Consider the following 112,665-nt stretch of genomic DNA (forward strand, 5'->3'; position numbering starts at 1 on the left):
AGCCCCGGCCGGCACGGACTCAGGCACCCGCGCCACCCCCGATCGCCCGGACGTCGCCCAGCGCCCGGCCGTACCGGGCGCACCAACCGGGGCAGTACCAGCGCGCCGGCTCCCGCGAGCCCCGCACCGACACCCGCACCATCCCGGCCCGACGGCTCCCCGCAGGCGCAAGATCACCGCAGTGCTCGACGGGGCACTCCCCGGGCAGGGCGGTGACCGCCGGCGGGCGGCCCATCCCCGTCTTGCCGCCGTTCCACGTCATCGCCGACCTGGATGCCATCACGACATCCCCTTCGCGTTCGTGGTGCGCTTGCGGGTGTAGAAGCGGCGGTTCGGGTCCTCGTCGTGCTCCTCCAGCAGCCCGGCCCGGGCGAGGAGGTGGAGATCACCGCGCGCCGTCGCCCGCTTCAGGGCGTCATGACCGTTCAGCCGGTGGGCCCTCAGCACGCGGTGCGTCGTCCATGCGCCGCCCTGGCGCTCGATCCGCGCCCACAGATCGGCCACGCGGGGGCGGAAAGGCGGGATGCCGGGCTTCATCTGAGCGTTCACGCGGCACTCCCCTCGGCGCGCTGCTGCGGGATCCGGACCGCCGGAGCGACGGCACGCAGCCGGTCGGCCAGCTCGGTCACCTGGACGCCGTAGAGCGGCAGTTCGTACCCGACCGCCTCCGCGAGGCGCTCGACCAGCAGCCCCTCCGGCCGGTGGCCGTCGTACTCCCGGACGTTCGCCCGGTCCTCGGCGATCTCGATCAGCTCGTCCAGGTACTCGTCGGCGAGCGTCGTGATCACGCGGTGCGCGTAGGACTCGACGTCCAGTACCGCCCCGGCGGGGGAGCGGCGGACGTAGATCGGCACCGGGCCCGTCACGGCGGGCTTGCGGCGGCCGACGATGCGGCCGATGAGGCGGCGGAGGCTCTTCACTTGGCCACCGCCTGCTGCTCGACCGGCACCGCCGGGTCCGTGACGTCGTGCCGCCGGTCGGCCAGCAGGCCGTCGAGGAGCTCCGGGTCGTGCAGGTCCGCCGGGATGCTGACGGAGACCTCCACCGGGATGTCTCCCCACGCCGTGGTGATCACGTAGGAGCGCATCCGCTCGCCGAGCGTCTCGTAGACGGAGCCGCGACGGACGGTCCCGCCGAGCTGCCGCAGACAGGCGCGGAGAGCGGTGAAGTTGTCTTCCTGGGGGCCGTAGATGTCGCCGCGCAGACGATCGTGGACGGTCCACATGGCATGCGGGAGGTCGGGGTGGGCGGTGAGCAGCTGCACCAGGCCCTTGGCCAGGTCGAGCTGCGAGGTAGCCTCTGTGCTCACGGTGGAGCCTCCTTGGATTCGTTGAGGTGAAGCCGTTCGGGGTCGCTCGGGCCGGGAAGTCGGAGCGGCCCCGCTTGCTCCGTGGTCAGGCGCTACGGAGCGCCCGGGAAGGGCGCGGCTTGAGGTGCGCCAGAGGGTGCGTGCCGGTCGCTGGCCGCAGGGAAGCGGCGAGCGGGCCGGTAGCCGGTTCGAAACGGAAGAGTTCGGCGCTGATACGGCCGAGGTCCTCGTCGGTGAACAGGACCTCCCGGCCGAGCTTGGTGTGCGGGAGGTCCTTGATGTGGCGCCGCAGCCAGGACTCCTTGATGCGCAGCGCGGCAGCGGCTTCCTCGTAGGTGTGGAGGCTGACGCTCACGCGGCCACCTGCTCCACGGATGGCGTGTTGTCGACCCTGGAAGAAGGGACAGAACGCCCGATCGGGGTGAAAAGGATCAGTAGGTCTACGCCAATCCCCTGGCAGATGGCCTGAGCCGTGGTCGCGGTGACGCTGCTGCGCGCCCCGCTGGCCAGATCTCCGACTGTCCCGACCGCTACGCCCGATCGCTCCGCGAGCTCACGGACGGTGACCTTGTGGCCGGAGCCGGTGCGCTTCATCAGTCGGAGCAGCAAGTCACGGTCCCAGAGCAGGAACAGAGGGTCACGAAATGCCATGCGTCCATCTCCCTGGATGGGATGTTTTCTTGGCTGAACGAGCATCGCACGGAATGGACGCTCTGTCCATCGAAATGGATGTCGTGAGCAAAACGCGTCAAACCCCAAGGGGAGCTAGTGCGACTCGTTGCTTTAGATGGACAATTCGTTCAGCGGTGGGGGTGGCGCCCGGCACTGATCAGCACCCGAGGCCCTGCTGTCACACAGAAACCATGAACAACAATGGCCGGAACAGCCCACAAGACGACAGGAAAGCCATGGCCGAGCAGGATGACGTGACACCTGGTGCCCCCACAGCCCTGTCCGACCTGGTCAAGAAGCGCCGGGAAGAACTCCGGCTGAGCCTCAAGGCCGTGGCGGCCCGCACCGCCGGCCCTGACGGGGAACCGCTGCTGAAGTACAGCTGGATCCACCGGCTGGAGACACGACAGAAGGTCAACGCCCCCTACCTGCCCGAGCTCGAAGCCCTCGCGCGCGCCCTCGAACTCCCCCTCTGGAAACTGCAGGACGCCGCCGGCGCCCAGTTCTTCGGCATCAACACCGTCTGGAGCACCTCGGGAGAGGCCCGCGCCCTCGTCGAGCACGCCGAGCGGCTCACCCCCGAGCAGCGCGAACAGCTCCGACGCTTCCTGGCGGCCTTCTCCGACGCCCGCTGAGGCCGAAGAAGCGGAAGGGGCCTTGCCGACAGCAAGGTTTCTGTGTGCAGGTAGTAGTTCAACTGTCCCCAACCTGGCAACATGATGTCTCCGCCTGGGGGGCGTGAAAGGTCATCAGCCTGCAAACTGGGTGAATCCGTACGGACATCCGGCGTGCACCCGTGTGCCTTTGGGGGACAGATGGAAGACGAGGGAGCGGAAACACCAGGGCCGAGCACGCCAGGCCCCACCGCTCGGTACGAAGAGAGCGACCTTGTCCCCGAGGGCGAAGTCGTCATGGGCGTCGAACGCAAAGGCCAACTCATCATGCTCGTACGCCCCGGACACATGTCGGCAGAATGCATGGCCGCCATCAACCGACAGCTCGAGTACATGATCAAGAGCGGCCTGTGGATCCAACGCTGGAGCGGCGACCTACCGCCCCACCCCGGCGACGACGACTGAACCCCCGCCGCCGACGACAGCCCCCTCCGGCCGAGCCCGAGGGGGCTTCCTGCGCCCGCCGGCTCGGGCCCCCTTCCCCCGAAACCCCGCGTTCTCCTTCATGAAGCGGCGCGGAGGAGCGCGGCCACGCCCCTGCCCGCGCCAACCCGCCTCAAGCCCCCTGAACCAGGCAGAGGCCCCGCTGCGCCGGAGGAGCCATCATGTCCTCGATCACCTCGCTGAGCTCGTCGTCCAGCACCTCCAGCAAGTGCCCGTACCGGTCCACCGTCGTCGAGATGCTCTCGTGCCCCAATCGAGCCTGGATCTTCGGCAGGGCGATGTGTCGCGCGATCAGCCAAGCCACATGCGTATGACGCAGATCATGAATCCGGGGCTTCTTCGGCAAGCCCTTCGCCATCGCCTCCCTCACCGCCGGCATCCACTTCCGGTTGTAGAAGTTCGCATGCCGCCAGTGGTTGCCCAGCGACGTCCGGAAAACGAACGCCGATTCGGGAAGCCCCGCGGTACGCCGCCGCAGCATCTCCACCTGACTACTCGACAACCGCAGAACGCGGCGAGCCTTCTTCGTCTTCGGCGGCCCGAGGTAGAAGGCGCTGTCACTCCCCTTGGGAGCCTTCTTCCAGGCCCGGACGATGCTCGCGGAGGGCTTGCTGCCCGCAAGCTGTAGGTCACAGACCTTCAGCGCCGTAGCCTCCCCCCAGCGGGTCCCCGTGCCGACGAGCCAGTCCGCCAGGTCCGCGGCATCCGGATCCGTGATCTCGGCCCTCACCCGGTCGTACTCGACCGGCTCCAGGAAGCACATCTCCTCATCGACGTGGTCGTCGACACGGGGCAGCGAGGTGCCCTTGCAGGGGTTCCTGGAGCGCAGCGGCGGTTCGGCCTCCATCGCGGCCTGGAAGACGCAGAAGGCGAGCCCGTGCCGGTTCCGGATCGACTTGGGATCCGCCTTCCGGTACACCCACTCCTCCGGCCTCTCAGGATCCCTCACCCCGTCCTGCTGCAAGGCCACCCAGTCCTGGATGTCCCCCGACACGACGTTGCCCACCGTCGCCGGCACCACGAGGCCGGAAGGCGTCGTATGGACGATGCGCGACAGGTGCAGCCGGATGTCTCGCGCGTAGTCCTCACGGGTGCGTCTGTCCGTCCCTGTGAGGCGCCTCACGTACTGGTCCGCGTAGTCCGTGAGCGGCCGGTCGCCGGGGATCGGCTTCTCCTCGACGAAGCCGACGCCGCGCACCCACCCGGGCGGCCAGTGCTGCCGGTGGGCGTTTACGAGATCTTTGAACTGCTCGGCCGCGTCCTCGCTGTCGAAGTTCTCCGTCTCGACCTTGCCGACGCGACCCCCACCGTCGCGCCAGCGAACCTGAAACGTGCTGGTCCCGTCCCTCTTGGGGCGCTCCACGATGCTCGCCATGCCGGGGACCCTAGATCGCCTGACGACTTGTCGGGTACCCGTCGGGTTCCCAAGATTCGGAAACGACAAGGCCCCTGACCTGTCTTTGCAGGTCAGGGGCCTTGTCCCTGAGGGTGAGTAACGGGACTCGAACCCGCGACATCCTGGACCACAACCAGGTGCTCTACCAGCTGAGCTATACCCACCACGTCCGGCGTTCGTTTCCGTGTTTCCCACCGGCCGAGAAAAAGTGTACAGGGTCCGGAGGGGTGCTCGCTCCCGGCTTTCGCCGAACCGGGAGCGAGCTACGTCACTACCCCTGAACAGGAAGGACGTGCTTGGCCGCGATCGCCTTCGCCGCGTCGGAGTCCGGGCCGGGCTGCGGGACGAAGATCGCCTCGCGGTAGTAGCGGAGCTCGGCGATCGACTCGCGGATGTCGGCGAGCGCCCGGTGGTTGCCGCTCTTCTTCGGGCTGGCGAAGTACGCCCTCGGGAACCAGCGGCGGGACAGTTCCTTCACCGACGAGACGTCGACGATGCGGTAGTGCAGGTGGCCCTCCAGCGCGGGCATGTCCCGCAGGAGGAAGCCGCGGTCCGTGCTGACCGAGTTTCCGCACAGCGGGGCCTTGCCCGGCTCCGGGACGTACTCGCGGATGTACGCCAGGACCTGCCGCTCCGCTTCCTCGAGCGTCGTCCCGCCGTCCAGCTCCTCGAGCAGCCCGGAGGCCGTGTGCATCTGGCGCACCACCTCGGGCATGGTGGTCAGGGCCTCGGCGGGCGGGCGGATGACGATGTCCACGCCGTCGCCGAGGATGTTCAGCTCGGAGTCGGTGACCAGGGCGGCCACCTCGATGAGAGCGTCGGACGACAGCGAGAGCCCGGTCATCTCGCAGTCGATCCACACCATGCGATCGTTCATGGAACTCACCCTACGGGGCGTTCCCGCTGGCCGGGCAGGTGAGGGCTGTAGAGATCGGATTCCGGTTTGCCCGGTTCCACGACATTCGGTCCATGGCCGATGCCGTGGCCCACCGGTACCCCGTGCCCGGTGTGCCCACCGTGCCCGAGGTGCCGGTCACCGCCGAGCGGGGCGCCGGTGACGGCGTGCGCGGCGGCCAGGGGACTCCGTCTCATGCCCACGACCGACGCCTCCCCGGACCGGGGCTCGACCGGCTCCGTCCCCGGGAAGCGCTCGCCCCGCTCCGCGCGGTCCGCCCGCTCGGCACGGTCGGGCCGGCCCTCGGGCCCGCCCTGCGGCCGCCGCGCCCGGTAGGCCGCCCGGTAGGCGGCCGGGGAGGACCCCAGCTGCCGGCGGAAGTGGCCGCGCAGGGCGACGGGTGAACGGAAGCCGCAGCGCCCCGCGACCTCGTCCACCGAGTAGTCGGAGGTCTCCAGCAGCCGCTGGGCCTGGAGCACCCGCTGGGTGATCAGCCACTGGAGCGGCGCGCTGCCGGTGAGCGAGCGGAACCTGCGGTCGAAGGTGCGGCGGCTCATATAGGCGCGGGCGGCCAGGGTCTCCACGTCGAACTGTTCGTGGAGGTGCTCCAGCGCCCAGGCGACGACCTCGGCGAGCGGGTCGGCGCCGATCTCCTCGGGTAAAGAGCGGTCGAGATAGCGCTCCTGCCCGCCGCTGCGGCGCGGCGGCACGACGAGCCGGCGGGCCAGGGCCCCCGCCGCGTCGGCGCCGTGGTCGGTGCGGACGATGTGCAGGCACAGGTCGATGCCCGCGGCGGTGCCCGCCGAGGTCAGGACGTCACCGTCGTCCACGAAGAGCTCCCGGGGGTCCACATGGACCGAGGGGTAGCGCTTGGCGAGCGTCGGCGCGTACATCCAATGGGTCGTTGCGGGTCTGCCGTCGAGCAGTCCCGCGGCTGCCAGTACGAAGGCACCGGTGCACAGCCCGACGATGCGGGCGCCCTCCTCGTGGGCCCGGCGCAGTGCGTCGAGGGCGGCCGGCGGCGGCGGCTGGGTGATGGACCGCCAGGCCGGTACGACGACGGTGCCGGCCCTGGAGAGTGCCTCCAGGCCGTACGGAGCGGTCAGTTCCAGGCCGCCGGTCGTTCGCAATGGCACATCTTCGCCCGCGCAGACCAGCAGGCGATAACGGGGAACTCCGGCGTCCTGCCGGTCGATCCCGAATACGGAGAGCGGAATGGAGCTTTCGAAGATCGGGCCGCCGCTGAACAGCAATACGGCGACGATCTCCCGGCGGCGGCGTCCGGAGAGCTTGCGCACGGTCTCCGGTACGGTCGTGGAGTCCTGGCTCATGGCGCTAAGCCCCCCTCGGCGGTCGAGTCCTCTCGGTCCTGCACGTTTCCCCTCGGTCCTGAACGGTTCCCCCGCCGGTCATGGCCAAGATCGAATCTACTGTGTCGGATGTAGTCGCGGTGACCAGTTCACCACCCGGCTCTATGTCGACATGACAACTTGGCGCGAAGCGTTCGATCACGAAGCGTTGCACTTGCAGGCCCCGGTGAAAAGTACGCCTCTCGCCACTGCCCAATCCCCGTAGGGTGCAACCGCCCTCAGCGGTCCTTTCCTTGCTGGTCGCCCGGCTGTTGGGGGCTGGTCAGGCCAAGCGAGGGCCTTCGGCCTGAAGTTGGCCGAAAACATACGGGTGTCGTCGTACAAAAAATCAGTCGAGGGGCGTACTGGTGCCCGCGTGCCGGGAGCCGCGGTGCGTACCGCCCCCCGTACGACCGTGCCGACCGCGGTGCGGTACGGCCTGTTCCACGGCCCCGCCCGCGAGCCGCCCGGCGCGGACGGCGCGCCCGGCCGCGCGCTCGGACCGGCGCAGCAGGGCCCGGCAGGCGCAGGTGACCGCCACCAGGCCGGCCGCGCTGCCGGCGGCGCCACCGAAGGACTGACCGCACATCAGGAGCACGACGGGCACCAAGGCGCAGCTGAACGCCGCCCAGCGGACCACGTCGCTCACCGGATCGGGCGATTCCCTCTCGGTGTCGTCGTCGTGGGCGTCATCACGGGTTCCGGGCACGGAGCGGCTCCCTGGCGGCGGCTGCTGGCGGTAGTACAACGCCGCCCGGGCGTGTGGGTCACTGGGGGAGTGGGCAGGGGTAGGGCCTAAGGGGGCATTGCGCTCCGGGCGGCCCTCGTGCATGCTCCGGGGAACGCTCACCCGTCAGTCGTCACGCCCGTCGAGGGGGACACCGAGTGCCGAGCACCGTCCGTCGGGGGGTCCGTCGGGTCCGGGGCCGTCCGGCGTCGGCCGGCTCCTTCCGGCCTCCCCGGAAGGCCGGACTCTGGGCACCCGGCGCACGGGGCCTTACCCTGGGGAGTAAGTCCTTGAAAAGATGAATCCCGGACGGATTTTTGTCGCCGTTCTGACGTCACCGCTCCGGTGCGGCACGCGGCGCGACCCCTGAGTCAGCCCACCGACGCCCCTCCGTACGAGGACTCCCTTCGCCGAGACACCGATGGCCGGTCACGAATTCTACGAACCCGCGGACCGCAAGCGGATCGCCGATCAGACGGCGCTCCCCGAAGCGGCGGAAGAAACACGTCATTCCTGCGATCCGGCGTTCCAGCACGGCGTCGTGGTGGGCTTCGACGGCTCGACTTCGAGCGAGCGGGCGCTTGCGTATGCAATCGGCATGGCCCGGCGTTCCGGCTCGGGCCTGATCATCGTCCATGTGGCCAACCGGCTGCCGACGACCGTCTGGGCGGGCTGTGAGCCGCCGGTCTTCGTGGACGTCCCGGATCATCGCACCGAGGTGCTGGGGCTGGAGCTGGCCTGTGCCGACCACCTCTCCGAGGTGCCCTGGATCCTCGTCGAGCGCGGCGGCGACATCTGCCACGAGCTGGAGGAGGTCGGGCGCGAGTACGCGGCCGACGCGATCGTCGTCGGGTCCACCCACGGCATCGTCGGCCGGATCTTCGGCTCGGTCGCGGGGCGGCTGGCGCGCCGGGCGCAGCGGCCCGTCGTCGTCATCCCGTAACGGGGCATTTCCGACGTATCGTCAACTCCCGCCGCCCTCAAGGGTGGTACGGCGGTTCGGGGTTCGACGCCCCGTGCAATCTACTCATGCGTAGGAGTGCATAGGGCCTCACCCGCGGGTACTACACCGGCAACAGGCCCTGCTGCCGGGCGGGAGGTGACGGTTCCCGGGACCGGCGGCATCACCGCCGGCGTGAGGGCGACGCCGGCACCGGGGAGGCGGTCTCCCCGCGCGTTCGGTGGCACGCGCGGGGAGAACCGTCCCTTCAACTCGGCCCGAGGACAGGTCGGGCCGAGGGCTCGATGCGAGGACTACTCGACCGTCACGGACTTCGCGAGATTGCGCGGCTTGTCGATGTCGCGGCCCATCGCCTTGGCCGTGTAGTAGGCGAACAGCTGGAGCGGGATGCCCATCAGGATCGGGTCCAGCTCGTCCTCGTTCTTCGGCACGACGATGGTGTGGTCGGCCTTCTCCTGCTCCTGGTGCGCGACGGCGAGGATGCGGCCGCTGCGGGCCTTGATCTCCTCCAGCGCGGCGCGGTTCTTCTCCAGCAGGTCGTCGTCCGGCACGATCGCCACGGTCGGCATCGCGGGCTCGATCAGCGCCAGCGGGCCGTGCTTGAGCTCGGAGGCCGGGTAGGCCTCGGCGTGGATGTACGAGACCTCCTTGAGCTTCAGCGAGGCCTCGCGGGCCACCGGGTAGCCCCGGACGCGGCCGATGAACATCATCGACTTGGCGTCCGCGTACTCCGCGGCCAGCTTCTCGATCTGCGCCTCGTTCGCCAGGATCTCCTCGATCTGGGCGGGCAGCTTGCGCAGGCCCTCGATGATCCGCTTGCCGTCGGCGACGGACAGGTCGCGGGTGCGGCCCAGGTGCAGGGCGAACAGGCCGAAGGCGACGACCATGTTGGTGAAGCACTTGGTGGAGACGACGCAGACCTCGGGGCCGGCGTGCACGTAGATGCCGCCGTCGGTCTCCCGGGCGATCGCGGAACCGACCACGTTCACCAGGCCCAGGACGCGGGCGCCCTTGCGCTTGAGCTCCTGGACGGCGGCGAGGACGTCGTAGGTCTCGCCGGACTGCGACACCGCGATGTAGAGGGTGTCGGGGTCCACGACCGGGTTGCGGTAGCGGAACTCGGAGGCGGGCTCGGCGTCGGCGGGGATCCGGGCCAGCTCCTCGATCATCTGGGCGCCGATCTGGCCGGCGTGGTACGAGGTGCCGCAGCCGAGGATCTTCACCCGGCGCACGGCGCGGGCGTCGCGGGCGTCGAGGTTGAGGCCGCCCAGGTGCACGGTGGAGAAGCGGTCGTCGATGCGGCCGCGCAGGGCGCGGTCCACGGCGTCGGCCTGCTCGTGGATCTCCTTGTGCATGTACGTGTCGTGGCCGCCCATGTCGTACGACTCGGCCTCCCACTCCACGGTGGTCGGCTGGGCCGAGGTGGAGGAGCCCTCGGTGGTGTACGTGCGGTAGTCGTCGGCCTTCAGGGTGGCCATCTCGCCGTCGTCCAGGGTGACGACCTGGCGGGTGTGGCTGACCAGGGCGGCGACGTCGGAGGAGACGAACATCTCCTTCTCGCCGATGCCCAGGACGACCGGGGAGCCGTTGCGGGCGACGACGATGCGGTCCGGGAAGTCGGCGTGCAGCACGGCGATGCCGTAGGTGCCCTCGATGTGCCGCAGCGCCTCGCGGACCTTCTCCTCCAGCGTGCCGGCCTCGGAGCGGGCGATGAGGTGGACGAGGACCTCGGTGTCGGTGTCGGAGACGAAGGCGATGCCCTCGGCCGTCAGCCGGGCGCGCAGCTCGGAGGCGTTGTCGATGATGCCGTTGTGCACGACGGCGACGGTCTCGGCGGCGTCCATGTGCGGGTGCGCGTTGATGTCGTTGGGGGCGCCGTGGGTGGCCCAGCGGGTGTGGGCGATGCCGGTGGTGCCGTTGAAGCGCTTGGGGAGGCGGGCCTCCAGTTCGCGGACGCGGCCCTTGGCCTTGGCGGTCTTCAGGCCGCCGGTCTTGCCGCTCGCGTGCAGGGCGATGCCGGCGGAGTCGTAGCCGCGGTACTCCAGGCGCTGGAGTCCTTCCAGCAGCAGCGGGGCGACATCGCGCTTGCCGATGTAACCGACGATTCCACACATGGTGAAGTCCCTCCCGTACAGAAGTTCATGGATGCCCGGCGGCGGCAGCAGCCGCCGGCGTGCCGTGGTCCCGGCGTGGCTGTCGACTCAGCCGTAGACGATGCGGCGCAACTGCCGCAGTGAGAGTTCGGGCGGCGCCACCGCGCGGTGCGGCAGCTCGGCCGAGATCCTGGTGAAGATCTCGGCGTTGGCCAGGCCGCCGGCCTGCAGTTCACGGTGGCGGCGGCGGACGAACTCCTCGACCGTCTCGTCGAAGTACGCCAGGACGTCCAGGACCACCCGGGCGGCCTCGCCGCGCTGGAGCGGCGTGCTGCGCACCAGGTGGTCAACCAGGTCGTCATGGGACGTACGGCGTTCGAGCACCCGTTGATACTGAGGGGTGGGAGCGCCTTTCGCAAGAATCCTGCCCGAATTCGGGCAGGAGGTGATGGAAGGGTGGGTGGTTTGGTCAGAAACGCTGGAGAATCGCCTGTTTCGCGGCGGCGAACTCCTCGTCGGTGAGGATTCCGGCGTGATGCAGCTCACCCAGCTCGCGCAGCCGGCGCAGCAGGGTGTCGTGATCGTCGGCCGGGCTTCCGGAGACGGGGAGCGCGGCGGGTGCGGACGCTTCTACGGGCTCGGGCGGCGGGGCGGCGGGATGCGGCGCGGTCCGCCGGTCGGCGGCCGGGTGCGGCAGGCGGGCCACGACGGCGGCGCCCACCAGGGCCATCAGCCCGTCCTTCTTGAAGCCGTAGAGCTCGATCGCGTTGGGGTCGTACTTGGGGCGGGCCTTGGTGGGCGAGCCCTGGACCTCGAAGCGCAGATAGCCGTTCTCCAGGCCGACGCCGGGCAGCCACTCCACGGCGCGGATGTCGGAGAGCGGGAACTCGCGCGGGCCGCCGGACGCCTTTCCGTCGTCGGTGAGCCAGTTCCACTCCAGGCGGACGCGCTCGCCGTCGAAGGAGGCGGTGCCGTCCCCGGCGCCGGCGGACACCGGGACGGCCGGGCCGGACAGCAGGTAGCGGTCCGCCGGGCCCTCGGGCACCTGCTCCAGCAGCAGGGCCGTGCGGACCTCCTGCGCGAAGTACTCGGCGACGCCGGAGCGGTCGGGCTCGGTCCGCAGCTGGTACGGGTCGGCGGCGTCGGGCAGCCGGCCGCGGGTCACCTGCGAGAGCGGGTCCGCGCCGTCGCGCAGCCGCAGTCGCAGCCGGCCCCCCTTGCGGCCCGGCTCGAAGGAGACGCCGGCGACGGCGGCCAGGGGCACGGTCAGCTCGCCCAGGGTCTGGCGGACCAGGTGCACCCCGCGCTCCCGGCCCGGGACGATCCGTATCGCACTGCCGTCGAACGTCCAGGTGCCGTCCGTCTGGAAGATCTCTGCCATGGGGGAATTCTCGCAGGGCGGCGGGTGGTGCCCGGGGCCGGACACGGGGTGCCCGGCCCCGCGTCCGCTCAGCCCGTCAGGCCCAACTCGCGGGCGATCAGCATCCGCTGGACCTCGCTGGTGCCCTCCCCGATCTCCAGGATCTTGGCGTCGCGCCACATGCGGGCCACCGGGTACTCGTTCATGAAGCCGTAGCCGCCGTGGATCTGGGTGGCCTCCCGGGCGTTGTCCACCGCGATCTCGGAGGAGTAGAGCTTGGCCAGCGCGGCCTGCATCTTGAAGGGCTCGCCGTGCACCAGCCGCGAGGCCGCGTCGCGCCAGGCGAGGCGGGCCGTGTGGGCCCGCATCTCCATGTCGGCGATCTTGAACTGGATGGCCTGGTTGGCGCCGATCGGGCGGCCGAACGCCCGCCGTGTTTTCGCGTAGGCCAGCGACTCGTCCACGCAGCCCTGGGCGAGGCCGGTGGCCAGGGCCGAGATGGCGATCCGGCCCTCGTCGAGGATGCGGAGGAACTGGGCGTAGCCGCGGCCCTGTTCGCCCAGCAGGTTGGCGGCGGGGACGCGGACGTCGGAGAAGGACAGCTCCCGGGTGTCCGAGGCGTTCCAGCCGACCTTGGAGTACGGGGGCGCGACGGTGAACCCGGGGGTGCCCGACGGCACGATGATCGAGGAGATCAGCGGCTTGCCGTCCTCGCCGCGGCCGGTGACCGCGGTGACCGTGACCAGGCCCGTGATCTCCGTGCCCGAGTTGGTGATGAAGCACTTGGTGCCGTTGATCACCCACTCGTCCGTGGCCTCGTCCAGGCGGGCGGTGGTGCGGGTGCCGCCCGCGTCCGAGCCGCACTCGGGCTCCGTCAGGCCGAACGCGCCCAGGATCTCGCCGGAGCACAGCCGCGGCAGCCAGGTCCGCTTCTGCTCCTCGGTGCCGAAGCGGAAGACCGGCATGGCGCCGAGGGAGACCCCGGCCTCCAGGGTGATCGCCACCGAGGAGTCGACGCGGGCCAGCTCCTCCAGGGCGATGCCGAGGGCCAGGTAGTCCCCGCCCATCCCGCCGTACTCCTCGGGGAACGGCAGGCCGAAGAGGCCCATGCGGCCCATCTCGCGGACGATCTCGTAGGGGAACTCATGGTGCTCGTAGTACTCCCCGATCTTCGGGGCGACCACGTCGTGGGCGAACTCCTCCACGGTGCGGCGGAGTTCCTCGTGTTCCTGGGTGAGGCGGTGGTCCAGCGGCATGGCTCATGACTCCTGGTGGGAGATGGCGCGAACGGTGCAGGACGGACTGGGCCGTCCCAGGTGGCCGGCCATCCACACGCTTGTGGCGGTGAGGCGGCCGAGGTCGATCCCGGTGGTGATGCCGAGACCGTCGAGCATCCACACGAGGTCCTCGGTGGCGAGGTTGCCGGTGGCGCTCTTGGCGTACGGGCAGCCCCCGAGGCCGCCCGCGGAGGCGTCGACGGTGGTCACGCCGTACCGCAGGGCCGCGAGGGTGTTGGACAGGGCCTGGCCGTAGGTGTCGTGGAAGTGCACGGCGAGGCGGTCGGTGGGCACGCCCGCGTCGTTGAACGCCCGCAGCAGGGCGGTGACGTGGCCCGGGGTGGCGACGCCGATGGTGTCGCCGAGACTCAGCTCGTCGCAGCCGAGGCCGAGGAGGCGGTGGCCCGTGGCGGCGACCCGGTCGATGGGCACCGCGCCTTCCCAGGGGTCGCCGAAGCACATGGAGAGGTAGCCGCGGACCCGGGCGCCCGCCGCCTTGGCCCGGGCCACCACCGGCTCGAACATCGCCAGCGACTCGTCGACCGTGCGGTTGAGGTTGGCCTTGGCGAACGACTCGGTGGCGCTGCCGAAGACGGCGATCTCCCGGGCGCCCAGGGCGAGGGCCCGGTCCAGGCCGCGTTCGTTGGGCACGAGGACGGGGAGGCGGGCGCCGACGCCCCGGACGAGCGGCAGCAGCCGCTCCGCGTCGGCGAGTTGGGGCACCCACTTCGGGTGGACGAAGCTGGTCGCCTCCACGGTGTCCAGGCCGGCGTCGGCGAGGCGGCGGATGAACTCCGCCTTGACCTCGGTGGGGACGACGGTCTTCTCGTTCTGCAGGCCGTCGCGGGGGCCGACTTCGTGGACGCGGACGCGGTGGGGGAGGGCCGGGTCGGGGACGGCCATGGGCAGGCCGGTGCCTGTGCCTGTGCCGGTGCCGGTGGTCATGACTCCACCTCCGGAGGCTCCGCCGGGGCGACCACGGCAAGCACCTGGTCCATGGCGACCGTGCTGCCCGGGGTGACGTCGAGCTCGGTCACCGTGCCGTCGTGGGGCGCGGAGATGACGTGCTCCATCTTCATGGCCTCCACGACCAGGAGGCTCTGGCCCGCGGTGACGGCGTCGCCGACGGCGGCCTTCACGACGGTGACCGTGCCGGGCATGGGCGCGGTGAGCGCCCCCGCGTGCGCGGCGGCTCCCGCGGAGCGGGCGGTGACGGGGTCGTGGTCGGTGACGTGCCAGGTGTCGCCGTCCCGTCCGAGCCAGGTCCCCGCCGTGTCGGTGGCGAAGGTGTGGGTGCGGCCGGCGACTTCGAGGGTGGGACGGGTGGGGGTGGTGGGGAGGAGGCGGGCTCTCACGGGGTGCCCGTGGGGGAGTGCCTCCTCCGCCCCGGCAGGGGCCGTGGCCGGCTCGCCCAGCAGGACCTCGGCCTCCGTCGCCAAGCCCCGTACCCGTACCGTCACCGGGTCGTGGCCCGGTACCCGCAGGTGGTGCTGCGTCCACGCCGGTTCGCCGCCCAGGCGCCAGCCGGTCGGGACCGAGAACGGGTCCGTCCAGTCGTCCGTGGCTCCGGGGGAGGGGAACAGCGCCGCGTGCCGGCACAGGGCCGCCGCCACGTACACCTCGTCCGGGACGGAGTCCGTTGCCAGCGAGGAGCCGTCCCGGTCCACCAGACCCGTGTCCAGGTCGCCGGAGACGACGGCCGGGTGGGCCAGCAGGCGGCGCAGGAAGCCCGTGTTCGTCTCCAGGCCGAGGACCGTCGTCGAGGCCAGGGCCGCCCGCAGGCGGCGCAGGGCCGTCGCGCGGTCCGGGCCGTGGGCGATGACCTTGGCGAGCATCGGGTCGTAGGACGTGCCGACCTCCGTGCCCACCGTGAGGCCCGAGTCGACCCGGACGCCGGGGCCCTCGGGCTCGTGGAGGGCCACGACCGTGCCCGCCGAGGGCAGGAAGCCCCGGGCCGGGACCTCGGCGCAGAGCCGGGCCTCGATCGCGTGGCCGGTGAGGACGACGTCCTCCTGGGCGAGGGAGAGCGGCTCGCCGGCGGCCGCCCGGAGCTGCCGCTCCACCAGGTCCAGGCCGGTGACCAGCTCGGTGACCGGGTGCTCGACCTGGAGGCGGGTGTTCATCTCCATGAAGTAGTAGGAGGACGGGTCGTTGCCGGGGACGATGAACTCGACCGTGCCCGCGCCCGTGTAGCCGCAGGAGCGGGCGGCCTGGACGGCGGCGGCGCCCATCGCGGCGCGGGTGGCCCCGTCCAGCAGGACGCTCGGCGCCTCCTCGACGATCTTCTGGTGGCGGCGCTGGAGCGAGCACTCGCGCTCGCCGAGGTGGACGACGTTGCCGTGGGCGTCGGCGAGGACCTGGATCTCGATGTGGCGCGGGCGGTCGATCCAGCGCTCCACCAGGAGGGTGTCGTCGCCGAAGGAGCCGCGCGCCTCGCGGCGGGCCGCGGCGATCTCCTCGCCGAGCAGCGCCTCGTCGCGGACGAGCCGCATGCCCTTGCCACCGCCGCCGGCGGACGGCTTCAGCAGTACCGGCATGCCGATCTCCCGTGCGGCGGCGGTCAGTTCGGCGTCGGACAGGCCGCTGCCGGAGGAGCCGGGGACGACGGGCACGCCCGCGGCCCGCACGGTCTCCTTCGCCCGGATCTTGTCGCCCATCAGCTCGATCGCGGCGGCGGGCGGGCCGATGAAGACCAGCCCGGCGGCCTCGCAGGCGCGGGCGAACGCGGCGTTCTCCGCGAGGAAGCCGTAGCCGGGGTGGACCGCCTGCGCGCCGGTGCGCGCGGCGGCGTCCAGCAGTCGCTCCACGGACAGGTAGCTCTCGGCGGCGGAGGCGGGGCCGATGCGGACGGCCGTGTCGGCCTCGCGCACGTGCCGGGCGTCGGCGTCCGCGTCGCTGAAGACGGCGACCGAGCGGACGCCGAGCTCGCGCAGGGTGCGGATGACCCGGACGGCGATCTCGCCCCGGTTGGCGACCAGGACACTCTCGAACATGGTCACGTCTCCTCTCACATCCGGAAGACGCCGTAGCCGGGCGCGGCCGGGTCACGTTCGGGCAGAGGGGCGTTGGCGCAGGCGGTCAGGGCGAGGCCGAGCACCTGGCGGGTCTCCAGCGGGTCGATGACGCCGTCGTCCCACAGCCGGGCGGTCGCGTAGTAGGCGTTGCCCTGGCGCTCGTACTGCTCGCGGACGGGGGACTTGAACGCCTCCTCCTCGTCCGTCCCCCACTGCTCGCCGCGCGCCTCCAACTGGTCGCGCTTGACGGTCGCGAGGACCGAGGCGGCCTGCTCGCCGCCCATGACGGAGATCTTGGCGTTGGGCCACATCCACAGGAAGCGGGGGGAGTAGGCCCGGCCGCACATCGAGTAGTTGCCCGCGCCGTAGGAGCCGCCTACGACGACGGTCAGCTTGGGGACGCGCGTGCAGGCCACCGCCGTCACCATCTTGGCGCCGTGCTTGGCGATGCCGCCCGCCTCGTACTGCCGGCCGACCATGAAGCCCGAGATGTTCTGCAGGAAGACCAGCGGGATGCCGCGCTGGTCGCACAGCTCGATGAAGTGGGCGCCCTTCTGGGCGGATTCGGAGAAGAGGATGCCGTTGTTGGCGACGATGCCGACGGGGTGGCCGTGGATCCGGGCGAAGCCGGTCACCAGCGTCTGCCCGAACTCGGCCTTGAACTCGGCGAACCGGGAGCCGTCCACCACGCGGGCGATGACCTCGCGGACGTCGTAGGGGGTGCGGGAGTCGACCGGGACCGCGCCGTAGAGCCCGGCCGGGTCGGCCTTGGGCTCCTCGGGCGGCTCCACCCGCCAGGGCAGCGGGCCGCGGTCGCCGAGGGTGGAGACGATGGTGCGGACGATGCGCAGGGCGTGCGCGTCGTCCTCGGCGAGGTGGTCGGTGACGCCGGAGACCTTGGAGTGGACCTCGCCGCCGCCCAGCTCCTCCGCCGTGACGACCTCGCCGGTGGCCGCCTTCACCAGCGGCGGCCCGCCCAGGAAGATCGTGCCCTGGTCGCGCACGATGACCGCCTCGTCGCTCATCGCGGGGACATAGGCGCCGCCGGCCGTGCAGGAACCGAGGACCGCGGCGATCTGCGGGATGCCGGCGCCGGACATCCGGGCCTGGTTGTAGAAGATCCGGCCGAAGTGCTCGCGGTCCGGGAAGACCTCGTCCTGCATGGGGAGGAAGGCGCCGCCGGAGTCCACCAGGTAGAGGCAGGGGAGGCGGTTCTCCAGGGCGATCTCCTGGGCGCGCAGGTGCTTCTTGACCGTCATCGGGTAGTAGGTGCCGCCCTTGACCGTGGCGTCGTTGGCGACGATCACCGCCTCGCGGCCGGAGACCCGGCCGATGCCGGCGATCACGCCGGCGGCGGGCGCCGCTCCGTCGTACATCCCGTCGGCGGCCAGCGGGGCGATCTCCAGGAACGGCGACCCCGGGTCCAGCAGGGCGTCGACCCGGTCGCGCGGCAGCAGCTTGCCGCGGGCGGTGTGCCGGGCGCGGGCGCGCTCGCCCCCGCCCAGCCTGGCTGCCGCGAGCTTCTCGCGCAGCTGTGCCGCGAGCTCGCGGTGGGCGGTCTCGTTGGCCCGCCAGGCGTCGGACGCCGGATCTGCGGTGCTGGTCAGCACCGGTGCCTGCTGCATGGACTTCGAGCTCCCTTGCCCGGTCTCACTTGCTGGATGGCGCTCGCCGGGCTCCGGCAGGTGTGTCCGTACTGCCTGACTGCCTGCCGCCCCCCGGCGCGGTTAATAAGCGTTAACAGATCCCCTTCAGGTTAACGCCCGCTAACGGCCCTGTCTACAATTTCTTCCGTGAACTCCGAGAACGACAGCGCTGCCGACGACGGCGCCGCCAACGACCAGGTGACCCGCGCCCGGGCCCTCATCGCCGCCGCCGCCCCCACCCGCCGCGAGCAGATCCTCAAGGCGGCCGCCCGGCTCTTCGCCGAGCGCGGCTTCCACGGCGTCGGGGTCGACGAGATAGGAGCCGCGGTCGGCATCAGCGGGCCGGGGCTGTACCGGCACTTCGCGGGCAAGGACGCGATGCTCGCCGAGCTGCTCGTCGGCATCAGCGGCCGGCTGCTCGCCGGCGGCCGCGAGCGGCGGGCCGCGGCCGAGGTGGCGGGCGGGGGCCCGGCCGAGGTGCTCGGCTCGCTGATCGACGGGCACATCGACTTCGCCCTGGACGACCGGGCGTTGATCATCCTCCACGACCGCGAGCTGGGGCAGCTGCGCGACAGCGACCGCAAGCTGGTGCGCTCCCTCCAGCGGCAGTACGTGGAGCTGTGGGTGGAGGTGGTGCGCAAGCTGCACCCCGGGGCGACGGAGGACACCGCGCGGGCCGCCGTCCACGCGGTCTTCGGACTGCTCAACTCCACGCCGCACCTGGGCCGGCCGGGGGCGCTGCCGGGCCGTGAGGCGACCGCGGCGCTGCTGCGGCGGCTGGCGCACGGGGCGCTCGGAGCCCTGTCGGGCTGACGGCCGCGCGGCCCGCGCAAGGGTGCCCGGGCCGGCCGCCCTTGCGCGGTGCCCGCGGGACCGGTCCGTGGCCGGCCGCTGTTCGCGCCCGGCCGGGCCGGTCCGGGTTCAGCGACCGATTCCGGGTCGGGGGCCGGGTTTCAGGGGTGACCGCTCGCCGGGTGGCGGTCAAAGCCCTTGTGGGAGGGCGACGTTCCGGCGTGGGCGGCCCTGGACAGGGTTCGAGACCGCCCGGTAGCTTTCGCTGAGCAAGCGCTTGGTCGACCAGGAGGGCTCGGTCAGGAGGGCTCGGCCGGGAGGGCGGGGAAGTACCCGGGGAAGTACCCGGGGAAGCGCCTGGGGAAGCACCCACCACGAGGGGGTAGTTGTGCGTCGCACGGTGTTCGACGAGGACCACGAGGCGTTCCGGGTCACCATCCGCGACTTCATCGCCACGGAGGTCGTGCCGCACCACGACGAGTGGCGCGAGGCCGGCCGGGTGCCGCGCGCGTTCTACAAGAAGCTGGGCGAGCTGGGCGTCTTCGGCATCGAGGTGCCCGAGGAGTACGGCGGCGCGGGCGAGCGGAGCTTCAAGTTCCAGGCCGTGATCACCGAGGAGTGCGCCCGTGCGGGCGTCAGCTTCGGGGGCGCCGGCGTGCACACCGCGCTCTGCCTGCCGTACCTCCTGGCGTACGCCACCGAGGAGCAGAAGCGGCGCTGGCTGCCGCCGTTCGTCACGGGCGACATGATGACCGCCATCGCCATGACCGAGCCCGGCACCGGCTCCGACCTGGCCGGGATGCGGACCACCGCGAAGCTCTCCGAGGACGGCACGCACTACGTCCTCAACGGCGCCAAGACCTTCATCACCGGCGGCGTCCAGGCCGACCGGGTGCTCGTCTGCGCCCGCACCGCCCCTCCCGCGCCGGAGGACCGGCGCGGCGGGATCTCGATCCTCGTCGTGGACACCTCCTCCGCGGGCTACGCGGTCGGCCGCGAGCTGGAGAAGCTCGGACTCAAGACCTCCGACACCGCCGAACTCTCCTTCGCCGACGTCGAGGTGCCCGTCGGGGACCTGCTCGGCGAGGAGGGCAGAGCCTTCTCCTACCTCACCCACAACCTGCCGCAGGAGCGGCTGGGCATCGCCGCCGGGGCGTACGCCCAGTCCGCCGCCGCGCTGGAGTTCGCCAGGGAGTACGTCCGCGGGCGCACGGTGTTCGGGCAGCCGGTGGCCTCGTTCCAGAACACCAAGTTCGTCCTCGCCGACTGCAGGGCGGACGTCGACGCCATGCAGGCAGTCGTGGACCGGGCCCTGGACGCGCACGACGCGGGCGGGCTGACCGCCGCCGACGCGGCCTCGGTGAAGCTCTTCACCACCGAGCGCGCCGCCGTCGTCGTCGACAAGTGCCTCCAGCTGCACGGCGGTTACGGCTACATGATGGAGTACCCCGTCGCGCGGCTGTACGCGGACACCCGGGTGAGCCGGATCTACGGCGGGACGAGCGAGGTCATGCGCTCGATCATCGCCAAGTCGATGGGACTGTGAGGGGCGGTACGACGCACGTGAACGAACCCATGACCCCGCTCGAGGAACTCCTCGCCCTGCTCGACCTCGAACGGATCGAGGAGGACATCTTCCGCGGCACCAGCCGGGACGCGGTGATCCCGCGCGTCTTCGGCGGCCAGGTCGCGGCGCAGGCGCTGGTCGCGGCCGGGCGCACGGTTCCGGAGGACCGTCCTCCGCACTCCCTGCACGCCTATTTCCTGCGGCCCGGTGATCCCGGCCGGCCCATCGTCTACACCGTGGACCGGATCCGCGACGGGCGTTCCTTCACCACCCGCCGGGTGGTCGCCGTCCAGCACGGCCGGCCGATCTTCCACCTCTCGGCGTCCTTCCAGGTCCACGAGGAGGGCCTTGAGCACCAGGAGCCGATGCCGTCCGCGCCGGACCCGCTCGGCCTGCCGACCGCGGCCGAGCTCCTGCCCCGGTACGCGGACCGGTTCGGCGGGCCGGACGTGCTGGCCAAGCTGCTGGAGGCGCGGGGCGCGGTCGATCTGCGGTACGCGGACGAGCCGCCGTTCGGCAGCGTCGGGGCGGCGCGGGAACCCCGCTCGCAGGTGTGGTTCCGGACGAACGGGAAGCTGGCGGACGACCCCCTGCTGCACGTCTGCCTGGCCACATACGTCTCCGACATGACGCTGCTCGACTCGGTGCTGCTGGCGCACGGGCGGGGCGGGTGGGCCGTCGGGGACGTGGTGGGCGCGAGCCTGGACCACGCGATGTGGTTCCACCGGCCGTTCCGTGCGGACGAGTGGCTGCTCTACGACCAGGAGAGCCCGACCTCGCAGGGCGGGCGGGGGCTGGCGCGGGGGCGGATCTTCACGATGGACGGGCGGTTGGTGGTGTCGGTGATCCAGGAGGGGCTGGTGCGGGTGCCGCGGGCGCGGGCCTGAGGGTGACCGGCTGTCAGTGCCGCCTTGTACGCTCCTTTCCTGTCGGAGAGTTGGAGAGTTGGAGAGTTGGAGAGTCGGGGAGATGGGGAGGGGTGCCGGGTGTCCGGGGTGTCGCGGTTGTTGATGATGGCGGGCGGGGGTCTGGTGATCGCCGCGGGCGTCGTGCTGATGTTCTTCTGGCATCAGCGGGTTGTGGAGCTGACCGGGGCGTCGCGGCTCATATCGGGGACGGGGTTGCGGGTGGCGGAGGCGGTTGTGCTGTACGGGGGGTCGTGGTTGTGCGTGCGGGGGTGGAACGGGCGGAGGGCGTAGGGGAGTTCACCCCCGGCCCTCCCCCAGAGGGGGCACCCCCATTTCACCGTTTCTTCCGGGGCTCCGCCCCTCGGCCCGGCACCGCGCTCCGCGCGGTGTGCGGCTCCGCCGCTCGTCCTCAAGCGCCGGACGGGCTGAAGTGCGCGCCCGGGCTGAGTATTCAGCGCGGGCGCGAAATCCAACCTGGACTCGAAATCCAACCCGGGCGCGAAATCCAGCCCGTCCGGCGCTTGAGGACAACCGCGCGGAGCGCGGTTTCAGGGGTCCAGGGGGCGGAGCCCCCGGTCAACGCGGCGGAGCCCCGAAAGGGGCTCGGGGGGCGGAGCCCGGTGGGGTGCAGGGGGCGGAGCCCCGCTTCCGCGCGGCGGAGCCGTGCCCGGGCCCCGGGGCGGAGCCCCGGAAGAAACGGTGAAAGGGCGGGGCGGGGAGAACTCAGCCCACCGACAACCCCGCCGCACCCAGCAGATACGCCGTCATCGGCTCGTACGACCGGGGATCGACGACATGGTCGTCGAGCGGGATGGCGACCCGCAGCAACCCCTCCGCCTCCGCCAGGAACAACGCCGGATCGTTGCAGTCCGCGTACCCGACCGTGTCGATGCCGCGCTGGGCCGCGCAGCCCGCCCAGCCGTGGTCCGCGACGACCAGGTCCGGCAGCGGGCGGCCCGCGCGGTCCAGGGCGTCGAGGACGGCGGCCATGGGGGCGGGGGAGTGGGTGTGCCACAGCGTGGCGCCGCGCTCGTACACCGCCACGTCCGCGACCTGGTGCACGGTGCCCTCCTCGGTGCGCAGCCCGCCGGGGACGGAGACGATCTCGCAGCCCGCGGCCCGCAGTGCCGAGGCCGTCATGCGGTGCACGTCCAGCAGGCCGCCGGGGTGGCCGGTGGCGAGGAGCACCCGCCGGCCGGTCTCCGCCGCCCTGCGCAGGAAGCCGGCGGCCCGCTCCAGCGCGGCCACCGTCAGCTCGGGGTCGATCGCGTCCGGTCCGGTGCGCAGCTCCGGGTCGTCGCTGACGCCGCAGCGCTCGGCCATCACGGCCAGGACGTCCTGCTCGTCCCGCCAGCGGTCGCCCAGTTCCACGCCCAGCCAGTGCGGCCGGTCGCCGTGCGCGAGCTTGCGGTAGTGGTCGAGGCTGTTGGCCCGGGGCGTCGCGACGACGCCCGCGATGCGATGCCGGACGAGGTGGTCGATCAGCTGGGCTCGGCTGGGGACGGGCACAGGCGTCGGCATGCGGTCATTGTGCCCCGGGCGCGAGCGCGATGGACGCGGTGTCCATAAGAAGAGTTCGTACTCACAGTTCCGTATATGTGGGGAGCCCGGGCCCCTGCCTACCCTCGGGTACGTCCCAGGCAGCGAACGAGAGGCCCCCTCGCATGACCACCGACGCCCCCCGTGACCCGCGCGGCCCCGTCGACTCGTCCCGCATCCCGCGTTACGCCGGTCCCGCGACCTTCGCCCGGCTGCCGCGGCTCGACGAGGTCGGCACCGCCGACGTCGCCGTCGTAGGCGTGCCGTTCGACACCGGCGTCTCCTACCGCCCCGGCGCCCGCTTCGGCGGCAACGCCATCCGCGAGGCCTCCCGCCTGCTGCGTCCGTACAACCCGGCCCAGGACGCGTCGCCGTTCGCCCTCGCCCAGGTCGCGGACGCCGGTGACATCGCCGCCAACCCGTTCAACATCGACGAGGCCGTGGAGACCATCCAGGCCGCCGCGGACGACCTGCTCGACACCGGCGCCCGCCTGATGACCCTCGGCGGCGACCACACCATCGCCCTGCCCCTGCTGCGCTCCGTCGCCCGCAAGCACGGCCCGGTCGCCCTGCTCCACTTCGACGCCCACCTGGACACCTGGGACACCTACTTCGGCGCCGAGTACACCCACGGCACCCCCTTCCGCCGGGCCGTCGAGGAGGGCATCCTCGACACCTCCGCCCTCTCCCACGTGGGCACCCGCGGCCCGCTGTACGGCAAGAAGGACCTGGACGACGACGCCAAGATGGGCTTCGGCATCGTCACCTCCGCCGACGTCATGCGCCGCGGCGTGGACGAGATCGCCGACCAGCTGCGCCAGCGCATTGGCGACCGCCCGCTGTACATCTCCATCGACATCGACGTCCTGGACCCGGCCCACGCCCCCGGCACCGGCACCCCCGAGGCCGGCGGCCTGACCTCCCGCGAGCTGCTGGAGATCATCCGCGGGCTGTCCTCCTGCAACCTCGTCTCCGCCGACCTGGTCGAGGTGGCCCCCGCCTACGACCACGCGGAGATCACCTCCGTGGCCGCCTCGCACACGGCGTACGAGCTGACGACGATCATGTCGCGCCAGATCGCCGCGTCCCGCGAGGCGTAAGGACACCCGCGGCGCGTAACAACACCCAAGGCGCGTAAGGGCCGCGTAAGTCCGGGCCCTTCGCGCGACAAGGGCGCGTCAGGAAGCCCCGGCCGGGGACGTCCGGCGGGTTGGCTGTGTGAACCGATCACCAGCCGACCCGTCGAAGGCCACCCCGCCGATGCCGCAGTACCTCGTCCCCGAGCAGGAGACCCCGCCCCAGGAGACCCCGCCGTCCCCGGCCCCCGGACCGCCGCGGGACGGACGGCGGCACCGCCGCGTGGCCGCCGGGGCCGTCGATCCCCGGCAGCTGCTCACCGCCTTCCCGGACGCCGTCCGCAAGCTGCGCCCCCGGGTGATGGTCCGCAACCCGGTGATGTTCGTCGTCGAGGTCGGAGCCGTCCTCACCACGCTCTCCGCCCTCCTCGACCCGTCCGTCTTCGCGTGGCTGATCAGCGCCTGGCTCTGGCTCACCGTCGTCTTCGCCAACCTCGCCGAGGCCGTCGCCGAGGGCCGCGGCAAGGCACAGGCGGAGACGCTGCGCCGCACCCGGAGTACGACGGTCGCCCGGCGGCTGCGCGTCTGGTGGGTCGGGTCCGGCCCGCGCGACTGGGAGGAACAGCGCGTCCCCGCCTCCGAGTTGCGGCCGCAGGACTTCGTGGTGGTCGAGGCGGGCGGGACCGTGCCCGGCGACGGCGAGGTCGTCGACGGCGTCGCCTCGGTCGACGAGTCGGCGATCACCGGCGAGTCCGCGCCGGTCATCCGCGAGGCCGGCGGCGACCGCTCCGGCGTCACCGGCGGGACGACCGTGCTCTCCGACCGGATCGTCGTGCGGATCACCTCGCGCCCCGGCCACACCTTCCTCGACCGGATGATCTCCCTCGTCGAGGGCACCACCCGCCAGAAGACCCCCAACGAGCTGGCCCTCAACATCCTGCTGGCGTGTCTGACGGTCATCTTCATCCTGGCCGTGGTCAGCCTCCAGCCGATGGCGAGCTGGGCGGGCGCCGAGCAGACCATCACCGTCCTCGTCGCCCTGCTGGTCACCCTGATCCCCACCACCATCGGCGCGCTGCTGTCCGCGATCGGCATCGCCGGCATGGACCGGCTCGTCCAGCGCAACGTCATCGCCCTCTCCGGCCGCGCCGTCGAGGCCGCCGGCGACGTCAACACCCTGCTCCTCGACAAGACCGGCACCATCACCCTGGGCAACCGGCAGGCCGCCTCCTTCGTCCCGGTCAAGGGCGTCCCGGCGGAACTGCTCGCCGACGCCGCCCAGTTGGCCTCGCTCGCCGACACGACGCCCGAGGGCCGCTCGATCGTCGCCCTGGCGCGGCGGCAGGGGATCCACCACGACGACGCCGACTTCGCGCACGGCCGGTTCGTCCCGTTCTCCGCGCAGACCCGGATGAGCGGCGCCGACTTCGCGTACGGGGACGACTTCTGCCGCATCCGCAAGGGCGCGGCGAGCGCGGTCTTCCGCTGGGTGGAACAGCGCGGCGGCGCGATCCCCGTGGACGCCCGCTGGATCGCCGACTCCGTCGCGGCCGGCGGCGGCACCCCGCTGCTCGTCGCGACCGAGGACCGCGAGGGCACCCGGGTGCTGGGCGCGGTCCACCTCAAGGACGTGGTCAAGCCGGGCATCGCCCAGCGCTTCGCCGAACTGCGCGCGATGGGCATCCGGACGGTCATGGTCACCGGCGACAACCCGCTCACCGCCAAGGCCATCGCCGCCGAGGCCGGCGTCGACGACTACCTGGCCGAGGCCACCCCCGAGCAGAAGCTCGCCCGCATCCGCGAGGAACAGGCCGGCGGCAACCTCGTCGCCATGACCGGCGACGGCACCAACGACGCCCCGGCCCTCGCCCAGGCGGACGTCGGCGTGGCCATGAACACCGGCACCTCGGCCGCCAAGGAGGCCGGGAACATGGTGGACCTCGACTCCAACCCCACCAAGCTCATCGAGATCGTCGAGGTCGGCAAGCAGCTGCTGATCACCCGTGGCGCCCTCACCACGTTCTCCATCTGCAACGACGTCGCCAAGTACTTCGCCATCGTCCCCGCCATGTTCGGCGGCGTGACCGGCTACGAGGGCCTGGAGAAGCTCAACGTCATGGGCCTGCACAGCCCGACCACCGCCATCGCCTCCGCGATCATCTTCAACGCCCTGGTCATCGTCGCGCTGATCCCCCTCGCCCTGCGCGGCGTCCGCTACGCCCCCTCGTCCGCGCACGCGCTGCTCCGCCGCAACCTCGGCGTGTACGGCCTGGGCGGGCTCGTGGCCCCGTTCGCCGGGATCAAGCTCATCGACCTGCTGATCCAGTACGTCCCCGGGATCTGAAGCCCGCGACGGCCACCGTGGCGGTCCTGTAGCGGCGGGATGAAATCCGCAGCCCGCGGCGTTCGGTCCTCTCGGTAGCACATGAACGGCGGGAGGACCGGGGTGGCGAAGGAAACGGCAGGACAGGGGTGGGCCAGGCGGCTCGCCGGATACTGTTGGCGGTACCGGGGCACCGTGCTCCTGGCACTGGGCTCCTCGCTGGCGGGCATGGCCGTCATGGCGCTCGTCCCGCTCATACCCAAGCTGATCATCGACGACGTCATCGGCTCCCACGAGCGCTCCCTCGCCCCCTGGGCCACCCTCCTGATCGTCGCCGCGGTCGTCGTCTACGGCCTCACCTACGTCCGCCGCTACTACGGCGGACGCCTCGCGCTCGACGTCCAGCACGACCTGCGGACCGAGATGTACGCGTCCATCGCCCGCCTCGACGGCAAGCGGCAGGACGAGCTCTCCACCGGCCAGGTCGTCGGCCGGGCCACCAGCGACCTCCAGCTGATCCAGGGGCTGCTGTTCATGCTGCCGATGATGATCGGCAACGTCCTGCTGTTCGTGATCTCGCTGGGCGTGATGGCGTTCCTCTCCCCGCTGCTCACCGTCGTGGCCCTCGCCGTCGCCCCCGCGATCTGGTTCCTCGCCTCCCGCAGCCGCGTCCGGCTCCACCCGGCCACCTGGTACGCCCAGGGGCAGGCCGCCGCCGTCGCGGGCGTCGTGGACGGCGCGGTCTCCGGCGTCCGCGTGGTCAAGGGCTTCGGCCAGGAGGCCCAGGAGACGGACCGGCTCCGCGAGGCCGGCCGGCGGCTGTTCGCCGGGCGGCTGCGCACGGTGCGCCTCAACGCCCGCTACACGCCCGCCCTCCAGGCCGTCCCCGCGCTCGGCCAGGTCGCGATGCTCGCCCTCGGCGGCTGGATGGCCACCCGCGGGCAGATCACCCTCGGCACGTTCGTCGCCTTCTCCACCTACCTCGCGCAGCTCGTCGGGCCCGTGCGGATGCTCACCATGGTCCTGACGGTCGGCCAGCAGGCCCGGGCCGGCGTCGAGCGCGTCTGCGAACTCATCGACACCGAGCCGGTGATCGACGAGCGCCCCGACGCGCGCGAGCTGCCCGCCGACGCGCCCGCCGTCGTCGAGTTCGACGGCGTCTCCTTCGGCTACGACCCCGAGCGGCCCGTCCTCGACGGCTTCTCGCTGCGCCTCGAGCCCGGCGAGACCGTCGCGGTCGTCGGCGCCTCCGGCAGCGGCAAGTCGACGCTGTCGCTGCTGCTGCCACGCTTCTACGACGTGACGTCCGGCGCGGTCCGCGTCGGCGGCCACGACGTGCGCGACCTCACCCACGCCTCGCTGCGGGCCGCGATCGGGCTCGTGCCCGAGGACAGCTTCCTGTTCTCCGACAGCATCCGCGGCAACATCGCCTACGGCGTCCCCGACGCGACCGACGAGCAGATCCGCGCCGCCGCCCGCGCCGCTCAGGCCGACGGCTTCATCGAGGCGCTCCCCGACGGCTACGCGACCGAGGTGGGCGAGCAGGGCCTGACCCTCTCCGGCGGACAGCGCCAGCGCGTCGCCCTCGCCCGGGCCATCCTCACCGACCCCCGCCTGCTCCTCCTCGACGACGCGACCTCGGCGGTCGACGCCCGCGTCGAGCACGAGATCCACGAGGCGCTGCGCGGCGTCATGGCCGGCCGCACCACGCTCCTGATCGCCCACCGGGCCTCGACGCTGGCGCTCGCCGACCGCATCGCGGTGCTCGACGCCGGACGCCTGGTCGACGTGGGCACGGCGGCGGAGCTCCAGGAGCGCTGCGCGGTCTACCGGCGGCTGCTGACCGACCCGGACGAGCTGGGGTCCTCGGTGTCCCCCGGCTACGTGCCGCCCGCGGCCGTCGTCCCCGCGCCCGCGACCGGCCCCGACCGGCGCGTCCGGCGCCCGCGCCCGGTGGACGGGGTCACCCCGTCCCTGTGGGTCCGCCGCGACGGCGAGGACGCGACGGAGCTGCCCGGCATGCCGGCCACCCCCGAACTCCTCGCCAAGGTCGCCGCGCTCCCGCCGGCCACCGACACCCCCGACGTGGACGAGGAGCGCGCTGTCCGGCCCGAGAAGGCGTACGGGCTGCGGCAGTTGCTGCGCGGCTTCGGGACGCCGCTGGCGCTGGCCCTGCTGCTCGTGGCCCTCGACGCGGTCGCCGGGCTGCTGCTGCCGGTGCTCATCCGGCACGGCATCGACCAGGGCGTCGAGCAGGCGGCGCTCGGCGCGGTCTGGGCCGCCTCCGGGCTCGCCCTGCTCGTCGTCCTGGGGCAGTGGGCCGCCCAGACCGGCGAGACGCGGGTGACCGGCCGGACCGGCGAACGCGTCCTCTACGCGCTGCGCGTGAAGATCTTCGCCCAGCTCCAGCGCCTCGGGCTCGACTACTACGAGCGCGAGCTGACCGGCAAGATCATGACCCGGATGACGACGGACGTGGACGCGCTGTCCTCGTTCCTCCAGACCGGACTGGTCACCGCCGTCGTCTCCGTCCTGACCTTCTTCGGCATATTCGTCGCCCTGCTGGTCATCGACGTCCAGCTGGCCCTCGTCGTCTTCGCGACGCTGCCGCTGCTGGTCGCCGGGACGTTCTTCTTCCGCCGGCAGAGCGTCAAGGCGTACGAACTCGCCCGCGAGCGCGTCGGGTTGGTCAACGCCGACCTCCAGGAGAGCGTGGCCGGACTGCGGATCGTCCAGGCGTTCCGCCGCGAGGAGGCGGGCGCGGGACGGTTCGCCGGGCGCAGCGACGACTACCGGCGGGCGCGGGTGCGCGGCCAGTGGCTGATCTCGGTCTACTTCCCGTTCGTGCAGCTGCTGTCGTCGGTCGCGGCCGCCGCGGTGCTGATCGTCGGCGCGGGGCGGGTGGACGACGGGACGCTGACCACCGGCGCGCTGGTGGCCTACCTGCTCTACATCGACCTGTTCTTCGCCCCCGTGCAGCAGCTCTCCCAGGTCTTCGACGGCTACCAGCAGGCGACGGTCTCGCTGGGGCGGATCCAGGCGCTGCTGCGCGAGCCGACGTCGACGCCGGTGGCGGCGGAGCCGCGCGAGGTGCGGGAGCTGCGGGGCGAAGTCGCCTTCGAGGACGTGCACTTCCACTACGGGGACGAGGAGAAGCCCGCCCTGGAGGGTGTCCGCCTGACCGTCCCCGCCGGTCAGACCGTCGCGTTCGTCGGCGAGACGGGCGCGGGCAAGTCCACGCTGGTGAAGATGGTCGCGCGGTTCTACGACCCGACGGCCGGGGCGGTGCGGGTGGACGGTCACGACCTGCGCGACCTGGACCCGGTCGGCTACCGGCACCGGCTGGGCGTCGTCCCGCAGGAGCCGTACCTCTTCCCCGGGACGGTGCGGGACGCCATCGCCTACGGGCGGCCGGACGCGACCGACGCGGAGGTCGAGGCGGCGGCGCGGGCGGTCGGCGCGCACGAGATGGTCGCGACGCTCGACGGGGGCTATCTGCACCCGGTCGCGGAGCGGGGCCGCAACCTGTCCGCCGGACAGCGGCAGCTGATCGCGCTGGCGCGGGCGGAACTGGTCGATCCGGACGTGCTGCTGCTGGACGAGGCGACGGCGTCCCTCGACCTCGCGACGGAGGCGCTGGTCAACGAGGCGACGGAGCGCTTGGCCGGGCGCCGTACGACGCTGGTCGTCGCGCACCGCCTGACGACGGCGGCGCGGGCGGACCGGGTGGTTGTGCTGGATGGGGGGCGGGTGGTCGAGGACGGTACGCATGGGGAGTTGCTGGCGCTGGGCGGCCGGTACGCGGACCTGTGGCGGACGTTCGCGGGGGAGGGGACGGTACCGGTGTCCCCGGCCCGCGGCTGATTCTCTCCCCGCCCCGCCCTTTCTCCCCCAGCTACCGCTGGGGGTACCCCCAGTTTCCCCGGGGCGGGGCCCCGGGCCAGGGAGTAATTGTCGAATCCTCCGTTCGTGGTGGTGCCGTCGGCGTTGACTACGCTGAGCACAGGCGTGCCTTCCCGCTCGACGCGCCAAGGTCGGCCCACTCGGTGATCTACCGGTCAATCACCCGGGAAGGTACGCCCGTTGCTCGCCCCCCGGGCCGGATCCACAGGTACTGAGCATTGCTCGCGGGAAACTTACGAAGTTACTGAACTGACCTCAGCTCATCGGGCAGGGCAGCTCCGGATCGGCCCGGTTCGGCGAGCACGCCACCAACGCCACCGACAGGAACAAGGTCCCTCGGAGGTAGAACCCAAGCGAGGCATCCTCACCGAGCGCCAGACGATCAGCAGCGGAGGCGGTGAGAACGGCGAGCCGGGTCGTGTCCTGGTCGTGCTCCGATGCGAACCGGGGCGCGTGCTCGGTCAGTTGCTGCCCCAGCCACTCCGCAGCCTCCTTCGGTTCGTCCCAGGTGTCCCGGATCAGCCGGGGCGGCTTCAGCAGCCACAAGGCCGTTTCGATCGGCGGGACATCGGTGGTCTTCCATTCCGCGACGGCTTCCCGGTACCGCTGCTGCACCTCGTCGGGGCTGGTGGCCGTCGGTGCCAACGACGGTGGTGGGCGGCGGATGCTCTCCTTGTCGAAGGTGGTCTTCTCGCCGGTCCAGAGATACCCGTGAACGTGCAACCGGTCGTCCTGTCCAGAGCAGATGAAGGCGGCCCCACCCCCGGAGAGTGAAGGCCGCCGGTCAACGAGTGGCCGTGAAGGCCGTGGGTCAGGCCGTGAGGCCGAAGCGGGCCGGGTCGATACCGGCCGCGTCCAGCTCCGCCGTGGTGAACCTCAGCGGCTCCACACCGGGCCGCTTGCTGTCGCCCATGGCCCAGGCGTCGTCACAATGCGGGCGAGCGTCACGCACGCTTCGCCGTCGGGGTGGGTGTTGCCACCGCACGCCTTCGAAAACTCGGCGCCGTCGAGGGTCAGGCTGTACACGTCGCTCATGATGAGCCTTCCTGATCGATGGGTACGGACACCTCGCTAGGCGTCGTGGTCGCGGCCAGCGTCAAGGTCTCGCTGGCTCCGCTTCGCCGACTCCGCGTAGATCAGGGCGTTGATCAGCTTCTTGGCCGTGGCCAGCGGAACCGTCCCGAGGAAGAGGGACGGCTCACCACTGAGGGACGCGCGGCCCTTCAACAGCGGCCACGAGTCCGTGTCCCCGACCCTGATGCCCATCTCCGCCAGCGCACGACCCAGCATGAAGGCCGTGTCATCGGCTTTCTTCTTGCCTGCCAGGAAGGCGTCGGCTTGCTGTGCGGCTACGTCGATGTCCGTGGTCATGAGGAGACGCTAGAGAGCAACGGGCCCTGGCTGCCGAGATGTTGCACGATGTTGTACGTTTTCATGCCTCGCAGGCGTCGAGAGCCGTCCTGATCAGAGCTTTGGCCTTCGAGCCGTACACGGCTGCGCGTGCCATCTGAGCGAAGGCACTGAGATATACGTTGATCTCGGATGGGTTCGTCACGCGGACCATGGCTGTCAGGGTCTCGACTTGAACTTCGCGATCATCGAACGCATAGAAGGTTTCGATGGGCCATACCGAGCGGCGCGACATTTTGGGGATGATCCCGAAGGCAAGGTTGGGGCGCCCGATGACTGACAGGAAGTGCTCCAGCTGCCCCGCGTGCTGCGGAAGTTCAGTCATCGGCATATACAGGGCCGACTCTTCCATGAGGATCGAGACCTGACGACTGCCCTGGATAACGTCCTCTGAGCGCTCCAGGCGGGCCTGTACGGCGTCTTCGACGTCGTCCGGCAGGTTCCTGAAATGGCGGATCGTGCGGAGGATGCCACGGGCGTACGGCTCCGTCTGAAGCATCCCGGGAAGCACACCGCAGCTGTAGACCCGGAAGGAGCGTGTCTCTTGGTAGATGCTGTTGCGCTGTGCCTTACTGAGCCCGCCCTTCAGGTACTGCGTCCACTGGACGTACAGGGTCTTGGCTGTGCGAGTGGTCTCTATCAGCGCTTCGGCTTCTTCGGGTTTGCCGCACGCAGCGCACCAAGCGCGGATGTCAGCGGGCTTCGGGATCGTCTTCCGAGTGATGATCCGGTGCGTCTTGGAACGGTCCCAGCCGCACAGAGCGGCCAGCCGGGCCCCCGAAAGATCGGCGTCTTCCATCATGCGCATGAGCCGGTCGGCAACTGCCTTATGGGCCTCTTCAGCCGTAGACAGAGGTGAGGTCATGGACTGGCCGCTGTTCTGTCAGACGCTGTACTTGTCGTGCGGGATGGCTCGCTCCCAGACCGCCTCGAACATATCGGCACACCGCGCCGCCACGCCCGCATCTTCCGTGAAGTCCGTGTGCACCCAACGGCCGTCACCGTCAAAGATGTTGAACTGGACCAGCTTGTCGTCGAAGAGCCAGATGTCGTTGCCGGGCAACGACAAGTCGGATGCCTGGCGGCGCGGGAGCCACCGGACTTGTTCCCCGCAGGCGACGTTGCCGTACGTGACGTAGTGCTCCCACCTGATGTAGTCCGAGACCGGCTCGCTGACCACCCGCGCACGGCGTACCGAAATACCCTGCACCGTCATGTCCTGAATGAGGCCGTGCCAGTCGTCGCGCCACCACGACGAACGGTCCTCCCAGTTCTTCCGCTCTCCGGCCAGCCAGGCATCGAAGCCGGGATGTTCGCCGGGGACGGCGTACGCATCGCGGGTCTCAAGGTGCACTGCCGAGCGCTCGCACTGCCGGAGCAGAGCGGCGAACTCAGCCAGACTCTGCGACACGAATAGCCTCCTTCAGAAGCGGGATCATCCTCGGTTCCAGAACGATCAGCGTCTCATCCTCGGATCGCGGTGAGTCCGTCAGCGTACGAGCTTGAGCGTCGCCCCCGGCCTGCCGCCCCTGAATGAGTAGCCGCCGGTCGTCGTCCACCCAGACTGCCGGGCACCCGTTCACATCGGACTCGGGGTCCTTGCCGATGAAGGTGTAACCCATGGTGCGCCCTCCTACTGTGAGTGTTGCGCTGCGTTGCAGAGCGTCACACTGCCGGTAACGCACGGTCAAGGGAGCGTGCAGGGTCCGCAAGGGGCGCTCGGATCCGCCCGGAGCTTCAACTCCGGCTCTGCCACGGGGCCGAGGTGCCGGCGAGGACGGACCCCTGCCGCGAGCCGATCGCCGAACTGGAGGCACTGAACAGGCCTTTGCTCCCATAGGCCTGGAGGAGGGCCAGGGCGATGCCGAGGACGACGAACGGGGCTCTGCGGCGCCGCTGCTGAGGCGGAAAGGGCGGCGGGGGAGGGAGAGGCTGGAGCGTCGTCATGGCTCCAGCGTTACGGACGCTTCACTTCCGGACCTGAGCGCACGTACTCAGATCCGCTACTCAGGCTGCGTACCGGCCGCCGCCGAGCGGAGAAAATGGGTCTAGCGCACCCCGCGCAACCCCCGGTAGGTTCGCCGCGACCTTAGCGAACCCAGGGGAGGGCGTATGCGCAAGGCTCTCAGATGGCTGCTGGCGCTGGTGGTGCTCATAGGAGCGATCGGCGCCGGCGGCACGACGGCCGGGGCGGCGTACGCCTCCGGCCGGGACACAACCGACACCAACACCGACACCGACATCAAGAACCGCATCCTGGAGATACCCGGCATGCGGCTCGTCGAGGAGAAGCCCTACGCGGGCTACCGCTACCTCGTCATGACGTACCGGCAGCCGATCGACCACCGGCAGCCCAAGAAGGGCACCTTCGAGCAGCGGTTCACCCTGCTCCACAAGGACACCAACCGCCCCACCGTTTTCTTCACTTCCGGTTACCACGTTTCCACCAACCCCAGCCGCAGCGAGCCCACGCGCATCATCGACGGCAACCAGGTGTCGATGGAGTACCGCTTCTTCACCCCCTCGCGCCCCCAGCCCGCCGACTGGTCGAAGCTGGACATCTGGCAGGCGGCCAGTGACCAGCACCGCCTCTACCAGGCGCTCAAGCCCGTCTACGGCAAGAACTGGCTGGCCACGGGCGGCAGCAAGGGCGGCATGACGGCCACCTACTTCCGCCGCTTCTACCCGGACGACATGAACGGCACCGTCGCCTACGTCGCGCCGAACGACATCGACAACGACGAGGACTCGGCGTACGACCGCTTCTTCGCCACCGTCGGCGACAAGGCCTGCCGCACGCAGCTCGACTCCGTGCAGCGCGAGGCGCTCGTCCGCCGCGGCGAGATCGTCGCCCGCTACGAGAAGTGGGCCAAGGAGAACGGCAAGACGTTCAAGGTCGTCGGCAGTGCCGACAAGGCGTACGAGAACGTCGTCCTCGACCTGGTCTGGTCCTTCTGGCAGTACCACCTGCAGAGCGACTGCGCCTCCGTGCCCGCCACCAAGGCGTCCACGGACGAGCTCTACAAGTTCGTCGACGACATCTCCGGCTTCGACGCCTACACCGACCAGGGTCTGGAGCGCTTCACCCCGTACTACTACCAGGCGGGCACCGAGCTGGGCGCGCCCACGGTCAAGTACCCGCACCTGAAGGGCCTGCTGAAGTACCCCGGCATCAACCAGCCGCGCTCGTACGTGCCCCGGGACATCACGATGAAGTGGCACAAGGGCTCGATGGCGGACGTGGACCGCTGGGTGCGCAACGACAGCACGCGGATGCTCTTCGTCTACGGGCAGAACGACCCGTGGAGCGGCGAGCCGTTCCGCCTGGGCCGCAACGCCGAGAAGCGGCACGACTTCCGCTTCTACGCGCCGGGCGGCAACCACGGCTCCAACATCGCGCAGCTCGTCGCCGACGAGCGGACCAAGGCCACGGCCGAGGTCCTGAAGTGGGCGGGCGTGGCGCCGAAGGCCGTGGAGAAGGACGAGAAGGCGGCCAGGCCGCTCGCGCCCTTCGACGCGAAGCTCGACCACGTCAAGACGGAGCGGCAGTTCCTGCGCCCGTAACTCCGGGCTCCGGCATATCACTCCAGGCGGCGGGCGCATCCCACGGGTGTCCCGCCGCCGACGTGTACGTACAGGTCGGTGCCGTCCGGGCAGTCGGCGCGCGCGACCACCTCGTCCGTCACCTCGTACTCCGGCGCGTGCGGCTGCGAGCCGTCGCACGCGGTCTCCTTCACCACCCCCGGTGCCTCGGTGTGGACGCAGTCGCCGGTGAGCGTCAGCGGGCCGCCGCCGCTGCCCGGGTCGCCCGGGTGCGGAGGCCGCAGGTTCCGCATGCAGGCGTAGCCCTCCGGGGAGCTGTCCTCCTCCGAGGTACCGGCGTCGACCGCGGACAGGTGCAGGACGTAGTCCGTGCGGTCCGGGCAGCGGGGGCCCGTCGCCCGCGGCCCGTTCCAGCGGGCCAGGACCCGGGCGACGGCCCCGTCGCCGCCGCACGGCGTCTCCTCGAAGGACGGGCCGGGGCCGGCGCAGGCGCCCGGGGCGAGGAACGTCACCTGCCGCGGGGCCCGTACCGGCACGGCCTCGTCGCGGCGGCCCGTGGCGGTGCCGTCCGCCTCCGCGCGGAGGGTGGGGTGGCACGCGGCGAGCGCGAGCGGTCCCGAGAGCACGGCGAGCGCGCACAGCGCCGCGTTCAGCGCCGGTCGGCGCATGGAGTCCCCCTCGCGTCCCACAACCGCCCGAGTCGTGTTCAGAGTTACCGGACCGTGACCGGTGTGCGCCAGGAGCGCGGGGTGTGCCCCGGGGCGCTCTCCTCGCCCCGCGCGCCTTTCGAAAGGGGCCGCCGCCGGTGCTCTTGAGGGGGCACACCGGGCGGCGGCATGCCGTCGGCCGCGGGCGGCGGAGAGGGTGGTCAGCAACGCGGTGTGCGACGGAGCCGACACCGCACCGCGGAGACTCACCGACGGCACGCCGCTTGGACGGACCGGGCCGCGGCCGGGTTCCTCGGCGCTCAGCCGTCCGTTCCGTCCGTTCCGCCCGTTCCCTCCGTGCCGACGGCCTCGCGCAGCAGCCGCACGGTCTCGGTGATCGCGGGCCGGCGGGCGGCGCCGGTGCGCCAGTAGGCGAACAGCCGCCGCACCGGGACCGGTTCGAGCCGCAGCGCCACCACCCCGGACGGCAGCGGGCCCCGGCCCAGCCGGGGGATGAGGGCGACGCCCAGGCCGGCGGCGACCAGGGCGAGCTGGGTCTGGTACTCGGCGACCCGGTGGACGAGGTCCGGCTCGTGCCCGGTGGCGCGCAGCGCCCGGACCAGCCAGTCGTGGCAGACGGTCCCGGGCGGCTGGCAGATCCACCGCTGGTGCGCCAGGTCCGCGGCCTCCAGCACGGCGCGGCCGGCCAGCGGGTGGTCCGCGGGGACGAGGACGTCGCACAAGTCGTGGCCCAGGGTGGCCCGTTGCATGCCCTCCGGGGCGGGCAGCGGATTGATGTCCCAGTCGTGCGCGACGGCGAGGTCGATGGCGCCCTGCGCGACCAGCCCGACCGACAGGTGCGGGTCCACCTCGGTCATCCGGGCGTCGAGCGTGGGGTGTTCGCGGGCGAGCCGGGCCAGGACGCCGGGGAGCAGGTCGCGGGCGGCGGTGGGGAACGCGCCGATGGCCAGCCGGCCGGTGGGCAGGCCGCGCCGCTCCTCCAGCTCCGTCTCCGCGCGTTCGACGAGGACGAGCAGTTCCCGCGCGGTCCCGGTCAGCCGGACGGCCGCGTCGGTGAGCACCACGCCCCGGCCGCGGCGCTCCAGCAGCGTCGTACGGGTCTCCCGCTCCAGCTTGGCGATCGCCTGGGAGACGGCGGAGGGCGTGTAGCCCAGGGCGAGGGCGGCGGCGCTGACGGAGCCGTGCACGGACACGGCGTGCAGGGCCCTCAGCCGGGACAGATCCAGCACGACCCTCTTCCTTCCTGCCCTGTTCCTGTTCCTTTTGCTTCACCCCATGATGAAGAAAAGTGAACTGGTCCTACATGGTCCGGGCACGTAATCCTGCTCACCATGGTCAGTCTGCACGCGGTGATCGGCATGGCGGTGGTGGCGCTGGGGATGGTGCTCATCCCCGGCCCCAACATGATGTATCTGGTGTCCCGTTCGGTGACCCAGGGCCGCCGGGCCGGCCTCATCTCCCTGCTGGGCGTCGCCGCCGGCTTCCTGGTCTACCTGCTGGCGGCGGTCGCGGGCATCGCGGCGCTCTTCTCCATGGTCCCCGTGCTCTACACGACCCTGAAACTGGCCGGGGCGGCGTATCTGGCGTGGCTGGCCTGGCAGGCCCTGCGGCCGGGCGGCACCTCGGTGTTCGACCCGGGCCCGCTGCCGCCGGACCCGCCGCGGCGGCTCTTCACGATGGGCCTCGTCACGAACCTGCTCAACCCGAAGATCGCGGTGCTGTACGTGTCCGTCCTGCCGCAGTTCGTCGACCCCGGCCGGGGGTCGGTGCCGTTGCAGAGCCTGGTGATCGGGCTGACGCAGATCGTGGTGGCGGTGACGGTGAACGGTCTGATCGCGGTGACGGCGGGTTCGGTGTCGACGTTCCTGCGGGGACGACCGGGGTGGCTGCGGGCGCAACGGTGGGTGATGGGGACGGTGTTGGGCGGGATGGCGGTGAGGGTGGGGGTGGCGGAGTGAGGATGCCCTGCGGGTGGGGCGCCCATGGGGAGGAGCGCCCCACCCCGCCCTTTCACCGTTTCCGCAGGGGCCGCGCCCCTTCGCAACCCGCGGGCGGGGCCTGGGGCGCGGGGCCGCGCGCCGGGGCCGCGCGCCGCGCGGGTGAGCGGGGCTCCGCCCCTGCACCCCGCCGGGGGCTGCGCCCCCTGCACCCCTGCTGGGGCTGCGCCCCTGGCCCCCGAAGCGCCCTCCGGGCGCTGTCCTCAAGCGCCGGACGGGCTGACATGTGAGCCTGCGTCGTATGTCCGGTGCGGGAGATGCCCAATGCGGGTGCGGAGTTCAGCCTGTCCGGCGCTTGAGGACAAAGCGGCGAAGCCGCTTTCCGGGGCCCGGGGCGGAGCCCCGAAAAGGGGTGCAGGGGGCGGAGCCCCCGCTCACCGCGCGGCGGAGCCCCCGCTCACCGCGCGGCGGAGCCCCCGCTCACCGCGCGGCGGAGCCGCGCGCCAGGCTCCCCCGGGCGGAGCCCGGAGAAACGGTGAAAGCGGGGGTGCCCCCTCTGAGGGAGGATCCGGGGCGCAACCCCCTACCCTCCCCCAAAGCGGGGGGTGCCCCTCTGGGGGCCGGGTCCGGGGCGCAACCCCCTACCCACCCCCACCCCCACCGACTAGACCTCGCAAATACGCCAAGCCCACCCCCGCCACCCCCTCGAACTCCTCCACACTCCCCGCAAACCACCGTCCCTCCCACTCCCAGCACAGCCACCCCTCATACCCCACCCCCTTCAACACCCCCACGCACTCCGCCACCGGCAGCACCCCGCCCCCCACCACCACCGGCGTCACGTCGTCCCGCGACGCGACGTCCTTCACCTGGACGTACCCCAGGTACGGCAGAAGCGCCGCGACGCTCTCCGCGGGGGTCTCCCCTCCCCGCCACGTGTGCAACACGTCCCACAACGCACCCACGTTGTGATGCCCCACGAGCCCCAGGATCCGCATCGCGTCCCGTCCGCGCGCGTGCGAGTCGTGGGTCTCCAGCAGGACGCGTACGCCCAGGGACGCCGCGAGCGGCGCCACGGCCCCGAGGCGGCGCGCGGCGACGGCGTCGGCCGCGTCGGGCGGCAGGGAGCCGCCCCCGGGGAAGACCCGCGCGTACGGCGCCCCCACGTCCGCCGCGAGCCGTACCAGCGCGGACAGTTCCGAGAGCACCGGCTCGTCGGGTCCGTCCGCCGCGACCCGCGCGTACCCGGTCACGCCGACGACGGAGACCCCCGCGTCGACGAACACCCGCACGGCAAGCGCCCGTTCGGCCGCCGACGCGCCGACGTGCAGCGGTTCCTCGGGATGGGCGCGCAGCTCGACGCCGTCCCAGCCGTGGGAGCGGGCGAGCCGGGCCACGTCCGGCAGCGGAAGACCAGGGACACCGAGGGTGGAGAAGGCCAGTTTCACAGTGATCTGCTTCCCGCTCGCGGCACCACCTTGGGTAAAGGATTGGTAACGCTTCGCGCAGGCTGCAACCCCACGGCTCCGCCAGGGGTCGTATGTGGCATCCGGCTTCCCGGGGGGAGGCATCCGGGGGGAAGCGGGGAAGCCGGAGGGGGGAAGCGAGGGGCCCGGTCGTCGGACCGGGCCCCTCGAATCGCACCGGACTCCGGGGCTGTCAGTGGGCCGCTGTAACGTCGGCCCCATGGTGCAACTGGCGGTTGTCGAAGGGGTGCTCGAGCGCATCACCTACGCCAACGAGGAGAACGGCTACACGGTCGCCCGCGTGGACACCGGCCGCGGCGCCGGCGATCTCCTCACGGTCGTGGGCTCGCTGCTCGGCGCCCAGGTCGGCGAGTCGCTGCGGATGGAGGGCCGCTGGGGCTCGCACCCGCAGTACGGCAAGCAGTTCACGGTGGAGAACTACACCACCGTGCTCCCCGCCACGATCCAGGGCATACGCCGCTACCTCGGCTCCGGCCTGGTCAAGGGCATCGGCCCGGTCTTCGCCGACCGCATCACCACCCACTTCGGGCTGGACACCCTCGACGTCATCGAGACCGACCCCCGGCGCCTGATCGAGGTCCCCGGCCTCGGCCCCAAGCGCACCAAGAAGATCGCCGCCGCCTGGGAGGAGCAGAAGGCGATCAAGGAGGTGATGCTCTTCCTCCAGAGCGTCGAGGTGTCCACCTCCATCGCCGTGCGGATCTACAAGAAGTACGGCGACGCCTCGATCTCGGTGGTGAAGAACGAGCCGTACCGCCTGGCGGCCGACGTCTGGGGCATCGGCTTCCTCACCGCGGACCGGATCGCGCAGTCCGTCGGCATCCCGCACGACAGCCCGGAGCGCGTCAAGGCCGGTCTGCAGTACGCCCTTTCGCAGTCGGCCGACCAGGGCCACTGCTTCCTCCCGGAGGAGCGGCTGATCGCGGACGCGGTCAAGCTCCTCCAGGTGGACACCGGCCTGGTGATCGAGTGCCTCGCCGAACTCGCCGCGGACGAGGAGGGGGTGGTCCGCGAGACCGTCCCCGGCCCGGAGGACGGGCAGCCGGTCACCGGCGTCTACCTCGTCCCCTTCCACCGCGCCGAACTCTCCCTCTCCGCCCAGCTGTCGAGGCTCCTGCGCTGCGACGAGGACCGGCTGTCGGCCTTCGCGGACGTCGACTGGGAGAAGGCCCTCGGCTGGCTGGCCGGCCGCACCGGTGCGGAGCTCGCCCCCGAGCAGCGGGAGGCCGTCCGGCTGGCGCTGACCGGCAAGGTCGCGGTGCTCACCGGCGGCCCCGGCTGCGGCAAGTCGTTCACCGTGCGCTCGGTGGTCGAACTGGCCCGCGCCAAGCACGCCAAGGTGGTGCTCGCGGCCCCCACCGGGCGGGCCGCCAAGCGGCTCTCGGAGCTGACCGGTGCCGAGGCGTCCACGGTGCACCGCCTGCTGGAGCTCAAGCCCGGCGGCGACGCGGCCTACGACCGCGACCGCCCGCTGGACGCCGACCTGGTGGTGGTCGACGAGGCGTCCATGCTCGACCTCCTCCTGGCCAACAAGCTGGCCAAGGCCGTCCCGCCCGGCGCCCACCTGCTGCTCGTCGGGGACGTGGACCAGCTGCCGTCCGTGGGCGCCGGCGAGGTCCTGCGCGATCTGCTGGCCCCCGGCAGCCCCGTCCCCGCCGTCCGCCTCACCCGCATCTTCCGCCAGGCCCAGCAGTCGGGCGTCGTGACCAACGCGCACCGTATCAACACCGGCCTTCCGCCCCTCACTTCGGGGCTGTCCGACTTCTTTCTCTTCGTCGAGGAGGACACCGAGGAGGCGGGCCGGCTCACGGTGGACGTGGTGGCCCGCCGGATCCCGTCCAAGTTCGGCCTCGACGCCCGCCGGGACGTCCAGGTGCTCGCCCCGATGCACCGCGGCCCGGCCGGCGCCGGCACCCTCAACGGCCTGCTCCAGCAGGCGATCACACCCGCCCGCCCCGACCTGCCCGAGCGCCGCTTCGGCGGCCGCGTCTTCCGCGTGGGGGACAAGGTCACCCAGATCCGCAACAACTACGAAAAGGGCGAGAACGGCGTCTTCAACGGCACGGTCGGCGTCGTCACCGCCCTCGACGAGACCGAGCAGCGCCTCACCGTGCGCACCGACGAGGACGAGGAGGTCGGCTACGACTTCGACGAGCTCGACGAGCTCGCCCACGCCTACGCGGTGACGATCCATCGGTCGCAGGGCAGCGAATATCCGGCGGTGGTGATCCCGGTGACCACCAGCGCCTGGACCATGCTTCAGCGCAATCTTCTCTATACGGCCGTAACCCGGGCAAAGCGCCTCGTCGTGCTGGTGGGCTCCCGGAGGGCCCTGGGGCAGGCGGTGCGCGCCGTCGGCGCGGGCCGGCGGTGCACCGCGCTCGATCACCGGCTCGGTGCTGGAGGTGGTGTTCGTCTCTGACCGGTTTACCAATCGGGGCGAAGGGGGCAGGATGGCCAGCCGGACGGCACTCAGTGCCGCCCATGGGCCCTATGGCCGACCCCGAGTGCACGTACCACGTCCAAATGGGGGAAGGTAGGGGTAGTCAGGGCACCTCGAAGAAGAGGCACAACGTCGGTGAGGGATGACGTGAGCGACAACTCTGTAGTAGTGCGTTACGGGGACGGCGAGTACACCTACCCGGTGGTCGACAGCAGCATCGGCGACAAGGGCTTCGATATCGGCAAGCTGCGTGCCCAGACCGGTCTGGTGACCCTGGACTCGGGCTACGGCAACACCGCCGCCTACAAGTCCGCCATCACCTACCTGGACGGCGAGCAGGGCATCCTGCGGTACCGCGGATACCCGATCGAGCAGCTCGCCGAGCGCAGCACTTTCCTCGAGACCGCGTTCCTGCTGATCAACGGCGAGCTGCCCACCGCCGACGAGCTCGCCCGCTTCCAGGACGAGATCACCCGGCACACCCTGCTGCACGAGGACGTCAAGCGGTTCTACGACGGCTTCCCGCGCGACGCCCACCCGATGGCCATGCTGTCCTCGGTGGTCAGTGCCCTGTCCACGTTCTACCAGGACAGCCACAACCCGTTCGACGCCAAGCAGCGCGACCTCTCCACGATCCGGCTGCTCGCCAAGCTGCCCACGATCGCGGCCTACGCGTACAAGAAGTCCGTCGGTCACCCGGTGGTCTACCCGCGTAACGACCTCGGCTACGTCGAGAACTTCCTGCGGATGACCTTCTCGGTGCCGGCCGCGGACTACGACCTCGACCCGGTGGTGGTCAGCGCCCTGGACAAGCTGCTGATCCTGCACGCCGACCACGAGCAGAACTGTTCGACCTCGACCGTGCGCCTGGTCGGCTCCTCGCAGGCGAACCTGTTCGCCTCGATCTCCGCGGGCATCAACGCCCTGTGGGGCCCCCTGCACGGCGGTGCCAACCAATCCGTCCTGGAGATGCTGGAGAGCATCCAGCGCGACGGCGGCGACGTCGACTCCTTCATCCGCAAGGTGAAGAACAAGGAGGACGGCGTCCGCCTGATGGGCTTCGGGCACCGGGTCTACAAGAGCTTCGACCCGCGCGCCAAGATCATCAAGGCGGCGGCGCACGACGTCCTCTCCGCTCTCGGCAAGTCCGACGAGCTGCTGGACATCGCGCTCAAGCTGGAGGACCACGCGCTCTCCGACGACTACTTCGTCTCGCGCAACCTCTACCCGAACGTCGACTTCTACACGGGCCTGATCTACCGGGCCATGGGCTTCCCCACCGAGATGTTCACCGTGCTCTTCGCGCTCGGCCGGCTGCCCGGCTGGATCGCCCAGTGGCACGAGATGATCAAGGAGCCGGGTTCCCGCATCGGCCGCCCGCGCCAGATCTACACCGGTGTCGTCGAGCGCGACTTCGTGCCCGTCGAGAACCGCTGACCGCCGAGAACCGCTGACCCGAGAACGACCGGCCCGTACGGGTCGTGCGCGGCGCTCTGCCCCGGCCGGGGCGGGGCGCCGTTTCCGTTGCCCGGCCGTCCTGTCCGTCGCCCCGGACGTCCGTTGCCCCGGCGGTCCCGCGAAAACAAAGCGTGTACGTGACATGTGGGCGGGCCGCCGCCGTCAGGTGTACATGACATCTATGAAAAGCGCCCCGCCTCCGATCCCCCCACGGGTCGGAGCGGGGCGCTTTTCGTCCCGGAACGGATTCCCCCCACGGGATCCGTCCGGGAGTCTGTGTGTGCCGGGCGCCCAGTGCTCCGCACGCGCGATCTGCCGGGACAACGTACGGACGGGAGGGCCGCTCAAAGCTCCCCGGGTACGTGCCCCGGCCACGCGTGGCCGGCCCGTCCCCCAAGACGATCCAGCACTGCCTGGTTAGACCAATCCACCCCCGGAATGGTTACCCCGGAATTGCTGTGATCTAGGTCTCTTGCTTTCGCTTCGCAAAGGGGGACGTAAAAGGGCAAGGACCCTGAAGAAATCAGGGCCCTTGCCCGTGAGGCAATACGCCGGGGCGATCACCCGTGGCTCAGGCGCGGCCGACGAGCTCGTAGCCGGCCTCGTCCACGGCGGCGCGGACGGCCTCGTCGTCCAGCGGTCCGGCGGAGACGACGGTGACCAGCCCGGTCGCGGCCTCCGCCGTCACCGAGGCGACCCCGGCGAGGGCGGACAGCTCGCTGGTGACCGCACCCTCGCAGTGGCCGCAGGTCATGCCCGTCACCTTGTAGGCGGTGGTGGTGGGGGCGGTGGTGCCGTGCGTCATGCTGTGCTCCTCGGTGGATGTCTCGGGGATGCCGAAGCGGGTGCCGAAGCGGATGCGGAAGCGGAATGCCGCAATGAATGCCGCAATGGACGCCGAACCGCTTGGCAACTGCACCGGCATTGTCCCCCGGGGCCCTCCGGCGGCGGTCAGTCGCCCCTGCCGCGTCGCGCCCGGTTGCCCGGACGGGCGGCGACCCACAGCCGGATCGTGTCGGCGAACCAGTACGGTCTGCCGTCCTCGGTGAGGTCGGGGGCGGGCAGCAGGCCGTGCTTGCGGTACGAGCGCACGGTGTCGGTCTGCACTCCGATGTGTGCGGCGATCTCCCGGTAGGACCAGAGTCGACGATCGGTCATCTCTCGCGCCTCTCCTCCGCGCCGCGGGAACGGAGGGGCTCCGTCGGGGGGACCGCGGCGCGTTCGTTTCGTGATCGGTCAGCCTGGCCCGGCGCCCGGGGTCCGGTGATCGCCGCTGTGGGGTTGTGGGGCGGTTGTCGAGGAAGGGGGACAGGGCCGTGACAGTTGTGACGGGGGAGCGACCTGGTGTCCGGACGGCTGAGTACCACGGCTGAGCGCCGTCCGAGGGGGAAGTGTCCATGTGCGGGCCGCAACGGCCGACACAGTGCCGGGGGCGCCCCCGGCTCCCGCATGGTGGGATGTGCCCGCCCCGTTCCCGACGTTCCCCCACGTTCCCCGACGCGAGAGGCGCTGAGCCGAAGATGAAGACCGTCAGCCACTGGATCGGCGGCCGCTCCGCCGAGGGCGCCTCCGGCGCCTACGGACCCGTCACCGACCCCGCGACCGGCGAGGTCACCACGCGGGTCGCCCTGGCCTCGCCCGCGGAGGTGGACGCCGCCGTCGCCGCGGCCAAGGACGCGTTCGCCGGCTGGGGCACGTCCTCGCTCGCCCAGCGGACGGGCGTTCTGTTCGCGTACCGCGCCCTGCTGGACGCGAACCGCGAACAGATCGCCCGTCTGATCACCGCCGAGCACGGCCCGGGGCCGTTGAGGCCCGGGGCCGTTGAGGCCCGGGGCCGTTGAGGCCCGGGGCCGTTGAGGCCCGGGCTCATGCCCTGACGGGCACCTCGCGCGGTCCGCGTACCAACAGGCCCGGCCGGTAGGGCACTTCGGCGGGGTCCGCGGCGAGGGTCAGGCGCGGGAACGTCCCGAAGAGCAGCGGCAGAGCGATCGCCGCCTCCAGGCGGGCCAGCCGGGCACCGGGGCAGAAGTGCGGGCCGTGGCCGAACGCGGCGTGCGGGGCCGGGCGCCGGCCGCCGGGGAGGTGGCGGGCGGGGCGGAAGGCGTCGGGGTCGGGGAAGTGGCCGGGGTCGCGGTTGGCCGCCGCGAGGACGACGAGGACGGAGGCACCGCCCGGCAGGGCCGCTCCCCCGCCGAGGTCCACCGGCTCGGTCGTGCGCCGCCACGTCGTGCCCTCCAGCGGGCTGGCGTGCCGGAGCGTCTCCTCGACGACGGCGGCCCAGCGCCCGGGGCCCCCGCGCAGGGCCTCGGCCCGCTCGCCGGGATGGGTGAGCAGCAGGAGCGAGGCGGAGGCGAGCAGGTTCATGGTGGTCTCGTAGCCGGCGAACAGCAGCAGGAAGGCCATCGCGAGCAGTTCGGCGTCGTCGAGCCCGCCCTCGTCGGTGTCGTGCACCAGGGCGCTGAAGAGGTCGTCGCCGGGGGCGCGCCGCTTCTCCGCGATGAGGGCGGTGAAGTAGGAGTGGAGGGCGGACCATGCCTCGTCCACCGCGCCGGGCGCGAGCGCGTCGGCGGGCGAGCCGACCCGGTAGGTCCATTCCCGCAGGTCCGCCCGGTCCGCCTCGGGCACCCCCAGCACCTCGCCGATCACGAGCACGGGCAGCGGGAAGGCGAAGGCGTCGACGAGGTCGGCGGTGCCGTCGCGGTCCAGCCGGGCCGCCAGGTCGGCGGTCAGCCCGGCCGCCAGGCGCTCGATGCGCGGGCGCAGGGCGTCCACGCGGCGCGGGGCGAACGCGGCCGTGGTCAGCCGGCGCAGCCGGGTGTGGTCGGGGGCGTCGGAGTTGAGCATGTGGCGGGCGAGGCAGGCCCGGGCGCGCTCGGCCGGTGAGTCGGGCTTGGGCCGGCCGGCGCGCCGCGGCGGGACGTTGGAGAAGCGCGGGTCGGCGAGGACGGCCCGCGCCTGCCGGTAGCCGGTGACGAGCCAGGCGTGCGTGCCGTTGGCGAGTTCCACCCGCGCCGCGGGCCCTTGGGCGCGCAGCCGTGCGTAGTACGGGTGGGGGTCGCGCGCGAAGGCGGGGTCCGCCGGGTTCAGGAGATCGGCCACCCGCACATCCTCACCGATCACCGGGTGGCCGCGGGCCTGGGGCAATGGTCAGGGCCTGCGGGGCTGGGCTGTGGGGTTCCTACAAGGCGCGGAGTGGCCGATCTGCCATGACCGGGAGGATCCGCCCGCCGCGACGGCGCGGATCTGCCTCCGCCATGAGCCCGAGGGGCCAGGTACGGCAGGTTTGTCCGGGGAGCGTGCGGGATGGAACCGGCCTTGGTGGGTACCGGGATGCCTCCCAGGTCGACCGGTTCCCCCGGGGACACGGGAGACTCCCGCCGCCCGCATCGGTGGGTCGTGCCGTAGGCATTCCATGACGAAGCCGTCAGGCTTGTTCCCAGGTGCCGTCGAGGAAGCGGACCTCGTCCCGGGTGCTGGAGCACGGCCAGGATCCCGCTGACGATGCCGCCGACGGCGCTTTCGCAGCCGGCGACCCGGATGACACTCGGCACGCCGGCCGTCAGGTGCCGGGCCAAGTCGCCGGAGAGGCGAGCGACCAGGTCCGGCAGCGCCCCGGGAATCGATCCGTCGCGCCGACAGCGGTCCAGAAGGTCGGTGAACCCAGCGGTGCCGGGCACTTCGCGAAGATGGTGCACAACTCGGCGTTGTGGACCGACGCCGCTCACCCGGCAGGCCGGGGAACAATGCCGTGACAAACGGTGACCGTACACATCAGCGGGTGGGACTTGCCGGATACGCGTGAACTCTCCGGGACCCCGGCGCTCCCCGGCCGTCCAAACACCGGGGCACACTTTCGCTCCTTGGAGTTGCGCGTCGTCGGACTTGGTTCGGCGAGGACGCCGGAGTGGTACGACATCAGGCGTGACGACGCGAGCCGAGCAAGTCGCCGTTCTCCGCCCCCTCTACCAGCGGGACCTGGCTTCCGGTACGGAGCGGTTCTTCGGGCCCAGGCGGACAACCTGCCCCTGGTGCGCGTCGGACCGGCTGCGCGAACGCCTGCGCACCCCGGACCTCCTCCAGCACAAACCCGGCACCTTCGTCATCGACCGGTGCCTCGCGTGCGGCCACCATTTCCAGAACCCCCGACTCAACGAGAGCGGCCTGGAGTTCTACTACCGCGACTGCTACGACGGACTCGGCCGCGGGACCGCGGAGGGCCTCCTCGGCGCTGCCCGCAGCAGAAAACGCCACCGGGTCGCCGCGCAGTCGGTGCGCCCCTTCACCGACCCCGAACGCTGGCTGGACGTGGGCACGGGGTACGGCCACTTCCCGGAAGCGGCACGGCAGGTCTTCCCGAAGACCGCGTTCGACGGTCTGGACGTGGGCGAAGGCGTGGCGTTCGCCGAGTCGGAAGGGCGGATCGACAAGGCCCTGCGGGGCCTGTTCACCGAGTCGGCCCCTTCCCTGGCCGGGCAGTACGACGTGGTGAGCATGCACCACTACCTGGAGCACACCGCCGATCCTCGCGGTCAACTCCAGGCCGCACACATGGTGTTGCGTTCCGGCGGACTGCTCCAGATCGAGGTTCCGGACCCCGAATCCGCGTATTCCGGGCTGCTCGGCCGCTGGTGGGTGCCCTGGTTCCAGCCCCAGCACCTGCACCTGATGCCCTGCCGCAATCTGCAACAGGCCCTGGGAGAAGCAGGCTTCACCGTACTGGAGGTCGGACGGAGGGCGGCGCACCGCCCGGTGGATCTTGCCGGCGCCATCGTGCTCCTGCTCTCCCGTCTGGCGCCCCGGGACGACGCTCCCTGGCACCCCCGGCCGCCGTCCGCCGCGGCCCGGCGGGTGCGGAAGCTCCTGTGGACGGGCGGCCTCCCGGCCGTGGTGGCCGCGTACGCGCTTGAGCAATGCCTCGCCCCGGTCGCCCGGCGTACGGGGTTCTCCAACGCCTACCGGATCCTCGCGCGCCGGAACTGAAGCGCTTCGGTCACGGGCGTGCCGCGAGCGCCTCGAGGTGCCCGGCGGCCGCGCCGGCGCCTCCGGCCGCGCGCAGGCGGTCCCCCAGGTGCCGGGCGGCGGCCCGGTGATCCGGCCCGTCCAGCACGGTGTCGAGCGCCGCTCCCAGCCCGACGCGGTCGGCGCGGCCGAAGCGCACCCGCACCGCGGCACCCGCCGCCGTGACCTGGGCGGCCACGAAGGGCTGGTCGTCACGGACGGGGGCGACGACGAGGGGAATCCCGTGCCACAGCGACTCGGTGACGGTGTTGTGGCCCGCGTGGCAGACCACTGCCGATGCCCGGGACAGCAGGTCGAGTTGAGGGACCCTCGGCAGGGCGAGCACGGTGGCATCCGCCGCTCCGGCCAACCTGCCGCCGGGGTCGGCGATCACGGCCTGCAGGCGGTGTGCCCGTTCCCGTACGGCTGCCGCGCACTCGGCCAGGAAGCGGCTGCCGATATCGGTGTTGACCGTCCCGAGGGAGACCAGGACGGTGGCCCGGTGCCGGTCCAGCCATGCCCAGGGGAAGTCCGGCGCCGTCCGACGGCCGTGGACCGCGGGCCCGACGAAGCGTACGCGGGGAACGGACGTGTCCACCAACTCCTCGACGGTGTAGGCCAGTAAGAGCTCGGGGGAGAATCGCGGGTCGTGCGTGGCCCCGGGGTCACCGAACTGCTCACGCAGCCCCGTCAGGAGGGAGCGGATCCACATCTCGACCTTGGGCAGGGCCGCGACGGAACCGCCCACCTCCGCCGGGGTGGTGGCCGAGGTGGCCCAGCGCAGGCCGAGCCGCTCGGCCACCAAGGCTCCGGCGAGGGCCTGTTGGTCGGCCACGAGCACGTCCGGGCGGAACGCGTCGACGGCCTCCCTCGTGCCCGGGGCCATGGCCTCGGCGAGCGGTACGAGGAAGTCCTCCCACAGGAATCGCAGCGCCGCGGCCCCGCGCAACCCGGGCGGTCGACGCACTCGCGCCGGTACCGCGCAGGGGTACACCTCGGCGTCGGTATCGACCACTTCCCGAACGGCGTCGGGCACCGCGGCCCAGGCCACTCGGTGGCCACGAACAGCGAGTTCGGCGGCGACGGCGGCCGCCGGGTTGACGTGCCCGGCCAGCGGGGGGACGACGAAAAGAAACCTGCTCATGTGGGTACAAACTCCTACTGTCGCCGGTGGCCTTCACGCATCCAGCCGGCCAGCAGTGCGCCGACCCTCTCACGGGCGTCGACGAGGACGCGGTGCCCATGTCCGGGAAGGATGACGGTGCGGCAGCGCGGCAGGGCCCGCTCCAGCGCGGGCGCTGTCCGGGCGAGGGCGAAGTCGCCACCGTAGAGGGCCAGTACCGGTACGTCGAGTGAGCTCCAGTCACCCTCTTCCCGGGTACGGCTGGCCGCTATGTCCTCGACCAGAGTGGTGCCGAGCAGCAGGGGCCGGGACCGGCGGGCCGCCCGGGCCACGTCACGGCCGTGCTCCCGCTCGATCCGGCCGGCCGCCCGTGCATCGCGTACCGCCTCCGCGTGCCGGGCGAGCAGCTCGCTCAAGCCCTGTGCCCAGGCAACGGTGGGGAGGACGGCCTCGATCAGTACGACGCCGATGAGGCGGTGGGGATACCGAACAGCGAAATCCATGGCGACGGCTCCGCCGAAGCAGTCGCCGACGAGGAAGAAGGGGCGGTCCATGCCGAGGGTGCCGAGGAGGGCGAGGAGGTCGGCGGTGAACTCCTGGAGCCGGTAGCCGGTGTACGGCCGTCCGCTCCGGCCGTGGCCACGCTGGTCGTACATCACGACGCTGTGGCCGGCTGCCGCGAGCCCGCCGGCGACACTGCAGTAGTAGGTGGCCAGGGTGTCGAGGACCAGGCCGTGGACGAGCACCACAGCCGGCCGGGCGGGGTCGCCCAGGCGCTCGACGTTGAGGCGGGTGCTGCCGACTTCGAGTACGGTCATCCCAGGCGGTCCACGATGTGGTGCACCAGGTGCCCGACTGTGAGACCGGCGATCTCGCCGATGTCGAGCGAGGCGAAGTAGGCGGGGAAGTCGACGTGTTCACCGTAGTGGGTGCGCAGCTCGCCGGTCAGGGTGACCAGGTCGATGGATTCCAGGTCCAGGTCCTCCACGAACAGGGTCTCCATCGTGACGGTGCCGGGGTCGGGCGGGCAGTCGTCGAGAACGCGCCGCAGCGCCTCGGCGACCCGGGTCAGGACGGCGGACGCGTCGGTGTCGGGGGGCGTGGTGGTCATGGCTGCTGTCCATTCATCTGTTCGGGAGAGCGGACCTCGTCCGTCGAGGTCCATGCGACGGCATAGCTCCTGGGCGGCAGCCCGGGCGGGTTGTCGATACGCGTGAGACGGATGGCGTACGAACGGCCCGATGGCGCACGGACGGTGAGGGCATCGGCACGATCGGGGTCCGGTGCGGTGACGAGGAAGGCGTGCGGATTGCCGCGGAGTCCCGTCCCCTCCGCCTTCGCGGCCGCCTCCTTGGCCGCCCAGAGCCGGGACATCTGCTCGGGCCCGCCGCCGAGGCGCTCGAACAGGGCGTGTTCGCCGGGGGCCAGCACCGCGTCATGGGTCGCGGCAGGGCGATCGGTGATCTCCTCGACGTCGATACCGGCCGGGGTGCCCCCTGGCCGTACGAGCGCGACGGCCGCCTCCCGGCAGTGCGCGAGCGACAGTTCCACCGGTGGCAGCCGCCGCCCGTGCACGCCCTCCGGGCGGGGGCGGCCCGAGGGCTCATTGCGGACCCGCACCTCGCCGGGGAAGACGGGCCCTTCCCCGTGCCCCCACAGATGACGGCGCACGGCGTCCTTGGCGGCGATCCTGCCGAGCAGCCACTGCCGTCTCCCCTGCATGGGACGGCTCGCGTAGGCGGCCCGTTCCTCGCCGGCGAGCTGGCAGCGCATCATCAGCTCCAGCGAGAACGGATCGGGCCAGTGGTCGAAGACGAGCTGCCAGCCGCCTGGTTGGGGGGCCGAGAGCGTGTGACGGTCGGACTTCCGCTGGACGGCGAGGGTCGTGGGGTTCGAGTCGAATCTGCGCTCCCGCCAACCACGGATCCCGGCCCATACACGGCCCTCGTGCACGAGTTGCGCGTCGGCCTCCACCAGCCTGTCCGTGATCCGGGTGATCCGGAGGTCGCAGGCGACGCGGGAGCCACAGGAGGGGCGCGGGCCGTGAAGGACGATCTCCCGGACGCCCACCGGGAGGACGTCCACCCGTTCGACACCGGTCGCCATCAGCCAGTAGCCGAGCAGCTGACCGACGTTGTCGAGAAGGGCTCCGGGCGCGTCCAAGCAGGTGAGGACGGCCCGGACATGCCGCTCCCCGAGCGCGACGATGTCGGTGACGCCCTGGAAGCGCGGTCCGTGAAACATCCACCGCCGCTCGTACATCTCCCTCGCCGAAACGGACGGCGCGGCCTCGGGTCCATCGCACGCCCAAGGGACGGGCGGCTCCGGGTGGTCGGCGGCCGTCCGGATGTCGGCCCGCGCGTAGCGGCCGAACGCGGCCCGGTGCCACCCGTCACGGTCCTGCCCGGCGGTGACCGTCAGCTCCACGGCGACGGGCGGTGACGCGACCGCCCATTCCAGGAAACGGGCGTCGCGCACGGCGACGGGCGTTCCGGCGGCGCCGACGGCGTCCAGCAGGAGCTGGACGATCGTGGTGGCGGGGACGACGGGCCAGCGGTCGGCGAGTTCGGGCCAGCCGGGGCGTTGCCGGTAGAAGCAGTGGTCGAGGAGGTAGGGCATGTGGTCGGCGTCGGCCTCGACGACGCGGCGGGTGACGGCAGGAGCCGTTGTACGGGCCGTCGCCGGCGCGGCCCCGCCGGGGGACTCCGCTGCCGCGTACAGCGCGGCCGCCGTGGTGGCCGTCTCGGTGAGGAGCGCCTCGAGTTCGGCGACGGCGGGGATGCGCCGGGCGAGCTCGTGCAGAGGAGCAGCGGGACCGCCCCGGAACTGGCCCAGCGCCGCGCGCAGTTGCTCCCGCGCCCTCGGATCCAGCGACACCGGCCCGGCCCCCAGGTCGAGGCCCGGCGTCGCGCGGCGTTCGCCGAGCGCGGTGAAGTCCGGCTCCAGGCCGGCCGTCCACAGCGCGGCCGCGACCCGGTCGAGCTGGGAGAGGCCGCTGCGGCGGGGCGAGTTGGCGGTGACGGCCAGGTGCTCACGGCCTGCGAGCGTGTCCCCGACCAGCGCCGGGAGCTGGCCCGTACCGACCTGGACGAAGGCCCGGAACCCCGCCGCGTGCATGGCTTCGGTCAGCTGCCGGAAGCGGACCGGTTCGAGGAGGTGGCGGACGAACAGCTCCCGGATGCCGGCCTCGTCGTCCGGGAAGGGCGCCGCCAGTGTCCCCGACCACACCGGCGTCCTGGCCGGGTGCACGGCGAGTCGAGGCAACGCGTCCCGCAGCGCATCGAGATGCGGGGCCAGCATCGGGGTGTGGAACCCCGACCGGAACGGCAGGATCCGGCCCAGGACACCCTCGCCGCCCAGCCGGGCCGCAAGCGCCTCCAGCTGATTCCGGGGGCCGCAGACGACGCACTGGTGCGGGGCGTCGTCATGGGAGAGGACGACGCCGGGGAATCCGGGAAGAACCTCCTCGATCCGTGCGGCGGGGGCGCCCAGGGCCAGGAAGGTGAGCGCGGGAAGCCGCAGACGTCCGGTGACCGCGTCGCGCAGCACTGCCCCCGGCCTGTCCGCCCGGAAGATTCCTCCCGCGATCATCGCGGTCCACTCGCCCGCGCTGTGGCCGGCAACGGCGTCCGGACGGATCCCCATGCGGTCGAGGGCGGCCGTCAGCAGCTCTCCGACGTCGAACAGGGCCGCCGTGTGACCGCCGACGTCGCCGACGCGCAACTGCCCGGTGGAGGGGCGTTCCGCACCGAAATGTCGGGCGACATCGTCCACTTGAGGAGAGAATTCGGCCTCCAGGCCGGGGAAGAGGAACGCCGTCCGTCCCCCGCCGGGGCCGAGGAGCGGCTCCGGCGCGAACCACAGACCGCCGCGACCGCCCCACAGTCTTCCTCCGGCCGTGGCCTTGCGGGCCAGCGCGAGCTGTCTGGCGCCCGGCCCGGCGATCGCCAGCCGGGCCGGTCCGCTGCCGCACGCGTCCATGGCGCGCAAGGCCGCGTCATCGGTGTCGAGCAGCGCGGCCAGGTCCTGGGGAGTGCGCGCCGCCAGGCGCAGCACCCGTTCGCGTTCGGTGACGACGGCCCGCCGGGCCGGGGAGGTGCGGCCCCGGGCGGGCCCCGGCGGCTCCTCCAGCACCAGATGGGCGTTGATCCCGCCGAAGCCGAAGGCGTTGACCGCTGCCCGCCGGGCCCCGGCCTCCCAGGGGCGGGCGGTCGGCGTCGGGCGGAAGCGGGTGGCCGGCAGCGCCGGGTGCGGGACGTCGCAGTGCAGGGTCGGCGGGAGGACTCCGTGGTGGATCGCCAGTGCCGCCTTGATCATGCCCGCGGCGCCGGCCGCGGGCATGGTGTGCCCGATCATCGACTTCACCGAGCCGATGACGGCGTCCGGTTCGCCACCCTGCCGTCCGAACACCTCTGCCAGGACGGCCAGTTCGGTGGCGTCGCCGCCCGGGGTGCCGGTGCCGTGCGCCTCCAGGAGACCCAGCGCGCCCGGGGCGGTGGGGTCGAGTCCGGCCTCCGCCCAGGCCAGCCGCACCGCGCGGGCCTGTCCTGCGGGGTCGGGGGTGATCAGGGAAGCGGTACGTCCGTCGGAGGCGATCCCCACGCCCCGTACGAGCGCGTACACCCGGTCGCCGGCTCCGCGCGCGTCGGTGAGCCGCTTGAGGACCACGATGCCCGTGCCCTCGGCGAGCAGCATGCCGTCGGCGTCCCGGTGGAAGGGCCGGATGCGCTGGGAGGGCGAAAGGGCGCCCAGTTCGGTGAAGACGCTCCACAGCGTGGCGTCGTGGCAGTGGTGCACTCCGCCGGCCAGCATCACGTCACACCGCCCGCGCGCCAGTTCCGTGACGGCGTGGTCCACGGCGACGAGGGAGGAGGCGCAGGCCGCGTCCACGGTGTAGGCGGGACCGCGCAGATCGAGGCGGTTGGCGACGCGGGAGGCGGCGAAATTCGGTACGAGACCGAGCCCGTCGCCGGGGCTGTACGGGCCGAGCGCCTCGAGGAAGGCCGTGCGCAGCAGACCGAGCCGCTCTTCGTCGATGCCGGGCATCACCTCCCGCACCGTGCGCACGAGTTGGGCCGATGTCCGTACGCGCTGGCCCAGGCGGGCCGTCCGCGGGGTGAGGTAGCCTCCTCGGCCGAGCACGATCCCGACGCGGGTGCGGTCGCCGGGCAGAGCACCGTGCGCGTCGGCGAGGGCCGCGGCGGCGGTGCGCAGCGCGATCAGCTGGTCGGGTTCGGTGCCGCGCACCGCCGTCGGCATGATGCCGAAGGCGGCCGGGTCGAAGTCGACGAGACCGTCGACGAATCCGCCACGACGGCAGGCGAGCCCCTCCGGGTGCCAGCGCTCCGCCGGGAAGTCGGTGATGGCGTCGACGCCGTCGACGAGGTTGCGCCAGTATGTGCCGAGGTCGCCCGCGCCGGGCAGGGTCACGGCCATGCCGACGACGGCGACGGGCTCGCGTGCCGCCGTCACGGGAGCCGCCCCGGCGCGGTGAGGACCACTTCGTCGACGTCCGCGTCGCCGTGGGCGAGTTCGCGGCAGAGCGCGCGAACGCCCTCCGCCGGGTCGATCAGGGCGAGACCGCGGGAGGTGAGGTCGCGGGCGAGTTCCGGTCCGACCATGCCGGGGTGGTGCGGATCGGGTGCCCATGGGCCCCAGTGGACGGTGAGCGCGCGGCGTCCGGTGGTCCGTCGCCATTGGCGGCCGAGAGCGGCGAGGGCGTCGTTGGCCGCGCTGTAGTCGGTTTGCCCCCGGTTGCCGAGGACGGCGGCGACGGAGCCGAACAGGACGGTCAGGCGCGGCGGTTCGGGCAGGCCGCGCAGCGCGGAGAGCAGCGCGCGGGCGCCGTCCACCTTGGTGCCGTGGACGCGTTCGAAGGATTCGGGCTGTTTGTCGGCGAGCAGCCGGTCCTCGACGACGCCCGCCGCGTGCACCACGGCGTCGACGCGCCCCGCGTCGGCGTGAACGGCATCGACGGTCTTGCGTACGGCCTCGGCGTCCCGGAGGTCGAGGCAGTGGTAACGGGCCTGCCCGCCGAGGGCGGCGATCCCGGCGAGGGTCGCGGCGACTTCGCGCCGGGCGAGGACGCGGCGGGCTTCGCGGTCGATGTCGGCGGGAGCGAGGCCGCCGCGCCCGGCGAGGACGGAGCGGAGGGCGGTGATGTCGGGGGCGAGGGCGGGGCCGGGGTCCTCGGGGGCGCCGGACATGTCGGTGCGGCCCAGGAGTTCGACGCGGCATCCGGCGGCGGCGAGGGTGACGGCGGTGCGGGCCGTGATGCCCCGGGCACCGCCGGTGAGGAGGGCCACGCTGCCGGGACCCAGTCCGGCGGCGAGGGCGTGGGCCGTGGCGTCGCCGTCGGCCGCGGGCTCGAGCGGGGCCCGGTACAGCTCCGGTCCCAGCCGGGCGCCTTCCGCGGTGTGGCGGACGACCGGACACCGGTCGGGGGCGAGGAGTTCACCGATGAGATCCTCGGTGAGGGCCGCGACGGGCCGGTCGGGGGCGAGGGTGACGACGCGGGCCGAGGTGTCCGGGTACTCCCGTGCCACGGCTCGGAAGAATCCGCCCAGCCCCGCCGTGCGGATGTCCTCGCCGGCGGGCCGGGCACACAGCAGCCAGCGCGGTCCGCCGCGCAGAACGGCCTGGAGCAAGGGGAATGCGGCGGGCAGCACGGGAGTGGTGCCGGGCACGAGCGCGGCGAGGTGGATGACGCCGTCGTCGCGTGCCTCGCTCCCGTCCGGGCCCGGGTGGTCGTCGGACCGGGCGGCGGCCCCGAGCGCCCGGAGACGCCCGACGAGCGCGCGGGCCAGCGGGGTGTCCTCGCCCAGCACCAGAAAGCGTCGCCCTCGCAGGACGGAGTCGTCGGGCTCGGGCGCGCCGGCGAGGGGGACTTCCCGCAGCAGGTAGCGCGCGGTGGCCGTGGCTCCCACGGGTGTCCGGGCGTGGAGGGGGTGTGCGTCGGGCGCCGGGGACGGCGGGCAGCTCCCGGGTGGCGCCGCGACGGGCCTTGAGTACACGGCGCCCGGGCCGGGATGCCGGGCGGGCCCCTCCCCCGGCCCGGCCGCCTCACCCGGCTCTTCCTGGCATCCTCCGTCCAGCGCCGCCGTCAGCCGGTCCGCGAGCGCCGCCGCCGTGCGGGCCAGGAGCAGCTCCTCCAGCTCCGGCTCCGCCCATGCGGTCCGGTCCGGCCCGGTCGCTCCCGTCAGCCGTCGGCCGAGCTCGCCCACGATTTCCGTGCGCTTGATCGAGTCGATGCTCAGCTCGGCCTCCAGGTCGAGGCCGGGCTCGATCAGTTCCCGTGGATAACCTGTCCGCTCGCTGATCACGGACCGCACCACGGACAGCACATCCGGCACCGCGGTGGTGGTGGCCTCGGTCCTCGGTTCGGGGACGGGCCCCGGCGGGGGCGGTACGTCCGGCGTACCCGGAGCCGTCCTCTCCGGCCCCGCGCCGAAGTACGCCAGCATGACGTCCCGCTGCGCCGCCATCATCTCCCGGCTGCCGCGCAGGAATTCGGCCAGCAGATCGGGGCCGTCCGTCCGCGCGGGGGGCGGCGCGAGGGGCCCGATGCGCCGGGCCGGTCGCAGTCCCCCGGGCAGCGGCGCCCCGTCGGCCGTACGGACGAGGTGACCGTCGACCGTCCAGCCCGCCGGTTCCGGTACCGCGGCCGGGTCGGCGACGATCGCGTCGCGCCCGGTGAACAGCCGCTCCGCCGCCACCGTCGCGCCCGCCACCGAGAGGCGGGCCAGGGCCTGGAGGTGTCCGGCCAGTCCCGCGTCCGGGTGCGGTGCGAAGGGGACGGCGACGTGCGGGCGTGAGCCGAGGACGGCGCGGACCAGCCCGGTGAGCGCGGTGCCGGGGCCGGCTTCGACGAAGACGCGGGCCCCGGAGGCGTACATCGCCTCGATCTGTTCGACGAAGCGCACGGGCGCGGCGATCTGCTCGGCGAGCCGCTCCCGTACGCCCGTGGGACCCTCCGGATAGCGGTCGGCCGTCGCATTGGACCAGACCGGGAAGTCGGCCGTGCGGAACGGGAGACCGGCCAGCGCGTCGGCGAACTTCTCCGTGGCCCCCGCGACGAGGGGGCTGTGGAAGGCACAGGAAACGGGGAGACGCCGCGCGGCCAGTCCGGCGTCCGCCGCCGCGGCGAGGGCCTGCTCGACGGCCGGCAGGTGCCCCGAGATGACGCTCTGCGCGGGCGCGTTGTGGTTGGCGACGACCGCCTTCCCCTTCAGCCCGCTCGCCACGAGCAGTTCCTCCACGGCCTCCGGTTCCGCCGCGACGACGGCCATGGCACCGGGTTCGTCGCCCACCGCCTCCGCGATCGCCTCCGCGCGCGCGGCGCTGAGGTCCAGCACCGCGTCGGAGGAGAGGACACCCGCGGCGCCGAGGGCGACCAGCTCTCCGTACGAGTGCCCGGCCGCCATGCCGGCCCGCACACCGAGCCGCTTGAGCACATCGTGGGCCGCCAGGCAGACGGCGCCGAGGGCGGGTTGGGCATGCCGCGTGCCGGCGAGGCGGGCGCGCTGTGCTTCCCGGGTCGCGGCGTCGAACGCGGCAGGGGGGAAGAGGACGTCGGCGGGCACCCGGCGCAGATGACGCTGGGTCTCCGGGAACGCGATGAAGAGTTCGGCGAGCATGCCGGGATGCTGGCTTCCCTGGCCGGGGAAGAGGACGGCGATCTTGCCCGGATCCGGGGTGTCCGGCCGCGGCCCTCCCGGTTCGCCGCTGTGCGCCGGTCCGCGCCGGTCCGCAAGGAAGACTCCCTGGCGGGGCTCCCCCGCGACCACGGCCCGCAACAACGTCGGCAGTTCGTCGAGAGAGGCCGCCACCACGGCCGCGCCGACCGGGTGCGCGCCGGTGCGCCGCGCGGCGGTCAGGGCGAGGTCGCGCAGCCGCCAAGGGCGTCCGGAACGGTCGTTGAGCCCGGTCAGCCGCAGCAGCTCGCGTGCGTCGTCCGCGCCCCGCAGGACGAGGAGTTCGGCGGGCCAGACATCGTGGCCGCAGCGCGGTGGCACGGTCCCGCCGTGGCCCCGCAGGACCACGTGGAAGTTGGTGCCGCCGAAGCCGAACGCGCTCACTCCTGCGGCCCGCCGTTCGGCGGGCCGTGCCCACGGCGACGCCCTGTCGTGGAAGACGAACGGGCTGGTGACCGGGTCCCAGAAGGGGTCGGGCCGGCGCAGGTGCAGGGTCGGCGGCCGTACGCCCCTGTGCAGCGCGAGGGCCGCCTTGACCATTCCGGCCAGCCCGGCGGCGCACTTGGTGTGTCCGATCTGGGACTTGACCGAGCCGACGGCGCACTTCCCCGGTGCGGCACCGGACGCGGTGAACACCTCGGTGAGCGTGACGAGTTCGGCATGGTCGCCGACGGCCGTCCCCGTGCCGTGGGCCTCGACGAGGCCCACCTCGGCGGGCTGGACGCGGGCCTGCGCGTAGGCCCGCTCCAGGGCGGCCCGCTGTCCCTCCCTGCGGGGCGCGGTCAGCCCGAGCGAACGCCCGTCGGCACTGCTGCCGACGGCCTCGATGACGGCGTAGACACGGTCGCCGTCGCGGTCGGCGTCCTCGAGTCTCTTGAGCACGAGGCACGCGACGCCTTCGCCGAGCGCGATGCCGTCGGCATCGGCGTCGAAGGGACGACACCGGCCGGTCGGCGAGAGGACACGCACGGAGGAGAAGAGAAGGTAGTCCTTGATGCCGTTGTGCAGATCGGCGCCCCCGCACAGGGCGAGGTCCGCGGCGCCGCCGCGCAGTTGGCCGCAGGCGGCCTCGACGGCGGCCAGGGAGGAGGCGCAGGCCGCGTCGACGGTGTAGGTGGCGCCGCCGAGGCCGAGCCGGTTCGCGATGCGCCCGGCGATGACGTTGCCGAGCATGCCGGGAAAGGTGTCCTCCGTGAGGACGGGCAGCCGGTCCGCCAGTTCCTCGGGGAGCCGGCCGAGGTAGGACGGCAGGACGGCACGCAGGGCCGCGGCGTCCGACATCTCGCTGCCCGCCTCCGCCCCGAAGATCACGCAGGTGCGGTCGCGCGGCATCTCGCGGCGGTCGTATCCGGCGTCCGCCAGGGCCCGCGCGGCGGTCTCCAGCGCGAGCAGCTGGACGGGTTCGATGGCGGACAGGGAGGCCGGGGGGATGCCGTAGCGCAGCGGGTCGAAGGGGATCCGGGGCAGAAAACCGCCCCACTTGGAGGTGGACACGTCGTGGGCGGTCGCCTGCGGACCGTGGTGGACGGACGCGTCCCAGCGCTCGGCCGGAACCTCGGTGACGGCATCGGTGCCGGCGAGCATGTTGGACCAGAAGGCGGGCAGGTCAGGGGCCTGCGGGAACACACAGGCCATGCCGATGACCGCGATCCCCAGCGGTTCGGGCGTCGGCCGTTCCCCGCCCGGTGGTGGCGGCGTCGACAGCGCCATGGCACGGGACCGTTCCTCGTAGAACGAGGCCGCGGCTTCGCCGACCTGGCGGTGCAGAGCGGCGACGCTGGTCGTGACGGTGCGCAGGACGGACGCCTCGCCGGCCATGAACAGGCCCTCGTCGAGCTGCCGTCGTTCGTCGACGTGACGAAGGATGTCGCCGACACGCTCGACACCCTTGCCGGCGATGCGCAGCCGCCCGAGGTTGAGCCGCTCCAGCTCCTCCCACACCTGCCGGTCGGGCACGCCCCGGCCGCTCAGTTCCTCCCTGCGCGCCTCGTGGGTGCGGCAGTACGGGCTGGGCAGACAGCGGGTCGCCTGGCCGGGCCCGGTACGCAGGACGGCGGTCCTCTCGGCGGCGAGCGCCTGCCGCTGGTAAAGGGGGCGGATGGCGTCGCAGGCGACGGCCTCTTCGGTGAAGAGGTAGGCGGTGCCCATGAGCACGCCGGTGGCGACGCCGCGCGCGCGGATTCCGGAGGCGAGCGCGGCGACCATGGCGGCCGAGCGCTCGTCGTGGATGCCTCCGGCGAAGAGCACCTCGAGCGTGCACCGGCCCTGGTCGGGGTGCTCGGTCAGGAAGTCGTCGAGTACGGCGAGTTGGGCCTCCCAGAGAGGGAAGCTGTTGCGCGGTCCGATGTGGCCGCCGCATTCCGCGCCCTCGAAGACGAAGCGCCGGGCCCCCGCCGCGAGGAACTGCTCGAGCAGGCCGGGCGAGGGCACGTGCAGGAACGTACGGATGCCGTGCTGCTCCAGGTCGGCGGCGTGCGCGGGCCGGCCGCCCGCGATGACGGCGTGCGTGGGGCGAAGGTCGCGTACGGCCTCGAGCTGGGCGGCGCGGATATCCTCGGGCGCGAAGCCGAGGAGGCCGACGCCCCAGGGGCGGTCCCCGAGCGCGGCGCGGGTCCCCTCGATCAGGGCCCGGGTGCGCTCCCGGCCGGCGAGCGCGAGGGCGAGGAACGGCAGCCCTCCCGCGTCGGCGACGGCCGCCGCGAACCCGGGCTGGTCACTGACGCGTGTCATCGGCCCCTGGGCGACGGGGAGTTCCGTACCGAGGGCACGGCTCATCGGGGATCCGGGCCGCAGCGCGCCGGGTGCGTTCCGGTCCCGTCCGGCCCGGTCGACGGCGTCATGGACGGCTCGTACGGCGACGGCCACGGTCTTGTACTTCCGCGCGAAACGGCGCGCGAGAAGGGCGTCCTGGCCGAGCGGCAGCGCCCTGCCGCGCAGGGTGTCGGGCAGACCCGGCCGGTGTGGGTCGAGGGTGCGGTGGCCGTTCAGGTGATGGGTCTCGGTGCCGTCCAGGAGCCGCAGGACGGCGGCGAGTCCGGGCGCGGTGTCGGCCTCGTCGAGGAGGGCGAGCTGGACGTCGAGGACCACACCGGCGGCGCCGCCGAGGACGGCGGCAGCGGCGGTGTGCGGTCCGATACCGCCGCAGGCCCATACGGGCACGGTCACTCGTTCGTCACCGAGGAGCTGTTGGAGCAGGATGAACGTGGAGAGTTCACCGGCCGGTCCACCGCACTCGCTGCCGCGCGCGACGAGGCCGGCCGCCCCGGCGGCCACGGCCGTACGGGCCTCGCGCGGACCGCGCACCTCGGCGATGACGGTTCCGGGGCGGAACTCCCCTCCGCGCAGCGGGAATCCGGGTGCGACCAGCACGACCTGCGGGCCGTCGCCGTCGGAGACGCGGAGCTCGTCGCAACGGAGCGCGCAGTCGGCGGGGACGCGGACGCCGAAGGCACCGGGTGTCCAGAGGCGGGCGAGGTCCAGGGCGTCCCGGGCGGCCCCGTCGTCGCTCCCGAGGTCGATGACACCGAGCCCGCCGGCCCTGCTGACGGCAGCGGCGAGCCGGACGTCCGGCTCCCCGAAGGGGCTGACCCCGATCACCATGCGTCGGACCGTTGCCACCGCCAAGGGGAACCTCCATCGTGTACGACAACGCCAACGACCTCTCCAGTGGGATCAGCAAGTAGAGCTGCACTGGGCCAAGTTCACCCCTACGGGTGCGGCCCCATGCCCCATCGGCCCCGGAAGCGGCCCCCCGTCACCGCAATCGGCGGCGGCAACGCCCCTTCGCCGACACGCGTCGCCGCGAGAAGGCCCTCCGGGAGTGGGCTTGTTCCGCTTGGGCGGACATCATCGGCGTGGCGGCCAGGCCACTTGAGCGCAAGCACATGGGCACGCCCGGATCCGGGAGCGGGGACGGCAACACCGCTTCCTCCTGGCCCAGGAGCTCGAGTACGCCTCGGGCGCCGGCGACTTCAACGAGGAGATCCGGGCCCTGGCTGCGCCAGGGCCGGCTGTTCGACGCGGGGCCCTCCTGCGATGATGCGGTCACAGTTCTCGCGGCGTGTGTGAACCGCCCAGGAAGAAGCTGGAGTTCCCTCCCTCCTCCTCATACCGCCCGCCGGGCGTGGCCGCCGATCGACCGAGTCCCTGCCCGACCGGAATGATTCACCCGGCCGCGATCGTGTCGGTGACCCGGTCATCGAGGGGTGCTGTGAGCGGGGAGGCAAGGGGCGTCCTCGTCGATGGTCTGGAGGAATGCCCGGACGAGGGGGGTGTCGCCCGTGCGGGGCCAGACGGGGACGTACTCGAAGCGGGGGAGGTGGGGGAAGGGCAGCCAGACGGTGTCGGGGCGGGCGTAGTACTGCTCGGCTCGCGCGGAGGCGAAGGTGACGCCCTTGCCGGCACCGACCATGGCGAGTGCGTCCTGCCAGTAGCCGGCCACAAGGTGTGGGATGGGCAGGCCCGAGGGGGTCCGGCGCGGGCAGTGGTGTTCCTGCCAGTACGGGGGTACGGCTCCGGCGAAGGTGATGAGGGTCGTGGCGGCCAGGTCTTCGAGCGTCACCGCGGCGGAGCGGGTGAACGGGTGCTCGTGGTGGACCAGGAGCCTGCGTTCTTCGGCGATGAGGACGGGACCGACGGCCAGGTCGGGCTCGTCGACGGGGAGTTCGGTGATCTGCAGGTGTACCTGGCCACTGCGGATCGGCCCCAGGGGGTCGGAGAGCTGGATCTCCTGGATCCGGACTTCCGAGTCGGGATGACGGGTGGTGAACCTGTCGGCGGCCTTGAGAACGATCTCGGCTGCCATGGGACTGGAGTAGCCCACCCTCAGCACATCGCGCGTACCCCGTGCGGCGGCTGCGGCATCGGCGAGGGCCCGTTGCACCTGCTGATAGGCGGGCAGCAGGTCACCGCGCAGTTTTTCGCCCACCCGGGTCAGGGCAACCTTGCGGCTGGTGCGCTCGAACAGCGGCGCCCCGATGCGGCGTTCCAGCTTCCGAATGGTCTGACTGACCCGGCCCTGGGCCAGACCGAGCCGCTCCGAGGTGCGCCGGAAGTGGAGTTCCTCGGCCAGAGTGAGGAACGCCTCCATCTCATGCCGTTCCACGTCGGCCCCCCTTGTGGTCGTTGATTGGTGAGTGTGGCGCACCGATCGTAGATGATCTTGATGTTGATCATGGCCTCGGAGACATGGAGAGTGGGTGCGGGCCGCGACGACATGGCACGGGAGGGTTTCCCTATGGGAAACGTGCGTGTCGCTGGGACCTTTGAGAACCATTGGGGGACGGATTCATGACGACGAGTGCCGGCGACTGCCCGGCTGTTCCGCGACGGCAACGGCCCGGCTTCCACGGAGGCCGCCCCTCCGGCGGATTCCGCGGCGATGTCACGGCAGCCGGTGTCGTAGTCGTCGACTGACCGCACATCTGGCGTCTCCGTCCCGGCCACGGCAGGGCGGGTTCTGCGGCTTCGAGGTCATCAACACGGTTGTTCTTGGGTGACGTTCGTTTTCCGATGTTCCGATCCATTGCGCCGTGCGGCCTGGCGGCCTGCGTCCCGGCCCGCCGTCGGCAGAGCCGGAATCATCGCTGACATATCTCCGTGAACCGGGTGGAGCGTGACCACCCCGAGAGCACCGCCGCGTTCTCGCGTCACGGCACACCTGTCGCGCTTCCCGGGTTCGGAATCTTGTTTGGGATTCGCGGCCCGCATCCGATGACGCAACAGCCGGCCCCCGTACGGCAAGGGCGTATCGAACTCCTTGCGCAAACACGTTGCTCCAAAATCAGAAAGAGGAAAAATGAACACCAAAATAGCGAGCGCAGTGACTTCTGTTGGCCTTTTTGTCGCCGCCGCTACGACCTCCGTCATCATGGCCGCTCCCGCTTCGGCGGTGACGGCTCAGTGTGTCCGTTATCTGCAGAGCAAGAACTACACGCCCACCAAGGAGAGGGTCGACTACTGTTCCACGGGCGGGCACTTCAAGGGCTCGGCGGACAAGGGAATTGCTTACCAGGCGTGCCGGTTCGGGCTGGAGGGTTCGGGCGTGAGGTATTCCGACGCGGTCACGGCGTGCAACTACGCCCAGTCGAGCCAGTGAGATTTCCTTCCGCTCGTCGCTGACACCGCAGGCGTGAACGACGACCGCTACGAGGCATGTCCGGCGGGTCACCCAGGACCCACCGGACATGCCTTTTCTGGGCAGGATTTCCGAACGACCCCTGCACCGCCTGCCGCTGCGCCGTGGGGGCCCCACCGGCCGCGGGGAGTGTCGGACCCCGATGCCATGATGCGGTCATGATTCTCCAAGCGTGTGTGAACGGCCCCAGGAACAAGCGGGAGTTCCCCTCCCTCCCCGTGTCGCCCGCCGAGATCGCCGAGGCGGCGCGGGAGGCGGTCGCCGCCGGGGCGGTGGATCTCCATGTGCACCCCAAGGACGCCTCGGGTGCGGACACCCTCGCACCCGCCGTGGTCGCGGAGGTGGTCGAGCGGGTGCGGGCCGCGGTGCCCGGTGTTCCGGTGGGGGTCACCACCGGCGCGTGGGCCGCGCCGGATCCGCGCGAGCGGGCCGAGTCGGTGCGGTCCTGGACCGTGCTGCCGGACCACGCCTCCGTCAACTGGCACGAGGACGGCGCCGATCTGGTGGCCGCCGCGCTGGCGGAGCGGGGCGTCGGCATCGAGGCCGGCCTCTTCTCCGGGACGGACGCGGTCGCCCGCTTCGCCTCCTCGCCGTTCGCCGGCAAGGTGCTGCGAGTCCTGGCCGAAGTCATGGATACGGGCGCGGCCGCCGCCGAGATCACGGCCCGGGCGCTGCTGAGCGACATCGGCGCGGCCGGCGGCGTACCGGTGTTGCTGCACGGGCAGGACGGCGGGGCGTGGCCGGTGCTGCGGCTGTCGGTGCGGGAGGGGCTGTCGGCCCGGATCGGCCTGGAGGACGTCCTGTGTCTGCCGGACGGCGCGCCGGCGGCGGGCAACGGGGAGTTGGTGCGCGCGGCCGGGGAGCTACAGGCGGCGGGCGGCTGACGGGGCTGCGTCTATGGTCGCGCAACCGCGCCCGCCCCGGCCCCCGGCCACAGCCATCGGGTGGCCAGCAGCGCCACGCAGCCGCCCAGCGCGTTCAGTCCCGCCCGGACCGCCGCCGCCCACCAGGGCAGCGGCTCGCCGTAGTCGCTGAGCAGCAGGAGCAGCACGGGCGAGGCGAGGGCCCAGTAGGTGTAGTTGGCGGTGCGGAAGGCGTAGGCGAGGGCGCCGGAGACGCCGACGACGGCGGCCACGGCGTAGGGCCCGGGGCTGGAGAGCAGCAGCAGGGCGGTCACCACGCCGCCGGCGGTGTTGCCGACGATTCGCTGGGCGAACCTCGTCCGGGTCTCCTCGGGGGTGGGCCGCAGGGTGAGGAGGAGCGCGGTGACGAGCCAGTGGCCCTGGCCCCACAGCGTCCCCGACACGCCCGTCACGGCGACGGCGCCCCCGGTGAGGAGAGCGAGGCGGGCGCCGTGCCGCACGCGGACGGCGCGCGGGGGCGGGGACGGGGACGGGGGCGCCGCGTCGTCCCCTCCGCCGTGGTATCGGCGCGGCAGGAGCAGCGCCGCCGTCCAGACGCAGCCGACGAGTTGGAGGAGGCCGGGCACGGTCTGCTCCCGCCCGTCGCCGGTGATGCCGGTGAGCAGGACGGCGAGGGGCGCCGTGACGCCGACGCCGGGCAGCACCGACCCGGCGAAGGCGGTGGCGGCCACGCCGAGGGCGAGGACGGGCATGCCGTGGCCGGCCAGGGTGGTGTAGACGCCCGCGGCGGTCGTCCAGGCGGTGCGGACGGCGAGGCAGCGCACCCGGCCGCGCGGGCCGGCCCCGGCGGGGAGGGGCATGGCCAGGAGTACGGCGGGCAGGGCGATGGCCGCTCCGGTGCCGGGGCGGCCGGAGAGGGTGCCGACGACGAGCGGCACCACGAGGGCGAGGCCGGCGGCGACCCCGTCCGCGTACCGGGGGCGGCCCTGGGGGCGCAGCAGGTCGCGCAGTGCCCTCGCGGCGGTCCGGGCGGGGGCGGTCATGGGACGGCCGGGGCCGGTTCCGGGCCCGTGTCCTCGCCGCCGGCCGTCGGCAGCCGGACCTCCACCGTCGTCCCGGCGCCGGGCGAGCTGTCGATGCGGAAGAGCCCGCCCGCGCTCTCCACGCGCATGTAGTGGCTGGCCAGGCCGATGTGTCCCTCGCGCAGGCGGCGCAGGACGATGTGGGGGTCGAAGCCGGTGCCGTTGTCGCGGACGGTGAGGACGGTCTCGTCCGCCTCGGTCGTCAGGGCCACCCATACGTCGGTGGCCCGGGCGTGCTTGACGGTGTTGCGCAGGATCTCGCGGGCGGCCGAGTACAGCAGCGTCTCGTGGCCGACGCGGCCGGGCAGGCTGATGTCGTAGTGGATCCGGAAGCCGCCGCGCCGGGCATACCGCTCCCCCGCCGCCTCCAGCGCCGGCCCGAGCCCGGCGGCGGCGAGGATCTGGGGGTGCAGGTTGAAGATGATCTCCCGCATCTCCTGGACGGTGCGGCGCACTTCGTTCTGCGCCCGGTCGAGCGCGGCGCGGCCGGCGGCGTCGTGGGTGCTCTCCTCGGCCTCCTCCAGGTCGTGGAGGGCGGCGAGCAGGGTCTGGACGGCGCCGTCGTGCAGCGCGTCGGCGACCCGGGAGCGCTCGCGCGTCTCGGCGGCGAGCGCGTCGTCGAGCAACAGCTCGCGGGTGTCCATGAGTTCGGCCACCCGCCGGGTCCGCTCGGCCAGCAGCACCGCGATGACGACGGAGGCGGCGACGGTCCACAGCAGGTACGACTCGTCGACGACGATGGACCAGACGTCTTCCCCCGAGCGGGTCACGAGGTGCGGCACGGACATCAGGGCGTAGCAGACCATGCAGACGGCGCCGAAGACGGCGGTGACCCTGGGCATCTGCCACAGGATGGTGGCCATGGCCCACATGAAGTAGGCGTACCGGACCGAGGAGGTGGGGCCGCCCGAGGCCGCCGCCAGCCCGGTGATCATCACGAGGTCGACGACGAGGGCGCCCGCGGCCCCCCGCACCCCGGTCACCGGACGGTGGTGGACCGCCAGCAGCCGGCCGAAGGCCCACAGCAGGTAGGCGGCGAGGAGGCCGTCGAACCAGGCGCCGTAGGCGGCGGCGACCGGGTGTCCTCCGGCGAGGAAGAGGGGGACGGCCATGCCCAGCCGGATCCAGGCCACGCGGCGGGACGCCTGGGCCACCATGGCGCTCATCTGTTCCTCGCGCCAGCGGGTGGTCACGGCGGCCCGCCGCGGCCGGGCGGCCCGGAATTCCCGTGCGGCCCGTTGTCGTCCGGCCCGTTCTTGTACGACGTCGTGCGGCACAGCACGTATTCGACGGTAGTCGGGTGTCACCGGACGTGCCCGGCGGGTCCGCCGAGTGGGCCGGGCCTGTCCCCCGCGGGACCGTCCGGTCGTGGGACGGGGAGGGGAAAGGGAAGTGCATAGCGTGGAAACGCGTGGTTTCCCCGGTGTGGTTTACCCGGCCGCATTGCGGCGAGCGCCGCGCATCGCGAATTCGGAAAGGACGGGTCCCATGAACACGACCGGCCGTTCCCCGGGCGGTGCCCGGGGCGTTCCCCCGGTGCCGTCCGCCCGGCGCACCGTCCCGGGCGGCGGGCGGACGGTGCGGTGGGTACGGGTGCGTCCCACCGCCCGCCGCTGCCCGCACCGCCGTGTCGGCCGGTGCCCGGGGTGCCGCGCCGCCCCCCGGTAGGGGCCGCGCCCGTCAGCCCGCGTCGGCGCGGGCGCTCCCGTGGTGCACGGTGCCGTGCGCCTCCTCGCAGTGCGGGCCGGGGTGCCCGGCCGCCACCGCACCGGCGACGGCCATGGGCGGGGGCGCGGGGGCGTGGTCGACCTGGAGGGTCGCGTGGGTGATCCCGTACTCCTCGCGCAGCGTGGTCTGCAGGGCCCGGCGCACGCCGTGGCAGTCCCCGCCGACCTCGACGATCACGTGGGCGGAGAGCACGACGTCGCCCGAGGTGATCTCCCAGACGTGCAGGTCGTGCACCTCGACGACGCCCTCCTGGGTGGCCAGCCGGGCGCCGATCGCGTCCGGGTCCGCCCCGGCCGGCGCGGCCTCCAGGAAGATCCGTCCGGCGGCCCGGACGAGGGACGTGCCGGAGCGGAGCATCAGGGCGACGACGATGAGCGTGGCGACGGCGTCGGCGCGGGCGAAGCCGGCGAACATGACGACCGCGCCGGCCACCGCTGTGGCGATGAAGGCGTACAGGTCGGTGATGATGTGCTGGAAGGCGCCCTCGACGTTGAGCGAGGAGCGGTTGGCCTTCGACATGCACCAGGCCGCGGCGATGTTGACCACGACGCCGGAGAGGGCCGTGTAGAACATCAGGGCGCCGTCGACCTCGGACGGGCTGACGAGCCTGCTGACCGCCTCGTAGGCGAGCCAGACGGAGACCAGCAGCAGCGTCAGCCCGTTGGCCAGGGCCGAGAGTATCTCCGCGCGCTTGAGCCCGAAGGTGTAGGTGCCGCGGGCGGGGCGGGCGGCGAGTCGCATCGCCACGAGCGCCAGCACGATGGACGCGGCGTCGGAGAGCATGTGGGCCGCGTCGGACAGCAGCGCGAGCGAGCCCGCGGCCAGGCCGATGACGACCTCCACCGCCATGTAGACGACGATCAGTCCGAGCGCGATCGACAGCCAGCGGCGGTCCGCGTCCGGTGCCACTCCGTGGCTGTGACTGTGACCGTGCGCGTGGCCGTGGCCGTGGGCATGGTCGTGGTGAGCGTGCGCATGCTTTTCATCGGCGTTACGGCGCCCCTTGTTCATGAACACCCCATCGAGTCGCGAACGAACACGGGGAAGTGAAGCGCATCAGGAGCGCATTTCGCAAAGGCTGCAATGGAGACGGTTATCGATAGCGTTCCTCGTGAATACGGTTGTCGATTGCAGTGGGGAAATGCCCGCAACTCGCCGGATTTCCGGGGCGGTCGGAGCGCGACCGCGGAAGCCGGCTACGGCCGGCGCCTTTTGGGGCGGGACGGCACACCGGACGCGTCCCCGGGCCGCGTTGGCGGGCGGGGACGAGCCGCCGGCCCCGTCCCCGCCCCTCCGCGCCCGGCTCACACGTGGAAGCCGGTCACCTTCCGCGGCGTGACCCGGACGATCAGCCGGACCACCTCGTCCGACTCGGCCGGCGGGTCCTCGCCGAGGTACTTGTGCGAGAGCCGGCGGGGCAGTTCCTTCTCCGGGTCCTCGACGAGCTCGGCGGTGCCGCGGATGTCCACGGACTGATACGGGTTCCCGACGTCGAACACCGTGAGGCTGATCCGGGGGTCACGGGCGAGGTTCCGGCCCTTCTGGCGCTCTGTGGTGGTGGAGAAGAGCACCGTGTCGCCGTCTCTCGCGATCCAGACCACCGAGGTCTGCGGCGACCCGTCCCGGCCGAGCGTCGCGATCGTGGCGAAGTTCTTCCCGTCCAGCAGTCTGCGCGTCGTCTCGTTGAACGTCACTGACACAACGTCATCCTTCCAAGTGGATCATCAGTTCACCGAGTACGCAGAACACGGGCGGGGACCGAAGCCTTCCCGCTCCCCCGGAGCAGAAATGGACCAGCGGCCTCCGGTCACGGCGCGCCGAGAGCCCCCCGTCTTCGCCGAAGGCCCGCTGGTAGTCGGGGTTGGCGATCGGGCGGGCGGCGAGGGACTCGTCCGGCCGGTCGAAGGCGTCGGCCGGCGTGCGGCCGTGCTCGGCCGGCCGGCCGAGGGAGCGCTCGGCCGACTCCGGCAGGCGCTCGAACTGCTGGGGCGTCAGCAGGCCCGCGCTCAGCGGTTCCCGCCGTGGACGCCGAGCCGCCGGAGGGTGAAGAGCCGGTGCGGGTCGAGCAGCAAGGCGCGGGCGAGCGGGTCCTCGGCCCGGTCCGCCAGGGCGAGCAGCTCGCCGGCGGCCGAGCGCTCCGCGCGGGCGGTGACGGCGGCCGGCGCGGCGGGCCGATGGGGGTCGGCGGCGAGCGCGGTGGCCTCGCCGACCCGGTTCACGCGGTGAAGTCGCCGGCAGGAAGCAGCGATTTGATCGGCGGTGCTCGCCGCCGGCTGCCGGTACACCGACGGATCGGCGGCCGGCTCGCGCCAAGGGCCGTGGATCCGCTCGCGGTCGGGCCGTAGAGCAGGCGGGCCCGCTCGGCGGCCGTCGAATCGGCCGTCGCGGGCAGGGTGTCGGCGTCCCGGTGCGCAACTGGTGTCAAGGTCATGAGCTGATCAGCCCCCGGCCGCGCACCCGGGACGCCACTTGTGATCGAAGTCACCATGTGGAGTCCGGCGCTCCGCCACCGGTCTCCGCGCCGCGTCATCCGTACGGGTGGCCGGCGCATGTCGCGGCCCGAGCCCGGGCAGTTGTGGGGCGTCCCCGCCCCGTCGAGACGGAAGGACGTCCATGCGACGCCTCGTCCCGAAGGCGCTCGGCGCGCTCGTCACCGCCGCAGTGCTCTGCCTCACCGCTCCCGGATCCACGTTCGCGTCGTCCGGCGAACTGGTCCTCAACGGACGCGTGTTCACCAACCCGTCCGGCTGTTTCCGCAACCTGAACGCGCCTCTGTCGGTCCAGAACCGCACCCGCACGATGGTATTCGTCCACAGCTCCCCGGACTGCACCGGCCCCGCCCAGTCCATCCCGGCGGGCGGGACCTTCGCCGCCAGCTCAGGGCACAGCGTGCGCGCCTGAGCGGGATCGGTCGCGCACTTCACCGCGTCCGCCGTTCAGCGGGCGATTGCGCTCAGGACGAGCGGAGCTCCGACGAGCAGAGTTCCTCGGAGTCTTTCGAGGGAGCGGGCGGTGCGGCAAGCCTGCGGTATCCGACGACCGCGAGCACGGGTACGGCCGCGCCGACCACACCGGCGAGGGCGGTCAGGCATCGCACCCACCATGTGGCGCCGTTGTCCGGGTGAAGGGCCCGGAGCGCGCCACAGGGCTGCAGACGAGCAGCGGGAAGCCCCGTCGCCGGACTCGGCGGCCGAGGCCGACGCAACCCGGCCCAGTTGCCCAAGGCGTCACTCGGACGCGGCGTGGGCGCGCCGGTATTCACCCGGCGTGCGCCCGCTCCACGCGCGGAAGGCCAGGTGGAAGCCGACGTCGGAGGCGTAGCCGACGCGTTCCGCGATGCGCGCGTGCGGGAGCGTCGTGTCGGTGAGGAACCGTGCCGCCTCCTGCATGCGGCGGCCGGTGAGGCAGCGCATCGGGGGTTCCCCGACGAGTTCGCGGAAGGTCGCGGCGAACGCCGAGCGGGACAGGCCCGCCTCGGCGGCCAGCGCGGCGAGGGACCACGGTTCGGCGTATCGCAGGTGGATCGCGAGCAGGGCCTTGCCGACGGCCGGGTGGCGCAGCGCGCCCAGCGCCTTTTCCCCGGACGGGAATTGCGGTTCGGTGGTGGGTTCGCGCAGGGCCGCCTGGAGCGCGGCGCGCAGGGCCAGGACGTAGGCCAGCTCGAAGGCCCGCAGTGCGACCAGGCGCGCTCCCGGTTCGTCCGGTGTCCAGGAGTCGGCGAGGCGGTGCAGCGTGCCGGCCAGCATCGGCTCGTCCGCGACGGCCGCCGCGTCCAGCACGATGACCGGCGGCAGGGCCCGGTACAGCGGTGCCGCGGCCGCCCGGTGGTAGTGCAGGCCGCCGCACAGCAGCGTCGTGACCGGCCCCGGCCCGTCGATGACCACGGAGCGCACCGCGCCCGCCTCGCGGCGGGGCAGCAGGCCGGCGAGCGGCACGGCGGGGCGGCCCGGCCGGTCGGCGAGCCGGTGCGCGGTGCCGTGCGGGAAGACGGCCAGGTCGCCGGCGTGGAGGGTGACCGGGCGCGGGAGGTCCGGGAGTTCGACGGTGCAGGTGCCCTCCTGGACGTAGTGCAGGAGGGCGCAGTCCTCGGGTTCGCCGGCGATGCCCCACGGCGCGTGCGCGGTCCAGCGGCTGTGGAAGACGCCGTGCAGGCGCAGGGGCGCGAGGAGTTCGCTCAGGAGGTCGCCGTGGGCCGTCGTGGCGTCGTCCTCGGACGTCGGTGCGGTGGCGGCCATGGACGATCCTTAAGTTCAGGCGGACTGTGGTTTGTCGATCGTACGCGGCGGCCGTTCCAGACTGGTGCGGCAGTGTCCCCGAGAACGACCATGAGGAGCCCGGCCGATGGCCTCGTCCGCGTTCGACCACCGTCACCACTACCTCGTCCTCGGCGCTTCCGGCGCGCAAGGCGGCGCGGTCGCGCGGCGCCTGCTCGCGTCCGGGCGCCGGGTGCGCGGCTTCGGGCGCGGCGGGGCGGCGCCGGAATACGCGCGGTTCGGCCGCGCGTACACCCACGCGACCGGGGATCTGACCGACCCGGCCGCGGTCGGGGCCGCCTTCCGGGGGATCACGCACGCGAGCGTCGTCCTGCCGTTGGTCTTCGGCCCGGAGACGGTGGCGCGCATGGTCGCGAACATCGTGGACGCGGCGGGCGCGGCCGGCGTCGAGCGGCTGGTTCTCAACACCGGGAACCGGCTTCCGGAGCCCCCGTTGGGGGATGCGGCCCGGCCCGTCCCCGCCTTCACGACCCGGCGTGCCGCGGCCGCCGCGCTGCTCGCCTCCGGCGTCCCGGCCGTCGTCCTGCGGCCGCCCGTCTACCTGGAGAACCTGTGCGCGCCGTGGGCCGCCGGTCCCGCCGTGCACGCCGGCGTGCTGCGGTACCCGCTCCCCGCCGACACCCCCGTGGCGTGGCTGTCCCACGCCGACCTCGCGGCCGCGACCGACGCCGCGCTGACCCGGGACGGTCTGGCGGGCCGCGCCCTGGACCTGGGCGGCGCCGACACCGTCACCGGCGACGGACTGGCCGCACGCCTCGGCGCCCGCATCGGACGCGACGTCCGCTACGAGGCCCAGGACGCCGACGACTTCGAGGCGGCGCTCGCGTCCGCGCTCGGCCCGGACACCGCCTCGGGCGTGGCCGCCACCTACCGCTGGGCCGCCCACGACCCCGGCCTGTACGCGACGGACACCACCGCCGCCCGGGACGCCCTCGGCGTACGCCCCACCCCGCTGGACGCGTGGCTCGCCGCCCAGCCGTGGAACGCCCTGGCCGGGACGCGGCAGTCATGACCGCACGCGACGCTCCGAACGCTCCGGCCGTGGCCGAGGTGGTGCGGCATCACCGGGTCGTCGAGGCGTGGCTGCGCGGCGATGTGCCGTACGGCACGGCCGCGTTCGCCGAGTTCGCGGACGCGCACGCACCGCACTTCACGATGGTCGGCCCCGACGGGAACACGATGGACCGCGCGGCCGTGCTGCGCGCGGTGGAGGCGGCGCACGGCAGCGCGCCCGGGCTGCGCATCGGGATCACGGATGCCGCGGTGGTGGCCGCGGAGCACGGCACGTACGTCGTGACATACCGCGAGGTGCACGACGGCGGCCCGGAACCCGCCGCCGCCCGCCGGGCGACCGCCGTACTGGAGCGGGACGGGGGCGGGGGGCGGCGCGGTCCGCGCTGGCGGTACCTGCACGAGACGTACGAGAACCTGCACGAGACGTACGAGAACCTGCACGAGACGTACGAGACCGGCCGCTGACGGGCCGGTGAACGGTCCTCAGAGCCGCGGGAGTTCGTCGAGCGCCGCCCGGACGGCCCGCCCGGCGCCCTCCGGGTACGGGAAGCCGTGGGCGGCGGCCACCTCTCCGGCCAGTTCGGCGAAGAGGTCCGCGGTGGCGCGCGCGCCGCGGAGGATGTCCTCCGCGGTGAAGCCGCCGAACGTGGCGGGCAGGCGCTCCCATATGCCCGGTGCCGCCCACTGGCGCATGCGCGTGCCGCCGTACCAGACGTCGTGGCCGGCGCCGTGGCGCGTCAGGGCGTGCCACTCGACCATGGTCTGCAGCAGTTCCTTCGTCGTCCAGTCGCGGGACTTGGCCACCCAGAGCTCGCCGCGGGCCAGGTACCGCGGCAGGTGGGCCGCCTCGAACCAGAACTCCTCGCAGAGTTCGAGGAATTCCCCGGCGTCGGGCGGGGCGGCCGGGGGCGTGCCGGTGGCCGCGGGGAGGCGGGCGGCGGTCCCGTCGTGGTCGAGGAGCACCTCGTAGCCGCGTTCGTGCAGGTCGTCCAGGCCGTCCGCGGCCATCTCCGACAGCCGCTCCACCGGGACCACTTGGAAGTCGGCCTTCACCCCGTCCTCGAAGAACACCAGCCGCGCCGGGTTGTCCCAGGGGCCCTCCAGCCCGACCGAGACGAGCACCGGGCCGAGGGCCGCGACCCACTCGCCGGACTCCGCGTACCGGTCCGGGCCGGTCGTGTACAGCTCGATGTCGTGGTCGGAGACGGCGTCCGCCGTGCCGTCGCGCCGGGCCCGCGAGCCCGTGCGCAGCACGGCCCGGATGTCGGGCCGGGACCGCGCCCAGGCCAGGACCCGTGCGACGAACTCCTCGGTGTTCGTGGAATCGGTGTTCGTGGAAGACATGCCGACGACCCTACGCGGCCCCTCGGACAGTCCCCGGATCCCGGATCGTCGGGGGCCTGCCGCACAGCCCCTGAGCAATGGCGGCAGAACCCGGTATTACCCGGACGCCCCTCCCGTAATATTCGGCTACGGCCGACGAGAAGACCCCCGACTGCGAGCGGATCGGCATCACCGTCCCCCGCGAGCTCGCCGAGCAGTTGCGCGGGATGAAGGACGCGAACGTCATCGAGTCCGTGTCCGCGTTCGTGGCCCGGACGCTCGCCGGCCGGATCGACCGCGACCGCGGGCACCGCGAGAGCGACGAGCGGCTGCGGCGGGACTTCGGCCCGGGCGACGAGGACATCGCCCTGGCCCGGCAGCGGCACGGGCGTGCGGGTGTGCACGTACCGGCCGGCCGGGCAGGGGCCGCGTCACGACACGGACGCCAGGGTCGGCCCGGTGCGCGACGGGCTCGTTAGGGTGCAACGGATCCCTCCCTTCCCCCTTGCTCGGAGGCACCCATGATCCAGCCCGACCGACTGTCCGACCCCGCCGTCCGCTCCCTGGTCGCCGCCGTCAACTCCGGTGACCGGTCCGCCTTCCTGGGCCTGCTCACCGACGGCGCCACGATGTCGGACGACGGCTCCGACAGGGACCTCGTCCAGTGGATCGACAAGGAGATCTTCACCGTCGGCGGCCACATGGACGTCGAGTCCGAGTCGGACGGCGGGCGTTCGCTGATCGCCCGGTTCCGCAACGACACCTGGGGGGAGATGCGCACCGCCTGGCGTTTCGTCGTCGAGGGCGGAAAGATCAGCCGGTTCGAGACGGGCCAGGCATAGGGCGACCGTCCGCCGTTGGCCTGGGCCCCATGCCGGGGCTCCGGCGCCACCCGGACATCGACCTCGCCGTCGGCTGCCACCGGGCGGTCGCCCGCGGGGCCACGGGTGCCGGACTCGCCCGTTTCTTCCATCCGGACGCGGTGCGGCGCGAGTTCCCCGACGCGCTGCTCCCCGGCGGTGCCGTACGCGACCCGCCCGCCGTCCTCGCGGCGGCGGAGCGGGGCCGGCAGGTGCTCGCCGGGCAGGACTTCGAGGTGCTCGACGCGGTCGCGGCGGGCGACCGGGCCGCCCTGGAACTCCGCCGGCACGGCACCTTGGCCGTCCCGCCCGGCGACCTGCCCGCAGGGCACCGGCCGCGGTCCCGGATCGCCGCCTTCCTCGTCTTCCGGGACGGCGGGATCGTCGCGCAGCGCAACTACGACTGCTACGAGCGGCAGGGCTCGGGCCGCCGGGGACAACGCGGGGAGCCATTCCCCTCTCGGTACAACCTGTGGCACTCTGGAGTGCAGCACACTGATCCGAGGGAGACCCATGGCCGCCGACACCGCCGACATCAAGAGCTGGCTCGACGCCGCCGCCATCGACCCCGCCGTCCGGGAGCTGCGGCCCGACTACCGGGCGCTGCTCGTCGCGGCCGAGGGGCTGCGCCCCGGGCCGAGCGACGGGGCGAGCGAGGAATTGCTGGCCGCGGCCGAGGAGGGCGCGCGCCGCCGGTTCGCGGACATCGCGCCGGAGGAGCACCCGCACCTGGCCGCCTGGCGCGAGGCGTTCCGCGCCTTCGGCGCCAAGCCGCAGCGCACCCGGCCGAGCGCGGAAGCCCTGCTGCGCCGGGCGGACGCGGGACTGCCGCGGGTGGACCGGCTCACCGACATCTACAACGCGGTCTCCGTCGGCCACGTCCTGCCGCTCGGCGGCGAGGACCTGGACCACTACGCCGGTGCGGCGCGCCTCGTCCGGGCCACCGGCGAGGAGCCGTTCGAGACGACGGCGGGCGGTGAGGCGGTGGTCGAGCACTGCCCGCCGGGCGAGGTGGTGTGGCGGGACGACGCGGGCGTCACCTGCCGGCGCTGGAACTGGCGTCAGTGCACCCGGACGCGGCTGACGCTGTCGACGACCCGGGCGGTGTTCATCCTGGACGCGCTCGGCCCGCTGGGCGACGGGGAGTTGGCCGCCGCCGGGGACGCGCTCGTGGAGGCGCTGGTCAAGAGCAGCCCGGGGGCGGCGGTGGCGACGCGCCTGCTGGGCGCGTAGCGCAGCGCCGGCCGGACCGGTCTTCGGTCCGGCCGGCGCCCGTCCGGCGCCCGGGCCTCGGCCCGGGATACCCGCCGCTGTGACGACCTGCCGTTACTTCTTCACTTCTTCCTGGTCCCCTTCACCTTCTCCACGGCCTCGTGGATCTCGCCCTTGACCTTGTCGGCGCGGCCCTCGGCCTGCATCCTGCGGTCGCCGACGGCCTTGCCGGTGGTCTCCTTCACCTGGCCCTTGACCTGCTGGGCCTTCGCCTTGGCCCTGTTCTTGGCGCTCATGCGGCGCACTCCTTCTCGAGGACGGTACGAATCCCCCGGGCCCACGCTCCTCCCCCGCCCCGGCTCCCGCACGCCCCGTACCGCCGAACGGGCCGGGCCCGGCCCCCCCTTCCCGTGGCCCCGGCGCCCGTCGCGAGGCACCCTGAAGTCACCAGGGGGGACCACGCGAAAGGCGCCGCCATGTCCTCCTCCACCCCCACCAGCCCCGACCCCGGCCCCGAGCGCACCCCGGGTCCGGCGCCCGGTGGCGGAGTTCCGCCGGGCGAGACCCCGCCCGGCGAGGACAGCACCGCGGGCGCGGGCCCTCGGGAGACCTACAACCCCACGCGCGGCTGGGCGGCGGGGCCGATCATCGCCATCGGCACGCTCGTGATCGTCTTCGTCGTGACGGTCATCATCTGGGCCACGCTCATCTGAACCCGCCGGGGCGGCGGCACCGCCGCGACCCGCAGGTCCGCCGCCGGCCGCGCGTACGCCTGCGCGCCCGACGTCCCGGACCCGCCGGGGCCGCCCCGGCGATCGGGGTGCGACCCGGCCGCCGGGCCGCACCCCGTACGGGTGAACCGGCGACGGCCTCCGGCACCGCCCGTGACGGCCCTCCCGGAACGTCGTTGGTCCGAACGGCCGCAAGGCGGAGCACGTGCGGTGGCGAGGTCGGGGGCGGGCGGAATCCGGTGGTGAGAGCTCGCAGTCCGGTGCGGCCGGCCCCGCTCCCGCGCGGCCGGCCCCGCCCTCCGGATCCCGGTTCCTCCCCGCCCCCAGCCGTCGCAGCGAAGGCCGAGAGACGCCCGTGACCTCCTCCACCTCCGTCCCGCCCCCGTCCCGCCCGCGTGCGGCCGTCGCGCGCCGGGCCGCGGCCACCGTGGTCCTGACCGGCCTGTTCCTGCTGAGCATGGACGCCACCGTCCTCAACGTCGCCGTCCCGGATCTGCAGCGCGATCTGCGGCCGACCATGGCCCAGGTCCAGTGGATCATCGACGGGTTCCCGCTGGTCCTCGCGAGCGCCGTCCTGTCGTGCGGCGCGGCGGCCGACCGGTTCGGGCGCCGCCGGTCGTTCGTGGCGGGGATCCTGCTGTGCGGCGCCGCGTCCGCGCTCGGCGCCTCGGCGTCGTCCCCCGGGGTCGTCGTCGCCGCCCGGTGTCTGATGGGCGCGGGCGCGGCGGTCGTGATGCCCTCGACGCTGTCCGTGCTGACCGCGCTCTTTCCCGAACCGGAGCCGCGGCGGCGGGCGTTCATGGCGTGGACGATGGTCCTGGGCGCGGGCGGGCTGGCGGGGCCGGTGGCCGGCGGCGCGCTCGTGGAGGGCTTCTCGTGGCGGGCCGGGTTCTGGGTCAACCTGCCCGTCGCCGCCGTGACCGCCGTCGCCGCCCTGCTCCTGGTGCCCGAGTCGCGGGCGGCAAACGCGCCCCGCGTGGACGTGGCGGGCTGCCTGCTGTCGGCCGGCGGGCTGCTGGCCCTGGTGTGGGCCGTGATCGAGAGCCCGGTCCACGGCTGGTCGAGCCCGGCCTCGCTCGGCGCGTACGCCGTGGCCGCGGCGGCGCTGGGGGCCTTCGCGGTCCAGCAGCGCCGCAGTCCGCGGCCGCTGCTGGACGCACGGGTCCGGGGCGACGTACGGGTCCGCTGCGCGCTGGCGGCCGGCCTGGTGATGTGCCTGGCCGTGTTCGGGATGCTCTTCCTGATCAGCCTGCACCTGCAGGGCCTGCTGGGCTGTTCGCCCTGGGAGGCCGGGCTGCGGACCCTGCCGATGACCGTGGGCATGCTGCCCGGGGCCGCGGCGGCCCTGCGGCTGCTGTCCCGCGGCCGTGCCCGGGCGGCGCTGTGCGCGGGACTGCTGGTCGTCGCCGCCGGGCTCGCCGTACTGACGACCGTCGGCCCGGAATCCGGGTACGGGCCGATCGCCGTCGTCCAGTTGCTGTGCGGCGCCGGGGCCGGGCTGCTGGCCACCGTGGTCAACGAGATGGTGATGGGCGCGTTCGGCGAGAACCGGGCGGGGGTGGGCTCGGCGTTGCACGACGCCTCCCGGGAAGTGGGCTCCGCGCTCGGCATCGCCGCCCTCGGTTCGCTGCTGATGACCGCCTTCGACCACCGCCTCGGCAGTACCTCCGGTCCTGTCCCGGGGCCGGACGGGGGCGACCCGGCGGCCGCGCTCGACGCGCTGACACGCGTCTCCGAACTGCCGGGCCCGGCAAGGGCGCTGGTCCGTGACGCGTTCACGCACGCCCTGGCCGTCACCGCCGCCGTCACCGCCGGGGCCGTCCTGCTGACCGCGGCGGTGACGTGGTGGGCCCTGCGCCGCGCCGAAGCTCCGCTCCCCCGCCCCGCCGCCGACGCCGGGGAGGACGCGCTCCCCCTGGCCGGCGAGCGCTCGTGACCGCGTCGCCGGGCCTGCCGCCATATCCGGGGGCTCCGCGCACCACCACACCGTCGGACAAGGCACGCCCCGAGAGGACCCTCCCATGTCGTCGCCCCTGCCTGACTCCCCGCCGGGGAACACCCCCGGACCCCCGAACGCCGGAGCCTTCGACGCGGAGGACGCCCGGCGGCTCGCGTCCGCCGTGGCGCGCGCCCGGACGGCCCTCGGCAGCGGCCCGCCCCTGCCTTCCGGCCCGCCCCCGCCTTCCGGTCGGCTCACCGCCGGGAACTGCGACTTCGCCCACTGCGGCCTCCTGCTCTTCCCCTCCGGACTCGACGCCGCCGTACGCCACTTGACCAACCAGGGCCTGGCACCCTCACCCCCCGTTCCGAGCGTCGTCGTCCGGCGCCGGCTCGGCGACCGCTACGGCGTCGCCGCCGCCGACTGCGAGGTGTGGATCACCCGGCTCCATCTGACGGCCGAGGGGCGGACCGACGCCGCCCCCGCGGTGGAGGTCTTCCTCTTCCCCCGCACCGCGCCCGCCCTCGACCGGCGGATCGTGGAGCGGGAACGGCTGCGGGGGTTCGAGAACCACACCGCGCTCCAAGTGCGGCGCCCCACCCGGCCGTTGGTGGAGGAGCTGTTCGACGCGTGGTGCGGCGACGGCGGGTTGCTGTGGGAAGGGGGCGGCTACAGCCCGCACGAGGGACGCGGCGGCAGCACGGTGCTGTACTTCGTGCGCGACCAGGAACCGCGCCCCGCGGCGCTGGAGCGCTGGGAGCTCAACTGCCCGGGAGACTTCCGCCCTTTCCTGGCGGACCGGCCCGTCGACACCGCGGCCGTGGCGCGCGCCTACCGCCTTCCCGGTGCGTGAGCCGGGACCGTCAGCGCAGGAGCAGCGCCAGGGCGCAGGCCGCGAGCACGCACGGCGGCTGGAAGCTGGCGCGGTTGAAGACGCCCAGGGCGGTGGCTGCCGAGGGGCGGCGCAGCAGGGCGACGCCGGGGACGACGAGCAGGAACACGGCGCTGAGCGCGGCGCCCAGGACGCCGAGCGGCCCGAAGGACGGCCAGGCGGCCAGGGCGAGCGCGGTGCCCGCGGCGGACGCGACGAGGAGGCAGGCGAAGGCGACGCGGGCGCTGCGCCGGGGGCCGTGGACCGTGGGCATGGTCGTGATGCCGAGCTCGGCGTCCTCGTCGGTGTCGGCGAGGTCGTTGGGGATGTTGCGTCCGCCCATCTCCCAGGACGCCATCCACAGCGCGAACAGGCCGAGGCGGACGGGGTCCAGGGCATGGGAGAAGGCGAACCAGCCGATGCAGGCGCCGAGGGTGACCAGTGCTCCGCTGACCAGGAACTTGTACGGGGTGACCCGGGCGAGCAGGCAGTAGACGACCTCCAGCGCGGCGCCCGCGAGGAACAGCGCCACGCAGGCCGTCCCGAGCGCGGCGAGCGCCGCGACGGCGGCGACGCCCAGGACGGCCACCCAGGCGACGCCGGCCGCGTAGGGGAGCTTGCCGTCGGCGAGCGGGTGCAGGCCGGCGCGTTCGAGGTCGAAGCCCTGCGCGGGGTCGGCCCGGTGGCGGCGCAGCCGGTCGAGGGGGGCGTCGAGGAGGTCGTTGACGGCGAAGACCGCGAAGAACCCGGCGAAGGCCGCCGCGGTGGCCAGGGCGAGGCGGGCCGGCGCGGGGTGGTCGTCCGCGAGGAGCATCGCGATGACGGGCTGGGCGATGCTCAGCGTCGCCTGGGTGCCGCGGGACAGGCCGTACAGCGCCTTGGCCTGCTGGAGGGCGAGGGTCATGGGGTCTCCGGGCCGGTTGCGGGGGTGGGCGCGGGGGGCAGCAGGGCCCCGGCGCCGGCGTACTGGCGGGCGAAGTCGGTGCCGAAGGGGCCGGTCTCCGCGAGGCGGCGGATGTGTTCCAGCTTCAGGCGCAGGGCGAACCGGGCGTCGTGGCCGTCCGCCGTGCTCGTGTTGAGGAGGGTGAGGAGCCGGTCGGCGAACGCCTGGACGCGCCAGACTTCTTCCAGGCGGCGCGCGCTGTAGGCGTCGAGCGCGGTGTCGTCCCGGTCGCGGTAGTGGCGGACGAGGGCCTCGGCGAGGTCGGCGGCGTCGGCGACGGCCGCGTTCATGCCCTTGGCCCCGGCGGGGGCCAGCAGGTGGGCGGCGTCGCCGGCGAGGAACACCCGTCCGTGGCGCAGGCGTTGGCTGATGGTGCTGCGCATGCGCAGGATGCCGGTGTCGGTGAGGCGGCCGATGCGCGGCAGGCCGCCGTGCGCGGTGTGGAGCCGGGTGTCGAGCTCCTCGCGGACGCGTTCGCGCGGCCAGCGGGCGAGGGTGTCCTCGGCGGGGACCTGCAGGTAGCAGCGGGCCAGCCGGCCGGTGCGCGGCATCATTCCGGCGAAGCCGCGTTCGTGGACGGCGTAGACGACCCCCTCGACGGGGCGGTCGACCTCGGTCAGGACGGTGAGCCAGTCGTACGGGTAGCGGTGCGAGACGTCGTCGCGCACGGCGGCCGGCAGGGCGTCGCGGGTGATGCCGTGGTGTCCGTCGCAGCCGACCAGGTAGTCGGCCTCGACGACGAACCCGGGGCACCGGAGGCGGGGCTGTCCGCCGGCGGGGGCGTGCACGGCGGTGGCGGGCCGGGCGAAGTGCGGCCGTCCGCCCGCCTCTTCGAGGGCGGTGATGAGGTCGCGGACGAGGAACTGCTGCGGGTAGACCCAGTGCGCGGCCCCGCCGGTGTGCGCGGCGTAGTCGACGCGCAGGCGCTCGCCCAGGCTCAGGAAGTCGCACCAGCCGTGCTGGACGCCGTGGGCGACGAGCCCGTCCGCCAGGCGGTGCGCGCGCAGGTACTCGACGACGCGGTGCTCCACCAGCCCGGCCCGGGCCCGTCGTTCGACGGCCTCGCGGCTCTGCCGTTCCACGATCTCGACGGATATGCCGGCCCGCAGGAGAACGCAGGCCAGCACCAGCCCGGCGGGCCCGGCGCCGACGATCGCGACCTGCGTGCGGATGGTCCGCTGCGTATGCGTCACTTGTCCCAGCCGTGGGGTCGTCGGTGGTGAACAGCGGGCTGTTCAGGCCCTGTCGGGTGCCCGATCGGCGTCCGGCCGCGTTGCGGGAGCGGCGGCGAGCGAGGCGACGAGGTAGCCGGGGAGGCTGAACCGGCAGCGCACCGACACCGGTACGGGGCACTGGGCCGCCATGGCCTCCACCGCCCGCGCGCTGTAGCACTTGCGGAGGCTGATGACGCCGTCGTGGGCCTGGGTCAGGCCGCCGGTGAGGACGAACAGCGGGGTGATCGCGAGGAATCCGGGGTTCCGCCAGCCGTCGATGATCAGCAGTCTGCGGGCGACCCGGGTGCCCTCGGCCATCAGCTTCCGCACGAGGTCGGGCGTCAGGTGGTGCAGGGCCATGCAGAAGACGGCGACGTCCCAGCTGTCGTCGGGCGCGTCGATGTCCGTCGCGTCCACCACGCGCAGATCGACCCGGGGGTCCGAGCCGAGCGGCCCGGCGTCCAGGGCCTTGACGGATTCGGCGCTCACGTCGCTGACCGTCACCCGGGCGGTGGGGCAGTCGGCGAGCAGACGCTGCGTCAATCTGCCGCGTCCGGCGCCGAGTTCGAGGATCCGGGGGCGTTCCACTCCGGCGGCCTCGGCCAGGGTCAGGCGGCTGCAGACGCGGTAGGCGCGGGTCATGAGCTGGAAGCGGTCGAGGCCGCGCAGCACCTTGCCGGCCTCGACCGCCCGTGACGGAAGGTCGATGTACTCCGGCCGGTCCGTCTCGTACAACCGGTCCCACCACGGCGCGTCGGGCCCTCCCCGTGGCATGTGCGCACCCACTCGCTCCGGCTCCCTTTCCTCAAGAACAACGCCGACACGCCCCTGTCCGGGCGACTGGGCCATCTCAGCGTCGCGGCCGGTGCGGTGGGCGGGCCTCCGGCGCGGTTCACCCGAACGGGCCCGGCTGCGCCGCTCACGCGGTCGAGGGGCGACCGGCAGTCCTGGACCTTTCGGGCCGCCCTACCGTCCCCTGCGGTAGCGGCGCAGCACCCACAGCGGCAGGGCGAACCAGCACAGCAGGAACCAGAGGAACAGCCCGGCCACCACCCAGGGGACCGCCGTCCCGCGCAGCGCGACGCGCAGGATGAGCAGCAGGGCCGAGGTGACCGTCGCCAGGAGCAGCACGATGCCGACGAGGGTCAGCCGGGAGACCCACACGACCGTCTCCGGCTTGATCCGCCGCCCGGTCACGATCCGGTGGAAGGTCACCGGGCCGATGAGCGCGCCGGTGGTCGCCGCGCCGAGCACCACCGTGACGACGTAGATCATCCGGTCGGTCTCGGTGATGGTGGTGAAGCGCGGCGCGAAGACCACGGTCAGCAGGAAGCCGAAGAGGATCTGCACGCCCATCTGGGCGACGCGCACTTCCTGGATCAGCTCGTTCCACCGGCGGTCGGCGCGCTCCTCCGGGGACTCGTGGCGGCCCGTGTCCGCCCCCTCGCCCCGCCCGGGGGCGCCGTGCTCGGGGGACCTGGGCATGCCCGGCGAGTACCCCGCGCTCCCCGGGGCATGCGTCAGCAGTCGCGGACGGCAGCGGGCCGCCGCGGCGGTCGATACCGCGGGAAGTGGTCACCATGTTGCCGTTGCCGCTGGTCCTGATCCTCGCGGTCGTCCTGTTCGGGGCGGGCTTCGCGCTGGAGGTGCTGTGGTGGGCCGCGCTGGTCGTGCTGGTCGTGCTGGTCGTCCGGCTGCCCGGCTTTCCGGTGCGGTCCGGCGGGGGGCGCCGGTACCGCTGATAGCCGGCCGACTCAGGCCCGTACGTCGGCGACCGCCACCGGCCGTCCGGTGCGGCGGGAGAGGTCGCACGCCTCGGCGACGTACAGGGCTTCCAGGGCCTCGGCCGGGGGGCAGGGGTTCTCCCGGTGGCCGGCGGCGAGCTCGGTGAAGGCCGTGAGTTCGGCGATGTAGGCGTCGTGGAAGCGCTCCATGAAGGTGGCGTACGGGGTGGTCCGGCGCCAGGACAGTGCCCGTTCGGCGGTCGGCATCGGGGCGCGGTCGTCGAGGCCGACGAAGCGGGCGCCCTCGGAGCCGCAGATCTCCAGGCGGACGTCGTGGCCGGCGCCGTTGTAGCGGGTGGCGGTGACGGTGGCGAGCGTGTCGTCGTCGAAGCGCAGGAGGGCGGCGCAGGTGTCGACGTCGCCGCCCTCGGTGAAGAAGGGCGCGCCGCGGTTGGCGCCCTGGGCGTAGACGGAGACGACCTCGCGGCCGGTGAGCCAGCGCATGATGTCGAAGTCGTGGATGGAGCAGTCGCGGAAGAGGCCGCCGGAGGTGGGGATGAAGGCCGGGGGCGGGGGTGTGACGTCGCCGGTGCAGGCGCGCAGGGTGTGGATCCAGCCGAGTTCGCCGGAGCGGAGGGCGTCGCGGGCGGTGGTGTAGCCGGCGTCGAAGCGGCGCTGGAAGCCGATCTGCACGGGGACGGGGCCGCGGCCGGCGCGTTCGACGACGCCGAGGGTGCCGGGGACGTCGAGGGCGACGGGTTTCTCGCAGAAGACGGGGACGCCGTGGTCGAGGGCCTGGTGGATGAGCTCGGCGTGGGCGCTGGTGGCGGCGGTGACGACGACGCCGTCGAGGCCGGCCGCGTACATCTCGTCGATGCCGGCGGCGGCGTCGAGGCCGAGTTTTCCGGCGAGTTGAGCGGCGCGTTCGGCGTCGAGGTCGGCGACGACGACGGTGTCGACGCCGGGGACGGTGCTGAGGGTTTCGGCGTGGAAGGCGCCGATGCGGCCGGTGCCGATGAGGCCGATCTTCATGGGAGCTCTCTTTCGGTTGGGGGCTCAGTCGGCGGTCGCGGCCTTGCGCAGTTCGTGCTCCAGGTCCTCGAGCGCCATGCCCTTGGTCTCGGGGGCCCAGCGCTTGCAGAAGCCGAAGGACAGGACGCACGCCACGGCGAAGAGCCAGAAGGTCACGCTGGCCCCGGCGGCGTCGAGCAGGACGGGGAAGAGCAGGGCGACGGCGAAGTTGACCATCCACATGACGAACACGGCGGTGCCCATGGCCAGTCCGCGGACCTTCAGCGGGAACATCTCGGCGAGCAGCAGCCAGACGCCGGTGTTGAGGGTGGCCTGCATGAACGCCATGTAGAGGACCATCAGTCCGAGGACGAGGACGCTGACGGCGGTGGAGTGCGGCAGGCGGAAGGCGGCGCCGAGGGCGACCAGGGAGACGGCCATGCCGGTGAGGCCGCCCATGAGCATGGGGCGTCTGCCGAGCCGGTCGATGAGCGTCATGCCGATCGCGGTGGCGATGACGGAGATCGCGCCGACGGCGATGGTGGCGGTGATGGCGGCGTTGGTGCCCAGGCCGGTGGATTCCAGGATCTTGGGCGCGAAGTAGATGACGGCGTTGACGCCGGTGATCTGCTGGACGACGGCGAGGCCGACGCCTATGAGGAGGATGCGGCGGATCCAGGGGGTGCGCAGTTCCTGCCAGGCGCCCTGCCGGGCGCCGGCCTCCAGGGCGCGGGCGTGTTCGATGCGTCCGAGCTCGGCCTCGACCTCGTCGGCGGGCAGGGTGCGGCGCAGGACGCGCCCGGCCTCGTCGGCGCGGCCCCTGCTGATGTACCAGCGCGGGGTGTCGGGCAGGAAGAACATGCCGATGAACAGCGCGACGGCGGGCAGGGCGGCGAGGCCCAGCATCCAGCGCCAGGCTTCCCACCGGGCGAGGATCGCGTTGACGACGTAGGCGAGCAGCTGGCCGCTGACGATCATCAGGGAGTTGAAGGAGACGAGCCGGCCGCGGATGTGCGGCGGGGCGATCTCCGAGAGGTACAGCGGGGTGATGACGGAGGCGCTGCCGACGGCCAGGCCGAGGACGAAGCGCGCGGCGACCATGAGGGGGACGGTGGGCGCGACGGCCACGGCGACGGCGCCGCCGATGAAGACGGCGCCGGCCCACAGGAGGGCTTTCTTGCGGCCGAGGGTGTCGGCGGCGCGGCCGCCGGCGAGGGAGCCGAAGGCGGCGCCGATCAGGAGGGCGCTGGTGATGACGCCCTCGCCGAGGGAGGTGAGGCCGAAGTGCTCCTCCATGAAGGGCAGGGCGCCGGAGACGACTCCGGTGTCGTAGCCGAAGAGGGCGCCGCCGATGGCCGCGACGGCGGCGATGGCGACGATGAAGCGTCCGGCGTTGCGGGGAGCGGGAGTCGGGGCGGTGGGGGGACGGTCTGCGGACGGCGGTTCGAGGGCGACGTTCATCGGGGGGTGGCGCCTTTCGGATCGGCCTTTCGGGGGGAGGACGCGGGGTGTACGGGCCCGGGTCAGCCGTACAGGCCCGGCCGGCCGGCCAGTTCGACGGTCGCGCGGGCGCCGGTGGCCTGGGCGCGGACGCCCGCCTCGCAGGCGGCGGCCGCCGCGTAGCCGTCCCAGCAGCTGGGTCCCTCGACCTCGCCGCGGCGGGTGGCGTCCACCCAGCGCTGCACCTGCCGGTCGTAGGCGTCGGCGAAGCGCTCGACGTAGCCGGGGGTGATGGCGCCGCCCCAGCGGCCGCCGGCGTTGACGACCAGGCCGTGGTCGTCGCCAGTGCGGGCGGTGCCGTGTTCGCCGACGGCCTCGCAGGCGACCTGGTAGCCGAAGCCGCAGTTCTGGAAGAGCTCGGTGTCGCAGATCTGTCCGGCCGCGGTCTCGAAGAGGACGAGCTGGGGGTCGCTCAGGCCCTCGGGGGCGCCGCCCGCGGGGGTGGGGCGCAGCACGTGCACGGCGGTGATCTCCTCGCCGAGGAGCCAGCGGGTGACGTCGATCTCGTGGACGACGGAGTCGTTGATGAGCATCGCGTCGGTGAAGCCGGGCGGGGTGGCGGCGTTGCGGTGCTTGTGGTGGAGCATCAGGGTGCGGCCGTGGGCGCCGGAGTCGAGGAGTTGCTTGAGCTGGAGGTAGCCGCTGTCGTAGCGGCGCATGAAGCCGACCTGGACGAGGCGGTGGCCGAGCCGGGCCTCGGCCTCCATGACGCGCAGGGCGGAGGCGGCGTCGGGGGTCAGGGGCTTCTCGCACAGGACGGGCAGGCCGCGCTCGAAGGCGGCCGTGAGGGCTGCCTCGTGGGCGGGTCCGGGGGAGGCGATCAGTACGGCGTCGACGGCGGGGTCGGCCATGGCGGCGGCCGGGTCGGTGTAGGGGGTGCAGCCGCCGATGCCGTGGGCGGCGTGCGCGGCACGGTCGGCGTCGATGTCGGCGACGGCGGCCACGCGGGCGCCGTTGGTGACGGTGTCGATGCGGCGGATGTGGTCGGCGCCCATGCGTCCGGTGCCGATGACGGCGATGCCGAGGGGGGTGTCGGTGCTCATGCGGGTGTGCCCGGCTCCTTGGTCTGAGGGATCGGTGAGGGGTGGTCAGGCGCCGCAGGAGCGCAGGAAGCGCCGGGTGCGCCGGGCGATGGGCAGGGGCTGGTCGGGCGGGCAGGGGTACATGTCCTGCTCGACGATGGCGAAGAGGTCGACGCCGAGGGCCTGGGCGGCTTCGAGGACGGGCGGCAGGGCGGGGACGCCGAGCGGGGGTTCGCACATGACGCCCTGGCGGACGGCGGGGCCGAAGGGGGTGCCCTTGTCGGCGACGTCGGCGAGGATCGCGGGGTCCACCTGCTTGAGGTGGAGGTAGCCGATGCGTTCGCCGTAGGTCTTGATGAGCTTGACGCTGTCGCCGCCGCAGTAGGCGTAGTGCCCGGTGTCCAGGCAGAGGTTGACGAGGTCGGCGTCGGTGGAGTCGAGGAAGCGCTCGACGTGTTCCTCGGTGTCGATGTGGGTGTCGGCGTGCGGGTGGACGACGATGTCGAGCCCGAACTCCTCGCGGACGCGGTGGGCGAGGAGTTCGGTGCCGGTGGTGAGGTGCTTCCACTGCTCGTGGGTGAGCTCGCTGGGTTCGATGAGCTCGGCGGTCTTGTCATCCCGCCAGAAGGAGGGGATGACGACGAGGTGCTTGGCGCCCATGTCCCGGGTGAGGGTGGCGACTTCGGTGACGTGGGCCCAGGTCCGGTCCCAGGCGGCGGGGCCGTGGTGCATCGAGGTGAAGATGGTGCCCGCGGAGACCTTGAGGTCGCGGCGGGCGGTCTCGTCGCGGAGGACGGCGGGGTCGGTGGGCAGGTAGCCGTACGGGCCGAGTTCGATCCACGCGTAGCCGGCCTCGGAGACCTCGTCGAGGAAGCGCTGCCAGGGAACCTGCTGCTCGTCGTCGGGGAACCACACCCCCCAGGAGTCGGGGGCCGAACCGACGCGGATGCGGTCCAATACGGGCGAAGCGGCGCTGGATGCGGACATGCTGCGGCTCTCCTCTCGCCGGTCGGCGGTGACCGGGAGGCGCTGATGGGTTGCGGGGCACAGCCTCCATGGCGGTCAAGTGAGTGTCAAGACTTCGTCCTGACATACGGACTTAAGGACTTTGCAACCGCGAGGCCACACAAGGGTTCGACCAGCATCCGCGCAGCATCACGTCAATATGTAAGGACAAAGTGTTGACAGGGCTTGATCCGCCCGGTTAGACCTGTGGGCAGAGCCAACGGGCCGCACCGGCCCGAACCGAAAGGGCGCACATGACCGATCCGTACGACCTGATCACCATGGGCCGCATCGGAGTGGACATCTATCCACTGCAGACCGGCGTCCCGCTGGCCCGGGTGGAGACCTTCGGGAAGTTCCTGGGCGGCTCGGCCACCAACGTGGCCGTCGCCGCCGCGCGGCTCGGCCGCCGCACCGCCGTCATCAGCCGCACCGGCCGGGACCCCTTCGGCGACTACATCCACCAGGCGCTGCGCGACTTCGGCGTGGACGACCGCTGGGTGACCCCCGTCGAGCGGTACCCGACGCCCGTCACCTTCTGCGAGATCTTTCCGCCGGACGACTTCCCGCTGTACTTCTACCGCCGGCCCAAGGCCCCCGACCTGGTCATCCGCCCCGAGGAGCTGGACCAGGAGGCCGTCCGGGCCGCCCGGGTCTTCTGGATGACCGGCACGGGCCTGTGCGAGGAGCCCAGCCGGGCCGCGACCCTGGCCGCCCTGGAGGCCCGCGGCAAGTCCGGCACCACCGTCTTCGACCTGGACTGGCGGCCCATGTTCTGGGGCGGCGAGGGCGGCGCCTCCGGCGACGGCGGCGCCACCGGCCCCCACGCCATGGCCAAGGCCCGGCCGTACTACGAGGCCGCGCTCGCCCACGCCACCGTCGCCGTCGGCAACGTCGACGAGGCCGAGGTCGCCACCGGCCTGCGCGACCCGGAGGACTGCGCCCGGGCCCTGCTGGACATGGGCGTCGAGCTGGCCGTCATCAAGCAGGGCCCCAAGGGCGTCCTCGCCGTGCACCGCGACGGCCGCGTCGCCGAGGTGCCGCCCACGCCCGTCGAGGTCGTCAACGGCCTGGGCGCCGGCGACGCCTTCGGCGGATCGCTGTGCCACGGCCTGCTGGCCGGCTGGGACCTGGAGACGGTGATGCGGTACGCCAACGCCGCCGGCGCCATCGTCGCCTCCCGCCTGGCCTGCTCCTCCGCCATGCCCACGGCCGCCGAGGTCGAGGCGTTCCTCGCGCGGCGGGCCGGCGCCCGCCCCTGACACCCCGCACTTCGAGCCCCACGCACTGCGAAGCCCCACGCGCTTCGAGAAGGTGAGTCACCCCTTGACCACTCGGATCTCCGACATCCCGGCGCTGCGGGCCCGGCACCCCGAAGCCGTCGCGGAGGCCGCCGCCCGCCGCACCCGCCGCCCCCTCCTCGGCGACAGCGGCCGGCTGATGATCGTCGCCGCCGACCACCCGGCCCGCGGCGCGCTCTCGGTCGGCGACCGCGCACTCGCCATGGCCAACCGCGCCGACCTGCTGGAGCGGCTGTGCCTGGCGCTGTCCCGCCCCGGCGTGGACGGCGTGCTGGCCACCGCCGATATCCTCGAGGACCTGCTGCTGCTCGGCGCCCTCGAGAACAAGGTCGTCATGGGGTCGCTCAACCGCGGCGGCATCGCCGGGGCCTCCTTCGAGATGGACGACCGCTTCACCGGCCACCGCCCGCAGGACCTCGCCCGGCTCCGCTTCGACGCCGGCAAACTCCTGCTGCGCATCGACTACGCCGACCCCGGCTCGGTGGAGACCCTGGAGTCCGCCGCCCGCGCGGTCGACGCCATGGCCGATCTGCGGCTGCCCGTCTTCGTCGAGCCCTTCCTCTCCCGGCGCGTCGACGGCCGGGTCCGCAACGACCTGGGCGCCGAGGCCGTGACCACCTCCGTGGCCATCGCCTCCGGCCTCGGCGGCACCTCCGCCTACACCTGGCTCAAGCTGCCGGTCACCGAGGACCCGGACGACATGGCGCGCGTCTGCGAGACGTCCACGCTGCCGACCGTGCTGCTCGGCGGGGAAGTCTCCCGGGACCAGGACAAGACGTACGAGAAGTGGCGCAAGGCCCTGCACCTGCCGACCGTGCAGGGGCTGGTCGTCGGCCGCTCGCTGCTCTACCCCGGCGACGGGGACGTGGCGAAGGCCGTGGACACCGCCGTCGGACTGCTGTGAAGCGAGCGTTGTGAAGAGAGTGCTGTGAAGCGAGGGAGACCGGACACCATGAACTTCCGCGGGTTCCACCTCAGGGCCGGGCAGGCCGGCGACGGCCCCTACGCCCTGGACATCACGCCGGAGAAGGCCGGCTGGGGGCACTCCTCCCTCCGCGTCCTCGAACTGCCGCCCGGCGGCGGCCACTCCTTCTCCACCGGTGACAGCGAATGGATCGTGCTGCCGCTGTCCGGCGGCTGCACGGTCACCACCGCGAACGGTGAACGCTTCGAACTGGCCGGGCGCAAGGGCGTGTTCGACGCGGTCACCGACTTCGCCTACGTACCGCGCGACGAGGAGGTCCGCGTCTCCAGCACCGGCGGCGGACGCTTCGCCCTCACCGGCGCCCGGTGCCGGCGCCGCCTGCCCGCCCGCTACGGGCCCGCCTCCGCCGTCCCCGTCGAGCTGCGCGGCGCCGGGTCCTGCTCCCGCCAGGTCAACAACTTCGCGGCGGCCGGGTCGTTCGAGTGCGACAGGCTCATCGCCGTCGAGGTACTCACCCCCGGCGGCAACTGGTCCTCCTACCCGCCGCACAAGCACGACGAGTGCCGCCCCGGCGAGGAGAGCGAACTGGAGGAGATCTACTACTTCGAGATCGCCGAGGCCGCCGGACGGCCGGGCCTCGGATACCAGCGCGTCACCCCCTCCGGCCACGGACGCGGCACGGACGTCCTCGCCGAGGTCCGCGGCGGCGACGCGGTGCTCATCCCCGACGGCTGGCACGGCCCGTCCATCGCCGCCCCCGGCCACGACATGTACTACCTCAACGTCATGGCCGGCCCCGGCGAGGCCCGCGAGTGGCTGATCTGCGACCACCCCGACCACGGATGGATCCGCTCCACCTGGCCGGACCAGCGCGTCGATCCCCGTCTTCCCCTCTACACCGCCCCCGCAGGAGCAGCCCGATGACCGCTTCCCCGACCCGCCGCCTGACCGTCGCCCAGGCCCTGGTCGAGTTCCTCGCCCACCAGTACACCGAACGCGACGGGCGGCGCCGCCGGCTGGTCGGCGCCTGCTGGGGCATCTTCGGGCACGGCAACGTCGCCGGCATCGGGCAGGCCCTGCTGGAGTCGGGCCCCGGCGCGATGCCCTACCTCCAGGGCCGCAACGAGCAGGCCATGGTGCACGCCGCCGTCGGCTACGCGCGGCAGAACGACCGGCTCGCCGCCCAGGCGGTGACCACCTCCATCGGCCCGGGCGCCACCAACCTGGTCACCGGCGCCGCCCTCGCCACCATCAACCGGCTGCCGGTGCTGCTGCTGCCCGGCGACGTCTTCGCCACCCGCCCCGCCGACCCCGTCCTGCAACAGCTCGAAGTCCCGTACGCCGGGGACGTGTCCGTCAACGACTGCCTGCGCCCCGTCTCCCGGTACTTCGACCGGATCACCCGCCCCGAGGCCCTGATCCCCGCCGCCCTCCAGGCGATGCGTGTCCTCGCCGACCCGGTCGAGACCGGCGCCGTCACCCTCGCCCTGCCCCAGGACGTGCAGGCCGAGGCGTACGACTGGCCGGAGGAGTTCTTCGCCGACCGCGTCTGGCACGTGCGCCGCCCCTCCCCCGACGCCGACGCGCTCGCCGAGGCCGTACGGGCCGTGCGCGCCGCCGGGCGCCCCCTGATCGTCGCGGGCGGCGGCGTCCACCACAGCGAGGCCGAGGAGGCGCTGCGCGCCCTCGTCGACGCCACCGGCATCCCCGTCGCCTCCACCCAGGCGGGCAAGGGCTCGCTGCGCCACGACCACCCGGCGGACGTCGGCGGCATCGGCCACACCGGCACCGCCGTCGCCGACGACCTGGCGCGCACGGCCGACCTCGTCATCGGCGTCGGCACCCGCTACAGCGACTTCACCACCGCCTCCACCACGCTCTTCGCCGCGCCCGGGGTCCGCTTCCTCAACCTCAACATCGCCTCCTTCGACGGCCACAAGCTGGGCGCCCTGCCGCTGGTCGCCGACGCCCGCGCGGGCCTGGAGGCGCTGACCGCCGCCCTCGCCGGGCACCGGGTGGGCGCGGAGTACGAGGCCGAGTACCGCGCGGGCAAGGCCCGTTGGGAGGCGCTGGTGGACGCGGCCTTCGCGGCCGGCGACGACTCCGTACCGCCGTCCCAGACCCAGGTGCTCGGCGCGCTCGACGCGGTCGTCGGCGACGAGGACGTCGTCATCAACGCGGCCGGTTCGCTCCCCGGCGACCTGCACAAGCTGTGGCGGGCCCGCTCCCGGCGCCAGTACCACCTGGAGTACGGCTACTCCTGCATGGGCTACGAGATCCCGGCCGCCATCGGCGTGCGCCTGGCGGCGCCGGACCGCCCGGTGTGGGCGCTGGTCGGCGACGGCACGTACCTGATGATGCCCACCGAGCTCGTCACCGCCGTCCAGGAGGGCGTCAACATCAACGTGGTGCTCGTGCAGAACCACGGCTACGCCTCCATCGGTGGGCTGTCGGCCGAGACGGGCGGCGAACGCTTCGGCACCGCCTACCGCTTCCGGGAGGAGGACGGGACGTACACCGGCGCCCCGCTCCCGGTCGACCTCGCGGCCAACGCCGCCTCGCTCGGGATGACCGTCCTGCGCGCCCGCACGGTCGGCGAACTGCGCGCGGCCCTGGCCGAGGCGCGCGCCTCCGACCGGCCCACCTGCGTGTATGTCGAGACCGACACCGCCGCTTCGGCGCAGGGGGCGCCCGGCGCCCAGGCCTGGTGGGACGTTCCGGTGGCCGAGACCGCCACCCGCCCGGCGGCGGTGCGGGCGCGCGCCGCCTACGAGCGGGAGGTCGCCGCCCGCCGCCACCACCTCTGACCTTCCGATCGCTCCACCGAGAAAGGCCCCGCACGCACCATGAAGACCATCAACCACTGGATAGGCGGCAAGCCCGTCGAAGGCGTCTCCGGGAACCACGGCCCGGTGACCGACCCCGCCACCGGCGTCCAGGAGAAGCAGGTCGCCCTCGCCTCCGTCGAGGAGGTGGACGCGGCGGTGGCCGCCGCCAAGGACGCCCACGCGGCCTGGGGCACGTCCTCGCTGGCCAAGCGGACGGGCATTCTGTTCGCGTACCGTGCCCTGCTGGACGCGAACCGCGAACAGATCGCCCGTCTGATCACCGCCGAGCACGAACTCGCCTGCGGCATCACGGAGAAGCTCAAGGGCGAGCTGTCCACCCAGGTCTCCAACCGGGTGGACGTGGCCGCGATCCGGCAGCCGCTCGGCGTCGTGGCGGGCATCACGCCGTTCAACTTCCCCGCGATGGTGCCGCTGTGGATGTTCCCGCTGGCCATCGCGTGCGGCAACACGTTCGTCCTCAAGCCCAGCGAGAAGGACCCCTCCGCCGCGGTGCTCCTCGCGGAACTCGCCGCGGAGGCGGGGCTTCCGGACGGCGTCTTCAACGTCGTCCACGGCGACAAGGCGGCCGTGGACCGGCTGTTGGAGCACCCGGACGTCGCGGCCGTCTCCTTCGTGGGCTCGACGCCCGTCGCCCGGTACATCCACGCCACCGCCTCGGCGCACGGCAAGCGCGTCCAGGCGCTCGGCGGCGCCAAGAACCACATGCTCGTCCTGCCCGACGCGGACCTGGACGCGGCGGCGGACGCGGCGGTGTCGGCGGCGTACGGGTCCGCGGGCGAGCGGTGCATGGCCGTGTCGGCGGTCGTCGCGGTCGGCGACACGGGCGACGAGCTCGTCGCGAGGATCCGGGACCGGGCCGAGAAGGTCAAGATCGGGCCGGGCGACGATCCGGCGTCCGAGATGGGCCCGCTGATCACGGCGGCCCATCGCGACAAGGTCGCCTCGTACGTGGCGGGCGCGGCGGCGCAGGGGGCGGAGGTCGTCCTCGACGGGACCGGCTTCACGGTCGAGGGCCACGAGAACGGGCACTGGATCGGTCTGTCCCTGCTGGACAAGGTCCCCGTGGACGCGGACGCCTACCGCGACGAGATCTTCGGGCCGGTGCTGTGCGTGCTGCGCGCCGGGACGTACGAGGAGGGCGTGGCCCTCATCAACGCGTCGCCCTGGGGGAACGGGACGGCCGTCTTCACGCGCGACGGGGGCGCGGCGCGCCGCTTCCAACTGGAGGTGCAGGCGGGGATGGTGGGGGTGAACGTGCCGATTCCGGTGCCGGTGGGGTACCACTCGTTCGGTGGCTGGAAGGACTCTCTCTTCGGCGACCACCACATTTACGGGAACGACGGCGTTCACTTCTACACGCGGGGCAAGGTGGTGACCACGCGGTGGCCGGATCCGGAGGACGGGGGAGTGGATCTGGGGTTCCCCAGCCACCGGTAGGCGGGTGGGGGGGAGGGTGCCCCCTCTGGGGGAGGGCCAGGGGCACCCTCAACCCCCACCCTCACCCCTCACCGACAACGAACTCCCGCACCCACTCCCCCGACACCGCCCCCGCGACCCCCACCGCATCCCCCGCCCCCACATCCCGCACGTGGTACCCCTCCTCGCCCGCCGCGACCGCCGCCGTCGCCGTCACCAGCCCCGCCCGTCGCGAGAACGGCGTGTCCGTGAACGTCCACGCCAGCACCGACGCCCGATCGAGGACGGCCGTCTCGCCGCTCAGCGCTCCCGAGCGCACCACCAGCCAGCGCCCCCGCACCGCGTGCCCGAGCGCCCGGTACGCCGCGCCGGCCAGCGCGTACGCCACCGGCACGGAGACCAGCAGCCACCCCGCCGCACACCACAGCAACACCGGTGTCAGCAGCACCCCGAGGACGCCCAGCGCCACCGTCACCGGCACGACGCCCCACACCACCAGCCGCACGACGCGACGACGGCGTGCCACCGCCGGGTGGGCCCGCAGCCCGGCCACGTCCACGGCCTCGCCCAGCACGCCCGTGCACACCCGCACCGCCTCCGACCGGGGGGCCGGGGGCAGGAGCACGCTGCGCCTGAGGTTCTCCTCGCGGTTGCCGAGGCCGCTCGTGACGGCCCGTACCGTCGCGCCGCCGCCGTACCGCAGCAGCAGCGGCTCGCGCAGGACGACGCCGCGCAGCCGGGCCCGTTCGATCGATACCGAGCGGGTCGTGAGGAGGCCGCGCCGGACGCGCAGGGTCGCGTCGTCGGTCCATTCCAGGCGGTACCGCCACCAGTTCTCCGCGTAGAGGGCGACCGCGCCGGTCACGCCGAGCAGGGTGACGATCAGCAGTCCCACGGGGATCGTCAGCCACAGCGCGCTCCTGCCGAACGCGTCGAAGGCCCGGCGCACGAGCCCCAGGCGCCACGGTTCGATCCCCATCCCGTCGAGCGCCCGCCACACCGCCCCCGCGCTCACCAGGACGCCACCGAACACCCAGAAGGTGAGCGGCGCGTAGCGCAGCCAGCGCGGGTCGGCGGTGGAGAGGACGGGCTCGGCGGCGTCCACGGAGCCCGCGCGGGCGAGGAGTTCGCGGCGCAGCCGTTCGGCGCCGGGCCGGCCGAGGGCCTCCAGTTTCAGCTCGCCGCTGTGCCCGCCGGTGCCGGCGCGCAGGACGACCAGGCCCAGGAGGCGCTGGACGGGGTTGGCGGTGAGGTCGACGTTGCGGACGCGGTGCAGGGGGACGGCGCGGACCCGCCGGGTGAACAGGCCCGTGCGCAGCTCGATCGCGTCGGCGGTGACGCGGTAGCGGGTGAGGCGCCAAGTGAGCGTCCCCGCGCCGGTGATGACCGCGAAGACGGTGGTGATGATCGCGAGCGTGATCCAGGCCCGGGCGTCCAGGCGTCCGCCGGTGGCGAGCGCGGTGAGGGCGAGCGAGCCGAGCGGCGCGCCGAGCCAGGCGCAGTGGGCGAGCGGGGTGCGGGCGTCGAGGCGGCGCCAACCGGCCGCGTGCCGGGGCTCGTTCATGCGGCGTCCTCCCGTACGAAGCGGGCGGCCTCGGCGACGCGCTCGGCCATGGCCCGCGCGTCCTCCTCCGCGAGCCCGGCGATCTTCACGGCGCCGGCCGTGGAGGCCGTGGTGACGGTGACGGTGGCGAGTCCGTACCGCCGCTGGAGCGGGCCGATCTCCGTGTCCACGGTCTGCACCCGCGACAGCGGCGCGATGCGGCGCCGCTGGAGGAACCAGCCGCTCGCGGTGTAGACGGCGGACGCGCCGACCTCCCAGGCGTGGACGCGGAAGCGCCAGGCGGGCATGGCCAGTTGGTAGAAGAGCGCGGGCGCGACCAGGACGGCCAGGGTCAGCGGGGCGAGCCAGGGCAGGGCGCCGGGGAAGAACAGCGCGGACGGCACCAGCAGGGCCGCCGCCGTGAGCAGCAGCGGGCCGGTGACGGTGAGCAGCGCCTGGACGGCCCACCAGCGGCGGGCGCGGGGATCGACGCGGTGGCGCGGTGGCCGCAGTCGGATCTGGGTGCCGGTCATCGCGTGGGTACCCCCCGGTTCTTTTCAAGTCGATCGTATTGGGTTCTGCTCCGGAGGTAGGGTATGGCAATACGCTCGACTTGGAAAACCTTGGAAGACGGGGAGGTGGCGGCCGCGATGCCCAAGCGCGTGGACCACGAGGAGAGACGCCGCCTGATCGCCGAGGCGCTGTGGCGCATCGCCAGCACCCGCGGCCTGGAGGGCGCGAGCCTGCGGGACGTGGCCGCCGAGGCCGGCATCTCGCTCGGCCAGCTGCAGCACTACTTCGCCGGCAAGGACGAGATGTTCGTCTTCGCCCTGGAGTACATCAGCAGCCTCGGTGAGCAGCGCATCCGCCGCCGCATCACCGAGCTGACCGACAGTCCCACCCCGCGCACGGTCCTGCGCGAGTGCGCCGCCGGAATGCTGCCGCTGGACGACGAGACCCGCACCGGACTCCTGGTCGGCATCGCCTACTTCATCCGCGCCCTGGCCGACGAGCGGCTGCGCCGCCACGCGCAGGAGGGGCAGACGGCGCTGCGCGCCTTCTTCGCCGACCAGTTCCGGCAGGCCGCCGGGAACGGCGACGCGGCGCCCGGGCTCGACCCCGGCACCGAGGCGATGCTGCTGATCGCGCTCACGGACGGGCTGACCAGCTCCGTCCTGCTGGACGTGATCACGCCCAAGGAGGCGATGGAACTGGTGGACCGGCACCTGGACCGGCTGTTCGCCGGCTGACCGCCGATCAGGCCGGCACCTGGGCCGCTGTTCACCGGCTGACGCCGGATCAGGTCCGGCGCGCCGCCCGGTTGCGTCCGCCCGGCCCCGGCGACAGCGCCTCCGCCAGCTCGTCGAGCGCGTCCACCAGCAGCTCCGCGCCGCGCACCGCCACGCCGCGGTCGCCCTCGGCCGCGTACCAGCCGTCGACCGCCGCGCGCGGGCCCGGCCAGGCCAGGGCCCGCCGCTCCCGCACCGCGGCCACCGCGTCCGGCAGGGCCTCGCGCAGGGCGGCGGCGAACGTCCCGGCGTGCGGGGAGGGCGGGGCGTCCCGGTCCGGAACGTGCGCCTCCATCAGCATCGTCACCCGGCCCATCGTGGCCAGCGCCGCGTCCGCCGCGCGCTCGGCGGTACGGGAGATGCCCCGGTGGCGCACGGGCTCCTTGAGGGCGCGCTCCGCCGTCTCCTCCCAGGCGGCCCGCGCCGCGCGGGAGTCGAGCAGGGCGTCGCGCAGCCGGCGCGTGCGGTGGTCGGCGGGGCGGGCGTACGCGTCGAGGACGGCGAGGCAGTACGCGCCGTTGGCGTCCAGCCAGTCGGCGAGCCGGTCGCGCAGCCGCGCGGTCTCCCAGATCGGGAACACCGCGTACGCGGCCATCGCCAGCAGCCCGCCCAGCAGCGTCAGCGCCACCCTGGCCTGCACGGTCTGCGACCAGCCCTCGCCGACGATCCCCAGCAGGAAGACGACGTACGCGCCGATGCACGCGGAGGCCACGATGTAGCCGGTGCCCATGAGCAGGTACAGCAGGCCGACGCAGACCACCGCCAGTGCCGCGCAGATGTACGGGTCCGGGTGCAGCAGCGCGGCGAGGCCGGCGCCCAGGAGCACGCCGATGAGCGTGCCGACGAACCGGGCGACCCCGCGCGAGTACGTCTGCCCGAAGTCCGGGCGCATGATCATCACCGAGGCCATGGGCGCCCAGTAGCCGTGGCCCAGCGGCAGCGCGGCGCCCAGCACGTACCCGACGGACGCCACGACCGCGACGCGCACGGCGTGCCGGCCGACCGGGGACGACCACCTCGCCTCGCGCCGGACCGCCCGCAGGGCGACCGGGACGAGCCGGGGGACGCTGGGCCGCAGCAGGTGGCGGTGCTCGCCGGCCCGGCGGGCCGTCCGCACCGGCTTGTCGCTCTGGTCGACCACGTCGCCCAGCAGCGCGATCAGCCGGTACGCGGAGCGGCGCGCCGCTCCGGAGAGCACCGGCCCCTCCTCGGGCACCTGGAGCACGGCCAGCGCCTCGGGCGACAGCCGGACGGGACGGCCCCAGCGGATCGAGCGGGCGACGGAGTCCAGCACGCTCGCCGCCGCCCCCAGCAGGTCGCGGGCCCGGTCGCGCTCCGGCCCCTCGGCGGGCGCCCCGACCACCGGGTCGGCCAGCGCCGCCAGCACCGGCCGCAGCCGCTCGGCCAGCCCGCGCGGCCCGCCGAGCTGGCGGGGGCGGTTGCGGGCCTGACGCGGCGTGAGCTCGGCGGCGCTGCGGGCCTCCATCAGCGGCTGCGGGTCGAAGCGGGCGGTGGGGTCGTGGCGCAGCCGGCGCGCGTAGTCGGCCTCGGCGGCCAGCGCGTCGGCGAGCGCGTCCCGCTGCCGGCCCCAGGGTCTGATCGGGAACAGGACGATCAGCAGCGCCTGCACGACGCCGCCGAAGGCGATCAGCGCGGCGTGCTCGGCCGCGCCGGCGACGGAGGTCGGCAGGGTGACGGTGACCAGCATGACCGCCACGGTCTGCGTGGCCACCAGGCCGGAGACCGGGCCGACGGCCCAGGCCATGCCCGCCAGCAGCGTCCAGACGGCCAGGAGGAGGACGAAGACGACGTGGCTGTACGCGGCGAGGTAGCCGAGGAAGGTGCTGACGGCCAGGCCCACGGCCACGCCGAGGGCCAGCACCGGGCGCGGCCGCCAGCTCCGCTGGAACGTCGCCAGCCCGGCGGCGAACGCGCCGAAGGCGGAGGAGACGGCGAGGGCGGGGGTGCCGAAGCCGAGCATCAGCGCCATGACGAGGGCGATGCCGGTGGCGGCCCGGAGGGTGACGAGGGGTTCGAGGGTGGCCCGCTCGACGGTCAGCCCGGAGCGGGCGGTGTCTTTGAGCGCGCTCAGCCAGGGCATGGGTCTGAGCTTACGTTCCGGATGGTCGGGTTCCGTAAGGGGTTTGCCCGGGGGGTTGCCCCGGTCCCTCCCCCAGAGGGGGGTACCCCCACTTTCACCGTTTCCGCAGGGGCCGCGCCCCTTCGAACCCGCGGTGCGGGGCCTCCGCGCGGTGGGCGGGGGCTCCGCCCCCTGCACCCCCGCAACCGCGCTCCGCGCGGTTGTCCTCAAACGCCGGACGGGCTGAAATCGTGCCCGGGCGCGCACTCCAGCCCGTCCGGCGTCTGAGGACGAGCGGCGGAGCCGCGATGCGGGGTCCGGGGCGGAGCCCCGAAGCGGGGTGCGGGGGCGCAGCCCCGCAAGGGGGGAGCCCCCGCTCACCGCGCGGAGCGCGGTGCCGGGCCGAGGGGCGGAGCCCCGGGAGAAACGGTGAAAGGGCGGGGAGGGGCACACCACACAGCCGCCCGGCCCCACCCCGGCCCCCGCCGAAAGAAACCGGCAAGTTTCTGTTATCCACCCCCGCGCCCCGACGTCTCCAAGACGTCGACCACCATCGTCGGCATCCAACGGAAAGAGGTGCGTAAGGCGTGAGGACCGAGATCGACGCCGCCAGGATCGAGGCGGCGCGGGCCGGGGACACGGCGGCGCAGGACGAACTCGTCGCCGCCTGCCTGCCGCTCGTCTACAACATCGTCGGCCGGGCCCTGGGCGGCCACGCGGACGTGGACGACGTCGTCCAGGAGACGATGCTCCGCGTCGTCAACGGCCTGGGCGACCTCCGCGACCCCGCCGGCTTCCGCTCCTGGCTGGTCGCCATCACCACCAACCAGATACGCACGCACTGGCGCGGGAAGCGCCCCGAGACCCCCGGCGACCAGCCGGCCGAGGTGCCCGACCCGTCGTCCGACTTCGTGGCCGTCACCATCGTCCGGCTCGGCCTGGAGGGCCAGCGCCGGGAGGTCGCCGAGGCGACCCGCTGGCTCGACGACGGGGAGCGCGAGGTCCTCTCGCTGTGGTGGCTGGAGGCCGCCGGCGAGCTGAGCCGCGCCGAGGTCGCGGCCGCGCTCGGCCTCACCCCGCAGCACACCGCCGTCCGCGTCCAGCGCATCAAGGAGCGGCTCGACACCGCCCGCGGCGTCGTCCGCGCCCTCGCCGCCTCCCCGCGCTGCCCCGAACTCGCCGCCCTCGTCGCCCCCTGGGACGGCGTCCCCTCCGCCCTGTGGCGCAAGCGCGTCGCCCGCCACGCGCGCACCTGCGCGGCCTGCGCCGCCGCCGGGTCGGCGCTCGTCCCCGCCGAGGGCCTTCTCGTCGGCCTCGGCCTCGTCCCGGTCACCGGCGCGCTGCTCGGCTGGTGGGGCGGTTCGACGGTGCTGCACACGGAGTCCGTGGCCGCCGCCGCCCCGGCATCCGCATCCACATCCGCACCCGCACCCGCACCCGCACCCGTGCGAGCCGGTCACCGGGCGGCCGGCCGCCGCCGCGCCGCCAGGAGCAACGCCAAGGGCAAGCGGGTCGCCGCCGGCGCCGCCGTCCTCGCCGTCGTGGCCGGCGCGGCCGTCATCGGCGGCTCGGACCTCTTCGGCGGCGACGGCCCCGCCGTGACCGAGCCCCGCACGCAGGCCGCGAGCGACGCCGGCCGGGTGATGCCGCTGGGCGACCGCACGGCGACCCTGTCCGCGTCGCCCAGTGCGAGCAGCCCCTCCGCCTCTCCCGAGGAGAAGAAGGGCGCGAAGGACAAGCCCAAGCCCAAGGCCACCCCCACCCCCTCCGCCAAGGCCACCTCCGCGCGCCCCCGCCCCACCCGCTCCGCGGCCCGGCCCGCCCCGTCCCCCGACCGTCCCCGGCCCACCACCGCGAAGGCGACGCCCCGGCCCGCCGGCGGCGGCTCGCCGGCACAGCAGGTCACCGACCTCGTCAACGCCGAGCGCGCCAAGGCCGGTTGCTCGCCGCTCACCGGCAACGCGCAGCTCGACCAGGCGGCCCAGGCGCACTCCGACGACATGGCGGCCCGCGGCTTCTTCGACCACACCAACCCGGACAGCAAGGGCCCGGGCGACCGCGTCACCGCCGCCGGGTACCGGTGGACGACGTACGGCGAGAACATCGCCTACGGGCAGCAGTCCGCCGCCTCCGTGATGGACGGCTGGATGAAGAGCCCCGGCCACAAGGCCAACATCCTCAACTGCTCCTTCAAGGAGATCGGCGTCGGCGTCAACCACGCCCCGGGCGGCCCGCGCTGGACGCAGGTCTTCGGAGCGCGCTGAGAAGAAACGATCAGTCCGGGGAGGCGATCCGCTCCGGTTGCGGTGGTGAAGGAGTCGCCTAGGGTGACGATGTGAGCCGTCACCGCCCCGCCGGCACCCCGTGATCCGGCCCGTCGAGTGGCTGCTGCGGCAGCCCGACGGGCCGCAGGCGGTGCGCCGTGCCGTATGGGTGGTCCTGGCCGGCTGCCCCGGCTTCTACGTCCTGAACTACGTCCTGCACGAGCAGGCCATGGCGATGTTCGCCGTCTTCGGCGCCCTGCCCCTGGTCCTCTTCTGCAAGCTGCCCGGCCCGCCCCTGCTCCGGGCCCGCACCCTGCTCCTCACCCTCCCCGCCGGCCTGCTCGCCGTCACCGCGGGCACGCTGCTCGCCGCCCACGACTGGGCCGCCGCGCTCGGTCTGTTCGCCGTCGGCTTCGTGGTCTCCTTCCTCGGCGCCGGCGGCCCCCGCCCGACCGCCGTGGCCGCGGCCCTCCAGCTGTACTACGTGCTGCCGTGCTTCCCGCCGTACGTCCCCGGCCAGCTGGGCGACCGGCTGGCGGGCCTCACCATCGGCTTCCTGCTCACCATCGCCGTGGACCTGCTGCTGTGGCGCGACCCGCTCCCCGTCCCGTACCGCACCTTCCTCGCCGACGCGACGGACGCCGTGGCCGGTTACTGCGCGGCCGCCGCCCGCTTGCTCGACGGAGCGGGCGACGGCGATCCGCCCGCCGTCCGCGAGGCCGCGCTGCGGACCGACCGGGCCCTGGAGGCCACCCTCCTCTCCCGCGTCCCGCCCGACTCCCGCCCCGCCTCCGTCTCCCTGCGCGACCGCGGCCTCAACCACACCCGGGCGGCCCTCGGCCACCTCCGCACCCGGCTCGACGGCGTCGCCGTCGACGCCCACGAACCCGACCCCCGCGCCGCCCACCTGCTCCAGCTCTCCGCCGCGGCCCTCCGCCGCACCACCGAGGCCCTGCGCTCCGGCTCCCCGGCCCGCACCGGCCCCGCGGACGAACTCGCCGACGGCACGGTCGCGTTCGACGAGGAGCGGGCGCGCCGCCTCGGTGACGCGCCGTCCCCCGAGCAACTGCGCCAGGACGCCACCGTCCGCGCCGTCGCCGAAGGGGTGCTCGTAGCCCGGCAGTCCGCCCGCATCGCGCTCGGCGACCGCCTCGACCCCCGGCGGCGCCGCCCCACCGGGCCGTTCGCCTACGCCACCGTCCCCTCCGCCGTCTGGTGGTGGCGCCGGCTGTCCGTCCACCTCACCCCGCGCTCCGTCCTCCTGCGCAACGCCCTGCGCATCGCCGTCGCCCTGGCCTGCGCGCGCGTCGTCGCGGGCGAGCTGAGCCTGCCCCACGGCTTCTGGGTGCTGCTCGCCACGCTCAGCCTGATGCGCACCTCCGCCGCCGACACCCGCGCCGCCCTGCTGCCCGCCTTCGCCGGGACCGCCCTCGGCGCCCTGGTCTCCGTCGGCATGCTGGAGGCGGTCGGGGAACGCCCGCCCGTCTACGCGGTGTTGACGCCCTTCGTCTTCCTGCTCGGCTTCAGCTTCGGCACCGTCGCCGGGCCGATGTGGTCGCAGGCGGTCATGACCCTCGCCTTCATGGTCCTCTTCGGACAGGTCTCCTACCCCGGCTGGGACCTGCCCGCGTTCCGCTTCGTCGACATCATCGTCGGCGGCCTCATCGGCGCGGCCGCCGGACTGCTCGCCTGGCCGCGCGGCGCGTACGGCCAACTCCGCGACGACGTCGGCGAGTTCCTCGTCCGCGCCGCCACCGGATGCCGGGCCGTGGCCGAGCGGCTGTGCCACGTCGTCCGCGACGACGGGTCCGACGTGCTGCTCCCGGCCCGCCGCGCCATGCTCCTCGCCCAGGCGACCCACCTGGAGTACACCGGCGAACGGGCCGCCCGGCAGCACCGCTCCACCGACCCGTCCTGGGGTACGTACATGCTCGCCGGGTACGACGTCGTCACCGGCGGCGCCCTGCTCCTGGGCCGCCACCGGAGCGGCGACCACGCCCCGCCCGCGCCGGAGGCCACCGCCGAACTGACCGCGCTGGCCGAGCGGGTGGCGGGGGAGTGCGTCCGCGCCGCGCGGGCGCTGTCCGGCCCCGGGTCGCCCGGTCCGGCCTCCGACCCCAACCCCGCCCGCGCCTCCGGCCCCCTCCGCCTCGCCGACCGCCCGCCCGGCCGCACCCCGGCCGCCGACGTCCTGCTGATGGCCGACGCGGAGGCGTGGCTGACGGCGGTGGCGCGGGACGCGGTGCGGGCGCGGGGCGCGGGTTGACTCTGACATCGGTGTCAGGCTTTACGGTCCACGTCATGAACGCACGATTCGAACGCATCGTCCGTGGCGCCGGCTCCGGATCCGGCCCCGGCCTGCTGCTCGCCCACGGCGCGGGCGGCGGCATCGACGCCAACTACGGCCCGATCCTGGACGGCCTGGCCGCCCACCGCACCGTCGTCGGACCCGACTACCCCGGCGCGGGACGCACCCCGCGCTCCGCCGCTCCCCTCACCCTGGACGGCCTGGCCGACGGCCTCGTCGCCGCCGCCGTCGAGGAGGGCGTCGAGACCTTCGCCGTCAGCGGCTACTCCCTGGGCTCGGCCGTCGCCGTACGCGTCGCGGCCCGGCACCCCGAACGCGTCACCGCCCTCGTCCTCACCGCCGGCTTCGCCCGCCCCAACCCGCGCTTCCGCCTCGCGGCCCGGCTGTGGCGCGCGCTGCTGGCCGAGGACGACGGCCACGAGAAGCTGGCCGCGTACGTCTCGCTGATCGGCATCGGCGCGCCCGCCCTGGACGCCGTCCCCCAGGACGCGCTCGACGCCGCGCTGAAGGAAGCGGCCGCGACGGTTCCGCCGGGGACGGACGACCACGTGGAGCTGTGCGAACGGGTCGACGTGACGGCGGACCTGGCCGGGATCCGGGTGCCCACGCTGGTGATCTCGACGGCATACGACACCCTCGTCACGCCCCACCTCCACCGGGAACTCGCGGACGGCATCCCGGGCGCGGAGTGGGCCGAGCTGGAGAGCGGGCATCTGCCGTTCGCGGAGCGGCCGGGGGAGTGGCTGGAGTTGATCAACAGCTTCCTGAACTGAGGGATTCACGTGACAACAAATCACTTTGTGCCGTACACGCACCTTGGGTGAAGATTGCGCGTCCCCCCGCCTGATCCCGAGGAGAAGAAGCCCCATGCGCATGCGCATACGACGTGCCGGCGCCGTCGCGGCAGCCGCTGCCGTCGTTGTCATCACCCTCGGCGGGTGCGGCTCCGCGAAGACGGAGAAGGTGGCGGAGGCCGTGAAGGGTTCGCCGTCCTCCCCGGCCGGCGGGTTCGACGTCGAGGCGGCCGCGAAGAAGGCCGACCCGGCGCCGTACTCCGCGCAAATGAACGCCGAGACCTACGTCGGCAACCGGCTCGCCATGACGATGACCGGCCGGGCCGACATCAACGTCCCGACGTCCGTGAGGATGCGCATGCGAACGGCCTCGGACGTACCGGCCGACCAGGCCATCGACATGGAGATGATCGGCACGCCCGACGCCACGTACGGTCGCGGGAAGCTCGGCAAGTTCAGCACCGACGGCGGCTGGGCGAAGATGCCGGCGGGCAGCGGCCAGGGGGCGACCCAGGACTTCGCCAAGTACACCCGCATGATGCTCGACCTCGGCCCGTCCGCCCGCAAGGGAGTCGAGCAGCAGGGCGGCGAGCCCGCATACCGCCTCTCGGGCACCCTCACCCAGGACAAGGTCCGCAAGATCGACCCGACCCTCTACAACAACATGCGGTCCAGGAACATGGAGAAGATCGACTGCGACCTGTGGATCAACAAGGCCGGTCGCGTCGTCCGCCTCGAACAGTGGATGGGCATCAAGGGACTCAGCGGTCACAACATCGTGGTCCTCAAGGACTTCGGCGTACCCGTGAAGATCACCGCCCCGCCGGCCTCCGAGATCAAGCCGCTCGGGGGCTGATCTCGCGGGCCCTGCGATGATGGACGGCATGCGTCTCACCGGAACGATCACCCCCGACCGCCCCCTGCTCGTCCTGGCCGTCCAGGAGGAGGCCGCCCACCTCGACACGGACGTCCCCGTGCTCCTCACCGGCATCGGCAAGATCAACGCGGCGGCGTCGCTGGCGACGGTCCTGGCGCGGGGCGACCGCCCGTCCGAGATCATCAACCTGGGCACGGCAGGCGCGCTGTCCTCCGGCTGGATGGGGACGCATGAGATCGCGCAGGTCATCCAGCACGACATCGACACGCCTGTGCTCAAGGCCCTCACGGGCCGTACGTACGGTGACGCGCTGACGGTGAACGACGCGGCGGGCCCGACGCTGGCCACGGGCGACCTGTTCGTCGCGGACGAGGCGGCCCGGGCGCGGCTGGCGGAGCATGCGCAGCTGGTGGACATGGAGGGGTACGCGCTCGTGTCCGTCGCCCGCACGCACGAGGTGCCGATCCGCCTGATCAAGCACGTGAGCGACGAGGCGGGGGCCGGGGCGGGGCAGACGTGGCAGGAGTCGGTGGACGGCTGCGCGAAGGTGCTCGCGGAGTGGGTGCGGGAGGCAGGATTCTGAGGCAGGGCTCTGAGGAAGGGTTCTGAAGCAGGGTGGGCCGGGGGCTCGGCGGGCCGGGTTCGGGGCCGGGGGCTTTTCGGCTGGGGCCTGGGGGTGGGGCGGGGCAGGTGGGCGGTTTACATGGCGGGTGCTTGGCCGTCCACCCCCGTGTCGTCGTTGCGCGCACCGAAAAGACGCCGGCTGCGGAGGGAGGGGTCCGGCCCGTCTGCTGCGTGGCCGGTGGGAATTCCGGTGCTGCTGTGGCGAGTTGAGGGGGCCCAGCCGGACGAAGAGTAGGGGTGGAGCCACGACACGCCGGGAGAGCTGCTGCGGCTTACCCCTCTGGGCTGTTGCCCGGCCTCCGGGCATGCGCCACCCGTCCGTATCGCGGTGTGTGACAGCGGACGGTCCGCCCTTCCTCCTGTAGCTGCCGGTTTTTCCGGCCCGTACAACGACGATACGGGGGTGGGCGGCCAAGTACCCGCCATGCAAACCGCCCACCGTGGCCGCCGCCACGACGGCGCCCGCGCGTTACAACCGGCCGGTGCCGAGGGCGGCGACGAAGTTCCGCCAGGAGGGCGGGGGGAAGAGGAGGGCTAGGCCGCTCGGGCGTTTACTGTCCCTTATGGGGACGGAGCCTGATGCGGCTCTGGCCGGGGCCCATTCGAGGCACAGCCCGCCATCGCCATTGCTGTGGCTGGACTTGATCCATCCCTGGGTGGGTATCACGAGGGGAGCTCCTCCATGACGGTACTGATGAAGGCAGCGGTGTCGCTGGGCGACAACGCGTAGGCCCGGCAGAGATCGTAGGCACGCTGGTGTCGGTGCACCCTCACCGGGTCTTCGAGCAGCTCACCTGTCGTGATGCTCTCCTCGTAGGCAACAGTGGTGCCGTCGTCCAAGGTGAACAGTGACAAGGCGCCGCCCATCAAGGCGTGTCCCCCATGGGCGAACGGAAGAACCTGCACAATGCTGGCCGGGGTGTCCACGAGCGAGGTCAGCGCGGATAGTTGTGTCCGCCAGATCTGGTGGCTGCCAATGGGGCGCCGGATCACTGCCTCGTCGATGATGAGCGAGAGGTGCGGTCGAGGTTCTCCTCGCAGGAGAGCCTGGCGGCCGAGACGGAGCGATACCAGTTCCTCGATTTCGGCATCGGTCGCATGGGGCTTGGAGATGCGAAAGAGCGTCCGAGCGTAGTTCTCCGTCTGGACAAGCCCTGGGACGAAGTGCCCCGCGTACTCTGCGATGACCCTTGCTCGGGCCTCCAGTTCCACTTGCCGCCGGTACTTGTCCGGATGGGCCTCGTTTCGAGCAAGCCCGTACAGTCGCTCGAACAACCGGTCCGTTCCGAACGCGGCGTCCAACCGGGCCGGTAGGTCGGGAGGCGGCATGTGCTCGGCAATCTCGATGCGCGACAGGTGACTTCGACTGTAGTTGACGATCTCGGCCAGCTCCTCCAGGGACATCCCGGCCCGCACACGGTGCCGCCGGAGTTCCGCTCCGAACAGATGGCGGGCGGACCGATCGGGCGTGAGTTCGCGTGGCTTGCGCGGCATGGGCGGCTCCCCGAATTCCCATGTCCCGGCTGGGACATCAAGCGCTTCCGGAGCGTACTCGCGGTCGGCAATCCTGTTGCCACTCCCAGTGATCGCCAACCCGAAGGGGTATCCCTATGCCCGCGCACCCAGAGAATCCCCAGCTCCCACCCCCCGTCCCCGCCCCCTGCGCCGAATGCCGCCGCATCAAGGACGCCTTCCACGCCGCCACCCGCGCAGGGAACCGCACCGCCGCGCAGGGCTGGATCGTCGCCATGGGCCGCCACCAGCGCTGGATGCACTGACCATGCAGACCTGTGTGCACGCCGCCGCGTGGACGGTCGCGGCCGGCGTTGTCACCTGCCCTCACTGCGGCGTACGCCGCTTCACCGCCTACGCGGCGCTGTGGCGCGAGGTCCCCGGCCCGCCGGAGAGCGGCCCGACGGCCACCGTCATGGGAACGGGCCTCATCCCGATACGGCCGGGGCTCCCGAACTGCCCAATCGCCACTGGAGCGTCGACACCGTCGAGGTGACCGCCTTGGGCGAGGGAGGAACTCACTGACCTGGTCGGTCCGTTCCGGGACCGCCCGCTGGGCCGGCAAGGCTGTGCCCGCACATGCGGTGGGACGTTCGTGTACGGACTCGGCCTCGCGGACGGGCTGGAACGGACCAAGTGATCACGTCCCGCTGGATGGTGCAGCCGTCGGAGCGAATAGCGGGCGATTTGGTCGTTCGCGGCGGCGTGGCGGCCGGGGTGTCACGACCAAAACGCCCGCAATCAAAGATCAACGGCCGCACGGGCATGGCGCCATGCTCCGTCCCTCTCATCTGGGTCTCTCGTATTCCTCCGCTTTCGCCATCACAGAGGGCACGACCGCCGGGATACCCGCCGGCGCGCCGGAGCCCACGCCGGACGGGCGGTGGACGGTCCCGCTGGGGGACCGGACGTTCGCGCTCCTGCGCTGGGTGGAGGGCGAGGAGCCGATGGAACAGGCCGTCATCGGGCGGACGTTGGCCCGCGCGCACCTCGCACTCGGGACTGCCGAGCCGGGCTGGCTGTACCTGCCCGAGGAGCACCTCGGCGTACGGCCCTGGCTGCGCCGATGGCGGACGCGGTCGCGGAGCGCCTCCGGGGGCTCGATCCGGCGACGCCGACCTGGGGGCCGGTGCACGGCGACCCGTCCACGGACGCGTTCCGGCTGGACCCGGCGACGGGCCGCTGCGGGGTGATCGACTGGGGCGGGGCCGGTGTGTGGCCGAGGGCGTACGACCTGGCGGCGCTGGTGATGTACGAAGGCCCGGCGCGCATGCGGCAGTTGCTCGACGCGTACGTGGTGGAGGGCGCGCTCGCGCGGGAGGAGGTGGAGCGGGCGCTGGGGCCGCTGCTGGATTACCGGTGGGCGGGGCAGGCGGTGTACTTCGCGGGGCGGATCGCGAGGGGGGACGTGACCGGGCTGTGGAGTCCGGACGTGAACGAGGAGGGGCTGGAGGCGGCGCGGAGGTGGTTCGCGCGCTTACCCGTATGGGTGACAAAGGGCTTGGGGTTGTCCACCCGGGGGAAGCTCTGCGGCAACGCAACTGTGCGTAACCGTGGGGGTGTTCATGCGTCGTCTTGTCGTCGTCTGTCTTGGGGTGCTGGCGTTCTTCGGGTTCGCGGTGTCGCCGGCGAGTGCGGTGCCGGATCCGGTCGGCATCGTCGCCTGCGTTGCCGAAACTCCGGCAGCTGTCACCGAGCTCGTCGACCCGGCCGCGCTTCTCGACCCGGCGGGGCTGCTCGATCCGACCGGGCTTCCCGTCGTGAGCTGCCTGGCGCCGTGATCTGAGCTTTCCCCGACCTCGCCCTTCACCGTCTCTTCCGGGGCGGAGCCCCGGGGCCGTAACGCGGCTTCGGCCGCGTTGGCCGGGGGCTTCGACCCTGGGCCCCTGGAACCGCGCTTCGCGCGGTTGTCCTCAGACGCCGGACAGGCTGGAGTGCGTGCCCGGGCACGGATTCCGCCCGTCCGGCGTCCGAGGACGAGCGGCGGAGCCGCGATGCGGGGTCCGGGGCGGAGCCCCGAATGCGTCTGTCCGGAGCTTGAGGACGAACGCGGCGCAGCCGCATTGCGGGGTCCGGGGCGGGATCCCGAATCCAGCCCGTCCGGCGCTTGAGGACAACCGCGTGGAGCCGGTTGCGGGGACCGGGGCGGAGCCCTGAAGGAGGCCCGGGGAGCGGAGCCTCCGGACGCGGGGGCCAGGGGCGGAGCCCCGCAAAGGGGTGCAGGGGCGGAGCCCCCGCCCCACCCCGCGGAGCGTGGTGCCGGGCCGAGGGGGCGGAGCCCCGGGAGAAACGGTGAAAGGGCGGGTCGGGGACAAACAAACCCCACCCCCTACCCCCGCTCCCGCCCGAACTCCTCCCTCACCATCGCCACCGCCTCCCCCTCACTCAACCCCTCCCGCCGCGCCAGCCGCACGAAGCGCCGGCACGCCTCCACCGCCAGCGCCCGCGACGCCGGCGCGTCCGCGCTGACCACCGCCCCCCGCCCGGGCCGGAGTTCGAGCAGCCGCTCCGCCTGGAGGAGCTGGTACGCGCGCAGCACCGTGTGCACGTTCACGTCCAGCGTGCGAGCCAGCGCCCGCGCTGCGGGCAACCGCTCGCCCGGACGGAGCGAGCCGTCCGCCAGCTGCCGCCGTACGCACGCCGCGATCTGCTCCGCCAGCGGCACCCGCGACGCGTGGTCGATGGTGACCAGCATCAGTGGTCCCGGGCGCGGGTTCGCAGGTAGTGGAGGACGAGTTCGGCGGCGGTGCCGGCGTCGTCGACCGTCACCACGAACTGCGAACCGCTCTTGAACTCCAGCCACAGCGCGTCCCCTTCGCGCAGGGACACGGCACGCATCCCCGGCTGCCACCGGTAGCCCCAGCCGCCGATCTCGGTCGGCCGGGTCCAGCGTGCCGAGGCGTGCTGGAGCCGGTGATAGGGGAAGCGGCGGCGCAGGAACGGCAGGAGGACGGAGGCGACGGTCACCCCCTGGGGCGCGACGGTCACCCGGACCGCCCCGCAGGCGAGGAACGCCGCCGGAGCGAGCAGCGCGTACAGGCAGACGGCCCGGTACTCCGCGTCGACGGCCGCGAACACCGGCAGCGCGAGGGCCAGGACGACGCCGACGGCCAGCAGCCACCCGCAGAACTGCGAGCGCTGCCAGACGGATGTGACGGTGCTCATGCCCTGTCCGCCTTCCGGGAGCGGAGCCAGCCGCCGAGGGCCACGGCACCGCCGGCCGCCAGGGCGACGACGTACTGGTAGGCGGGGACGGAGACGTCGCCGCCGTCACCCGCGTCGGCGGCCGCCATGAGCATGCTCCACATGAAGTAGGTGGTGGCCACGGAGACCGCCCAGGCCGCGATCAGGGTCGGACGCGTGCTGCGCTGTTCCTCGTCGGTCAGGGACTTGACAAGGAACAGCACCGTTTCGACCGCGTAGAGCACCAGGTTTCCGGCCATGGCCTGTCCGGGCGGACTGTAGCCGTCCGCTCCGCCCGTGCCGAAGTGGGTGGGCATGCGGCTCGGCAGGTCGTCCCGGAGGACGAAGTAGGCGACGACGGTGACGGCGAGTCCGGCCGCGAACGGCACGACGGTCAGACCGGCGATCCGGGCTGGACTTGTCTCGGACTCGTCCGTTCTGTCCGTGCTCCCTGTTGAGTGCATCGGCAATTCCTCCCCCAGGATGTGCTGTTCGCGTCAATCTAGAACAACCAGATGGAGCGGCCAAGGATGTGTCCTGAAAGCGGTCCGTCAATGCGACTGCACTTGCGGCGAGTTGGGTGGATTGCGCGATGGCCGGTTCCTGTTCGTCGGAAGTAAAAGCTCCGCTAATGGACAGCGGCTCATCGGTCAAGCGTTCGTATGATCGCCGAGCTTCGTTGCAACGGGCGTGTGCACCACCAAATATTCGCTTGCTGAACACACTTGGGGAGTTGTACGTGAAGACCAAGCGCGCCGCCGTGGCCGTTGTCGCCGCCCTTGCCGTTTCCCTCACCGGGGTCGCAGCTCAGGGGGCTGTCGCCAGCTCCGCGTCGCACCAGTCGGCGGCCGCCGTGGCCGGTCCCGCCGTGGGCACCGCCAAGGACGGCCGTGACCTGTTTGCCGGCGTGATTTTCTCGCAGGGCAAGGTTGCCGAGCAGGTGGGCAAGTCGTCCTACTTCAAGCTCGTTTCGGAGCTGCACGAGAAGAACAGCACCAAGAAGAACGAGAAGGCCGTGGCCCAGATCATGGACCAGGTCGAGAAGAAGAACCCGGGCTTCTTCAAGAAGTTTTCGGCCAAGCTCCGCTCCGGTGACCCGCGCAAGGTCCAGAGCGGCATCAACGACGCCGGCCGGGTGCTGGGCACCATGTCCAAGAAGGACGTCGCCGACATCCCGAACGGTGGCGAGTGCGCCATCCTCGCCGTCAGCGTCCTCGTCGTCCTCAACGCCGGCGCCGCGATCAACCTGTCGGTGGCCGTGGGCGTCCAGGCGTGGAAGTACGTCAACGTGACGTCCTTCGCCCCGGACGACAAGCAGGACTCGCTCAAGGCCGAGCGGCGCATCGCCAAGCTCACCGAGATCCTGGCCGCCTGAGCCTGATACCGCAGTTCGTTTCGCCGCGCCGGGGCGGTCGCCCCGGCGCGCGCACTGTGCACACGTTTTTCCGGGGGCAGCCATGCGCTTTTTCCAGTTCGAGATCAGATGTGACACCAAGGCCGCCGCCACCGACGTCCCGCGGTCGTGGACCCGTGTCGCGGCCGCGGCCTGGGTCGTCGTCATCC

General features: G+C 72.9%; 101 protein-coding genes, 1 tRNA gene and 4 pseudogenes (1 of these 106 only partly in view). 45 read left to right on the forward strand and 61 right to left on the reverse strand.

Going from position 1 to position 112,665, the window contains the following annotated elements; genetic code table 11:
• Positions 1-19: 19 nt before the first annotated feature.
• From I5Q34_RS01190 to I5Q34_RS01215, 6 genes are all read right to left on the reverse strand, one after another.
• Complete coding sequence (locus tag I5Q34_RS01190) at positions 20-280, reverse strand: hypothetical protein (RefSeq protein WP_199890174.1); 261 nt, start codon at positions 278-280, stop codon at positions 20-22.
• A complete protein-coding gene (locus I5Q34_RS01195) occupies positions 280-549 on the reverse strand; it encodes a hypothetical protein (protein ID WP_199890175.1) in 270 nt (89 codons plus the stop codon). Before I5Q34_RS01195 ends, I5Q34_RS01190 begins: the two co-directional genes overlap by 1 nt.
• Positions 546-920 (reverse strand): hypothetical protein, encoded by a 375-nt coding sequence (locus tag I5Q34_RS01200; RefSeq protein ID WP_199890176.1) that lies wholly within the window; start codon positions 918-920, stop codon positions 546-548. Before I5Q34_RS01200 ends, I5Q34_RS01195 begins: the two co-directional genes overlap by 4 nt.
• Positions 917-1,309: a hypothetical protein gene (locus tag I5Q34_RS01205; RefSeq protein WP_199890177.1), complete on the reverse strand. Its 393-nt coding sequence runs from the start codon at positions 1,307-1,309 to the stop codon at positions 917-919. Before I5Q34_RS01205 ends, I5Q34_RS01200 begins: the two co-directional genes overlap by 4 nt.
• Positions 1,310-1,394: 85 nt before the next feature.
• A complete protein-coding gene (locus I5Q34_RS01210) occupies positions 1,395-1,664 on the reverse strand; it encodes a helix-turn-helix domain-containing protein (RefSeq protein ID WP_199890178.1) in 270 nt (89 codons plus the stop codon).
• Positions 1,661-1,960, reverse strand: coding sequence for a helix-turn-helix domain-containing protein (locus I5Q34_RS01215; protein ID WP_199890179.1), 300 nt, complete (start codon positions 1,958-1,960; stop codon positions 1,661-1,663). Before I5Q34_RS01215 ends, I5Q34_RS01210 begins: the two co-directional genes overlap by 4 nt.
• Before the next feature lie 257 nt (positions 1,961-2,217).
• On the opposite strand from I5Q34_RS01215, the gene I5Q34_RS01220 reads away from it, so the two are divergent.
• The gene (locus I5Q34_RS01220) at positions 2,218-2,616 is read left to right on the forward strand and encodes a helix-turn-helix domain-containing protein (protein WP_199890180.1); all 399 of its coding nucleotides are present in this window, start codon (positions 2,218-2,220) and stop codon (positions 2,614-2,616) included.
• Positions 2,617-3,211: 595 nt separating this feature from the next.
• Here the strand turns inward: I5Q34_RS01220 and I5Q34_RS01225 are convergent.
• The 5 genes from I5Q34_RS01225 to I5Q34_RS01245 form a co-directional block, all read right to left on the reverse strand.
• Positions 3,212-4,474: a site-specific integrase gene (locus tag I5Q34_RS01225; protein ID WP_199890181.1), complete on the reverse strand. Its 1,263-nt coding sequence runs from the start codon at positions 4,472-4,474 to the stop codon at positions 3,212-3,214.
• A 112-nt stretch (positions 4,475-4,586) separates the two neighbouring features.
• Positions 4,587-4,659 (reverse strand) — tRNA-His (locus I5Q34_RS01230).
• Between the two features lie 107 nt (positions 4,660-4,766).
• A complete protein-coding gene (orn, locus tag I5Q34_RS01235) occupies positions 4,767-5,372 on the reverse strand; it encodes an oligoribonuclease (RefSeq protein ID WP_199890182.1) in 606 nt (201 codons plus the stop codon).
• A 5-nt stretch (positions 5,373-5,377) separates the two neighbouring features.
• A complete protein-coding gene (locus I5Q34_RS01240) occupies positions 5,378-6,721 on the reverse strand; it encodes a GlxA family transcriptional regulator (protein ID WP_199890183.1) in 1,344 nt (447 codons plus the stop codon).
• 367 nt (positions 6,722-7,088) lie between these two features.
• Positions 7,089-7,448 carry a hypothetical protein gene (locus I5Q34_RS01245; RefSeq protein WP_277965307.1) on the reverse strand — a complete coding sequence of 120 codons (360 nt, stop codon included), beginning with the start codon at positions 7,446-7,448 and terminating at the stop codon, positions 7,089-7,091.
• 439 nt (positions 7,449-7,887) lie between these two features.
• Here I5Q34_RS01245 and I5Q34_RS01250 point away from each other — a divergent pair, with 439 nt between their 5' ends.
• Complete coding sequence (locus I5Q34_RS01250; RefSeq protein WP_199890184.1) at positions 7,888-8,409, forward strand: universal stress protein; 522 nt, start codon at positions 7,888-7,890, stop codon at positions 8,407-8,409.
• A 311-nt stretch (positions 8,410-8,720) separates the two neighbouring features.
• On the opposite strand, the gene glmS is transcribed toward I5Q34_RS01250, so the two are convergent.
• From glmS to I5Q34_RS01285, 7 genes are all read right to left on the reverse strand, one after another.
• The gene (gene glmS, locus I5Q34_RS01255; RefSeq protein ID WP_199890185.1) at positions 8,721-10,541 is read right to left on the reverse strand and encodes a glutamine--fructose-6-phosphate transaminase (isomerizing); all 1,821 of its coding nucleotides are present in this window, start codon (positions 10,539-10,541) and stop codon (positions 8,721-8,723) included.
• An 87-nt stretch (positions 10,542-10,628) separates the two neighbouring features.
• A complete protein-coding gene (locus I5Q34_RS01260; RefSeq protein WP_199890186.1) occupies positions 10,629-10,904 on the reverse strand; it encodes a hypothetical protein in 276 nt (91 codons plus the stop codon).
• Positions 10,905-10,989: 85 nt separating this feature from the next.
• Positions 10,990-11,901 (reverse strand): DUF4429 domain-containing protein, encoded by a 912-nt coding sequence (locus I5Q34_RS01265; RefSeq protein WP_199890187.1) that lies wholly within the window; start codon positions 11,899-11,901, stop codon positions 10,990-10,992.
• Between the two features lie 68 nt (positions 11,902-11,969).
• Entirely contained in the window at positions 11,970-13,136 is a 1,167-nt protein-coding gene (locus I5Q34_RS01270) for an acyl-CoA dehydrogenase family protein (protein WP_277965308.1), read from the reverse strand.
• Between the two features lie 3 nt (positions 13,137-13,139).
• Complete coding sequence (locus I5Q34_RS01275; protein WP_199890188.1) at positions 13,140-14,102, reverse strand: hydroxymethylglutaryl-CoA lyase; 963 nt, start codon at positions 14,100-14,102, stop codon at positions 13,140-13,142.
• Positions 14,099-16,150 (reverse strand): acetyl-CoA carboxylase biotin carboxylase subunit, encoded by a 2,052-nt coding sequence (locus tag I5Q34_RS01280; RefSeq protein WP_199890189.1) that lies wholly within the window; start codon positions 16,148-16,150, stop codon positions 14,099-14,101. Before I5Q34_RS01280 ends, I5Q34_RS01275 begins: the two co-directional genes overlap by 4 nt.
• Before the next feature lie 14 nt (positions 16,151-16,164).
• Positions 16,165-17,796, reverse strand: a complete 1,632-nt coding sequence (locus I5Q34_RS01285) for a carboxyl transferase domain-containing protein (protein ID WP_199890190.1) — start codon at positions 17,794-17,796, stop codon at positions 16,165-16,167.
• 240 nt (positions 17,797-18,036) lie between these two features.
• Here I5Q34_RS01285 and I5Q34_RS01290 point away from each other — a divergent pair, with 240 nt between their 5' ends.
• From I5Q34_RS01290 to I5Q34_RS01305, 4 genes are all read left to right on the forward strand, one after another.
• A complete protein-coding gene (locus tag I5Q34_RS01290; RefSeq protein ID WP_199890798.1) occupies positions 18,037-18,630 on the forward strand; it encodes a TetR/AcrR family transcriptional regulator in 594 nt (197 codons plus the stop codon).
• A gap of 367 nt (positions 18,631-18,997) precedes the next feature.
• Positions 18,998-20,155 carry an acyl-CoA dehydrogenase family protein gene (locus tag I5Q34_RS01295; protein ID WP_199890191.1) on the forward strand — a complete coding sequence of 386 codons (1,158 nt, stop codon included), beginning with the start codon at positions 18,998-19,000 and terminating at the stop codon, positions 20,153-20,155.
• 29 nt (positions 20,156-20,184) lie between these two features.
• Positions 20,185-21,063: an acyl-CoA thioesterase II gene (gene tesB / locus I5Q34_RS01300; RefSeq protein ID WP_199890192.1), complete on the forward strand. Its 879-nt coding sequence runs from the start codon at positions 20,185-20,187 to the stop codon at positions 21,061-21,063.
• A 99-nt stretch (positions 21,064-21,162) separates the two neighbouring features.
• Positions 21,163-21,375 (forward strand): hypothetical protein, encoded by a 213-nt coding sequence (locus tag I5Q34_RS01305; RefSeq protein ID WP_199890193.1) that lies wholly within the window; start codon positions 21,163-21,165, stop codon positions 21,373-21,375.
• Between the two features lie 432 nt (positions 21,376-21,807).
• Here the strand turns inward: I5Q34_RS01305 and I5Q34_RS01310 are convergent, their stop codons facing one another.
• A complete protein-coding gene (locus I5Q34_RS01310; protein ID WP_199890194.1) occupies positions 21,808-22,605 on the reverse strand; it encodes a phosphatase in 798 nt (265 codons plus the stop codon).
• A 143-nt stretch (positions 22,606-22,748) separates the two neighbouring features.
• Here I5Q34_RS01310 and speB point away from each other — a divergent pair, with 143 nt between their 5' ends.
• The 3 genes from speB (at position 22,749) to I5Q34_RS01325 (ending at position 29,886) form a co-directional block, all read left to right on the forward strand.
• The gene (gene speB / locus I5Q34_RS01315; protein ID WP_199890195.1) at positions 22,749-23,723 is read left to right on the forward strand and encodes an agmatinase; all 975 of its coding nucleotides are present in this window, start codon (positions 22,749-22,751) and stop codon (positions 23,721-23,723) included.
• A gap of 160 nt (positions 23,724-23,883) precedes the next feature.
• The gene (gene kdpB, locus I5Q34_RS01320) at positions 23,884-26,043 is read left to right on the forward strand and encodes a potassium-transporting ATPase subunit KdpB (protein ID WP_199890799.1); all 2,160 of its coding nucleotides are present in this window, start codon (positions 23,884-23,886) and stop codon (positions 26,041-26,043) included.
• Positions 26,044-26,124: 81 nt separating this feature from the next.
• Positions 26,125-29,886, forward strand: coding sequence for an ABC transporter ATP-binding protein (locus tag I5Q34_RS01325; protein WP_199890196.1), 3,762 nt, complete (start codon positions 26,125-26,127; stop codon positions 29,884-29,886).
• A gap of 294 nt (positions 29,887-30,180) precedes the next feature.
• On the opposite strand, the gene I5Q34_RS01330 is transcribed toward I5Q34_RS01325, so the two are convergent.
• The 6 genes and pseudogenes from I5Q34_RS01330 to I5Q34_RS01355 form a co-directional block, all read right to left on the reverse strand.
• Positions 30,181-30,648, reverse strand: coding sequence for a hypothetical protein (locus I5Q34_RS01330; RefSeq protein WP_199890197.1), 468 nt, complete (start codon positions 30,646-30,648; stop codon positions 30,181-30,183).
• Between the two features lie 88 nt (positions 30,649-30,736).
• A pseudogene (locus I5Q34_RS01335) lies at positions 30,737-30,960 on the reverse strand (DUF397 domain-containing protein).
• Positions 30,961-30,996: 36 nt separating this feature from the next.
• Positions 30,997-31,296 (reverse strand): hypothetical protein, encoded by a 300-nt coding sequence (locus I5Q34_RS01340; RefSeq protein WP_199890198.1) that lies wholly within the window; start codon positions 31,294-31,296, stop codon positions 30,997-30,999.
• A gap of 61 nt (positions 31,297-31,357) precedes the next feature.
• Positions 31,358-32,200, reverse strand: a complete 843-nt coding sequence (locus I5Q34_RS01345; protein WP_199890199.1) for a DUF5753 domain-containing protein — start codon at positions 32,198-32,200, stop codon at positions 31,358-31,360.
• An 18-nt stretch (positions 32,201-32,218) separates the two neighbouring features.
• Complete coding sequence (locus I5Q34_RS01350) at positions 32,219-32,746, reverse strand: DUF6879 family protein (protein WP_199890200.1); 528 nt, start codon at positions 32,744-32,746, stop codon at positions 32,219-32,221.
• The gene (locus I5Q34_RS01355) at positions 32,727-32,957 is read right to left on the reverse strand and encodes a hypothetical protein (RefSeq protein WP_199890201.1); all 231 of its coding nucleotides are present in this window, start codon (positions 32,955-32,957) and stop codon (positions 32,727-32,729) included. The genes I5Q34_RS01350 and I5Q34_RS01355 overlap by 20 nt, the downstream gene beginning before the upstream one ends.
• A gap of 490 nt (positions 32,958-33,447) precedes the next feature.
• On the opposite strand from I5Q34_RS01355, the gene I5Q34_RS01360 reads away from it, so the two are divergent.
• Positions 33,448-34,899 (forward strand): S28 family serine protease, encoded by a 1,452-nt coding sequence (locus I5Q34_RS01360; RefSeq protein ID WP_199890202.1) that lies wholly within the window; start codon positions 33,448-33,450, stop codon positions 34,897-34,899.
• Positions 34,900-34,916: 17 nt separating this feature from the next.
• Here the strand turns inward: I5Q34_RS01360 and I5Q34_RS01365 are convergent, their stop codons facing one another.
• Together I5Q34_RS01365 and I5Q34_RS01370 are read right to left on the reverse strand one after the other, a co-directional pair.
• Positions 34,917-35,546, reverse strand: a complete 630-nt coding sequence (locus I5Q34_RS01365) for a hypothetical protein (protein WP_199890203.1) — start codon at positions 35,544-35,546, stop codon at positions 34,917-34,919.
• 299 nt (positions 35,547-35,845) lie between these two features.
• Positions 35,846-36,775: a LysR family transcriptional regulator gene (locus tag I5Q34_RS01370; protein ID WP_199890204.1), complete on the reverse strand. Its 930-nt coding sequence runs from the start codon at positions 36,773-36,775 to the stop codon at positions 35,846-35,848.
• A 102-nt stretch (positions 36,776-36,877) separates the two neighbouring features.
• On the opposite strand from I5Q34_RS01370, the gene I5Q34_RS01375 reads away from it, so the two are divergent.
• Entirely contained in the window at positions 36,878-37,504 is a 627-nt protein-coding gene (locus I5Q34_RS01375) for a LysE family translocator (RefSeq protein WP_199890205.1), read from the forward strand.
• A 620-nt stretch (positions 37,505-38,124) separates the two neighbouring features.
• Here the strand turns inward: I5Q34_RS01375 and I5Q34_RS01380 are convergent.
• Entirely contained in the window at positions 38,125-38,931 is an 807-nt protein-coding gene (locus I5Q34_RS01380; protein WP_199890206.1) for a sugar phosphate isomerase/epimerase, read from the reverse strand.
• Between the two features lie 238 nt (positions 38,932-39,169).
• Between I5Q34_RS01380 and I5Q34_RS01385 the strand changes: the two genes are divergently transcribed.
• Complete coding sequence (locus tag I5Q34_RS01385; protein WP_199890207.1) at positions 39,170-41,392, forward strand: ATP-dependent RecD-like DNA helicase; 2,223 nt, start codon at positions 39,170-39,172, stop codon at positions 41,390-41,392.
• A 168-nt stretch (positions 41,393-41,560) separates the two neighbouring features.
• Positions 41,561-42,850 (forward strand): citrate synthase, encoded by a 1,290-nt coding sequence (locus I5Q34_RS01390; RefSeq protein ID WP_199890800.1) that lies wholly within the window; start codon positions 41,561-41,563, stop codon positions 42,848-42,850.
• A gap of 592 nt (positions 42,851-43,442) precedes the next feature.
• Here the strand turns inward: I5Q34_RS01390 and I5Q34_RS01395 are convergent.
• Entirely contained in the window at positions 43,443-43,676 is a 234-nt protein-coding gene (locus I5Q34_RS01395; RefSeq protein WP_199890208.1) for a heavy-metal-associated domain-containing protein, read from the reverse strand.
• A gap of 146 nt (positions 43,677-43,822) precedes the next feature.
• Positions 43,823-44,029, reverse strand: a complete 207-nt coding sequence (locus I5Q34_RS01400) for an AlpA family transcriptional regulator (RefSeq protein WP_199890209.1) — start codon at positions 44,027-44,029, stop codon at positions 43,823-43,825.
• Between the two features lie 362 nt (positions 44,030-44,391).
• Between I5Q34_RS01400 and I5Q34_RS01405 the strand changes: the two are divergent.
• Positions 44,392-44,667 (forward strand): annotated as a pseudogene (locus tag I5Q34_RS01405) (aldehyde dehydrogenase family protein); the annotation flags it as partial.
• Between the two features lie 70 nt (positions 44,668-44,737).
• Here I5Q34_RS01405 and I5Q34_RS01410 read toward each other — a convergent pair.
• Positions 44,738-45,970, reverse strand: a complete 1,233-nt coding sequence (locus I5Q34_RS01410; RefSeq protein WP_199890210.1) for a cytochrome P450 — start codon at positions 45,968-45,970, stop codon at positions 44,738-44,740.
• A gap of 822 nt (positions 45,971-46,792) precedes the next feature.
• On the opposite strand from I5Q34_RS01410, the gene I5Q34_RS01415 reads away from it, so the two are divergent.
• Positions 46,793-47,851 carry a class I SAM-dependent methyltransferase gene (locus I5Q34_RS01415; RefSeq protein WP_199890211.1) on the forward strand — a complete coding sequence of 353 codons (1,059 nt, stop codon included), beginning with the start codon at positions 46,793-46,795 and terminating at the stop codon, positions 47,849-47,851.
• A gap of 10 nt (positions 47,852-47,861) precedes the next feature.
• On the opposite strand, the gene I5Q34_RS01420 is transcribed toward I5Q34_RS01415, so the two are convergent.
• From I5Q34_RS01420 to I5Q34_RS01445, 6 genes are all read right to left on the reverse strand, one after another.
• Positions 47,862-49,013, reverse strand: a complete 1,152-nt coding sequence (locus I5Q34_RS01420) for a glycosyltransferase (protein WP_199890212.1) — start codon at positions 49,011-49,013, stop codon at positions 47,862-47,864.
• Between the two features lie 14 nt (positions 49,014-49,027).
• Positions 49,028-49,810, reverse strand: coding sequence for an alpha/beta fold hydrolase (locus I5Q34_RS01425; protein ID WP_199890213.1), 783 nt, complete (start codon positions 49,808-49,810; stop codon positions 49,028-49,030).
• Entirely contained in the window at positions 49,807-50,103 is a 297-nt protein-coding gene (locus I5Q34_RS01430; protein ID WP_199890214.1) for an acyl carrier protein, read from the reverse strand. Before I5Q34_RS01430 ends, I5Q34_RS01425 begins: the two co-directional genes overlap by 4 nt.
• Positions 50,100-54,464, reverse strand: coding sequence for a beta-ketoacyl synthase N-terminal-like domain-containing protein (locus tag I5Q34_RS01435; RefSeq protein ID WP_199890215.1), 4,365 nt, complete (start codon positions 54,462-54,464; stop codon positions 50,100-50,102). The genes I5Q34_RS01430 and I5Q34_RS01435 overlap by 4 nt, the downstream gene beginning before the upstream one ends.
• Positions 54,461-61,285, reverse strand: a complete 6,825-nt coding sequence (locus I5Q34_RS01440) for a type I polyketide synthase (protein WP_199890216.1) — start codon at positions 61,283-61,285, stop codon at positions 54,461-54,463. The genes I5Q34_RS01435 and I5Q34_RS01440 overlap by 4 nt, the downstream gene beginning before the upstream one ends.
• A gap of 595 nt (positions 61,286-61,880) precedes the next feature.
• Positions 61,881-62,789: a LysR family transcriptional regulator gene (locus tag I5Q34_RS01445; RefSeq protein ID WP_199890217.1), complete on the reverse strand. Its 909-nt coding sequence runs from the start codon at positions 62,787-62,789 to the stop codon at positions 61,881-61,883.
• Positions 62,790-63,482: 693 nt separating this feature from the next.
• On the opposite strand from I5Q34_RS01445, the gene I5Q34_RS01450 reads away from it, so the two are divergent.
• Positions 63,483-63,782, forward strand: a complete 300-nt coding sequence (locus I5Q34_RS01450; RefSeq protein ID WP_199890218.1) for a hypothetical protein — start codon at positions 63,483-63,485, stop codon at positions 63,780-63,782.
• Between the two features lie 197 nt (positions 63,783-63,979).
• Positions 63,980-64,705, forward strand: a complete 726-nt coding sequence (locus I5Q34_RS01455) for a 3-keto-5-aminohexanoate cleavage protein (protein ID WP_199890219.1) — start codon at positions 63,980-63,982, stop codon at positions 64,703-64,705.
• An 11-nt stretch (positions 64,706-64,716) separates the two neighbouring features.
• On the opposite strand, the gene I5Q34_RS01460 is transcribed toward I5Q34_RS01455, so the two are convergent.
• The 5 genes from I5Q34_RS01460 to I5Q34_RS01480 form a co-directional block, all read right to left on the reverse strand.
• Entirely contained in the window at positions 64,717-65,727 is a 1,011-nt protein-coding gene (locus I5Q34_RS01460) for an FUSC family protein (RefSeq protein WP_199890220.1), read from the reverse strand.
• Positions 65,724-67,043, reverse strand: a complete 1,320-nt coding sequence (locus I5Q34_RS01465) for a sensor histidine kinase (RefSeq protein WP_277965459.1) — start codon at positions 67,041-67,043, stop codon at positions 65,724-65,726. The genes I5Q34_RS01460 and I5Q34_RS01465 overlap by 4 nt, the downstream gene beginning before the upstream one ends.
• A 403-nt stretch (positions 67,044-67,446) precedes the next feature.
• Entirely contained in the window at positions 67,447-68,505 is a 1,059-nt protein-coding gene (locus I5Q34_RS01470; protein ID WP_199890221.1) for a cation diffusion facilitator family transporter, read from the reverse strand.
• Between the two features lie 293 nt (positions 68,506-68,798).
• Complete coding sequence (locus tag I5Q34_RS01475) at positions 68,799-69,194, reverse strand: PPOX class F420-dependent oxidoreductase (RefSeq protein WP_199890222.1); 396 nt, start codon at positions 69,192-69,194, stop codon at positions 68,799-68,801.
• Between the two features lie 306 nt (positions 69,195-69,500).
• The gene (locus tag I5Q34_RS01480) at positions 69,501-69,713 is read right to left on the reverse strand and encodes a hypothetical protein (protein ID WP_199890223.1); all 213 of its coding nucleotides are present in this window, start codon (positions 69,711-69,713) and stop codon (positions 69,501-69,503) included.
• A gap of 394 nt (positions 69,714-70,107) precedes the next feature.
• Here I5Q34_RS01480 and I5Q34_RS01485 point away from each other — a divergent pair, with 394 nt between their 5' ends.
• Complete coding sequence (locus I5Q34_RS01485; RefSeq protein WP_199890224.1) at positions 70,108-70,395, forward strand: hypothetical protein; 288 nt, start codon at positions 70,108-70,110, stop codon at positions 70,393-70,395.
• A gap of 326 nt (positions 70,396-70,721) precedes the next feature.
• On the opposite strand, the gene I5Q34_RS01490 is transcribed toward I5Q34_RS01485, so the two are convergent.
• Complete coding sequence (locus tag I5Q34_RS01490; RefSeq protein WP_199890225.1) at positions 70,722-71,729, reverse strand: AraC family transcriptional regulator; 1,008 nt, start codon at positions 71,727-71,729, stop codon at positions 70,722-70,724.
• A gap of 106 nt (positions 71,730-71,835) precedes the next feature.
• Here I5Q34_RS01490 and I5Q34_RS01495 point away from each other — a divergent pair, with 106 nt between their 5' ends.
• Positions 71,836-72,780, forward strand: a complete 945-nt coding sequence (locus tag I5Q34_RS01495) for an NAD(P)H-binding protein (RefSeq protein ID WP_199890226.1) — start codon at positions 71,836-71,838, stop codon at positions 72,778-72,780.
• Positions 72,777-73,247: a DUF4440 domain-containing protein gene (locus tag I5Q34_RS01500; RefSeq protein ID WP_199890227.1), complete on the forward strand. Its 471-nt coding sequence runs from the start codon at positions 72,777-72,779 to the stop codon at positions 73,245-73,247. Before I5Q34_RS01495 ends, I5Q34_RS01500 begins: the two co-directional genes overlap by 4 nt.
• An 18-nt stretch (positions 73,248-73,265) precedes the next feature.
• On the opposite strand, the gene I5Q34_RS01505 is transcribed toward I5Q34_RS01500, so the two are convergent.
• Positions 73,266-74,126, reverse strand: a complete 861-nt coding sequence (locus I5Q34_RS01505; RefSeq protein WP_199890228.1) for an aminoglycoside 6-adenylyltransferase — start codon at positions 74,124-74,126, stop codon at positions 73,266-73,268.
• 206 nt (positions 74,127-74,332) lie between these two features.
• Between I5Q34_RS01505 and I5Q34_RS01510 the strand changes: the two genes are divergently transcribed.
• The 4 genes and pseudogenes from I5Q34_RS01510 (at position 74,333) to I5Q34_RS01525 (ending at position 76,198) form a co-directional block, all read left to right on the forward strand.
• Positions 74,333-74,584 (forward strand): hypothetical protein, encoded by a 252-nt coding sequence (locus I5Q34_RS01510; RefSeq protein WP_199890229.1) that lies wholly within the window; start codon positions 74,333-74,335, stop codon positions 74,582-74,584.
• Between the two features lie 42 nt (positions 74,585-74,626).
• Positions 74,627-74,947 (forward strand): nuclear transport factor 2 family protein, encoded by a 321-nt coding sequence (locus I5Q34_RS01515; protein ID WP_199890230.1) that lies wholly within the window; start codon positions 74,627-74,629, stop codon positions 74,945-74,947.
• A gap of 29 nt (positions 74,948-74,976) precedes the next feature.
• Positions 74,977-75,342 (forward strand): annotated as a pseudogene (locus tag I5Q34_RS01520) (nuclear transport factor 2 family protein); the annotation flags it as partial.
• 136 nt (positions 75,343-75,478) lie between these two features.
• Positions 75,479-76,198, forward strand: a complete 720-nt coding sequence (locus tag I5Q34_RS01525) for a B3/4 domain-containing protein (RefSeq protein ID WP_199890231.1) — start codon at positions 75,479-75,481, stop codon at positions 76,196-76,198.
• Positions 76,199-76,299: 101 nt separating this feature from the next.
• Here I5Q34_RS01525 and I5Q34_RS01530 read toward each other — a convergent pair whose 3' ends face one another.
• Positions 76,300-76,473 (reverse strand): CsbD family protein, encoded by a 174-nt coding sequence (locus I5Q34_RS01530; protein ID WP_199890232.1) that lies wholly within the window; start codon positions 76,471-76,473, stop codon positions 76,300-76,302.
• 180 nt (positions 76,474-76,653) lie between these two features.
• On the opposite strand from I5Q34_RS01530, the gene I5Q34_RS01535 reads away from it, so the two are divergent.
• From I5Q34_RS01535 to I5Q34_RS34275, 3 genes are all read left to right on the forward strand, one after another.
• A complete protein-coding gene (locus I5Q34_RS01535) occupies positions 76,654-76,890 on the forward strand; it encodes a DUF6480 family protein (protein WP_199890233.1) in 237 nt (78 codons plus the stop codon).
• A 373-nt stretch (positions 76,891-77,263) separates the two neighbouring features.
• Positions 77,264-78,844, forward strand: a complete 1,581-nt coding sequence (locus tag I5Q34_RS34270) for an MFS transporter (RefSeq protein WP_277965458.1) — start codon at positions 77,264-77,266, stop codon at positions 78,842-78,844.
• Positions 78,845-78,929: 85 nt separating this feature from the next.
• Complete coding sequence (locus I5Q34_RS34275) at positions 78,930-79,700, forward strand: hypothetical protein (protein ID WP_234428230.1); 771 nt, start codon at positions 78,930-78,932, stop codon at positions 79,698-79,700.
• Positions 79,701-79,710: 10 nt separating this feature from the next.
• Here I5Q34_RS34275 and I5Q34_RS01545 read toward each other — a convergent pair whose 3' ends face one another.
• From I5Q34_RS01545 to I5Q34_RS01560, 4 genes are all read right to left on the reverse strand, one after another.
• A complete protein-coding gene (locus I5Q34_RS01545) occupies positions 79,711-80,622 on the reverse strand; it encodes a UbiA family prenyltransferase (protein WP_234428231.1) in 912 nt (303 codons plus the stop codon).
• Positions 80,619-81,854, reverse strand: a complete 1,236-nt coding sequence (locus tag I5Q34_RS01550; RefSeq protein WP_199890234.1) for a 4-hydroxybenzoate 3-monooxygenase — start codon at positions 81,852-81,854, stop codon at positions 80,619-80,621. The genes I5Q34_RS01545 and I5Q34_RS01550 overlap by 4 nt, the downstream gene beginning before the upstream one ends.
• 42 nt (positions 81,855-81,896) lie before the next feature.
• Positions 81,897-82,649 (reverse strand): class I SAM-dependent methyltransferase, encoded by a 753-nt coding sequence (locus I5Q34_RS01555; RefSeq protein ID WP_199890235.1) that lies wholly within the window; start codon positions 82,647-82,649, stop codon positions 81,897-81,899.
• A 192-nt stretch (positions 82,650-82,841) separates the two neighbouring features.
• Positions 82,842-83,360, reverse strand: a complete 519-nt coding sequence (locus I5Q34_RS01560) for a DUF6328 family protein (protein WP_199890236.1) — start codon at positions 83,358-83,360, stop codon at positions 82,842-82,844.
• A 95-nt stretch (positions 83,361-83,455) separates the two neighbouring features.
• Between I5Q34_RS01560 and I5Q34_RS01565 the strand changes: the two genes are divergently transcribed.
• Complete coding sequence (locus I5Q34_RS01565; protein ID WP_199890803.1) at positions 83,456-83,617, forward strand: hydrophobic protein; 162 nt, start codon at positions 83,456-83,458, stop codon at positions 83,615-83,617.
• Between the two features lie 12 nt (positions 83,618-83,629).
• Here the strand turns inward: I5Q34_RS01565 and I5Q34_RS01570 are convergent, their stop codons facing one another.
• From I5Q34_RS01570 to I5Q34_RS01585, 4 genes are all read right to left on the reverse strand, one after another.
• Positions 83,630-84,631 carry a Gfo/Idh/MocA family oxidoreductase gene (locus I5Q34_RS01570; RefSeq protein ID WP_199890237.1) on the reverse strand — a complete coding sequence of 334 codons (1,002 nt, stop codon included), beginning with the start codon at positions 84,629-84,631 and terminating at the stop codon, positions 83,630-83,632.
• A 24-nt stretch (positions 84,632-84,655) separates the two neighbouring features.
• Positions 84,656-86,071, reverse strand: coding sequence for a sugar porter family MFS transporter (locus I5Q34_RS01575; protein ID WP_199890238.1), 1,416 nt, complete (start codon positions 86,069-86,071; stop codon positions 84,656-84,658).
• 62 nt (positions 86,072-86,133) lie between these two features.
• Positions 86,134-87,153 carry a Gfo/Idh/MocA family protein gene (locus I5Q34_RS01580; RefSeq protein WP_199890239.1) on the reverse strand — a complete coding sequence of 340 codons (1,020 nt, stop codon included), beginning with the start codon at positions 87,151-87,153 and terminating at the stop codon, positions 86,134-86,136.
• A 45-nt stretch (positions 87,154-87,198) separates the two neighbouring features.
• Positions 87,199-88,119 (reverse strand): sugar phosphate isomerase/epimerase, encoded by a 921-nt coding sequence (locus I5Q34_RS01585; RefSeq protein ID WP_199890240.1) that lies wholly within the window; start codon positions 88,117-88,119, stop codon positions 87,199-87,201.
• Positions 88,120-88,391: 272 nt separating this feature from the next.
• Between I5Q34_RS01585 and iolC the strand changes: the two genes are divergently transcribed.
• From iolC to mmsA, 5 genes are all read left to right on the forward strand, one after another.
• On the forward strand, positions 88,392-89,399 hold the full coding sequence (iolC, locus tag I5Q34_RS01590; RefSeq protein WP_199890241.1) for a 5-dehydro-2-deoxygluconokinase: 1,008 nt from the start codon (positions 88,392-88,394) through the stop codon (positions 89,397-89,399).
• 64 nt (positions 89,400-89,463) lie between these two features.
• A complete protein-coding gene (locus I5Q34_RS01595) occupies positions 89,464-90,342 on the forward strand; it encodes a deoxyribose-phosphate aldolase (protein ID WP_199890242.1) in 879 nt (292 codons plus the stop codon).
• 48 nt (positions 90,343-90,390) lie between these two features.
• The gene (gene iolB, locus I5Q34_RS01600; protein ID WP_199890243.1) at positions 90,391-91,287 is read left to right on the forward strand and encodes a 5-deoxy-glucuronate isomerase; all 897 of its coding nucleotides are present in this window, start codon (positions 90,391-90,393) and stop codon (positions 91,285-91,287) included.
• Entirely contained in the window at positions 91,284-93,170 is a 1,887-nt protein-coding gene (iolD, locus tag I5Q34_RS01605; protein WP_199890244.1) for a 3D-(3,5/4)-trihydroxycyclohexane-1,2-dione acylhydrolase (decyclizing), read from the forward strand. The genes iolB and iolD overlap by 4 nt, the downstream gene beginning before the upstream one ends.
• A 39-nt stretch (positions 93,171-93,209) precedes the next feature.
• Positions 93,210-94,649 (forward strand): CoA-acylating methylmalonate-semialdehyde dehydrogenase, encoded by a 1,440-nt coding sequence (mmsA, locus tag I5Q34_RS01610; RefSeq protein ID WP_199890245.1) that lies wholly within the window; start codon positions 93,210-93,212, stop codon positions 94,647-94,649.
• Between the two features lie 61 nt (positions 94,650-94,710).
• Here the strand turns inward: mmsA and I5Q34_RS01615 are convergent, their stop codons facing one another.
• Together I5Q34_RS01615 and I5Q34_RS01620 are read right to left on the reverse strand one after the other, a co-directional pair.
• Positions 94,711-96,192 carry a PH domain-containing protein gene (locus I5Q34_RS01615; protein WP_199890246.1) on the reverse strand — a complete coding sequence of 494 codons (1,482 nt, stop codon included), beginning with the start codon at positions 96,190-96,192 and terminating at the stop codon, positions 94,711-94,713.
• Positions 96,189-96,704 carry a PH domain-containing protein gene (locus I5Q34_RS01620; protein ID WP_199890247.1) on the reverse strand — a complete coding sequence of 172 codons (516 nt, stop codon included), beginning with the start codon at positions 96,702-96,704 and terminating at the stop codon, positions 96,189-96,191. The genes I5Q34_RS01615 and I5Q34_RS01620 overlap by 4 nt, the downstream gene beginning before the upstream one ends.
• A 117-nt stretch (positions 96,705-96,821) precedes the next feature.
• On the opposite strand from I5Q34_RS01620, the gene I5Q34_RS01625 reads away from it, so the two are divergent.
• The gene (locus I5Q34_RS01625) at positions 96,822-97,421 is read left to right on the forward strand and encodes a TetR/AcrR family transcriptional regulator (protein ID WP_199890248.1); all 600 of its coding nucleotides are present in this window, start codon (positions 96,822-96,824) and stop codon (positions 97,419-97,421) included.
• A 49-nt stretch (positions 97,422-97,470) separates the two neighbouring features.
• On the opposite strand, the gene I5Q34_RS01630 is transcribed toward I5Q34_RS01625, so the two are convergent.
• Positions 97,471-99,561, reverse strand: coding sequence for an FUSC family protein (locus tag I5Q34_RS01630; RefSeq protein WP_199890249.1), 2,091 nt, complete (start codon positions 99,559-99,561; stop codon positions 97,471-97,473).
• Between the two features lie 566 nt (positions 99,562-100,127).
• On the opposite strand from I5Q34_RS01630, the gene I5Q34_RS35425 reads away from it, so the two are divergent.
• The 5 genes from I5Q34_RS35425 (at position 100,128) to I5Q34_RS01655 (ending at position 106,366) form a co-directional block, all read left to right on the forward strand.
• Entirely contained in the window at positions 100,128-101,804 is a 1,677-nt protein-coding gene (locus I5Q34_RS35425; protein WP_199890250.1) for a sigma-70 family RNA polymerase sigma factor, read from the forward strand.
• 100 nt (positions 101,805-101,904) lie between these two features.
• Positions 101,905-104,070: an FUSC family protein gene (locus tag I5Q34_RS01640; protein WP_199890251.1), complete on the forward strand. Its 2,166-nt coding sequence runs from the start codon at positions 101,905-101,907 to the stop codon at positions 104,068-104,070.
• Positions 104,071-104,105: 35 nt separating this feature from the next.
• Complete coding sequence (locus tag I5Q34_RS01645; protein WP_199890252.1) at positions 104,106-104,885, forward strand: alpha/beta fold hydrolase; 780 nt, start codon at positions 104,106-104,108, stop codon at positions 104,883-104,885.
• A gap of 100 nt (positions 104,886-104,985) precedes the next feature.
• The gene (locus tag I5Q34_RS34290; protein ID WP_234428232.1) at positions 104,986-105,762 is read left to right on the forward strand and encodes a hypothetical protein; all 777 of its coding nucleotides are present in this window, start codon (positions 104,986-104,988) and stop codon (positions 105,760-105,762) included.
• A 28-nt stretch (positions 105,763-105,790) separates the two neighbouring features.
• Positions 105,791-106,366: a nucleosidase gene (locus tag I5Q34_RS01655; protein ID WP_234428233.1), complete on the forward strand. Its 576-nt coding sequence runs from the start codon at positions 105,791-105,793 to the stop codon at positions 106,364-106,366.
• Between the two features lie 510 nt (positions 106,367-106,876).
• Here I5Q34_RS01655 and I5Q34_RS01660 read toward each other — a convergent pair.
• Positions 106,877-107,074 (reverse strand): DUF397 domain-containing protein, encoded by a 198-nt coding sequence (locus I5Q34_RS01660; RefSeq protein WP_199890254.1) that lies wholly within the window; start codon positions 107,072-107,074, stop codon positions 106,877-106,879.
• The gene (locus I5Q34_RS01665; protein ID WP_199890255.1) at positions 107,071-107,901 is read right to left on the reverse strand and encodes a helix-turn-helix transcriptional regulator; all 831 of its coding nucleotides are present in this window, start codon (positions 107,899-107,901) and stop codon (positions 107,071-107,073) included. Before I5Q34_RS01665 ends, I5Q34_RS01660 begins: the two co-directional genes overlap by 4 nt.
• Before the next feature lie 116 nt (positions 107,902-108,017).
• Here I5Q34_RS01665 and I5Q34_RS01670 point away from each other — a divergent pair, with 116 nt between their 5' ends.
• From I5Q34_RS01670 to I5Q34_RS01680, 4 genes and pseudogenes are all read left to right on the forward strand, one after another.
• Positions 108,018-108,185, forward strand: a complete 168-nt coding sequence (locus I5Q34_RS01670; RefSeq protein WP_199890256.1) for a hypothetical protein — start codon at positions 108,018-108,020, stop codon at positions 108,183-108,185.
• Positions 108,186-108,187: 2 nt separating this feature from the next.
• Positions 108,188-108,415, forward strand: coding sequence for a DUF6255 family natural product biosynthesis protein (locus tag I5Q34_RS35950; RefSeq protein ID WP_374192954.1), 228 nt, complete (start codon positions 108,188-108,190; stop codon positions 108,413-108,415).
• Positions 108,416-108,802: 387 nt separating this feature from the next.
• A pseudogene (locus I5Q34_RS01675) lies at positions 108,803-109,153 on the forward strand (phosphotransferase); the annotation flags it as partial.
• A 331-nt stretch (positions 109,154-109,484) separates the two neighbouring features.
• Positions 109,485-109,700, forward strand: a complete 216-nt coding sequence (locus I5Q34_RS01680; RefSeq protein ID WP_199890257.1) for a hypothetical protein — start codon at positions 109,485-109,487, stop codon at positions 109,698-109,700.
• 548 nt (positions 109,701-110,248) lie between these two features.
• Here I5Q34_RS01680 and I5Q34_RS01685 read toward each other — a convergent pair.
• The 3 genes from I5Q34_RS01685 to I5Q34_RS01695 are packed head-to-tail and all read right to left on the reverse strand — an operon-like array spanning position 110,249 to position 111,566.
• Entirely contained in the window at positions 110,249-110,614 is a 366-nt protein-coding gene (locus I5Q34_RS01685) for a GntR family transcriptional regulator (RefSeq protein WP_199890258.1), read from the reverse strand.
• Entirely contained in the window at positions 110,614-111,084 is a 471-nt protein-coding gene (locus I5Q34_RS01690; RefSeq protein WP_199890259.1) for a hypothetical protein, read from the reverse strand. The genes I5Q34_RS01685 and I5Q34_RS01690 overlap by 1 nt, the downstream gene beginning before the upstream one ends.
• Entirely contained in the window at positions 111,081-111,566 is a 486-nt protein-coding gene (locus I5Q34_RS01695; RefSeq protein WP_199890260.1) for a DUF1648 domain-containing protein, read from the reverse strand. Before I5Q34_RS01695 ends, I5Q34_RS01690 begins: the two co-directional genes overlap by 4 nt.
• Positions 111,567-111,841: 275 nt before the next feature.
• On the opposite strand from I5Q34_RS01695, the gene I5Q34_RS01700 reads away from it, so the two are divergent.
• Positions 111,842-112,477 (forward strand): sporulation delaying protein family toxin, encoded by a 636-nt coding sequence (locus I5Q34_RS01700; protein WP_199890261.1) that lies wholly within the window; start codon positions 111,842-111,844, stop codon positions 112,475-112,477.
• A gap of 82 nt (positions 112,478-112,559) precedes the next feature.
• A protein-coding gene (locus I5Q34_RS01705) for an SdpA family antimicrobial peptide system protein (protein ID WP_199890262.1) crosses the window boundary here: on the forward strand, positions 112,560-112,665 show its 5' end (the start). 488 nt of this gene lie beyond the right edge of the window; the window shows 106 of its 594 coding nt (coding positions 1-106); the start codon lies at positions 112,560-112,562; its stop codon lies beyond the right edge, outside the window.

Origin of the sequence: Streptomyces sp. AV19 (assembly GCF_015999245.1) — a bacterium.
Lineage (GTDB): Bacteria > Actinomycetota > Actinomycetes > Streptomycetales > Streptomycetaceae > Streptomyces.

Coding starts and splice junctions, on each gene's coding strand:
- I5Q34_RS01190 (WP_199890174.1), bottom strand. CDS start 280: ATGGCATCCAGGTCGGCGATGACGTGGAACGGCGGCAAGACGGGGATG.
- I5Q34_RS01215 (WP_199890179.1), bottom strand. CDS start 1,960: ATGGCATTTCGTGACCCTCTGTTCCTGCTCTGGGACCGTGACTTGCTG.
- I5Q34_RS01220 (WP_199890180.1), top strand. CDS start 2,218: ATGGCCGAGCAGGATGACGTGACACCTGGTGCCCCCACAGCCCTGTCC.
- I5Q34_RS01225 (WP_199890181.1), bottom strand. CDS start 4,474: ATGGCGAGCATCGTGGAGCGCCCCAAGAGGGACGGGACCAGCACGTTT.
- orn (WP_199890182.1), bottom strand. CDS start 5,372: ATGAACGATCGCATGGTGTGGATCGACTGCGAGATGACCGGGCTCTCG.
- I5Q34_RS01240 (WP_199890183.1), bottom strand. CDS start 6,721: ATGAGCCAGGACTCCACGACCGTACCGGAGACCGTGCGCAAGCTCTCC.
- I5Q34_RS01250 (WP_199890184.1), top strand. CDS start 7,888: ATGGCCGGTCACGAATTCTACGAACCCGCGGACCGCAAGCGGATCGCC.
- glmS (WP_199890185.1), bottom strand. CDS start 10,541: ATGTGTGGAATCGTCGGTTACATCGGCAAGCGCGATGTCGCCCCGCTG.
- I5Q34_RS01265 (WP_199890187.1), bottom strand. CDS start 11,901: ATGGCAGAGATCTTCCAGACGGACGGCACCTGGACGTTCGACGGCAGT.
- I5Q34_RS01270 (WP_277965308.1), bottom strand. CDS start 13,136: ATGCCGCTGGACCACCGCCTCACCCAGGAACACGAGGAACTCCGCCGC.
- I5Q34_RS01275 (WP_199890188.1), bottom strand. CDS start 14,102: ATGACCACCGGCACCGGCACAGGCACAGGCACCGGCCTGCCCATGGCC.
- I5Q34_RS01280 (WP_199890189.1), bottom strand. CDS start 16,150: ATGTTCGAGAGTGTCCTGGTCGCCAACCGGGGCGAGATCGCCGTCCGG.
- I5Q34_RS01285 (WP_199890190.1), bottom strand. CDS start 17,796: ATGCAGCAGGCACCGGTGCTGACCAGCACCGCAGATCCGGCGTCCGAC.
- tesB (WP_199890192.1), top strand. CDS start 20,185: ATGACCCCGCTCGAGGAACTCCTCGCCCTGCTCGACCTCGAACGGATC.
- I5Q34_RS01310 (WP_199890194.1), bottom strand. CDS start 22,605: ATGCCGACGCCTGTGCCCGTCCCCAGCCGAGCCCAGCTGATCGACCAC.
- speB (WP_199890195.1), top strand. CDS start 22,749: ATGACCACCGACGCCCCCCGTGACCCGCGCGGCCCCGTCGACTCGTCC.
- kdpB (WP_199890799.1), top strand. CDS start 23,884: ATGCCGCAGTACCTCGTCCCCGAGCAGGAGACCCCGCCCCAGGAGACC.
- I5Q34_RS01325 (WP_199890196.1), top strand. CDS start 26,125: ATGAACGGCGGGAGGACCGGGGTGGCGAAGGAAACGGCAGGACAGGGG.
- I5Q34_RS01340 (WP_199890198.1), bottom strand. CDS start 31,296: ATGACCACGGACATCGACGTAGCCGCACAGCAAGCCGACGCCTTCCTG.
- I5Q34_RS01345 (WP_199890199.1), bottom strand. CDS start 32,200: ATGACCTCACCTCTGTCTACGGCTGAAGAGGCCCATAAGGCAGTTGCC.
- I5Q34_RS01355 (WP_199890201.1), bottom strand. CDS start 32,957: ATGGGTTACACCTTCATCGGCAAGGACCCCGAGTCCGATGTGAACGGG.
- I5Q34_RS01360 (WP_199890202.1), top strand. CDS start 33,448: ATGCGCAAGGCTCTCAGATGGCTGCTGGCGCTGGTGGTGCTCATAGGA.
- I5Q34_RS01365 (WP_199890203.1), bottom strand. CDS start 35,546: ATGCGCCGACCGGCGCTGAACGCGGCGCTGTGCGCGCTCGCCGTGCTC.
- I5Q34_RS01375 (WP_199890205.1), top strand. CDS start 36,878: ATGGTCAGTCTGCACGCGGTGATCGGCATGGCGGTGGTGGCGCTGGGG.
- I5Q34_RS01385 (WP_199890207.1), top strand. CDS start 39,170: ATGGTGCAACTGGCGGTTGTCGAAGGGGTGCTCGAGCGCATCACCTAC.
- I5Q34_RS01395 (WP_199890208.1), bottom strand. CDS start 43,676: ATGACGCACGGCACCACCGCCCCCACCACCACCGCCTACAAGGTGACG.
- I5Q34_RS01400 (WP_199890209.1), bottom strand. CDS start 44,029: ATGACCGATCGTCGACTCTGGTCCTACCGGGAGATCGCCGCACACATC.
- I5Q34_RS01420 (WP_199890212.1), bottom strand. CDS start 49,013: ATGAGCAGGTTTCTTTTCGTCGTCCCCCCGCTGGCCGGGCACGTCAAC.
- I5Q34_RS01425 (WP_199890213.1), bottom strand. CDS start 49,810: ATGACCGTACTCGAAGTCGGCAGCACCCGCCTCAACGTCGAGCGCCTG.
- I5Q34_RS01430 (WP_199890214.1), bottom strand. CDS start 50,103: ATGACCACCACGCCCCCCGACACCGACGCGTCCGCCGTCCTGACCCGG.
- I5Q34_RS01440 (WP_199890216.1), bottom strand. CDS start 61,285: ATGGTGATCGGGGTCAGCCCCTTCGGGGAGCCGGACGTCCGGCTCGCC.
- I5Q34_RS01450 (WP_199890218.1), top strand. CDS start 63,483: ATGAACACCAAAATAGCGAGCGCAGTGACTTCTGTTGGCCTTTTTGTC.
- I5Q34_RS01455 (WP_199890219.1), top strand. CDS start 63,980: ATGATTCTCCAAGCGTGTGTGAACGGCCCCAGGAACAAGCGGGAGTTC.
- I5Q34_RS01460 (WP_199890220.1), bottom strand. CDS start 65,727: ATGACCGCCCCCGCCCGGACCGCCGCGAGGGCACTGCGCGACCTGCTG.
- I5Q34_RS01470 (WP_199890221.1), bottom strand. CDS start 68,505: ATGAACAAGGGGCGCCGTAACGCCGATGAAAAGCATGCGCACGCTCAC.
- I5Q34_RS01485 (WP_199890224.1), top strand. CDS start 70,108: ATGCGACGCCTCGTCCCGAAGGCGCTCGGCGCGCTCGTCACCGCCGCA.
- I5Q34_RS01490 (WP_199890225.1), bottom strand. CDS start 71,729: ATGGCCGCCACCGCACCGACGTCCGAGGACGACGCCACGACGGCCCAC.
- I5Q34_RS01495 (WP_199890226.1), top strand. CDS start 71,836: ATGGCCTCGTCCGCGTTCGACCACCGTCACCACTACCTCGTCCTCGGC.
- I5Q34_RS01500 (WP_199890227.1), top strand. CDS start 72,777: ATGACCGCACGCGACGCTCCGAACGCTCCGGCCGTGGCCGAGGTGGTG.
- I5Q34_RS01505 (WP_199890228.1), bottom strand. CDS start 74,126: ATGTCTTCCACGAACACCGATTCCACGAACACCGAGGAGTTCGTCGCA.
- I5Q34_RS01510 (WP_199890229.1), top strand. CDS start 74,333: ATGAAGGACGCGAACGTCATCGAGTCCGTGTCCGCGTTCGTGGCCCGG.
- I5Q34_RS01515 (WP_199890230.1), top strand. CDS start 74,627: ATGATCCAGCCCGACCGACTGTCCGACCCCGCCGTCCGCTCCCTGGTC.
- I5Q34_RS01525 (WP_199890231.1), top strand. CDS start 75,479: ATGGCCGCCGACACCGCCGACATCAAGAGCTGGCTCGACGCCGCCGCC.
- I5Q34_RS01530 (WP_199890232.1), bottom strand. CDS start 76,473: ATGAGCGCCAAGAACAGGGCCAAGGCGAAGGCCCAGCAGGTCAAGGGC.
- I5Q34_RS01535 (WP_199890233.1), top strand. CDS start 76,654: ATGTCCTCCTCCACCCCCACCAGCCCCGACCCCGGCCCCGAGCGCACC.
- I5Q34_RS34275 (WP_234428230.1), top strand. CDS start 78,930: ATGTCGTCGCCCCTGCCTGACTCCCCGCCGGGGAACACCCCCGGACCC.
- I5Q34_RS01545 (WP_234428231.1), bottom strand. CDS start 80,622: ATGACCCTCGCCCTCCAGCAGGCCAAGGCGCTGTACGGCCTGTCCCGC.
- I5Q34_RS01555 (WP_199890235.1), bottom strand. CDS start 82,649: ATGCCACGGGGAGGGCCCGACGCGCCGTGGTGGGACCGGTTGTACGAG.
- I5Q34_RS01560 (WP_199890236.1), bottom strand. CDS start 83,360: ATGCCCAGGTCCCCCGAGCACGGCGCCCCCGGGCGGGGCGAGGGGGCG.
- I5Q34_RS01565 (WP_199890803.1), top strand. CDS start 83,456: ATGTTGCCGTTGCCGCTGGTCCTGATCCTCGCGGTCGTCCTGTTCGGG.
- I5Q34_RS01570 (WP_199890237.1), bottom strand. CDS start 84,631: ATGAAGATCGGCCTCATCGGCACCGGCCGCATCGGCGCCTTCCACGCC.
- I5Q34_RS01575 (WP_199890238.1), bottom strand. CDS start 86,071: ATGAACGTCGCCCTCGAACCGCCGTCCGCAGACCGTCCCCCCACCGCC.
- I5Q34_RS01580 (WP_199890239.1), bottom strand. CDS start 87,153: ATGAGCACCGACACCCCCCTCGGCATCGCCGTCATCGGCACCGGACGC.
- I5Q34_RS01585 (WP_199890240.1), bottom strand. CDS start 88,119: ATGTCCGCATCCAGCGCCGCTTCGCCCGTATTGGACCGCATCCGCGTC.
- iolC (WP_199890241.1), top strand. CDS start 88,392: ATGACCGATCCGTACGACCTGATCACCATGGGCCGCATCGGAGTGGAC.
- iolB (WP_199890243.1), top strand. CDS start 90,391: ATGAACTTCCGCGGGTTCCACCTCAGGGCCGGGCAGGCCGGCGACGGC.
- iolD (WP_199890244.1), top strand. CDS start 91,284: ATGACCGCTTCCCCGACCCGCCGCCTGACCGTCGCCCAGGCCCTGGTC.
- mmsA (WP_199890245.1), top strand. CDS start 93,210: ATGAAGACCATCAACCACTGGATAGGCGGCAAGCCCGTCGAAGGCGTC.
- I5Q34_RS01615 (WP_199890246.1), bottom strand. CDS start 96,192: ATGAACGAGCCCCGGCACGCGGCCGGTTGGCGCCGCCTCGACGCCCGC.
- I5Q34_RS01620 (WP_199890247.1), bottom strand. CDS start 96,704: ATGACCGGCACCCAGATCCGACTGCGGCCACCGCGCCACCGCGTCGAT.
- I5Q34_RS01625 (WP_199890248.1), top strand. CDS start 96,822: ATGCCCAAGCGCGTGGACCACGAGGAGAGACGCCGCCTGATCGCCGAG.
- I5Q34_RS01630 (WP_199890249.1), bottom strand. CDS start 99,561: ATGCCCTGGCTGAGCGCGCTCAAAGACACCGCCCGCTCCGGGCTGACC.
- I5Q34_RS01645 (WP_199890252.1), top strand. CDS start 104,106: ATGAACGCACGATTCGAACGCATCGTCCGTGGCGCCGGCTCCGGATCC.
- I5Q34_RS34290 (WP_234428232.1), top strand. CDS start 104,986: ATGCGCATACGACGTGCCGGCGCCGTCGCGGCAGCCGCTGCCGTCGTT.
- I5Q34_RS01655 (WP_234428233.1), top strand. CDS start 105,791: ATGCGTCTCACCGGAACGATCACCCCCGACCGCCCCCTGCTCGTCCTG.
- I5Q34_RS01665 (WP_199890255.1), bottom strand. CDS start 107,901: ATGCCGCGCAAGCCACGCGAACTCACGCCCGATCGGTCCGCCCGCCAT.
- I5Q34_RS01670 (WP_199890256.1), top strand. CDS start 108,018: ATGCCCGCGCACCCAGAGAATCCCCAGCTCCCACCCCCCGTCCCCGCC.
- I5Q34_RS35950 (WP_374192954.1), top strand. CDS start 108,188: ATGCAGACCTGTGTGCACGCCGCCGCGTGGACGGTCGCGGCCGGCGTT.
- I5Q34_RS01680 (WP_199890257.1), top strand. CDS start 109,485: ATGCGTCGTCTTGTCGTCGTCTGTCTTGGGGTGCTGGCGTTCTTCGGG.
- I5Q34_RS01685 (WP_199890258.1), bottom strand. CDS start 110,614: ATGCTGGTCACCATCGACCACGCGTCGCGGGTGCCGCTGGCGGAGCAG.
- I5Q34_RS01690 (WP_199890259.1), bottom strand. CDS start 111,084: ATGAGCACCGTCACATCCGTCTGGCAGCGCTCGCAGTTCTGCGGGTGG.
- I5Q34_RS01695 (WP_199890260.1), bottom strand. CDS start 111,566: ATGCACTCAACAGGGAGCACGGACAGAACGGACGAGTCCGAGACAAGT.